Source organism: Pseudomonas sp. Q2-TVG4-2 (assembly GCF_013620795.1).
Lineage (GTDB): Bacteria > Pseudomonadota > Gammaproteobacteria > Pseudomonadales > Pseudomonadaceae > Stutzerimonas.
On sequence record NZ_LGLW01000006.1, the window covers coordinates 57,672 to 171,526 of the forward strand.

Here is a 113,855-nt window from a genome sequence, read left to right on the forward strand (position 1 = left end):
TCTTCGCCGGAAAGGAATTTGTCCATCTCTGTCTGCAGGAACTTGCGGTCCTCGGCGTTCATCATGTTCAGCCGGCGCTCGTTGATTAGCATGGTCTGGTGCTTCTGCCAGTCGTCCCAGGCCTTCTTCGATACGTTGTTGTAAATGTCCTCGCCCTTTGCGCCCGGATACGGCGGGCGCTCGAGGCCAGGAAGTTCTTCTTTGTACTTGCGGCAGTTCACGGTGCGGGTCATGACATCTCTCCTGCGTTCAATTCGGCGGCGGCGCGCTTGAGCAGCATCTTCACCGGGGCGGCGAGCCCCAGTCGCGGCGGGGTGGCGAGGTTATACCAGAGCCAGTCTGGCTCGGCCACGGCGTTGGCCTCGGACTTGACTGTTATCAGCCAGGGCTCGATGGCCAGCTGGAAATGACTGAAAGTATGGGTCAAGCAGGGCAGCTCTCGGCGCTGTTGTAGCTGCAGAGCGTGGCGTTCGGCGAGCGGGTCGAGCGCGGCCAGATCGTCCAACTCCGGCAGGCTCCAGAGTCCGCCCCAGAGGCCAGTGGGCGGCCGACGATAGAGCAGGATGGCACCCTCATGGTTGGCCAGCAAGGGCATCAGCGTGCGCTTCTGTGGAAGCGCCTTGCGAGGCTTGGGCACCGGGAAATCGGTTTCGCGACCGAGCAGATGGGCGCGACAGCCAGCCTTCAACGGGCACAGCAGACAACTGGGCTTGCTGCGGGTGCAGAGCGTGGCGCCGAGGTCCATCATCGCTTGGGTGTAATGGTTGACGCGCGTTTGCGGGGTCAGGCGCTCGGCAACGTCCCAGAGCTGCCTGGCGACTTTCGGCTCGCCCGGATAGCCATCCTGCGCGACGTAGCGGGCCAGTACGCGCTTGACGTTTCCATCGAGTATCGGCGCGCGCAGGCCCATGCTCAGGCTGGCGATGGCGCCCGCGGTGGATCTACCGATGCCGGGCAGTTCGGCGAGCCGCTCGACGCAACGCGGAAAATCACCGCCGTGCTCGGTAACGATCAGCTTGGCAGTCTTGTGCAGATTGCGGGCGCGGCTGTAGTAGCCCAGCCCCGTCCACAAATGCAGCACTTCATCTTCGGCAGCCGTCGCTAGTGCCTCAACGGTCGGCAGCGCATCCATGAAGCGGTCAAAGTAGCCAAGCACGGTACTGACCTGGGTCTGCTGCAGCATGATCTCCGATACCCATACCCGGTACGGCGTGATGCCCTGCTGCCAGGGCAGATCCTTGCGGCCATGACGGTCGTACCAGTCGAGGACGGCCGCGCCGAATTGCTCGTCGCTCAAGGGGCGTAGGATCATCGGTTGAACAGCCCTTTCAGTGCGTCCTTTAGCTCAGGACTGACCTTGTCGCCAAGCTTCTCTTCGATGGTCTCGTTGAGCTTGTCTCCTGCGAGCCTGGCGGCGATCTTGCCGAGGCCGTCCTTGTCGAAGCGGCAGGCCTTGGCGCCCAACTCCAGCGGGCCGCGGCAGTGCAGCGGCCATTCGATGCCAATATAACGCTCGTTGACGGCGCACGCCGGATCGGGCATTTCGCCCTTGTCACCTTCGATGACGATACCGATGCGGTAATCCATGCCCAGCACGCGAAGGTCGACATCGCCGTTGCCGTTTACCGTCAGGCCGGGAATGCTGGCCTTCAGGTCCGGGTTGCTGGCGACGCCGTTCCGCAAGGTTAGATTGCCTTTTAGTTCCCGGAACGGTGTGTCCTTGCTCCGCGGATCGCTGGACAACGGCTTGCGGTTGAGGGTGGCGATAGCGCGGCAGAGCTGCTGCTCGAGGTTGGCGTCGACGAGGATTCCGTTGTCGATGATGAAGCCGATCTTGCCATTGAGGTTGTCGATCCAGGCCTTCTGGCTGTTGCCCTGAGTACGCAGATCACCGTCCAAATTCAGCAGACCCTTGATAACCACTTCGTCGTTCTGGCTTTTCAGCAGTTGCTCGATTGGGACGCGAGCGATGCGGGTCTGGGCAGTTATCAGCGGTACCTGCGGGCGAACATCCAGGCTGGCCGAGGCTTCCAGACGCCCGTTGTAGAGCCCGCCGCGCAGCTCGTCCAATGTCAGCAGGCCGCCTGAGCTGCGTGCCTTGAGCGCAAAGCTGTCGAGCGGCAAATTCATTGCGGTAAGGCTGCCGATGTTCAGGTTGATCTGCGTATCCAGCCTGCGCAGCGCGCCGATCGGCAATGCCGGGGCGTCGCTCCAGGCCTGTTGCGTTGGCTTATCCGGCAGGGGCGTGGTGCCGCTGCCAATCACCGCAGCTTCACTGGCCTCGACTTCGCTCTGGCGTGCCGCACCGGCAGCGTCTTCCTTGCTCGGCGGTGGCAAATAACGATCGAGATCCAGCCGGTCGCCCTTGAGATCGACCTGCAGCGCCTGTTTGGCGAAATCGCTGACAGCTATCTGGCCGGTAAAACGGCCACCGTCCAGTTTCAGATCGAGCTCTTCGAAGGTCAGGCTGGTCGATGTGCCGGCCAAGCGGGTGACCAGCTCAGCCTTATTCAGGGCGGTGCTGTCGGCCATGGGCGGAAGCTGCTGGCCGATGCCCTCAAGAAACTCGCGCAGGCTGAATTCGGCGATGGACAGCGTGCCGGTGATCTTCGGCTGCTCCTTCAGGTCGCGCGCCTTCAGCTCACCAAGGCCGCGCAACTGGTTGGCGGTGAACTTCAGGCTGGTCCACTCGGCAATTTCGGCGGCCAGGTCGACCAGCAGTTGGCCCTGGGCGCTGAAGGAAAGTGTCTTGCCCTGCAGCGGCTCGCCGGACGCCTCACCGCTCAGACGCAAGTCTTCCAGTTGATATCGTTGCAGCTTGGTATCGAAGCGCAGCGCGCCCTGCAATTCGGTGCGGGCCCGCATCACCGGCTTGTTGCTGCCGAAGAAGGCGTTGAGCTTGACCGGGATCGCGGTGGCTTCGCGAATGGCGCCAGTGGTCAGCTCGATGCCTTCGGCGCTGAATTGCTGGCCGCTTTGCGCGTCATGGTAGGCCACTCGTGCATCGCTGATGGTCAGGCTGTCGATATCCAGTTGCAGCGGGCGCCTGGTGCTATTCGATGGCTGCTCGTCGGCAGACGTCTCGACCTGTTCCGCTGGCACCGCATCGCCGGGTTGCGCTTCGCTGGGTGGCTGGCCGACGCCTTCCCAGTTACCCCTGCCATTCTCGTCGCGGGCCAGGGTCAGGTTGAGGCCGTTGAGGGTGATGTCACTCATCTGTACTTCGCGACTGAACAGCGGCAGCACCCGGACCGATAGGCCCAGCATGCGCAGATCGGCGAAGGGCTGCTGCGGTGTGCGCACGCTGGCCAGGGTGGTGTCGTGCAGTTCCAGACCGAGCCAGGGGAAGAGGCTCCAGCCGATGTCGCCGTCGATGTTGAGCTCTAGGCCAGCCTTGTCGCGGGCAAGCGCGCGGATTTCATCCTTGTAGTCGTTGGGATCGAACAGATGAGTCAGGGCAAAGCCCAATGCGACGATGAGCAGCAGCAACCCGAGGATTACCAGGCCCAGGATCTTGCCGAGCGCTTTCATGGACAGGTCCTTTGTGTGTTTGGCTTTTCAAAAGCAGCGAGTATAGCGCCACGAACCACGGCTTTCGCCGCAGCTGGCGTTGGAGTGGCTACGTGCGTCTGGGTTCCTGTCCGGTTGCAGTGCGCCACGAACCGTGGCACCGAGATCAGCTGGCGCTAGATCGGATCCAGCGGCAAATGCACCCGCGCGGCCAGTGCCTGGGCCTCGAGGTGTTCCGCTGGCGCCGCCAGATGCAGGTCCTTTCCGGCTTCACCGGCCAGGCGTTGGCTCTCTTCGAGAATTCGTTTGCCGACGCCGCGGTTGCGGGTGACCTTGCGTACACAAAGATGTGAGAGCTGCCAATGGGCTGCGTCGCGCTGCAGCAGGGCTGCACCGAGCAGGCGATCATTGAAGCGACCGGCGATCAACGTGCCATGGGCTAGCGCGCTGTCGATCAGGGCTTCGGCACTCGCATGAGGCGCCAGCAGCCAATCCGGCGCATCGGCGAAGATCTTCGCCAGGTCGGTACGATCCTGCTGGCTGGGCTCGGTGAGACTTTCGACGTAAACGGGCATGTGAACCTGGTGCGTTGTCGGTGAAGCCGGCAAGCATAACCCTGCTATTTGGCAATCGCACGACAGCGAGCTGTTCGCCAGGATCGCGGGCGATCGCTCATCGGTGTCTCGCTTTGTCGCTCCTGCAGGACGCCGAGCCACCGTCGGGCGCGTATCCTCGATGGTCGGTTTAGGCCTATAATGCCCCTCTTTTTCGCCCCACGATCAGCGGAGCTGTTGATGTCCGAACGTACGGCTTGCGTAGAGCGCAACACCCTGGAAACCCAGGTCAAGGCCACCATCAACCTGGACGGCACCGGCAAGAGCCGCTTCGCCATCGGCGTGCCCTTTCTCGAGCATATGCTCGACCAGATCGCTCGTCACGGCCTGATCGATCTGGATATCGAGTGCCAGGGCGATCTGCACATCGACGACCACCACACCGTGGAGGACGTCGGCATCACCTTGGGCCAGGCGTTTGCCAAGGCCGTTGGTGACAAAAAGGGCATGACCCGCTATGGGCATTCCTACGTGCCGCTGGACGAAGCGCTGTCGCGCGTGGTCGTCGACTTTTCGGGGCGCCCGGGTCTCCAGATGCATGTTCCCTATACTCGCGCGACCGTCGGCGGCTTCGATGTCGATCTGTTCCAGGAGTTCTTCCAGGGCTTCGTTAACCACGCGCTGGTCACCCTGCATATCGACAATCTGCGAGGGCACAACACCCACCATCAGATCGAAACCGTGTTCAAGGCCTTTGGCCGAGCGCTGCGCATGGCAGTGACACTCGATGAGCGCATGGCCGGGCAGATGCCGTCGACCAAGGGTTGCCTGTGATGCAGACGGTCGCTGTCATCGATTACGGCATGGGTAACCTGCACTCGGTCGCCAAAGCGCTTGAGCATGTCGGCGCCGGCCGGGTCCTGGTTACCAGCGATGCTCAGGTGATTCGCGAAGCCGATAGGGTAGTGTTCCCCGGCGTCGGCGCGATTCGCGATTGCATGGCCGAAATTCGCCGCCTGGGATTCGACGAGCTGGTGCGTGAAGTCAGCGTTGATCGTCCCTTTCTCGGTATCTGCGTGGGCATGCAGGCGTTGATGGAGCGTAGCGAGGAGAACGGTGGTGTGGATTGCATCGGCCTGTTCCCCGGTCAGGTGCGCTTCTTCGGCAAGGATCTGGAAGAGGGCGGTGAGCGCCTGAAAGTGCCGCACATGGGGTGGAACGAGGTAGAACAGGCGATCGCTCACCCGCTCTGGCACAACATTCCCGCCGATGGCCGTTTTTATTTCGTGCACAGCTACTACGTCGAGGCGGGCAATTCACGACAGGTAGTCGGTCGCGGCCATTACGGCAAGGAGTTCGCTGCCGCGTTGGCCGACGGTTCGCGCTTCGCCGTGCAGTTCCATCCCGAGAAGAGCCACACCCACGGCCTGCAACTGCTGCAGAACTTCGCCGCCTGGGATGGTCGCTGGTAAATGAGCCGGGCCAAGCTCAAGCCGCCGCTCCTGACGCTGGATTCCGCTCAGGAACAGGCTGCGCAGCAGACGATCAAGCGCTTTTTGGAGGATCGTTTCGAGCTGGAGCTCGGCTCGTTCGAGGCGCAGGAAGTGCTTGATCTGGTCGCCCGTGAAATTGCTCCGCTCTATTACAACAAGGCGATCTTCGACGTGCAGACGCACCTGAAGGAAAGGTTCGAAAGCATCGAAAGCGACTTGTGGGCGCTCGAGAAGAGCTGACCTTAACCGACACCCGATTTGAACAGGTTCGAGCCATGCTGATTATTCCCGCAATCGATCTCAAGGATGGCGCCTGTGTGCGTCTGCGTCAGGGGCTGATGGATGACGCCACGGTGTTTTCCGATGACCCGGTAGCCATGGCCGCCAAGTGGGTTGAGGCCGGTTGCCGCCGTCTGCATCTGGTGGACCTCAACGGTGCCTTCGAAGGGCAGCCAGTCAACGGCGAGGTGGTCACGGCGATTGCCAAGCGTTACCCGAACCTGCCGATCCAGATCGGCGGCGGCATCCGCTCGCTGGAAACCATCGAGCATTACGTGCGCGCCGGCGTCAGCTACGTGATCATCGGTACCAAGGCGGTCAAGCAGCCGGAATTTGTCGGCGAAGCCTGCCGGGCCTTCCCGGGCAAGGTCATCGTCGGACTGGATGCGAAAGACGGGTTCGTCGCCACCGACGGCTGGGCTGAAGTCTCCAACGTGCAGGCGGTCGACCTGGCGCGCCGCTTCGAGGCCGATGGCGTCTCGGCGATCGTCTATACCGACATCGCCAAGGACGGCATGATGCAAGGCTGCAACATCGAAGCCACGGTCGCTCTGGCCAACGCCAGCCGCATCCCGGTGATCGCCTCGGGCGGCATCCACAATATCGGCGATATCCAGAAGCTGCTCGACACCAATACCCCCGGGATCATCGGCGCCATCACCGGCCGCGCCATCTACGAGGGCACCCTCGATGTGGCCGAGGCGCAGGCGCTCTGCGATCTCAAATTTAAAGACGAGTAATAAGTCATGAACTGGAAGCCGGAAGCCAAGCAGCTCGACCGGCTTCCAGCTTCTGGACCCAAAGCTTCAAGCTCTTCCGGAGAAAAGCATGGCCCTCGCCAAACGCATCATCCCTTGCCTCGACGTGGACAACGGCCGCGTGGTTAAGGGCGTCCAGTTCGAAAACATCCGCGATGCCGGCGACCCGGTGGAGATCGCCCGTCGTTACGACGAGCAGGGTGCCGACGAGATTACTTTTCTCGACATCACCGCCAGCGTCGACAACCGCGATACCACGCTGCACACCGTCGAACGCATGGCCAGCCAGGTATTCATTCCGCTGACCGTGGGCGGTGGCGTGCGCAACGTGCAGGACATTCGCAACTTGCTCAATGCCGGCGCCGACAAAGTGTCGATCAACACCGCCGCGGTGTTCACGCCGGAATTCGTCGGCGAGGCTGCCGAGCGCTTCGGCTCGCAATGCATCGTCGTGGCGATTGATGCCAAGCGGGTATCCAAGCCGGGCGAAGCGCCGCGCTGGGAGATCTTTACCCATGGCGGCCGCAAACCCACCGGGCTGGACGCAGTGCTCTGGGCGCAGAAGATGGAGGCGCTGGGCGCTGGCGAAATCCTGTTGACCAGCATGGACCAGGACGGCGTCAAGAGCGGCTACGACCTGGGCGTCACGCGCGCTATCAGCGAGGCGGTGCGTATCCCTGTGATCGCTTCCGGTGGCGTCGGCAATCTAAAACATCTGGCCGATGGCGTCATCGAGGGCAAGGCTGACGCGGTGCTGGCGGCCAGCATCTTCCACTTCGGCGAATACACCGTACCGGAAGCCAAGGCCTACATGGCCAGCTGTGGCATCGTCATGCGCTGAGCCTGCTTCGAATAAAACTTTCAGGGACGTAGTCGGGCGGTTCGCGCCCGTATTCAAGGAACTCAAGCAATGTTCAAGTCCACGCTTCTTGCCTTGGCGGCCAGCCTGACGCTGGCCGCTGCCGCTGCCGCTGCTCAGGCCGCACCGGAACAAATCGATCTGCTTACTGAGAACTTCCCGCCCTACAACATGGCGGCTGACGGCAAGAACTTCGCCCGAGATGAAAATATCAAGGGTATCGCCACCGATATTATTCGGGAGATGTTCCAGCGGGCCGGTGTCGATTACACCTTGACCTTGCGCTTCCCCTGGGAGCGCATCTACAAGATGGCTCTGGAAACGCCAGGGTATGGCGTGTTCGTGACGGCTCGGCTGCCTGAGCGTGAAGCGCTGTTCAGGTGGGTAGGGCCCATCGGGCCGGATGACTGGGTGCTGCTGGCGCGCGCCGATAGCGCCATCGAGCTCAACAGTCTGGAGCAAGCCAGGCAGTATCGGGTTGGCGCTTACAAGGGTGACGCCATCGGTGAGCATCTCGTGGCCCAGGGGCTGCAACCCGCGCTGGCGCTGCGTGATCAAACCAACGTCGAGAAGCTGCAGAACGGCGCTATTGATCTCTGGGCGACGGGCGATCCAGCCGGACGCTTCCTGGCGAAGCAGCAAGGCGTAAATGGACTCAAGCGAGTGCTGCGTTTCGACAGTGCTGAGCTGTTTCTAGCGCTGAACAAGCAGGTTTCCGACGAGACGGTCGAAAAGCTGCAGGCCGCGCTGGACCAGATGCGCGCAGACGGTACGGTAAATACCATCACCGGCCGCTACCTCTGACCGGTCAGACTGACTGGCGATAGACCCTCACCGCTGCAACGCCTCGATCCAGGGGTACTCGATTGCAGAGCGTGCGCTGATTTCCTCGCGCTTCGCCGCCCCCGTCTGCAAGCCAGGCAGCACCATGTATGCTGATGATGATGGCAAAATGATGCACGAATTTTGTGCGTCACGTCTCATCTAGAGGGCGGCCGCGCTGCGTCTGGTTCACAAGTTGCTACACCTAACGAAGCGGCAGCCGCACGGCACGTGTCGGCGGGCTGTCGCCCTGAAGCACTTGCAGACGTGGGGGAAGTTTGATGAGACGAATTCTAGCGGCCGGACTGCTGATGCTAATGGCCGCCTCGGCCAAGGCTGCACTGCCGGACGACTACAAAATGGTGCTGCTGACCGAGAATTTTCCGCCGTTCAATATGGCGGCTGATGGTAAGAACTACGCGGCGGACAGCAACATCAGCGGAATCAACGCCGACATCGTGCGCGAGATGTTCAAGCGTGCCGGAATTACCTACAGCCTGACGCTGCGTTTTCCCTGGGAGCGCATCTACAAGCAGGTGCTGGAGCAGCCGGACCAGGGACTATTTTCCACCACCTATACGCCGGAGCGTGAGCCACTGTTCAAGTGGGTCGGACCGCTCGCCAGTACCGGTTGGGTATTGCTGGCACCGCCCGGTAGTCCGTTGCGTTTGAGTTCGCTTCAGCAGGCGCAGCAGTACCGGGTCGGCGCCTACAAGAACGACGCGGTAAGCCAGCATCTGGAAGCCAACGGATTCAAGCCGATCAATTCACTGCGCGACCAAGAAAACATCGGCAAGCTGCTCAAGGGGCAAATAGATCTTTGGGCCACCACCGATCCGGTCGGCCCCTACCTGGCCAAGCAGGAAGGGGTGAGCGGGCTCCCTACGGTATTGCGCTTCAACGATGCGCAGCTGTTCCTCGCGTTCAACAAGCAGACGCCAGACGAAGTCGTTACGCGGCTGCAGAGCGCTTTGGACGAGATGAGGGGTGACGGCGCGATCGATGCCATTATGCGCAGCTACCTCTGACTAGAATCCTTAGCGGTAAACGCCGAGCGTGCCATGGGCAACCGTTGCGCGGTTGCCTCGGGTGGCAATCATCTGACCGATATCCACCCAATCGATCCCCTGAGCACGCAGGCGCGGCAATTCCTGCTCCAGCAACGCCAAAGTGCTCGGGTACGGATGCCCGATAATAACCACCGAGCCCTGCTTGCGAGCCAGACGGACAGCTGTGCGGAACTGCGCAGCAACGGCGGCGGGACTGGGGTCGTCATCAAGGAAAATATCGCGCGATAGGCTGGCCAAGCCGACTCGCTGCGCGGCGGCGGCGGCCACCGTTCTGGCGTTGGTGCGGCTGTCGAGAAAGAACAGATGGCGCTGCTGCAGTTCGCTCATCAAGGACGCCATGGGCTGCTGTTGATCCGTCATCTGGCTGCCCATGTGATTGTTCACTCCGCTAGCGTGCGGGACCTTTGCCAGCGCGCTGTGCAGACGACGAGTCAGCTCCGCCTGCTCCAGCTGCGGTTGCCAGGCGTAGGGGCCGCCAGCGGGTGCCATGGGCAGGTGCAACATGATCGTTTTACCTGCGGCATTGGCCCGCTCAGCCAGTTTTGTGGCGTGGCGGCTGTCTGGAAGAATCGCCATGGCGACCGGGCCGGGCAGGGCAAGAACGCGTGCGTCCTGAGCCGCATGCTGGCCCAGATCATCAATCACCAGAGCCAGTTTGGGCATCCGCGAGATGGTTGCCAGGCGTTCCGTTCCATCTGTGGGGTCGGCGTCGGCATCCGGTGCGCCAATCATCAGCAGCGGTGCGAGAAGCCCCAGCAGTAGGTATGTCGCCTGGGGCACCGTTATTGGCCGCGGGTGAGGTTCAATCCCTTGAGCAGATTCAGTGCCTGGCCGAGCTGGAAATCTTCATCCTGCGGGCGTGGCGAATCGCTGGCGATTGGCGTGCTGGTGGGGCGCTCCGGGCCGCCGTTGCCATTGCCCAGATGACCGGCCAGATCCGCCTCGCGAACGCCTTCGACGGCCTGTTCACGGGTGAGCTTGGCGCGGGTTACCTGAATATCCGGCTCGATGCCCTGGGCCTGGATGGAGCGGCCATTCGGGGTGTAATAGAGCGCCGTGGTCAGCTTCAATGCGCGGTCATTGTTCAGTGGCAGTACGGTCTGCACCGAGCCCTTACCGAAGCTATCGGTCCCCATGACAACGCCACGCTTCTGATCCTGCAGGGCGCCGGCAACGATTTCGGAGGCAGAGGCGCTGCCGCCGTTGATCAGCACGACCAGTGAAACGCCTTCGCTGGCGTCGGCCGGGTCGGCGTTGAAGCGCAGCTCGGAATTGGCGATGCGGCCTTTGGTATAGACGATCAGGCCGTCGGTGAGGAAATGATCGGATACTTCGACCGCCGCCTGCAGCACACCGCCCGGGTTGTTGCGTAGATCGAGCACCAGTCCGTTGAGCTGCCTACCGTTTTCCTTGCGCATTTTTGCCAGTGCTTTACCGACTTCTTCGCCGGTATTGATCTGGAATTGCGTCACACGCAGATAGCCGTAGCCGGGCTCGAGCATCTGGCTTTTGACGCTGTTGACCTTGATCACCGCCCGGGTGAGCTTGACCGAGAAGGGCTTGCCACCTTCGCGTACAAGTGACAACGAAATGTCGCTGCCTGGTTTGCCGCGCATCATCCCGACGGCGTCCATCATGGACATGCCTTTGGTCGGCTTGCCGTCGATCTTGACGATCAGGTCGCCGGCCTCGATGCCGGCCTTCGACGCTGGTGTGTCGTCAATCGGCGAGACCACCTTGATGAAGCCGTCTTCGATACCGACTTCAATCCCGAGGCCACCGAACTCGCCGCTGGTGCTTTCCTGCAATTCTGCAAAGGCTTCCGGCTCGAGATAGGCCGAGTGCGGGTCGAGATTACTGAGCATGCCTTTGATGGCGTTTTCCAGTAGGGTCTTGTCATCGACCGGCTCGACGTAAGCGGCCTTGATCCGGTCCAGCACCTCGGCGAAGGTGCGCAGCTCATCCAGCGGCAACGGTGCCTTGTTGCTCGGGGCATCCAGCGTAATCGGCTCCGGTGCCAGCTCTGCGGGTGGTTGCTGGGCCCAGGCACCACCGTGCATCCCTAGCAAAATGGCCAGGGCCAGTGTAGATGGTTGGGCGAAACGGCGCAGGTGCTGCATGTCTGACTCCAGTTATGAGGGGGCGCTTTAGCCGAACCGGCTTATCCTTGCGCACGACACCATTGTGCCGGATCGCTCGGGCGACCCTGTTGGCGAATGGCGAAATACAGTGCGGCAGACTCTTGCCCGCCACTGGTTCCTACGGTGGCGATTGGATCGCCTGCCTTGACGATTTCTCCGGCGTCGCGCAGTAGGCTCTGGTTGTGACCGTACAGACTCAGGTAACCATTGCCATGGTCGAGGATCACCAGCAGACCGGCACCGCGCAGCCAATCGGCAAACACCACTCGACCACCGTGCACAGCGCGCACTTGGGTGCCAACATCCGCACCGATCAAGACGCCGTCCCACTTGGTTCGAGCGTCTCCGCCGCGTGGAGTGCCATAACGAGCGACCAGCCGTCCATCCACCGGCCAGGGCAGCTTGCCTTTGGCGCTGGCGAACGGGCCGCCGAAACTTCCGCCGGCGCTTGAGACGATCGGGCCGGACGGTGTCGAGTGGTTACCACCGGCGCGCTGCTGACGTGCCTCTTCTTCTCGTGCCAGAGCCAGCGCTCGCTGACGCGCCTGCTCAGCCTCGCGCGCTTGGCGTGCAAGGGTTTGTTCGATAGTTTTGAGGACGCGCTCAAGCTGCGCCTGTTCCTGTTTTCGGGCCTTGAGCTTCTGATCGCGGCTGGAGAAGTCCCGGTCGAGTTTGGCCAGCGCCAGCTGGCGCTCCTTGCGCACTTCGTCGAGCTGCGCGCGGCGCTCTTTCAATCCATCCTGCTGCTCGGCAAGAGTCGCTTGCTGCTTCTCGATGCCGGTCTGGACATTAGCCAGTTGGCTGAGGGTTTGGTTGAAATCTGCGACCTGCTCGAAACGAGCCTTGCTGAGATAGTCGTAGTAGGTCAGGGTCCGGCTGAATTTTTCCGGGTTCTGCTGGTTGAGCAACAACTTCAGATATTCCTGGCGACCGCTCTGATAGGCGGCGCGTGCCTGGATTCCAATCAGGCGCTGCTGTTCGATGCGGGCGCCTTCGAGGGTGGTCTTTTCTTCGTTGAGACGTTCCAGCTCCGCTTCGCTGCGATCGATTTCCTGCTGCAGAGAGTCGACCTGTTTCTCCAGCTGGCCCATCTCGCTTTCGGTGGTCTGCAGCTGCTTCTGCACCGCAGATTTCTCCTGCTCGATCTGCTTGAGCAGTTTCTGCAGTTCGGCCACGTCCTGGCGTGCCGCTTCGATCTGTTTGCGAGCATCGGCGCGCTCGTCCGCCATGGCTGAGCCAAGCAGGCAGGAGAGCGCGAATGCGAGAAGAATACGAGGCATGGGAGGGCGTAACCGAGAATTTAGCGACCGCGGTAGTATGCCTAAAAAAGCGGCTTGAAGCTTGAAGCCCCGAGCTGGAAGTAGAGCCTGGCTTCCAGCTTCCAGCTTCCAGCTATCGGCTCAGTTCGACAATCGAGCGGCCGGTCATCTCTCCTGGCACCGGCAGGCCTAGCAGCGTCAGCATGGTCGGGGCGACGTCGGCGAGCACGCCGCCTTCGCGGATCCGCAGGTTGCGCTTGCCGTAATAGATGAACGGTACCGGCTCACAAGTATGGGCGGTATGGGCCTGGCCGGTCATGGCATCTTCCATCTGTTCGGCGTTACCGTGATCCGCAGTGATCAGCGCCTCGCCGCCCACTTTGTCCAGCGCTTCGACGATGCGGCCGATGCATTTGTCCAGACATTCCACGGCCTTAACCGCGGCCTCGAACACGCCGGTATGGCCGACCATGTCACCGTTGGCGTAGTTGACGATGATCACGTCGTAACGCTGATTCTCGATGGCATCGACAATGCGGTCGGTTACTTCCGGTGCGCTCATTTCCGGCTGCATGTCGTAGGTGGCGACCTGCGGGGACGGGATGAGGATGCGCTCTTCTCCGGCAAAAGGCTCTTCGCGACCGCCCGAGAAGAAGAAGGTGACATGCGCATATTTCTCTGTCTCGGCGATGCGCAGCTGGGTCTTGCCATTGTTCGCCAGGTATTCGCCGAGCACGTTGGTCAATGCTTCCGGGGCGAAGGCCGACGGCGCTGGAATGCTTGCGGCGTATTGGGTGAGCATGACGAAACCGGCCAGCTGCGGCACCCGGGTCCGCGGGAATTCATTGAAGTCTTTTTCGACGAAGCAGCGGGTCAGTTCGCGTGCCCGGTCGGCGCGGAAGTTCATGAACACCACGGCGTCGCCGTCTTCCATGCGTACCGGTTCACCAATGGTGGTGGCTTTGACGAACTCGTCGCTTTCGCCGCGCTCGTAGGCGGCGATCAGCCCATCCACTGCGTAGTCGGCGTGGTATTCCGCCTTGCCGTCGACGATCAGGTTAAAGGCCTGCTCGACCCGATCCCAGCGGTTATCGCGATCCATGGCGAAGTAGCGGCCGACCAGGCTGGCGACGCGGCCCTTGCCCAGGCGGGTGAAGGTGGCCTGCATGAGCTCGATGGAATGCTGAGCGCTTTTTGGCGGAGTATCGCGGCCATCAAGGAAGGCGTGTAGATAGATCTTTTCAGCGCCCCGCTTGACGGCCAGTTCGGCCATGGCGACCAGATGATCCTGGTGGCTGTGAACGCCGCCGTCGGAAAGCAGGCCGAGAATATGCACAGCGTTACCTGCCGCGACGGCCTTATCGACCGCGGCGCAGATGTTCGGATTCTCAAAGAAGTCGCCGTCACGGATGGACTTGGTTACCCGAGTGAAATCCTGATACACCACGCGGCCAGCGCCCAGGTTCATGTGACCGACTTCGGAGTTGCCCATCTGGCCGTCCGGAAGGCCCACATCCATACCGCTGCCGGAAATCAGACCGTGCGGCTGACTAGCGAGCAGGCGATCATAAACCGGTTTGTTGGCAGCATGGATGGCGTTGAATTCGGGATTGTCGCTGTGTCCGAAGCCATCGAGAATCATCAGTACCAGGGGTTTGGGCGCGGCAGGCATGTATCTGGCTCCTTGCACGAGGGCGCGAAAAATGGCGGCCAGTCTACTGGCTGGCCGGTTTGGCGTCACGATTCGCAGGGTTCAGCCCGGTTGAGGGGCTGTGTATACTGGCCCGCATTTTATCCCCCGGGTACCCTTATAAATGGTCGCTAACCTGATTGAATTTGTCTCTAACCACTACGTTCTAGTCAGCATCTTTCTGGTGCTGCTGGTCCTTCTGGCTCTCACCGAGGCGCGAAAAGGCGGCAAGAGCCTGAGCAACCGCGAGCTGACCGGGCTGGTCAATCGCGACGAAGGCGTGGTGTTGGACGTGCGCGCGAAGAAGGAGTTCGACGCCGGTCACATCGTCGATTCATTGAACATTCCCTACGAGAAGCTGGTCAGCCGATTGGGCGAGCTGGAAAAGCACAAGGGCAAGACAATCGTTGTCGTCGATGCCATGGGCCAGCACGCCGGAACGGCCTGCCGCGAGTTGCAGAAGGCGGGCCACACTGCCGCCAAGCTGTCCGGAGGGATCTCCAGCTGGCGCGGCGAAAACCTGCCAGTGGTCAAGTAACTATGTCTAAAGTCGTCATCTATACCACCGCCTGGTGCCCGTTCTGCATCCGAGCCAAGAGCCTGCTCGATCGCAAGGGGGTCGGTTACGAAGAGATTCCCGTCGACGGCAAGCCGGCCTTACGCTCGCAAATGGCAGCCAAGGCCGGGCGTACTTCGGTGCCTCAGATATGGATCGGCGACGAGCATGTCGGCGGCTGCGACGAACTGCACGCGCTGGAGCGGGCGGGTCGGTTGGATGCGCTGCTGCAGGCATGATTTGATTCAAGGTCTGCCGGGCAGCCGATCAGTGTCGGCGCTGGCAGGGCTCCCAATCCGATATGCACAACAAGAAGGCTTCACATGACTGAACAAGCAAACAACGGCGCGGCGGCTGGTCAGGAAGAGCAAGGCGCGCAATTTTCTCTGCAGCGGATCTATGTCCGTGACCTCTCTTTCGAGGCTCCCAAGAGTCCGGAAATTTTCCGCCAGGAGTGGAACCCGAGCGTCGCGCTGGACCTGAACACCAAGCAGAAGTCGCTCGAAAACGACTTCCATGAAGTGGTGCTGACGCTTTCGGTAACCGTCAAGACCGGCGAGGAAGTCGCCTTCATCGCCGAAGTCCAGCAGGCCGGCATATTTCTGATCAAGGGGCTCGAAGCCCAGGCCATGAGCCACACGCTCGGCGCGTTCTGTCCGAACATCCTGTTTCCGTACGCGCGTGAGACCTTGGACAGCTTGGTCACGCGAGGCTCATTCCCAGCGCTGATGCTGGCGCCGGTGAACTTCGATGCGCTCTATGCTCAGGAAATGGCGCGCATGCAGCAGGGCAGCGAAGCGCCAGCCACTGCTCATTAATAAGGCAGCGGTAAGCTTTAAGCGAGAAGCTGGAAGCAAACAAGGCCTGACTGCCCTTCGGTCCAGCCCATGCTTCCAGCTTGCGTTAGCGCACCTTCACGACCAGCTTGCCCACTGCTTTGCGCTGGGCCAGCGTATTGATCGCTTCTGCGGCCTGTTCGAGCGCGAAGGTCTGCGAGACCAGAGGCTTGAGCTTGCCTTCAGCGTGCCAGGCAAACAGCTGCTTGAAGTTGGCTGCGTTGTCATGCGGCTGGCGGCGGGCGAAGCTGCCCCAGAATACCCCTACCAGCGAGGCGCCTTTAAGCAGCGGTAGATTCGCTGGCAGCGAAGGAATGTCGCCGGTCGCGAAACCGACCACTAGCATTCGACCGTTCCAGGCGATGCTGCGGAACGCTTCTTCGAAAAATTTGCCACCGACCGGATCGTAGATCACATCCACGCCCTGACCATCGGTGAGCTCCTTCAGGCGCTCTTTGAGGCCCGTCTCGGTGTAATTGATCAGTTCATCGGCACCGGCTTTTCTCGCAACCTCGAGCTTCTCAGCGGTGGAAGCCGCGGCAATCACCTTCGCGCCCATCGCCTTGCCGATCTCCACCGCCGCCAGACCCACGCCGCCCGATGCGCCCAGAATCAGCAGAGTTTCGCCCGGTTGCAGATTGGCACGCTGTTTCAATGCATGCATTGACGTGCCATAGGTCATGCTGAACGCAGCAGCAGTTTCGAAGCCCATCGACGGAGGGACCGGCAATACATTGTCCGCAGGAACGGCGACCTGCTCGGCAAAGCTGCCCCATCCAGTGAGCCCCATCACGCGGTCGCCTACCTTAAGATGGCGGACACTTTCGCCCACGGCGGCGACTACGCCGGCCGCCTCACCACCTGGTGAAAATGGGAAGGGCGGCTTGAACTGATATTTGCCCTCGATGATCAGCGTGTCGGGGAAATTGACACCGGCAGCATGCACATCGAGCAGTACCTCGCCTTTTTTGATCTGCGGGCTATCGGCCTGATCGATGACGAGATTTTCGGCCGGGCCGAATTCTTTGCACAGGACAGCTTTCATCGGGTTTCCTTTTGTTGTGAGAGAGGAGGCAATGGGCCGTTTTGAATTCCACCAGTCTAGAAGTCTGCCCGCATGGCGCAACGAGCATGGCCTGTTCTGATGGCGATACATAAGGCTGGGCTTGGGTCCGTGCCCGGCACTGGTTATGCTGAGCCCTGTATCCTTTGGAGTTGCCTCGTGAAGCGCCTTCTTTTTCTTGTACTCGCCCTCTGCGTGGCGCTGCCTGCTTTGGCGGAAACATCCGAAACCGAAACCGAAACCGAAACCGATGCGGCTGCGACGAAGACCATCTATTACACGCTGGTGCCTGCGCTGGTCGGTAACTACGGGTCGGAAGGCCGGCTGAAGTATTACAAGGCCGACATTGCCTTGCGTGTCAGCGGTAATGAGGCGGAGGCGAAGGTCAAGCATCACGAGCCGCTGATTCGCAATCAGTTGGTAATGCTGTTTTCACAGCAGACCGATGCCAGCCTCGGATCGGTCGAGGCCAAGGAAGCCCTTCGACAGGAAGCGCTCAAGCAGGTGCAGGCGGTGCTTGCCCAAGAGGAGGGCAAGCCTCTGGTTGACGATCTGCTGTTCAACAATCTGATCGTCCAATGATCTGGGGAGAAGAGCGGATCAGCGCATGGCCAGGATGGCGCTCCACTCGCTTTCGCTGACCGGCATCACCGAGAGACGGCTGCCTTTCTGCACAAGCGGCATCTGTGCGAGGGCCGGCTCGGCCTTCAGTCGAGGCAGCGCTAGCGTGAAGGCGAAGCGCTCGACAAAGCCGACTTCGACGGCGCTCCAGGGATTCTTCGATTCGCTGGCCTTGGGGTCGTAATAAGCGCTGTCGGGGTCGAGCGCAGCGGGGTCCGGGTAGGCTGCACTTGTGATGCAGCCGATTCCGGCAATACCCGGCGTCGCGCAGCTGGAGTGATAAAAGAAGAACTGGTCGCCTTCGCCCATCTGACGCAGGAAATTGCGCGCCTGGTAGTTGCGCACGCCATCCCAGCGGGCGGTGCCAAGTTTATCGAGGTCCTCGATAGAAAATTCGTCCGGTTCGGACTTCATCAGCCAGTACGGCATGGTCTTTGCTCACTGCTGGTACTTGAAAGGGTTCTCAACGCAAATCCGCGACAATCGGTAGCGACGCTGTTTGCGCAGCGCCGAGGCTTGGCGGAGAATGCCGCGCTTGAGGTTGGCATCGTCGAGTCCGGAAAACCAAAACGATACGGACTTGGCGAAAACGGTTCGCCTGGCAGGGGGAGGCGACAAAACTATGAAACGCAAGCCAGATATTCTTTGGGTCTTGGTGCTGATTTTCGGTCTCGGCGTTGTGACTACGGGGTATACGCAGGGCCTGTGGGAACGACCGGACAATGTATCGTCAATGGTTCCGATCAGCCACTCGCAACAGCTTCAGCGCTGAGCAGAAAGGCCGCAAGGATGCGGCCCGTAATATCGCACCAAGCTTTCCTGCTTCATTTCGCATACCAACCTTGGTCCGTCACAGTGGCCTGCAGGCTCACATCCCAACTGGCCAAGGGTAGCCGATCGACTTTCTGGCATTCATGGGCAAGACCTAGGAGTGTCGGTTTGTGACCATTTTTGCGCCTGCCGCGATACGCCAGGCTCCGATCGTAAAAGCCCCCTCCCATGCCCAGGCGTCCACCGTGCTCGTCGAATCCCACCAGTGGCATAAGTATCAGGTCGAGTGCCCAGATAGGTCGTTGCCGCGCAGGGCGAAAAGCTGGCTCGGCAATACCAAAGCGATTCGGCGTCAGGCGCTCGTTCGGCATGATTCGTTGAAACACCATGCGGGTGCGCGGCCAGGCGTTGAGTACCGGTAGGTAGGTCGCCTTTCCGCGTCGTTGGGCTTCGAGCATTAGCGGGCGGGGATCTATCTCGCCATCATTGGGTAAGTACAAGGCGATATGACGGGCACGGCGAAACAGCGGATGCTGAGCCAGCTGTCGATAAAGTTTCTTGGCGGCCTGGCGTTGTTGGATGGGGGAAAGGTGGCGGCGCGCTTGCCGCAACTGTCGTCGCAGCGCCGGGCGCGAAAGGCCGTTGGCTACGATCATGAAATAAGGCTCCCCAGCATGCCGCTGCCAGCGTAGGCCCTTGAACCCGAGAGTTCAAGGTGGCGACTACAGAGTACCTTAAGGCTTTCCGTCAGGCGGACATGCACACCGGCACTACGTGTAGCCTCCATGGTGTTGCTTATCGGGAGAGGGTCATCGCCGACTGGCGAACATGCCAGGGAGTGGGCGGGATTATAACGCAATCTGCCTGCCGTTCATCAGTTGCCGGAAGGGTTTGGATCGGCGGCCAGCGCGCTGTCGACCCGCTCCAGCAAGGTGCGAACGTGCTCGCGGGCGCTGTTGGCCTCGGCATCCAGGCGATCATGCTTGTGTAGCAGCTCATGGGTGATGTTAAGCGCCGCCATCACGGCGACGCGGTCAGCGCCGATGACTTTGCCGCTGCTGCGAATTTCCCGCATCTTGCGGTCGAGATAATGGGCGGCGCCTTCGAGGTTGCTGCGTTCTTCGGGCGGGCAGGAAATGCAATATTCCTTGTCCATGATGTGCACGGTAACAGTGTTCGGCTGGGTCATGAGTCCTGCTCCAGGGCTTTCAGGCGCGAAATCATTGATTCGACCTTCACCCGTGCCATTTCGTTCTTTTCAATCAGATGAGCGCGTTCCTCGCGCCACGCCTGTTCGCTGTGAAGCAATAAGCGATTTTGCACCTTGAGTTGCTCGATGCGCTGAATAAGCTGTTCCAGCTTGGCGGTCAGCAATTGCAAGTCGGCGTCTTCCATGGGATTCCCGAGTGAATGGCGCGAGCGTTGGGTAGTCCGGCTTCGATGGTCTTGGCTCGTATGCCGATGCTAGGATACAGGCCTTCATTCTAGACATTAGCGCCTCCGTGCGCCTAGCTGCCAATGCCCATTCAGAACTCGCCGTATGCTGCTTTCGCCACCTTGTTGGCCAGCAGTGCCCAACCCGTCACACCCGCCGAGCTGCACGGCCTGTTACTTGGGCGCAGCTACGCCGGTGCCGGTTTCGATGTCGAGCCCTGGCTGATCGATGCCGCCGAACTGTTCGGTGCCGAGCCCGAGGAATCGGTGCGCCAAGCGCTCATCGGCCTGCAGGAGATGGTCAAGGGTGAGCTGGCCGGCGACGATATCGCCATCGTTTTGCTGCTGCCCTCCGATGACGCGCCACTCGCCGAGCGCGCGCTTGCTCTAGGCCAGTGGTGTCAGAGCTTCCTGGCCGGCTTCGGCCTGATCGCCGGCGATCGCGCGCTGAGCAGCGAGGCCATGGAGGTACTGCAGGATCTGGCAGCGATCGCTCAGATTCAGGATTCCTTGGACGAATCCGAGGATGGCGAAAGCGATTACATGGAGGTCATGGAGTACCTGCGCGTCGCGCCATTGCTGTTGTTTACCGAATGCGCCAAGCCGGTGCCGCCGACACCCAAGCCCTCCCTGCATTGAGGAACGTTTGTCCATGACCCGCATCCCGAAGTCGGAATACGCTCGTCGGCGCAAGGCGCTAATGACGGAGATGGAAGCCAACAGCATCGCCATTCTTCCGGCCGCTCCAATGTACATCCGCAATCGCGACGTCGAGCATATATACCGTCAGGACAGCGACTTTCAGTACCTTTCAGGCTTTCCCGAACCGGAAGCTGTGATTGCGCTGATCCCGGGCCGCGAGCACGGGGAATACGTGTTGTTCTGTCGTGAGCGCGATCCGGCTCGCGAGCTGTGGGACGGCCTGCGGGCAGGCCAGGACGGCGCCATTTCGGAATACGGCGCCGACGATGCCTTCCCTATCGGGGATATCGACGACATTCTTCCCGGTCTGATCGAGGGGCGTTCGCGGGTCTACTACGCCATCGGCAGCAATCAGGAGTTCGACCATCGGTTGATGGAGTGGATCAATACCATCCGCTCCAAGGCGCGCCAGGGTGCGCAGCCGCCGAACGAGTTCGTTGCCCTCGACCACCTGTTGCACGACCTGCGTCTGTACAAGTCCGCCAACGAAGTGAAGATAATGAAGCATGCGGCGCAGATATCCGCCCGTGCCCATGTTCGCGCCATGCAGGCCAGCCGTGCCGGGCTCTACGAGTATCACCTGGAAGCCGAGCTGGACTACGAATTCCGCAAGGGCGGGGCGAAGATGCCCGCGTATGGCTCTATCGTCGCGGCCGGCAAGAACGCCTGCATTTTGCATTACCGTGAGAACGACGCCGTGCTCAAAGATGGCGATCTGGTACTGATCGACGCCGGCTGTGAGATCGACTGCTATGCGAGTGACATCACCCGGACGTTCCCGGTCAGCGGCCGCTTCTCCCCCGAGCAGAAAGCCATCTACGAGCTGGTGTTGGCGGCCAATCAAGAGGCCTTCAAAAACATTGCGCCCGGCAAGCATTGGAACGAGGCGCACGAGGCGACCGTCAAGGTCATTACTGCTGGCCTGGTCGAGCTGGGACTGCTCCAGGGCGACGTCGAAGAGCTGATCGCCACGGAGGCCTATAAGCCCTTCTACATGCACCGTGCCGGCCATTGGCTGGGCATGGACGTGCATGATGTCGGTGACTACAAGGTAGGCGGCGAATGGCGCGTCTTGGAGCCGGGCATGGCGATGACTGTCGAGCCGGGCATCTATGTCGCGGCTGATAACCAGGACGTGGCGAAGAAGTGGCGGGGCATCGGCGTACGCATCGAGGATGACGTGGTGGTGACCCGCACAGGCTGTGAAATTCTCACCGGCAGGGTGCCGAAGACCGTCGCCGAGATCGAGGCATTGATGGCGGCTGCCGCCGAGGTCGCCTAGTCATGGGTGCCCTGGCCATCGTTGGCGGCGGGCTGGTCGGTGCCAGCCTGGCGCTGGCTCTGCAGAAGGGCGCCAGGGAGCGCGACTGGACGATCGAGCTGATCGAGCCGTTTGAGCCGGGCAACGAGTACCAGCCCAGCTACGATGCGCGCTCCACCGCGCTGTCCTACGGCACTCGGCTGATTTACCAGCGGTTGGGCGTCTGGGAGCGGATTGCGGAGCGTGCCGAGCCGATTACCCATATCCATGTTTCTGACCGCGGCCGCGCTGGCGCTACCCGCCTCGATGCCAGGACCCAGGGCGTAGCAGCGCTGGGCTACGTGGTGGAAAACGCCTGGATCGGCCACTGCCTGTGGCAGGCGCTGGATGACCAGGTTGTGGTTCGCCGTTGTCCAGCCGAAGTCGAGCGCATGCAGCCCTTGGCAAAAGGTTATCGGCTGAGCCTGACCAGCGGTCTCGAGCTTGACTGCGAACTGGCGGTGCTCGCTGACGGCGGCCGATCTGCGTTGCGTGAGCAGCTCGGCATCGAGATCAAGCGCACGCCTTATGACCAATCGGCACTGATCGCCAACGTGACGCCGGGGAAGCCTCACGGCGGGCAGGCGTTCGAACGTTTCACCGATGAAGGCCCGATGGCGTTGCTGCCACTGCAGGACAACCGCTGCGCGCTGGTCTGGACGCGTTCGGATCGAGACGCGGCGCGTTTGGTTGCGCTCCCTGAAGCTGAATTTCTCGATGAGCTGCAGCAGGCGTTCGGCTATCGCTTGGGTGGTTTTCAACAGGTCGGCGCGCGACATCTTTATCCGCTGGTGCTGATCGAGGCCGAGGAGCAGGTCCGCTCCGGCCTGGTCGTGCTCGGTAACGCCGCGCATAGCTTGCATCCGATCGCCGGGCAGGGCTACAACCTCTCGCTGCGCGACACCGAGGCGCTTGCGGCTGCGCTATTAAGCGGCTCGGCGCAGCCGGGCGATCTCGGTGTGCTGCAGGCTTACCATCAGCAGCAACGTTCGGACCAGCGACTCACCGTCGGTTTTTCCGATCAATTGACCCAGCTGTTCGGTGACTCGGCGCGTCTTTCGATAGCCAGCCGCAATCTCGGCCTGGTGGGGCTGGACCTGCTACCGCCGGCCAAGGCCTGGTTCGCACGCCAGGCGATGGGGTTGGGTGTGCGCGAGCGCTGATCAGCGCAAATCCAGACGACTGACAGCCCCGCCTGTTCGTAGCGAATCTGCCAGACTAGGTACCGAAGGGCGCGATTGCAGGACCATGATCGTGCGGGCATCCGCCCAGTAGACTCGCCGCAAGCTCGGCGTCCAGGAGAGCGATAATGCAAGCGGACCTCATCATCGTTGGCGCCGGGATGGTCGGCAGTACCCTGGCACTGGCGCTGCAAGGCGCAGGCCTCACCATCAAACTGATCGATTCCGGTCCGCTGGACGTGCAGCCCTTCGCGCTTACTGACCCCTTCGAGCCGCGCGTCAGTGCGCTGTCCGCCGCCAGCCAGCGGATTCTCGAGCGCGTCGGCGCCTGGCCGGGCATCACCAATCGCCGTGCCAGCCCCTACACGGATATGCACGTGTGGGATGGCTCCGGTACCGGGCAAATCCATTTTTCCGCGGCGTCGGTGCATGCCGAGGTGCTCGGTCACATCGTCGAGAATCGCGTGGTGCAGGACGCCCTGTTGGATGCGCTGAGAGGCGGTGGCTCGGTCGAACTGATGGCTGGTGCGCGCGTGGAGCAGCTCCAGCAGAACGAACATGGCTGGTCTCTAGTCCTGGCTGACGGGCAACGGGTCAGCGCAGGCCTGGTGGTTGCGGCCGATGGCGCCAACTCTGCAGTCCGCCGCCTGGCTGGTTGTGAGACGCGTGAATGGGATTATCTGCATCACGCGATCGTCACCAGCGTGCGTTGTGCCGAGCCGAATCAGCAGACAGCCTGGCAGCGCTTCACGGATGACGGCCCGCTGGCATTCCTGCCGCTGCAGCGCGCGGGGGACCCGCATTGGTGCTCCATCGTCTGGTCGGTGACCGAGCAGGAGGCGCAGCGATTGATGGCGCTGGATGATGAGGCGTTTCGCCACGCGCTTGGACGGGCCTTTGAGTATCGCCTGGGCGCGGTGCTGGAAGCCGATCCGCGGCTATGCATCCCTCTGCGGCAACGCCACGCCAAACGCTATGTACAGCCTGGTCTGGCACTGATTGGCGATGCCGCACACACCATCCATCCACTGGCAGGGCAGGGTGTCAATCTCGGGTTGCTCGACGCAGCGGTGCTTGCTGAGGTCCTGCTTGCGGCCATCGCTCGTGGTGCGCAGCTGGGCGACCCGCGGGTATTGGGGCGTTTCGAACGGCGCCGAATGCCGCATAACCTGACCATGATGGCGGCAATGGAAGGGTTCGAGCGCCTGTTTCAGGCCGACACTTTGCCGTTGCGCTGGTTGCGCAACGTGGGATTGAAAGGCATCCAGGCGTTGCCCGAAGCCAAGGCATTGTTCGTGCGACAGGCCTTGGGCTTGAGCGGTGATCTACCGGACCTGGCGCGGTTCTGACAGGGGGTTTGGTAAAAGCATGAGCTCTGCGCGATTTGTCGCGTTGAGAAAGTAAATGACATTCACTACTATTTAGCCTCGTAACCCAACCAATAAGAGGCTGATCCATGCAGGCAAGCAAAGGTTTACTCGCCGCTCTGGCGCTCGCTGCGCTGTCGAGTGCTGTACAGGCTGCCGATGAAGTAGTGGTTTACTCCTCTCGGATCGATGAGCTGATCAAGCCGGTGTTCGACGCCTATACGGCCAAGACGGGCGTCCAGGTTAAGTTCATCACTGACAAGGAAGCGCCCCTGATGGCCCGTATCAAGGCCGAAGGCGAAAACACCCCGGCGGATCTGCTTTTGACCGTGGACGGCGGTAACCTTTGGCAGGCCGAACAGATGGGCATTCTCCAGCCGCTGAATTCCCAGGTGGTGAAAGACAATATCCCGGCCCAGTACCGCTCTTCTACCGATGCCTGGACCGGTCTATCGTTGCGTGCACGGACCATCGTCTACTCGCCCGAGCGGGTCGAGGAAGGCGAGCTGACCACCTACGAGGCATTGGCTGATAAGAACTGGGAAGGCCGTCTGTGCCTACGCACCAGCAAGAAGGTCTATAACCAGTCCCTGACCGCCACCATGATCGAAACACACGGTGCCGAGAAGACCGAAGAGATCATCAAGGGCTGGGTGAACAACCTGGCAACCGATGTGTTTGCCGACGACACGGCGGTGGTTCAGGCAGTCGACGCCGGTCAGTGCGACGTGGGCATCGTCAATACCTATTATTTTGGCCGTCTGCATGCGCAGAACCCTGATCTGAGAGCCAAGCTATTCTGGCCGAACCAGGATGGTCGCGGCGTTCACGTCAACCTGTCCGGCATCGGCCTGACCAAGCACGCACCGCACCCTGAGGCAGCGAAGAAGCTGGTGGAGTGGATGACTACACCCGAGGCACAGAGCATCTTTGCCGGCGTCAATATGGAATTTCCTGCCAATCCGGAGGTGAAGTCTTCGGCGGAAGTTGCTGCATGGGGAGACTTCAAGGCTGACACCATCCCGGTAGAGGTGGCTGGCAAGCGTCAGGCTGAGGCCATCATGCTGATGGATCGTGCGGGCTGGCGATAAGCAATCATAAGCTGGAAGTAAAGCAAAGGCTCGACAGGGCCTGGCGAAACAGCTGGCTTTCAGCTGCGGTTATACTCAGCGCCCCCGAAATGCCGGGGGCGTTGTCTTTCTTGCTTTGAGGCTTGCGTGTCCCACCCCGTCGAGCGCCGCTGGTACCCCATCACTTTCGCAGTCGCCGCGCTGGTATTGCTGCCGTTGAGTGTTCTGTTGTTCAGCTGGAGCAACATTGACACCAGCATCTGGTCGCACCTCTGGCAAACCCAGATGCCACGTTTGTTGGGCAACACGCTGACGCTGGTGCTAGGGGTTGGCGCCGGAGTGACCGTGCTTGGAGTCAGCTTGGCCTGGCTAACCTCGCTGTGCGAATTCCCAGGGCGGCGCTGGCTGGATTGGGCCCTGATGCTGCCCTTCGCGATTCCCGCCTACGTATTGGCATTCGTCTTCATCGGCTTGCTGGATTTCTCCGGGCCGGTGCAAACGCTGGCCCGCGAGTGGTTCGGCAGCGCGGTGCGCTTTCCCGGTGTCCGCTCCACTGGCGGGGTGATCATCGTTCTGGTGCTGGTGTTCTACCCCTATGTCTATCTGCTCGCTCGTTCGGCGTTCATTGCTCAAGGCAAGGGACTGATGGAGGCGGCACGAGTCCTCGGGCAATCCCCCTGGAAGGCGTTCTGGAGTGTCGCGCTGCCCATGGCCAGGCCGGCGATCGGCGCTGGCCTGGCCTTGGCACTAATGGAGACGTTGGCTGATTTCGGTGCTGTCGCGGTATTCAACTTCGATACGTTCACCACCGCCATCTACAAGACTTGGTATGGCTTTTTCAGTCTCACCAGCGCGACTCAGTTGGCCAGCCTGTTGTTGTTGGCAGTGATGCTGGTGCTATACGGCGAGCGGCGCGCGCGCGGCGCCGCCAGGCCCGCGAACGACCGGGCGCGGTCGGCTGTCCTTTATCGCCTTCGCGGCTTCAAGGCCCTCGCCGCCAGCGGTTGGTGTGGCCTGGTGTTTCTCTGTGCCTTCGTCATTCCGATGCTGCAGCTGCTGGTCTGGCTCTGGCAGCGTGGGCGCTTCGACCTCAATGAGCGTTATACCGGTCTGATTCTGCACACCCTCTATTTGGGCGGGCTGGCGGCATTCATTACGGTTGGGGTGGCGTTACTGCTCGCCTTCGCCCGGCGTCAGGCGCCGGTACGCCCGGTAAAAGCGGCGGTGGGGTTATCGAACCTCGGTTATGCGCTGCCGGGTTCGGTGCTTGCGGTGTCGATCATGCTCGCGTTCAGTTACCTGGACCGGGAGCTGGTCATTCCGATGTCGGCGTGGCTCGGAGGCGCTGGCAAGCCGATTCTGCTCGGGAGCCTCGGGGCGTTGCTGCTGGCCTATTTGATTCGTTTTATGGCGGTCGCGTTCGGGCCGCTGGAAAGCGCGCTGGCGCGGATCCGGCCCTCGTTGCCGCAAGCGTCGCGCAGTCTTGGTGTCGGCGGGCCGGCATTGTTCCTCCGCGTCTATCTGCCACTGCTGCTGCCCGGCACGCTGAGTGCCGCGTTGCTGGTGTTCGTTGACGTATTGAAGGAGATGCCGGCTACGCTACTGATGCGACCGTTTGGTTGGGACACCTTGTCGGTACGGATCTTCGAGATGACGAGCGAAGGCGAATGGGCGCGTGCTGCGCTGCCTGCACTAACGCTGGTGTTGGTCGGGCTGTTGCCGGTCATTCTGTTGATTCGCCGCTCGGCACGACGGATCGGGTGAGCGCTCGCTCCATCGGCTCGCCGTGACCTGTCACAACCTTGGGGCTACAATGCGCGCCACCAAAATCGTCGGGCCATCTGCCCGGCTCTAATAAGCTTCACCCACGCCGCTTCGGCGACCTGCCCGGAAGGAGAAACCCATGGGTCAGCGTACTCCCCTCTACGATCAGCACCTCGCACTTGGCGCCAAGATGGTCGACTTCGGCGGCTGGGATATGCCGCTGCATTACGGCTCCCAGGTCGAAGAACATCATCAGGTGCGACGCGATTGTGGAGTGTTCGACGTCTCCCACATGACCGTCGTCGACGTCGCGGGCCCAGACGCCAAGACTTATCTCCAGCGCCTGCTGGCCAACGATGTGGATCGCCTCGGGCAGGTGGGCAAAGCGTTGTACACGGCGATGCTCAATGAGCGTGGCGGGGTGGTAGACGATCTGATCGTCTACCTAACTGACTGGGGTTATCGTTTGGTTGTCAACGCCAGCACCCGCGACAAGGACCTGGCCTGGATGCAGGCGCAGGCTGACGGGTTCGCCGTCGAGGTGAACGAGCGCCCCGAGCTGGCGATGCTGGCCATCCAAGGGCCGCATGCGCGAGCCAAGACGGCCGAACTGGTCGATCAGCCTCGGGCCGCATTGATCCAAGAGCTCAAACCATTCCATGGTCGGGCTGCGGGCGACTGGTTCATCGGTCGCACCGGTTATACCGGCGAAGACGGTTTGGAAATTATCCTGCCAGCGGCGCAGGCGCCAGACTTTCTCAGCGAGCTGGTCGGCGCCGGTATATCGCCGATCGGGTTGGGCGCGCGTGACACGCTGCGTCTGGAGGCCGGTCTGAATCTTTACGGGCAGGATATGAGCGAGGACATCTCACCGCTGCAGGCCAACATGGGCTGGACAGTGGCGTGGGAACCGGCCGAGCGCGACTTTATCGGCCGCCCGGCGCTTGAGCAGCAGAAGGCGCAAAGCGATCTGCAGAAACTGGTAGGTCTGGTGCTTGAAGAGCGCGGCGTGTTGCGCGCGCATCAGACCGTACGGGTCAATGGCATTGGTGAAGGCGAGATTACCAGCGGCAGTTTTTCGCCTACGCTTGGCAAAGCCATCGCGCTGGCGCGTGTGCCGGCCGGCGCTGGTGATCGTGCCGAGGTGGAAATCCGTGGTAAGTGGTATCCCGTACGCGTGGTGCAGCCGACTTTCGTGCGTCACGGCAAAGTACTGGTGTAAATTTGGCCGACTGCTTTTTTTGCAGCGGGCCGCCTAGTCTGCTTCGTGCCCGCAAACCGACAGCTTTTTTGAGGACATACGAATGAGCGACATTCCCAGCGATCTGCGTTACGCCGCCAGCCACGAGTGGGCCCGCCTCGAAGCGGACGGCAGTGTGACCGTCGGCATCTCCGATCATGCCCAGGAAGCGCTCGGCGACGTGGTGTATGTGGAGCTGCCAGAGGTCGGCCAGCAACTCATCGCCGGCCAGCAGGCGGGCGTGGTGGAGTCGGTAAAAGCCGCTTCGGACATCTACGCACCGATTTCCGGGGAAGTGGTCGCCATCAACGAGCAGCTCACCGATGCGCCCGAAACGGTGAACAGCGAGCCCTATGGCAGCTGGTTCTTCCGGCTTCAGCCGAGCAATGTCTCGGAGCTGGACAAGCTGCTCGACGCAGAGGGTTACAAGGCCTCCTGCGACGCCGAAGCCTAAGCGTTCCCTATGAAAAAGCCCCGCGATGTCGGGGCTTTCCTTTTTCCGAGAGTAGCAGTCATGCCCCAAATGCCGCGCCTTTCCCAGCTTCAGCAACCTGACGCCTTTCTGCGTCGTCATCTCGGTCCCGATGCGGCTGAACAGCGGGCCATGCTCGATTCGCTCGGGCTGTCCAGCCGCGAAGAGCTGGTCGAGCAAACCGTGCCGCCGGCGATCCGCCTCAAGGGTGAGCTGGCATTGCCGCCGGCGCTGGATGAAGAGGGCGCACTGGCACGACTGCGCAGCTACGCCGAGCAGAACGAGCTCTGGACCAGTCTGATTGGCATGGGCTATCACGGCACTCTCACGCCGCCAGTGATCCTGCGCAACGTACTGGAGAATCCGGGCTGGTATACCGCCTACACCCCTTATCAGCCGGAGATAGCCCAGGGCCGCCTGGAGGCGTTGCTGAATTTCCAGCAGTTGACCATCGACCTTACCGGGCTGGATCTGGCCAACGCCTCGCTACTCGATGAGGCGACCGCGGCGGCCGAGGCCATGACCCTGGCGAGGCGCATGGCCAAGAGCAAGAGCAATCGCTTCTTCGTCGACGAGAATTGCCACCCGCAGACGCTCTCGGTGGTGCAGACCCGTGCTGAGGCCTTCGGCTTCGAACTGGTGGTCGGGGCGATCGAGGATATCGCGGCGCAGGACGTGTTCGGGGCGCTGCTGCAATACCCCGACACCCATGGCGAGATTCGTGATCTTCGCCCGGCTATCGAGCAATTGCACGCGCAGCAGGCGCTGGCCTGTGTCGCGGCTGATCTGCTCAGCTTGTTGCTGCTGACCCCGCCAGGTGAGCTCGGTGCCGACGTGGTGCTCGGCTCGACCCAGCGCTTCGGTGTGCCGATGGGTTACGGCGGTCCGCATGCGGCCTACTTCGCCACCCGTGATGCGTTCAAACGGGCCATGCCGGGTCGCATCATCGGTGTCTCTAAAGACGCCCGCGGCAACACCGCGCTGCGCATGGCGCTGCAGACGCGCGAGCAGCATATCCGTCGCGAAAAAGCCAATTCCAACATCTGTACCGCCCAGGTGCTGCTGGCCAATATCGCCAGCTGCTACGCTGTCTATCACGGCCCCGAGGGTCTCAAACGCATCGCTCAGCGCACCCACCGACTGACCTCGATTCTGGCCAGCGCGCTGGAGCAGCACGGCATCAAGCGACTCAACCGGCACTTCTTCGACACCCTCACTCTGGACGTTGGTGGCGCGCAAACCGCAATCCTCGAAAGCGCCCAGGCCGCGCGGATCAATCTGCGCATTCTCGGCCGCGGCAAGCTGGGCCTCAGCCTCGACGAAACCTGCAACGAAGAGACCGTTGAGAAGTTGCTGGCGGTATTCCTCGGCGCGGATCACGGACTTAAGCTCGCCAAGCTGGACGCGGGCGATGTCGCCAGCGGCATCCCGGCCGAGCTGCAGCGTAGCAGCGGCTACTTGTCGCATCCGGTGTTCAATACCCACCACAGCGAAACCGAGATGCTGCGCTACCTCAAGCAGCTGGAAAACAAGGATCTGGCGTTGAACCAGGCGATGATTCCGCTCGGTTCCTGCACCATGAAGCTGAATGCCACCAGCGAGATGATCCCCATCACCTGGCCGGAATTCGCCAACCTACACCCGTTCGCGCCTCGGGAGCAGGCCCAGGGCTACACGCTGATGATCGAGGAACTGGAAGCCTGGCTCTGCGCGATCACCGGTTTTGATGCGATCTCGATGCAGCCGAACTCGGGCGCTCAGGGCGAGTACGCCGGGCTGGTGGCGATTCGCAAATATCACGAGAGCCGCGGCGAAGCGCAGCGTGACATCTGCCTGATTCCGTCATCCGCGCACGGCACCAACCCGGCGTCGGCGCAGATGGTCAGCATGCGAGTGGTCATCGTCGAGTGCGATAAGGCCGGCAATGTCGACCTGGAAGATCTCAAGCGCAAGGCCGCGGAGGCCGGTGACAAGCTGTCCTGCCTGATGATCACCTACCCGTCGACCCATGGTGTCTACGAGGAAGGGATTCGTGAGATCTGCGAGGCGATTCATGCTCAGGGCGGCCAGGTCTACATGGATGGCGCCAATCTCAACGCCCAGGTTGGCCTGGCGCGGCCAGCGGACATCGGCGCCGACGTCTCGCACATGAACCTGCACAAGACCTTCTGTATCCCTCACGGCGGTGGCGGTCCGGGCATGGGTCCGATCGGCATCAAGGCGCACCTGCAGCCCTTCGTGCCCAATCACCCGGTGATCGAGCTGCAAGGACCAAAACCAGAGAACGGCGCGGTCAGCGCGGCGCCCTGGGGCAGCGCCAGCATTTTGCCGATCAGCTGGATGTATATCGCCATGATGGGGCCGCAGTTGCGCGACGCCACCGAGGTTGCGATCCTCAGTGCGAACTATCTGGCGATGCGTCTGGGCGATGCTTTTCCGGTGCTCTACAGCGGCCGCAACGGGCGCGTGGCGCACGAATGCATCATCGACCTGCGGCCGCTCAAGGCACAGACCGGCATCACCGAAGAAGATGTCGCCAAGCGTCTGATCGACTACGGCTTCCATGCGCCGACGATGTCCTTCCCGGTACCCGGCACGCTGATGATCGAGCCTACCGAAAGCGAGTCGAAAGTGGAGTTGGATCGCTTCGTCGAGGCGATGCTGAGCATTCGCGCCGAGATCGCCAAGGTTCAGGACGGCGGCTGGCCGGCCGAGGACAACCCGCTGGTACGCGCGCCGCACACCCTGGCTGATGTGATCAACCCCTGGGATCGCCCCTACAGTATCGCTGAGGGTGTGACGCCAAGCGCTCACACCCAGGCGCATAAGTATTGGCCGGCAGTGAATCGGGTCGATAACGTCTTCGGTGACCGCAACCTGTTCTGCGCCTGCGTGCCGGTTGAAGATTATCGCGAGTAGTGGTGAGTGACTGCCCGCTCTGCGCTGATAGGCAGAGCGGGCGGTTTGGCGGTTATCGGCGGGTCAGGGTTTTGGCTGTTCGTCGTCGGTTTCGTCAGTGTATGCGTCAACCATCCCCAGCAGTTCGGCGAGCTTCAGCTGTGCCTCTTCCACACCCTGGCGTTTCGGCGCCGAAAACAACTGTACGCTGACACCGTCTCCCCAGCCCTTGCGAATGTCGCGCTGAATCGCCAGCAGGGCGTTCTTTGCCGCGCCAAAGGCGAGTTTGTCGGACTTGGTCAAGAGAATGTGCAGCGGCATCTCACTGGCGTTGGACCAGTCGAGCATCATCCGGTCGAACTCGGTCAGCGGGTGGCGGATATCCATCATCAGAAACACGCCGGCGAGGCTTTCACGACTGCTCAGGTAGGCCTCGAGATGGCGCTGCCAATGCTGCTTCAATGGGATCGGCACCTTGGCATAGCCGTAACCCGGGAGGTCGACCAGGCGATGATGATCGTCGAGGCGGAAAAAATTGAGCAGCTGGGTGCGGCCCGGCGTCTTCGATGTGCGGGCGAGGCTGGCATGGGTGAGGGTGTTCAGCGCACTGGATTTGCCCGCGTTCGATCGGCCGGCGAAAGCGACTTCAAGGCCCTCGTCAGCCGGGCATTGATCGACCTTGGCGGCGCTGGTCATGAACGTGGCTTGCTGGCAGAGGCCGAGAATCGGGTTTTTTGGGAGCATGGGTATTCCGGTGAGTGCGCAGGGGTGCGGCAATGGTTCATTTCCGTTTCAAGAGCGCCAGTATATAATGCCGCAGATTTTGTGTGCGCTTTGGTCTTAAACGAGCCCGTACAGCGGTTTCTCGGCTGCCGGCACCAAGCGGTCGATAGAGCCGTTCGGTTGACGAACCAGATGCCACTTTTAGAGAGCAACTGCCATGGCCCGAGCGGCCCGTTGCCGAATAGATTTTTCTTTAAACCCTTAGCCGTAGTTGGATGAGCTGATGAACAAAGTACTCGTGAGTCTGCTGTTGACCCTTGGCATCACCGGTATCGCCCATGCGGCTGGTAATGCCGAAGCCGGTCAGGAGAAGGTTGCAGTCTGTGGCGCCTGCCACGGTGCCGATGGCAACAGTGCCGCACCGAACTTCCCCAAACTTGCAGGTCAAGGCGAGAGCTATCTGTTCAAGCAGCTGCAGGACATCAAGGCCGGTAGCACACCGGGTGCCCCGGAGGGTGTGGGGCGCAAGGTGCTGGAAATGACCGGCATGCTCGATCCGTTCAGCGACCAGGACCTCGCCGATATCGCAGCCTACTTCGCCAGCCAGAAGATGACCGTTGGCATGGCGGATCCCGCGCTGGTCGAGCAAGGTGAAAAACTGTACCGCGGCGGCAAGCTGGATCTAGGGATGCCATCCTGCACCGGCTGCCATGCGCCGAACGGCGTTGGCAATGACCTGGCAGGTTTCCCGCAGCTGGGTGGCCAACACGCCGCTTATACGGCCAAGCAGCTGACCGATTTCCGCGAAGGCAGCCGCACCAACGATGGCGATACAGCAATCATGCGTACCATCGCATCGAAGCTGAGCAACAAAGACATCGAAGCCCTTTCGAGCTACATTCAAGGTCTGCACTGACAGCATCGGCTGCGGTCGGCTGGGAAGGCGTTCAGGTTTCGAACCTGAACGCCTTTTTTGTTTTTTGTGCCGCTACAATGATTGTCAAGATATTGAAAAGTGGTGAAAAGCGCTGGCGAGTAAATATGATTTGCTGCAGCCTGACGCTATCGGTCAGCCGTTTAAAGCCAAGGGAGTCACCATGCGTAAACTCGTTCTCAGTGCCGTACTCGTCACCGCCAGCCTGTTCGGCGTGCCAGCTCACGCGGCTGAGTTCCAGGCGGGCAAAGAGTATGTCGAACTCAAGAATCCGGTGCCGGTAGCCGAGCCGGGGAAGATCGAGGTGGTTGAGCTGTTCTGGTATGGCTGCCCACACTGCTATCAGTTCGAGCCGATCATCAATCCTTGGGTCGAGCAGCTGCCCGACGACGTGGATTTCAAGCGTATCCCCGCTATGTTCGGCGGCGTCTGGAATGTCCATGGCCAGATGTTCCTGGCCCTGGAGTCGATGAACGTCGAACAGGATGTCCACGACGCGGTGTTCAACGCCTATCACCGCGACGGCAAGAAGCTGGACACTCCAGAAAAGATGGCCGAGTTCCTCGCCGAGCAGGGCGTCGATCAGGAGGCATTCATCAAGGCCTACAACTCGTTCGGTGTTAAGAGCCGTGCCGAGCAGGCCAAGAAACTGGCCATGGCCTACCAGATCACCGGCGTGCCGGTGATGATCGTCAACGGCAAGTACCGTTTCGACATCGGCTCTGCCGGTGGTCCGCAACGCGCGCTTGATGTGGCTGATTTCCTCATCGAAAAAGAACGCGCGGCCCGGTAGGCATCCCATGCTGCGCCGTTGGAGCTCACCGCGCCTGGCCGGTCCAGGCCAGGCGCGCGTCAACCCGCTCTGTCTGGACTCCATCGGACTACCCTGCGATGGCCGGTTGCGGCTGCTGAGCTTCAACATTCAAGTTGGCATCAGCACCGAGCGCTTCCATCATTACCTGACGCGCAGTTGGCAGCATCTGCTGCCGCATCCGGGGCGAGCCGGGAATCTGCAGCGTATTGGTGAACTGCTCGGTAACTACGATCTGGTTGCCCTGCAAGAAGCCGACGGCGGCAGCCTGCGCTCCGGTTATATCAATCAGGTCGAACATCTCGCGCAGCTTGGCTCCTTTCCGTACTGGTATCAGCAGCTGAACCGAAATCTCGGCCGCTTCGCCCAGCACAGCAACGGCGTGCTCAGCCGTCTTGAGCCACAGGGCTTGGAGGATCATCCGCTGCCCGGCCCGTCCGGCCGTGGCGCCATCCTGCTGCGGTTTGGTGAGGGCGAGAATGCGCTGGTGGTGGTGGTCATGCACCTGGCGCTCGGCGGCGGCGCAAGAACGCGACAACTGGCCTATATTCGCGATCTGATCGGTGGCTATCGCCACCAGATCCTGATGGGTGACATGAATACCCATGCCAGTGATCTGCTGGAGTATTCACCGCTTCGCGACCTTGGGCTGCAGGCGCCACAGATCCAGGCGACCTTCCCCAGCTGGCGGCCGCAGCGCTGCCTCGATCACATCTTGTTGAGCCCCAGCCTGACGCTCGAGCGGGTTGATGTACTGGCGCAAGCCAGTTCGGATCACCTGCCGGTCGCCGTTGAGATCCGCTTACCCGACTCGCTGCGGGGCGATGCTTTGCCGATACCGGCTGGCGCTGTGATATGAGCGACGAGGCGCAGCGTTGGAAGGAAAAGTATCTACAGGCGCTGGAGCAACATGAGCAGCTTGAGGAGCGCTGGCGAGCGCATGTTGACCTGCTGCGGCGCAGCCTGGTGCGCAGCAGCTACGCCGTGGATGGCGCCGATCCGGCGGTCGAGCAATGCATGCGCGAGCTCCGCGAAGTGCTGCGCGATGACGTTCCGGACGATCGCCTGAGCGCGCTGGTTCCGCGTCTCGAGCGCGCCGTACTGGATACCGAAAGGAGCAGGAAGGAGCGACTTGAGTGCTTGACTCGATCGCTGCACCGTTTCGTGGCGCAGCTACAGGCATTGCCCTTACCCAACGAAGTCCGCAAGCCGTTGAAGAAATTCGCCCGACAGCTCGACGAGCGAGCCGCACGGCCGCTTGAATGGCCCGAGCTGCTTGCCGAACTGGGCGAGCTTCAGGATCGCGCGTTGACCTTGCAGATGGCCGGCGCTGGCAAATCGGCGGGCTTGTTGAGCAAGCTGTTCGGACAGCGTGAACACAGTGTCGAATCGGCTTCTGAAGAAAGCGCGATGAGCCTTTCAGCGATTCCGGCGGAAACCGCGACGGATGGCGCACGTGCGGAAGATGAATGGCAAACGAGGGTCGAGCAGCCATTGCTTGTCGTCGCAGACAGCGGTGAGTTGGCTGATAGTCAAGGCGTGGAGGCAGACAACGCGTCCGCTGCGTTCGCTGCCGAGGCCGTAGGCCGCCACATCCTTCCCGCCTCGCCTGAACACGCCTACAGCGCCATTGCCGAACGGGTGGAGGCTGCGCTGTACCATCTGCTCGATGGGCTGCACCTGCCAGAGCACCAGCAGCCGAAGGTTCTGGCGCTTCGTGAGCGAATCGAGCTGGGCTTGAACTGGTATGAGTTGGTTCCGTTGCTGGATGACCTTGCGCAACTGATGGTCGCAGCGGCTGATCATGGGCAGAGCGAATTCGAGAGCTACCTGAAATTGCTCAACGAGCGCCTGGCGGCCATGCATGAAAGCCTGTGCGTCACACATCAAGGGCACACGAAGAGCCAGGAAACCGCGCAAGCGCTGGATGAGGCACTGCGTCATCAGTTCGATGGGCTGCAAAGCAGCATGCGTGATGTCACGGATCTGCCAGGCCTGAAACAGGTCGTTCAGGCCCGCATCGATCGGTTGCTGGAAACCGTCGATAGCTATGAGCAGCAGCGCAGCGCACATGAGCTGCAGGTAAGCGGGCGGCTGAATGCCTTAGTTGGGCGGGTCGCGAGTCTGGAGCAATCTGCTGCCGGGATGCGCGAACGCCTTGAGGAGCAGCGACAGAAGGCGCTGCGGGACCCGCTGACCGAACTTCCCAATCGCGCAAGTTGGGATGAACGCCTGACGCTGGAGGTTGCGCGTCGGCAACGCTACGGCGGCCAGTTGCTTCTGGCTGTATTCGATGTGGACCATTTCAAGCAGATCAACGACAGGTTCGGTCATCTTGCCGGCGATCGTGTGCTGAAGATCATCGCCAGCGAGCTGCGCAAGCGGCTGCGCAAGACCGATTTCATTGCTCGTTTCGGTGGTGAAGAGTTCGCGCTGCTGCTTCCGGAGACACCGCAGGCGGCGGGCATGCAGCTGCTCGAAGGCCTGCGTTCGGGCATTCAGGATTGCCCGTTTCACTTCAAGGGGGCACGAATCCAGGTCACGTTATCGGGCGGGCTCGCAAGCTTCACCGAAACCGATGATGCTGAGCAGGTCTTCGAGCGCGCCGATCGGGCACTCTATCGGGCCAAGGGCGCCGGACGCAACCGTATCGAAGCGGGCTGACCAGTCGCGCTGGGAGCCTCCGGGTCACCTCGGTATAATCCCCCTCCTTTGCTCCGGCGCCCTTCTCTCGGCGCTATCTAGCGGGTGCCCTATGCCCGACCCAATACCCCAAGTCTGTGTCATTTCGCTGTCGACCAGAGGTGCCGTATGAAAACCATGATCTTAGCTGCGTTCGCCCTGTTGCTTGCCGGCTGCGCGAGCGGCCCGCGTATCGATACCAGTCACAGCTCGCTGGGCCACGATAGCCGAGCACAGTTCATCGTCTTGCATTACACCTCCAGCGACCTGCAGCGCTCGCTCGAGATTCTCAAGGGTGACGGCGTCAGCAGCCATTACCTGATCGGCGAGGCGCCCGCGACCATTTACCGCCTGGTGGACGAGGATCGCCGTGCCTGGCATGCCGGTGAAAGCCAATGGAATGGTCGGACCTGGCTTAACTCCAGTTCAATCGGTATTGAGCTCGTCAACCGCGGCTATATCGAAGACGAACGTGGGCGGCTCTGGTATCCCTATTCCAAGCAGCAGATCGACGCGCTGATCGTGCTGCTCAAGGACATCATGCAGCGTCATGGCCTGCAACCGGGGGCCATCATCGGCCACAGCGACATTGCTCCGCAGCGCAAAGTCGACCCCGGCCCGCTGTTCCCCTGGGAACGCCTGGCCGACGCAGGCCTGGTGCCATGGCCGGACGCCGCCGCCGTGGCCCGCCAGCGTAGCCTGTTCGCGCTGGAACTACCGGACGTGGCCTGGTTCCAGACGCAGCTTGTTAAGCAAGGCTACAACGTGCCGGAGCACGGGCATCTGGATCTGGAAACCCGCAACGTGATCGCCGCCTTTCAGATGAAATATCGGCCCACACGCTTCGACGGCGAGCCGGATGCGGAAACCGCGGCGATTCTCGCGGCGCTTGCGATGGAGCCCTGATGTGCCCTCAGGCGCGAGGCGAACAGGCAATCAGTCGCGAGTCGGTCAGGGCGGCGGTGCGATGGAGTGTTGCGGCTCGATATTCCCCGTCTGCCAGCATCGCCAGAAAGGCTTCCGGTGAGGGGTATCGCACCAGTAGCATTTCGTCCCAATCTTCCTGCTCCGGCGCGATCAGCGCGACCTGAGCACTGGCCGCTACCTGCACATCGCCCCCAGCTTCCCGCACTTTTAGTAGCGCGGTGCGGCTATAGCGTGCGTAGGCTTCCTTGCCGCTGCAAGGCGCATGTTCGCTGTCGGCCGGATAGGCCGCTTGCTGATTAAAGCGCAGCAGATTGAGCATGAGGATCGGCGCGCCGGCCGGCATCTGCTCGGCGAAGCGTTTCAGTTGGTCGACGCTTGGGTTGAGGCTGGGCATGACGGCTCCTTTCTTCTTGTTCGGCCCTGCCTGGGTCAGATCGGCAGAGCGATGTAGAAGATGGTGCCGTGACCGATTCGTGAATGCACGCCGATACGGCCACCATGCAGTTGCGCAATCTCCTTACATAAGGCCAGGCCCAGTCCGGCGCCCCCTCGGCGACGGCCGATCTGCACGAACGGCTCGAAGATACGGGCCTGCTGGCTATAAGGAATGCCCTCGCCGTTGTCTTCGACACTGAGGATGACCCGTTCGCCATGATGCCTGGCCAGCAGCCGAATTTCGCCGCCGTCCGGCGTGTGTCGCAGCGCATTGCTGAGCAGATTGTCCAGCACTCGCTCCATCTGTTGCCGATCCAGCAGCAGGTTAGGCAGTGGTGCCTGCAGCTCCAGCTTGATCTCGATGTCGTTCTGCGCGGCGGCGGGCGCGAATCGCTGTTGTGCTTGCTGGAGAAGTTCGGCCGGGTCGCAAGGCACTCGTTCAAGCTTCTGCTGACCGCTCTGGTAGCGTGAGAAATTCAGCAGATCGTTAATCAGCGTGACCAGTCGTTGCATCTCCTCGTACACGGTGCTGAACAGATCGGCCTCGCGGCTGCCGTCCGGGTAATGAGTCCGTTCGCGCAGCAGGCTGAACGCCATCTGCATGCCGGTCACCGGGGTGCGCAGTTCATGCGACGCACGCAGGACGAACTCATTGCGCACGCGTTCGAAGGTCCGCTGGTCGGTGACATCGTGTAGCACCATCACCGCGCCACTGATGCGCCCGTCGTGATGGTTCACCGGACTCATGCGCCACGACAGCAGCCTGCGTTCGCCGTCGGCCTCGATCACCAGATCTTCCGGCGGCCCAGACAATGGTTTGTCATCCAGGACTTGCTGGGCGGCCTCGTCCAGTTCTGGATAACCGAGGGCCTGGCCGAGGGTCGATCCGAGGTGTTCGCTTTCCCATGCCAATTGCCGCTGCGCGACCGGGTTGGCATGCTCTAGCCGACCCTGGCGGTCGACGATCAGCAGGCCGTCGTCGATGCTGTCCAGCAGCGCCTGTAGACGCTGCTGGCCGTTGACCAGCGCCTCGATGTTGGTCTGCTTGAACTCATGCAGCGCCTGAGCCATCAAGCCGAAACGGCGGATCAGCGAAGACAGCTCGGCGATGGGGGAGGCGGGCAGGCTGATATTGAAATCACCGCGGCCGATCTGGTCGGCCACGATGGACAGCTGCTCGATGGGATCGCCGAAGCGCCGGGCGAAGCTATGCGCCGTGACAAACCCGATCAGCAGCACTGCAACGCCCGTCAGGCCGAGCAGCCCGGCGAGCAGCTGCGCCCGTTCACGGCTGCGGATTTCGGTATCGCGGATCTGGTCGTAGGCGCTCTGCTGCATGTCCACCATCAGCTCGCGTACATGGTCGAAGGCCTGGCTGAGCGCGTTGTCTTCCAGCAGCGTCCAGTTCAGGCCGGAAGGGGCTTCGAGCTCATTGATGAAGTTGGCATAGGCATCGCCGATTGCCTGGTACGCCTGCTGGTCAGCCGGACGCGATGCTTGGGACAGACCGCGTGACAGCGCCGTCTGGAATACGCCGCGCGATTCCGCAAGCGCGATATTGTCGCGTTCTTCACGCACCAGCTGAAGCAGGTGATTGCCCAGTGCCTGACGTAACTGCTGGTTGACCTCGATGACGCCGAAATTGTCGCGGATAAGCTTTTCCTGGCTCTGGGCCATCTGCACCACGCTGACAAGGGCCAGTAACAGGCCCAGCAATGCCACGGTCATCAACGCCGAGAAGCCCAGAAACAGACGGGTTCTCAGCTTCATCTGGAGTTTCATAGGCCGTATTGCTTACGCTTTCGGTAGAGTGTCGAGGCGTCGATGCCCAGGATCCGGGCGGCCTGCTCAAGGGTATCGCTAGTGCTCAGTACTCCCGAAATATGCGCTTTCTCCAGTTCTTCCAGGCTGAGTGCTTCACCGATGCGCGGTGCATTGTTAATGCTTTGATCGGCCAGCCCGAGGTGGCTGACTTCGATCATCTCCTGCGGACAGATGATGCTGGCGCGCTCGACCACGTTGCGTAGCTCGCGCACGTTGCCGGGCCAGCGGTAGGACTTCAGCGCCGCGATGGCGCTGTCGCTGAAGCCCCGCGCTGGCCGGCCGTAGTTTTTGACGAACGACGCCAGGAAGCGTTCGGCAAGCGTCAGAACATCCTCCGGCCGCTCGCGCATCGGCGGCAGGTTCAGAGTGATGACGTTCAGGCGATAGAGCAGATCTTCGCGAAAACGACCTTCGCGAACCATTTCCTCAAGGTTCAGGTTGGTTGCCGCGAGGATGCGCACGTCCGCGCGTCGGGTGACCGGGTCACCGACGCGTTCGTATTCCTTGTCCTGGATGAATCGAAGCAGTTTTGGCTGCAACGCCAGGGGGAAATCGCCAATCTCGTCGAGGAACAGCGTACCGCCATCGGCCTGATTGACGCGTCCCAGCGTACTCTCGGTGGCGCCGGTAAAGGCGCCACGGTTATGCCCGAACAGCTCGCTCTCCATCAGGTCCGCTGACAGTGAAGGGCAGTTGATGGTGATGAAGGCCTTCTTGGCGCGACGGCTCCAGTTGTGGATCGCTCGTGCCAGTTCACCCTTGCCGGTGCCGGATTCGCCGAGGATGAGAATGTTGGCATCGGTATCGGCCACCTGACGGGCCGTCTCCAGCACGCCCATCATCGCCGGGCTGTATGAGCCCAGCGCGTCGCTGCGCTTCTGCACTTCACCTTCCAAGGCTTCCAGGCGCGCCGCCATCTGCCGGACCTCCAGCTGCTTGGCCGCCGACAGGCGCAGCTGTTCCGGGCTGCAGGGCTTGACCAGATAGTCTGCGGCGCCGGCCTGCATCGCATCCACCGCTGTGTCGACTGCTGAATGAGCGGTGACGATGACCACGCGCATCCAGGGCGCCAACACGCGCATCTGTTGCAGCACATCGAGGCCGTTGTCTTCACCAAGGCGAAGATCGAGGAAGCACAGGTCGAACACCTGACGTTGAAGAACCGCTTCGGCCTGCGAGGCGCTGGCAGCCGTAACCACCGTGTAGCCGCGATCCTCCAGGCAGTAGCGGAAGGTGCGCAGGATCGCGGCCTCGTCATCCACCAGGAGAATGCGGCCACCGGCGTCGGTCGTTTGGTCCATGAATGCTCCATCAGGCAAAGCTGTATTTGTCTGGCAAATCCGAGCGGAAAGAGAAATCGGATTGCTCGAATTATGCCGAGTATGGATTGGCGCCTGCTTTAGTCTACGAAAAGTCTTGCAAGTTGCACGGTGCCAGCGGGCCTTTCCTGCAGCATGCAATCAATTCTCAAGCGGAGCGGGCCTGTAAGTAGCTGATTGTAAAGGAACAACGGTTGTCTTTGTGCTGGCACGGGGCTTGCGGCTATACGCTGAACGCGCTTGATCGGTCGCAGCCGGCGGCGCCTCGCATCAGTATCCGGAGGCCCCATGAACCAGAACATGACCCAACTCAACGAGCTGATCGAAATTACCCGTGACGGCCAGCATTTTTATCAGCACGCGCTCGAGGTGGTGAAAGACGTCGAGCTGCAGCATCTATTTCGCGACATGGCACAGGCCAAGACCCACATCATTCAGGCGCTATCGGTGAAGGTCGCGGCCAACCAGGAGCAACCGTCCCAAGGTGGCACTACGGCGGGCAAGCTACGCGAGAAGTATGCCGATACCAAGGCCCGGCTTGGGCATGCCGATGCCGTGTACATCGATCAGTTGGACCAGACGGAAGAACGCATTCTGGCGGCGTTCGAGGACGCGCTGAAAACGGCTGAGCCCGACATTCGAGCGCTGTTGGCCATCGAACTTCCGAAAATTCGGGCTTGCCACGAGCGAATTCATGCGCTCAACCACGGTGCAGCCAATTGAAGCCGGACGCAGGGATTAGCCCGTCGTGCAAATCGCCCGGCACCGGATGCAGGCATCGTGCAATTTAAATTGACAGCTTGCTGGCTAGATCACTTAAGGAATTGAAGTTAAAGGGAAAATCTTATTATTAGAGCCTGGCATGAGGTCTGCAACATTAACTGCAAAGACAGACATGCCCCGCATGCTTAGAAGGAGTTGAGGATGAATCGTCAAGCACGTTTCTCACTGGTAGGCAAAGGTTTCCTTACTGCTGCTGTGGTTACGCTGATCGTTGGTGCCGAGCGGCCGATGTCGCAACCGTTCGGCCAGGAGCAGCCTCAGTCAGCGGAACGAATCCGTATGTACGACGCTCAACCAGTAGGGATTGTGCAAACCGGCCCTGCACCGAAGACGATTGATTACATGCAGGTGCGGTCGGAGCAGCGCTGGGTTTTCTAGCCGCAGGTCTGCGGGTCCCGCTGAAGATGTCCTGAACCGAAGAGGAGTTACACCATGCTGAGTTGGGCTATTACCTTCCTGATCATCGCCATCATCGCTGCGGTCTTGGGCTTCGGTGGTATCGCTGGCACCGCAACAGGCATCGCTAAAATCCTGTTCGTGGTTTTCCTGGTGCTGTTCGTCGCCTCGCTGATCTTCGGTCGAGGCCGCGGACCGCGTGCATAACGATGCAGTGACGCCGCCCGCAAGGGCGGCTGCAATACCGAGGGAAGCAGGATAGGCGGGACGCCGAGAATCGATACCTTCGCGCCTGATTGCGAAGGCAAGTAAAGAAGACGGGGTGATTCGCTCGGCGAACACCCGTCAGCCCGTGCAGCGGGGAACCAAGGGGTCGGGACGCTCTGTTCGGAGCGACCTAGGGGTACACGGAGTGCCTCCTTTGAAGGACCAGGTTCAGCGAAAGGCAACCGAAGGTGGGCCACCACCTTCGGCTTGCGATCTCTCCAGGGCTGATCGCCCTCCGTCCGGGCGAATCGTCAGGGCTCTTGCCCCCCATCGGGTCGGTATTCGACCAGCATACTTCTCATGTCACTGATCGTCTGAACGCGGAGTCGCTCGTCTTTCCGACGCACCGGCTATTCCTGTTCATGGCCGTTCTCCAGCCGCACCGCTATCATCGCGCGCAGTCACTCGTTGGAGAATCACATGCTCAACGGCCTCTGGCTGGGCTTTTTTCTGATCGCCGCGGTTGCCGCGCTTGGGCGTTGGCTATTAGGTGGCGATCCGGCCGTCTTTGCCGCGCTGGTCGAGAGCCTGTTCGCCATGGCCAAGCTGGCCGTGGAGATCATGATCGTGCTGTTTGGCACCTTGACGCTCTGGCTTGGTTTTCTGCGCATTGCCGAGAAGGCGGGCCTGATCGAGCAGCTGGCACGTCTGCTGGGGCCGCTGTTTCGCCGTCTGATGCCTGAGGTTCCGGCGGGCCATCCAGCGCTGGGGCTGATCACCCTCAACTTCGCTGCCAACGGCCTGGGGCTGGACAACGCGGCTACGCCCATCGGCCTGCGGGCCATGCGCGCGCTACAGGAGCTTAATCCCAGCAAGATGGTGGCGAGCAATGCGCAAATTCTGTTTCTCGTGCTCAACACGTCATCGCTGACGCTGCTGCCGGTATCGATCTTCATGTACCGCGTACAGCAGGGCGCCGAAGACCCGACCTTGGTTTTCTTGCCGATCCTGCTGGCCACCACCGCGTCGTCGCTGGCGGGGCTGTTGGCTGTGGCGCTGGTTCAGCGGCTGCGCATATGGGACCCGGTGGTGCTGGCCTATTTCATTCCCGGTGCGCTGCTACTCGGCGGGTTCATGGCGCTGCTTGCCGGGCTGTCGGCCACGGCCCTGGCTTCGCTATCCTCGCTGCTTGGCAACCTGACCCTGTTCGGCTTGATCATCGCGTTCCTGATCGTCGGGGCGCTGCGCAAGGTGCCGGTCTATGAAAGCTTCGTCGAAGGTGCCCAGGAAGGCTTCGATGTCGCCAAGAGCCTGCTTCCCTATCTGATCGCCATGCTCTGTGCGATCGGTGTCCTGCGCGCTTCCGGCGCGTTGGACTTCGGGCTGGATGGCATTCGCTGGTTGGTCGAAGCACTGGGCTGGGATACCCGCTTCGTCGACGCGTTGCCTACCGCGCTAGTCAAGCCTTTCTCCGGCAGCGCCGCTCGCGCAATGCTGATCGAGACCATGCAAAGCCAAGGCGTTGATAGCTTCCCGGCACTGGTCGCGGCGACCGTGCAAGGCAGTACCGAGACGACCTTCTATGTGTTGGCGGTGTATTTCGGTGCGGTTGGTATCCAGCGAGCACGGCACGCGGTGGGATGCGCGCTGGTGGCGGATTTCGCCGGAATCGTGGCGGCGATTTTGGTTTGCTACTGGTTTTTTGGTTAACGGTGCAACGATGCCGAATGATTAATCCGCGCATCGTCGCATGCTTAGTTCGCAATCCGTTGCCAGAGCCGAAACAGAGGCTCGGCCAGGAACATCACCAAGAACAATCGCAACACCTGCAGCGCGGTGACCAGCGCCACTGACAGCTGCAGCGCCTCGGCCGTCAGGCACAGTTCCGTGATGCCGCCGGGCATCATGCCCAGCATCAGAGAGGTCTGGTTGAGTGTCGCCACCCACCCTAACGCTTCGGCCAGGCCCGCCGCGGCGAGCATCGCCAGCACAGTGAACAGCAGGATGCGCAGCAGGAACGCCGGCGCGCTGCGAAAGAATGGTCGATCGAAATGACAGCCCAGCGAGCAGCCTATTAGCCACTGGCCGAGTTGGCCGACGCCGTCCGGTAGCCCTAGATGCAGATCGAATGTTGCGCTCGCCACCGCACAGACGGTCAGCGGGCCGAGCATCCAGGGGTTGGGCTGGTTGAGCTTCTTCCACAGCAGCGCCAGCAGGGCGCCACCCGGTAGCAGTACGGCGAGCCATGGCCAACTGACCGGCGCGGGCTGCGGCGCATCCACCGCTGGCAGGCTCCAGGTGAACAGCGCAGGGACGATCAGCACCACCAACAGAAGGCGCAGGCTGTGGGCCGCGGCGACCATGGCCGGCTGCGCCGCGTGGCGCCCGGCCAGGTTAACCATCTCGCTGGCCCCGCCCGGCATGCTGGCGAAGAAAGCCGTGGCGCGGTCCGTACCGCTGCGCAGGAGGATGGAGATGCCGATCAGGCTCAGCAGCAGGGTGCACAGCGCACCGGCGAGAATCACGCCGAGATGCTCGACAACTTGCTGCATGACTTCATGGGTGAAATGCAGGCCGATGGCACTGGCAATCAACCATTGCCCGGTCTGTCGGCCGCGCGGCAGTTCCGTCAGCAGCCAGCCGCTGCAGCGTACGGCAATGACCGCCAGCAACGAGCCAACCATCCAGGGCAGCGGCCAGTTGGCCAGGCTGGCCAGCCAGCCACCGAGGGCGCCGACCAGCGGCGTCGCCCACCATCCCGGAAGCTGGCGCGGCATATCAGGCGTGCGCTGCGTTCAGCTTGGTGCGGCGGCGCTGACGCCACCAGCGCAGCCCCGGCATCGCCAGCATCAGCACGGCCATCAGCCAGAGGATGATCGTGATCGGGCTGCCCCAGAGAATGCCCAGATCGCCGGCTGAGATCGACAGCGCGCGGCGTAGATTGTCTTCCATCATCTCGCCAAGCACGAAGCCAAGGATCAGCGCGGACAACGGGAAGTCCAGCTTGCGCAACAGGTAGCCGAACACGCCCAGACCGATCATCAGCACCAGGTCGAATGTAGTGCTATGGACCGAATAGACGCCCACCACGCTGATCGCCGTAATGGCCGGCACCAGCACCCAGTTGGGCACGCTGAGCATCCTGGAGAACAACCCGACCAGCGGGATATTCATCACCAGCAGGATCACGTTGCCGATGAACAGCGACGCGATAAGCCCCCAGACTACGTCCGGCTGCTGTTCGAACAGCAGCGGACCGGGGGTGATGTTGTACAGCGTCAGCGCACCGATCATCACCGCCGTAGTGCCCGAGCCCGGCACGCCGAGGGTCAGCATCGGAATCAGCGAACCGCAGGCCGAGGCGTTGTTAGCGGCTTCTGGGGCGGCCAGACCACGCAGGTCGCCTTCACCGAACTTGCCGCTGTCGCCGGCCATGCGCTTTTCGCTCATGTAGGTCATGGCGCTGGCGATGGTGGCGCCGGCTCCGGGCAGGGTGCCGATGACGAAGCCGGCCAGGGCGCTGCGCACCATGGTCCAGAAGGTCAGGCAGAACTCCTTGAAGTTGAACAGCAGACGGCCGCTGGCCTTCACCGCTTTCTGCCCGCTGTGGGTTTTTTCCAGCATCAGGAGCACTTCGCTGACACTGAAGAAACCTATCACCACGATGACGAACTGAATCCCATCTGACAGGCTCACACTTCCGAAGGTGAAGCGGTAGACGCCGGTGGTGGAGTCCACACCGACGGTGGCCAGCCCCAGCCCGATCAACGCCGCCATCAGGGTCTTCACCGGCTTATCGCCAACCATGCCGCCGAGGCAGGCGATGGCGAAAATCATCAGCACGAAGTACTCGGCCGGACCGAAGGCCACCGCCCACTTCGCCAGCAGCGGAGCGAACAGCACCACGCCGCAGGTGGCGATGATGCTGCCGATGAACGAGCTGACCGCCGACAGTGACAGCGCGATACCCGCCTTGCCCTGACGCGCCAGCGGGTAGCCGTCGAGCGTGGTCATCACCGCGGCGGCATCGCCCGGGACGTTGAGCAGAATCGCCGAAATGCGTCCGCCATATTCACAGCCCAGGTACACCGCGGCCAGCAGGATCAGCGCGGTTTCCGGCGGCAGACCCAAGGCGAATGCCAGCGGCAGCAGCAGCGCCACGCCGTTGATTGGGCCCAGCCCAGGCAGCAGGCCAACGATGGTGCCGACGAAGGCGCCGAACAGTGCCACGAGCAGGTTCGTCGGCCGCGTGGCGACATCGAAGCCCTGCATCAAAAAATTCAAGGTTTCCATTTTCAGCTCTCCAGCAAGCGCAGCACGCCGAGCGGCAGCGGCACATCAAGCAACAGGTCGAACAGGCCGTAGAGCAGCACGCCCATCAGTACACCGCTGATCAGCGAGGGCCACAGGCGGCCGCTGAACAGCAAGCCCAGGGTGAATGCGGCCAGCGCCGTGGTAATGACGAAGCCGAGCTTCTCGAACAGCAGCGCGTAGGCCAGCAGCACCAGCACGCAAAGCGCGGCGCGCCGGGCCATGGCCCAGTCGAATGGCGGCGTCGGCTCGCCATGGGGCTTGATCAGCAACCACAGCGCGCCGCAGCCCATCAGAAACAGCAACAGCAGCGGATAGGCGCGCGGACCGACCGGGTCGTAGGCGAAGGGCGCTTCGAAACCCCAGGCGAGCAGCGCGAGACCGGCGCAGGCGAGCAGCCACACCGCGGCAAAAACACGAACGTACATGGCGGAATACCTCGGGAGGAGCGGGTAGCGGCTGCCCTCTGGAAGCCGCCACCCGCAGGGGTGTTACTTGACCAGTCCGAACTCGGCGGCGAGCGCCTTGTAGTCGGCGACCTGCTTGTTGACAAAGGCCTTGAGCTCGTCACCCGTCATCGACAGCGGGAAGAGGTCACGCTGTTCACGCAGCTGGGCGAAATCTTCATCGGCCAGCAGGGTGTCGAACTGCGTCTTCCACCAGTTGAAATCCTCGTCGCTGACTTCCGGGCCCATGTAAAAGCCGCGAATCACCGGCCAGCTGATGTCGTAGCCCTGCTCCTTGGCGGTCGGAACATTCGACATTTTGCCTGGCAGCCGCTCATCAGAAAGCACGGCGAGGATGCGGATCTTGCCGGCATCGAGCTGTGGCGCGACTTCGCCCAGGCCGCTGCTGGTGACCTGCACGTGGCCGCCGAGCATGGCCGTCAGGGTCTCGCCGCCGCCTTCGAAGGCCACGTAACGCAGCTTCTTCGGATCGACGCCGGCGGCGCGGGCGATCAGCGCGGTCTGCATCCAGTCCTGACCACCAATGGTGGCACCGGCACCGAAGACGACGCTGCTGGGGTCTTTCTTCACGGCGGCGATGAGGTCGTCGAGGTTCTGGTAAGGCGCGTCCTCGCGGACCGAGATGGCGCCATAGTCGGTGCCAATACCGGCCAGCCAGCGCACGTCGGTTTCGTCATAGCGGCCGAACTTGCCCTGCGCCAGATTCAGCAGCGAACCGCTGGAAAACGCAGTGATAGTTGCCGGGTCGGCGGCGCGCTGGGCGATCACGGCGTTATAGGCCACCGCACCGACGCCGCCGGGCATATAGGTGACCCGCATAGGCGCCTCGAGCAAACCTTCATCCTTCAAGCCGCTCTGGGCCAGTTTGCAGGTCAGATCGAAGCCACCGCCGGGCTTGGCCGGCGCAATGCATTCGGGGCGCTTGGGCTCGGCCATCAGCTGGCTGGATAGCATCAGGCAGGACGAAAGCAGGGCAAAATGGCGGATTGCGGTTTTCATGGGTGTTCTCCTTGGTTCTTATTATCGGCGGCTTACCAGATCGGCAGGCTGTAGCTGACGATCAGGCGGTTTTCGTCGGCGTCACGAGCAAAATTCGAGCGGAACATCGCATTGCGCATGCGCACGGCGACGTTCTTCAGCGGCCCGGTCTGCACGACGTACTTGAGCTCAATGTCGCGCTCCCATTCGCTGCCGTTGCTGCCACCGTTGTATTCGGCGTTGTCGCCAGAAATGTAACGGGTCAGGAAGGTCAGTCCGGGCACCCCGATGGACGCGAAGTTGTAGTCGTAACGGGCCTGCCAAGAACGCTCGTCGGCGTTGGCGAAGTCATTGATCTGGACGAAGTTGACCAGGTAGGGGTCGCCGCCGTCGATGTAGGCATAGCCGGTATCGCCGTTCATTTGCTGATAGGCCAGGCTGAGCTTGTGGCCGCCGAGGCTGTAACCCAGCATGCCATTCCAGGCCTGGTTGTCGATCTTGCCGGCATTCGCCGCGCCGGTGTCATCGCTGACCATCAGGCGCAGGTCGGCAGTCAGCGCCGAGTCTTCGCCCAGCGGCTGCACCGCCTGAAGGTTGAAGAAGTGCTGGCGATAGATGTCGTCGAGTTCGGCGGCGTAGTAGGTTCCGGTGAAGCGGTCGCTGAAATCGTACTTCGCCCCGACGAAGGTCAGGTGATCGGCCTCGGCAGCGCTGTCGAAACGGCCATTCTTGTTGTTCAGCTGCAGGTCCTGGGAGTTGGTCGAAGCACGGTCGATGACCTTGTCCATGCGTCCGCCTGTCAGGGTCAGGCCGGTCACGTCCTGGGACACCAGCAGGGTGCCTTCGAATACCTGGGGCAGGGTGCGGCTGTCACTGGCTTTCACCACCGGGGTTTCCGGAATATGGCTGCCGTAGCGCAGTTCTGTCTCGGAAAACTTCGCCTTCGCCGTCAACCCGAGCCGGCTGAACTCATCTGGCGTGCTGCCATCGTCGCGTACCGGGAGCAGGTCGGTGCCGGTGCGGCCGCCGCCTGAATCGAGCTTGATGCCGAGCATGCCCATGGCATCGAGACCGAAGCCAACGGAGCCTTCGGTGAAGCCCGATTCGATATTGAGCAAAAAGCCTTGCGACCACTCTTCGCGCTTGGACTGGCCGGAGCCTTCGCGAAAATCGCGATTGAGATAAATGTTCTGGGTTTGCAGGGTCGCGCTGCTGTCTTCGATGAAATCGGCCTGAGCCAAGGGCGCCAGCGAGGCGGCTGCGATGGCGAGCGCAAGACGAACGTGTGCGGGGTTGCTTCTGACGGCAGTCAGCATCCTGTATCTCCACTGTTGTTTTTGTTGTGACGGCGTTTGGCCGTTGCAGGTGGTTCGAGCCACCTGAATGCGATCCTAGGCGGCGAAACTTTCGCCAGGCTTTCATGGTTGAAAGCAGCGTCTGGCGCGCCTTTGTCGCTACACTGGCGGTCCGTTCCGTGTGTGGCAGAGGACAGGCAATGCGGATTCTTCTGGTCGAGGACCACCCCCAGCTCGCTGAAAGCGTGGCGCAGGCGCTGCGCGCGGCAGGCTGGACGCTGGATCTGCTGGATGATGGGGTGGCGGCCGATCTGGCATTGGCTACCGAGGATTACGCGCTGGCGATCCTTGACGTTGGGCTGCCGCGGCTCGACGGCTTTCAGGTGCTGGCGCGGCTGCGCGAACGCGGCAAGACCTTGCCAGTGTTGATGTTGACCGCGCGCGGCGAGGTGACCGATCGGGTGCATGGGCTCAATCTTGGCGCCGACGACTATCTGGCCAAGCCGTTCGAACTGTCCGAGTTGGAAGCGCGGGTCAAGGCGTTGTTGCGGCGCAGCGTGGCCGGCGGTGAGCGGCAGCAAAGCTGCGGTGCGCTGGTCTACGACCTGGACGCTCGACGCTTCAGCCTCGATGGCCAGCCGTTGAGCCTGACATCGCGGGAGCAGGCGGTGCTCGAGGCGCTGATCGCCCGACCCGGGCGGGTCATGAGCAAGGATCAGTTGGCCGCGCAGGTTTTCGGCCTCGATGAAGACGCCAGCGCCGATGCCATCGAGATTTATATCCATCGGTTACGCAAAAAGCTCGAAGGCAATGCGGTGCGCATCGTCACCTTCCGCGGCCTGGGCTATCTGTTGGAGGCGGTAAGTGCCTGATGCGTCGCCACCGCTCGCTGGGAGCTTGCGTGCCGGCCTGTTGCGTTGGCTGGCGGTGCTGCTGACCGTATTGCTGGTGTTCAGCGGTTGGAGTGCCTACTGGAATGGCCGGGCGGCTGCCGATTCCGCCTATGACCGTACCCTGCTGGCTTCGGCGCGTGCCATCGCTGAGGGGCTGGTCGCCAATGACGGCAAGCTGCGCGCCAATGTGCCCTATATCGCACTCGATACCTTTGCCTATGACAGCGCCGGGCGCATCTATTACCAGGTGCTAGATACCCAAGGGCGCCTGATCAGCGGCTACGAAGAGCTGCCAGCCCCAGGCGCGGAAATCCGCCGCACCGACGACTATCCTGCCCTGGCGCGCTTCTACGATGGCGAGTTCCGGGGTGAGGGCGTGCGTCTGGTCAGCCTGTTGCAGCCGGTCAGCGAGCCGGAGCTCAACGGCATCGCCGAGATCCGTGTGGCCGAAACCCTGGGCGCCCGGGAACGCATGGCACGCAGCCTGCTGACCGACACGCTCTGGCGGGTCGGCCTGCTGGCAATCACCGCGCTGCTGCTGGTATGGCTGGCAGTGAGCGCCGCACTGCGACCGCTGGGCAAACTCAGTGAAGCGGTGGAGCTGCGCCAGCCGGACGACTTGCGGCCGTTGCCCATGGTGACGGTGCAGCGTGAGCTCAAACCGCTGGTGGCTGCGCTCAATCATTTCACCGAGCGATTGCGCGGCCAGTTCGAACGTCAGGCGCAGTTCATCGCCGATGCTGCCCATGAGCTACGCACACCGCTGGCCGCGCTCAAGGCGCGAATCGAGCTGGGCCTTCGGGAACAGCAGCCGCAGCGCTGGCAGGAGACGCTGGAAGAAGCCGGGGCGCATACGGACCGGGTCATTCATCTGGCCAACCAGTTGCTGTCGCTGGCACGCATCGAAAGTGGCGCGCAGGCGATTGCCGAGGGCGGCGCACAGCAACTCGATCTGAGCCAGCTGGCCCGCGAACTGGGGCTGGCTATGGCCGCGCTGGCGCACAAACGTGGCGTTGCCATCGCCCTGGAGGCGGATCGTCCGGTGTGGATTCAGGGTGAGCCGACGCTGCTCAGCGAGCTGCTGAGCAACCTGCTGGACAACGCCTTGGCGCATACGCCGAACGGCGGCAACGTAGTGCTGCGCGTGCGGGACGAGGGAGTGCTGGAGGTCGAGGACGATGGGCCGGGGATCGCCCCGGAGGAGCGCGATAAGGTTTTCGCGCGCTTCTATCGACTGCAGCAACAGGGGCAAGGCGCCGGCCTCGGGCTGGCCATCGTCGGTGAGATCAGCCGCGCCCACCGCGCCACCATCGAACTGGGCCAAGGTGCCTTGGGTGGGTTGCTGGTCAGGCTGCGCTTTCCATCCAACATCAGCTGACTCAGGTCACTTTGCTCGTCTCGCTGGTTACCACCTGATTGCGGCCATTGCGCTTGGCCCGGTAAAGCGCGGCATCGGCGGCGGCGAGCAGTTGCGCTGCAGAGCGAGCCATGGGGGGCTGGAGCGTCGCCACGCCAATGCTGACAGACAGAGCCAGGCGGGTATCACCGCAGGTTGGGTGCAGCTTGGCGACGGCCGCGCGGATCCGTTCGGCCTGCTCATCGGCTTGTGGCTGTCGGTGCCCGGCAGCGCCATGACGAATTCCTCGCCGCCGTAGCGCGCCACCACGTCGCCGGCGCGCTGGCCGTGCTGCTTGAGCGTGGCGGCGACAAGCCGCAGACATTCGTCACCAAAGGCGTGCCCGTAGGTGTCATTGACCTGTTTGAAATGATCGATATCCAGCAACATCACTGAGAGAGGTTTCTCGATGCGCTGCGCGCGGCGAATCTCCTCTTCGATCATCAGATCGAAGTGACCACGGTTGGATAGCTGCGTCAGCGCGTCGGTGGTGCTCATGCGGGTCAGTTGCACGTTGACTTGCTCCAGGCCGCGCTTGGCCTCCTCCAACGCTTTGGTACGTTCGTGGACTCGTGCTTCCAGCATTTCGTTGGCGCGCTTCTGGGCGTCCAGCGCCTGCTGCTGGGCGCGCAGGTGCGATTCACGCTCCTGGGCCAGCGCTTCGGAGGCTTCCAAGGCCATATGCTGCGCCTGGATGCGATGCACCCGTTCGAAGTTGATGCGCTCTGCCAGCGCCATGGAAAGCAACACGAATTCAGCGAACATGCCGAGCATTTGGCCGTTGATCGCCCAGCCGTTTGGCGGCAGCACTCCCGCCAAGGCCAGAATATGAGCCATGGTGAACAGCAGCAGGGCCCCCCAGGCAATGGTGAACAGGCGCGCCGAGTTGTTGCCCTTGACCCATAAGGTAATCAGCACAGCGGTTGCCAGCACGCTCTGAAACAGCGCAGCGAACTCCAGCCCAAGATGATTGCCCAGCTTCGGAACAAGCAGAATGATCAGTATCACGCCACCCCAATGAAGTGCCGCCAGTTGGGTGGCACGCCAGACCCAGCCGCCGTAACGGCGTATGTCGAGGAAGCGGCTGGCAAACAGCAACGGGATGAAGAAGCACAGCGCTGACGAGAGCCCGTAGAAGCGGTGCGAAATCGGTGGCGCGTGTGGCCAGAGGAAAAGCTGTCCGAACCCGGTGTTGACCGAGATATAGAACATGGCGCTCAGTAGATACAACAGGTACAGCAGGTAGCTGACGTCGCGGGTAAAAACCATCAGGCTGGCGTTATACAGCAGGATGACCAACATGCCGCCGAAGAATACGCTGACCAGCGCTGTGTCGCGGATCTTGCTCTCGCTGAAGCTGGCCTCGTCGGTAATGAGCAGCGGTAATGCGATGATCTCTGGAGCCCGCACGTGCATGTACACCACTGCGGCAGGTTCTTCTTGCAGATCCAGCGGAAAAACCAGGCGATGATCGGCGATGGGGCGGTTGCTCATCGGCACGGTATCGCCGGCCAGCATCAGCGGGCCCCAGCGACCGCTCGCTGGGTAAAACAACCGCACCTCGACGCGGTTGAGTACCGGCCAGCTCAATAGCAGATACCAGGTATGCGGCGGCTGCGCTTTGCTATCGATGGCGAAGCGCAGCCAGGCGCCGTCGTCCTGCTTGCCCAGGTTGGGCTTGCTGAGCGGCTGCCACTGCCAGTCAGCGGTACGAGCCTCGCCGAAGCTGGCGAAGGGGCTGCCGAGCCTGTATTCAACCCCGCCGACTCGCAGTGGCACCGAAGACTCACTGACAACTGCGGGTCTGAAGGCCTCATCAGCGAACAAGGAAGGGGATCCGAGCAGCACATACAGGCAGCTCAACAGCAGAAGACATAGGCGCATGAACCGAAACCCTCCTCGAACGCTCGCGCTACCGGCATCGCGGACCGTACGGGTTCAAATGCATAGTCGGCCGCTGAAATTTGGCGCCAATAAAAGATACGTTCTGAGACAGCATATTGCCATCACTGTTGGTCGGTTCGGTGGTCTCACGGCCTGAAGCGCCCCTCGTAGCACGCCGATCCGACAAGCGGGTGGGTTAAGCACGTCGCAGCTGACTTTCGGAGCTGAACATGTGCGGTATCCGTCGGTGAGGCGGGACGGCACCTTGGGTCTGACAGGCTCGGGTTATTGCTACGAGGCGGGGCACGGCTATTCAGGCTCGCCAGAGGATAGCGATCATATGTAGCAGACGCCTCTCGCGAAATCTGATGGCCTGCTAGACTCCCATCTTCTCGCCGATGCTCACGAGGCAGCGCGAGGCAATCCAAAACAAACTAATAAGGAGTGAATCCATGAAAGGCAAATCCTTGGCATGGATATTTTCCGCCGCGTTGGCGGGGACTGGTCTGAGCGGTGTGGCTCAGGCGCAAGAACAATTCGTGACCATCGGTACCGGTGGTCAGACGGGCGTCTACTACGTCGCCGGTCAGTCGATCTGCCGCTTCGTCAACCGTAACGCCGAAGACCTCAAGTGCAACGCACCTGCCAGTGGCGGTGGTGTGGCTAACGTCAACGGCCTGCGCAGTGGCGAATTCAATTTCGGCATCATGCAGTCGGACCATCAGTACAAGGCGATGGAAGGTCTGGAGCCGTTCAAGAACGAAGGCGCGATGGATGACATCCGTGCGGTCTTCTCGCTGCAGAGCGAAGTCTTCACCGTGCTGGCGCGCCGTGACGCCAACATCAAGGGCCTGGACGACCTCAAGGGCAAGCGCGTCAACATCGGCAACCCCGGTTCCGGCCAGCGTGACACCCTCGAAGAAATCATGAAGGAAAAAGGCTGGGACAAGTCAGTCTTCAGCCTGGCCGCCGAACTCAAGCCGGCCGAGCAGGCCAGCGCTCTGGGCGACAACAACATCGATGCCATGACCTACTTCGTCGGTCACCCCAACGGCGCGATCCAGGAAGCGACTACCACTGTCGATGCCGTTCTGGTGCCGATCACTGGCCCGGAAATCGACAAGCTGCTGTCCGAGAAGTCCTACTACACCAAGGCCGAAATTCCGGGCGGCATGTACAAGGGTAACGACACTGCGACCCAGTCGATCGGTGGCAAGGCGGTCCTTTCGACCACCTCCAAGGTCGACGCGGATGTGGTCTACAAGCTGGTCAAGTCGGTGTTCGAGAACATCGAGCGCTTCCAGCGTCTGCACCCGGCATTCAAGGATCTCAAGCCGGAAGACATGATCAAGGTCGGCCTGTCCGCCCCGCTGCATGAAGGTGCCGAGCGCTACTACAAGGAACGTGGCTGGATGTAACGGTTAATAGACCTGCTGCGCCGTTGCGGCGGGTCTACCGTTCGCGGCTTTTGCCTGAAAACCCGTGTGCCTGGCGCCGCGGGTTTTCGCGGTTTCCGTTACCTGAAATAACAGGCCTCATTTCATGCAAGACAAACAACTCTCCACCGAAGAGCTGATCGCCAAGGACGTCGGTGCGCGGCTGCCCGAAGGCGCCATGGCGAAACTGATCGCAGGCCTGGCGCTGCTCTGGTCGCTGTTTCAGCTGTGGATCGCTTCGCCGCTGCCGTTCATGCTGCGCGTCGGCGTTTTCAACAACACCGAAGCCCGGGCGATTCATCTCGCCTTTGCGCTGCTCCTGGCTTTTCTGGCCTACCCCGCTTTCAAACGGTCGCCGCGAGATCGCGTGCCATTGATCGATATCGCGCTTGGGCTGATTGCCGCCGCGAGTGCCGGATACCTCTTCGTTGCCTATGAGCAGCTGGCACAGCGCCCTGGCAATCTCACCACCATGGATCTGGTTACCGCCTGTATCGGCATACCCCTGCTGCTCGAGGCCACGCGCCGCGCGCTGGGCCCGGCACTGGCAATCATCGCGCTGATTTTTCTCGGCTACAGCCTGGCCGGGCCGTACATGCCAGGTCTACTGGCACACCGTGGCGTCAGCTTCACAGCCCTGGCCAACCATCAGTGGATCACCACCGAAGGCGTGTTCGGTATCGCGCTCGGCGTTTCCACCAGTTTCGTGTTCCTCTTCGTGCTGTTCGGTGCGCTGCTCGAACGCGCCGGCGCGGGTCACTATTTCATCCAGTTGGCCTTCAGCATGCTCGGGCATTTCCGTGGCGGCCCGGCGAAGGCGGCGGTCGTAGCCTCAGGCATGACCGGCCTGATTTCCGGCTCCTCGATTGCTAACGTGGTCACTACCGGTACATTCACCATTCCGATGATGAAGCGCACCGGATTTTCATCTGAGAAAGCCGGTGCCGTGGAAGTGGCTTCTTCGGTCAACGGCCAGATCATGCCGCCCGTCATGGGCGCGGCCGCCTTTCTGATGGTCGAGTATGTCGGGATCCCCTATGTCGAGGTGATCAAGCATGCCTTTCTGCCAGCGCTGATTTCCTACATTGCGCTGGTCTATATCGTTCATCTCGAGTCGCTCAAACTCGGCCTGACCGCCTTGCCGCGAGCAAACGTGGCCAAGCCGTGGATGCAGCGGTTGATCGGCTTCGTCTTTGGCGTTGCGCTGATTTCCGGTATCTCGCTGGGCGTCTACTACGGCCTCGGCTGGCTGAAGCCGGCTCTCGGTGACGCGGCGATCTGGGTCATTGGTGCCCTGCTGACGGTGGTCTACCTGGGGCTGTTGAAGGTCGCCGCGAGCAATCCGCCGCTGCCGCCCGAGGACCCTGACGCGCCGCTGGAGAAGCTGCCACAGACTCGTCCGGTGCTATTGTCCGGCCTGCATTTCCTGCTTCCGGTCGTGGTGCTGGTGTGGTGCCTGATGGTCGAACGGCTGTCGCCTGGCCTGTCCGCATTCTGGGGCTCGGTGATGCTGATCATTATCCTGCTGACCCAGCGGCCGCTGCTCAGCTGGATGCGCCGCGACGGTAGCCATCAGCACGGCACGTTCATGGATGGTCTGGTCGACCTGCGCGAAGGCCTGATTGCTGGCGCGCGCAACATGATCGGCATCGGTATCGCCACCGCGGCGGCAGGAATCATCGTCGGCGCGGTGTCTCAGACCGGTGTCGGTCTGGTGCTGGCCGACCTGGTCGAGCTGCTGTCGATGGGCAATTTGATGCTGATGTTACTGCTCACCGCCTTCCTCAGCCTGATCCTCGGTATGGGCCTGCCAACCACTGCCAACTACATCGTGGTATCGAGCCTGCTGGCACCTGTGGTCGTGGCGCTGGGGCAACAGAGCGGACTGATCGTGCCGTTGATTGCCGTGCACTTGTTCGTCTTCTATTTCGGCATCATGGCGGACGTTACGCCACCCGTTGGCCTGGCCTCGTTCGCCGCGGCTGCGGTGTCCAAGGGCGATCCGATCAAGACCGGGGTGGTGGCGTTCTATTACAGCCTGCGCACTGCGGCGCTTCCCTTCCTGTTCATCTTCAATACCGACCTGTTGCTGATCGACGTGAATTTCTGGCACGGCGTCGTGATCTTCGTCATTGCGACAGTGGCGATGCTGATTTTCGCGGCGGGTACACAGGGTTACTTCCTGGTGCGTAGCCGCTGGTACGAAAACATCCTGCTGCTGCTGATCGCCTTCACCCTGTTCCGTCCCGGATTCTGGATGGACATCGTGCACGATCCCTATCGCGACATTCCTCCGTCACAGCTGGTCCAAGCGATGGAAATGGTCGATGAGGATAGCCAGCTGCGCCTGCGCATCCGCGGCGAAGATGCGGTCGGTGATGTGCGTGACTTCAGCCTGCTGGTCGCTATTCCGGACGGCGAAACGGGTGAAGAGAAGCTGGAAAAGCTCGGCCTGATGACGTACGAAGAAGACGGTAAGGTGCTGATCGACAGCGTGACCTTCGGTAGCCAGGCTGCCGAGCTGGGACTGCAGTTCGACCAGGAAATCCTAGCGGTTCGTGCACCCACCGATCGCTGGGCCAAGGAATGGATGTGGTTGCCTGGTCTCTTGCTGTTCGGCCTCGTGGTGTGGATGCAACGACGGCGCACACGGGACTGACCGTTTCGCCATCGCTGACCTAGCCCCGGCCATGCCAAGCATCGCCGGGGCTTTTTTCTCGTGCTGGTCGGCGTGATCGGGCAGTTGGGTGCCCCTGCGCGAAGTAGTTCGATCAGGCCGGCTTGCCGGGAGGCAGTTGCTGCTTGGTTATCCGTGTATCGCGAGCATTCTGTGCTTCACCCGTTGCGCGGGCTTTACCGGTGCCAGGGCCTTCCAGCGCCGCATAAGCGGCGCTGCAGAACAATGAGTTCAGACGCTTCATATCGGCGATCAGCTCCAGATGAGCGGCGCTGGTCTCGATGCTTTCGACTACCTGCTGGTGCAGGCGATGCACATGAGCATGGGCCAGCTCGCGCTCGCGCTTGCGGAACTGGCGCTTCTGCTGCAGCAATTGGCGAGCGCTGTGCGAGTCGCCGGACAGGAACACCGACAGGCCCAGCGCGAGGTTGGCGCTGAGTAATCCGTGCAGTTGGCTAAGTTCGTCCAGGCCGGTATCGGAAAAAGAGCGGCGCTTGGATGTCTTGATGTTCTGCACCTTGCCGAGCATGTGCTCGATGATGTCGCCGGCCTGCTCCAGGTTGATCGCCAGTTCGATGATTTCCGCCCAGCGTCGGCTTTCCTGATCGGCCAGGTCTTCACGCGGCATGCGCGCCAGGTATAGCTTGACCCCGCTGTAGAGGGCATCGACATCGTCATCCAGGCGGCGGATCTCTTCGCCCGGTTCCGGTCGATCCTCGCGCAGCGCCTCCAGCAATCGTGCCAGCATGGTTTCCACCAGATCGCCGATGCGAAGGGTTTCACGTGTGGCATTGGCCAAGGCCAGCGTCGGCGTGTCCAGCGCAGTGGGATCGAGGTGGCGCGGTTGGGCGATGCCGTTATCGATCACACGCTCGGGCATCAGCCGTTCGCAGAGGCGGGCCATCAGCCCGACGGTGGGCAGCAGCAGCAGGCAGCGCAGCGAGTTATAGGCCAGGTGGAAAGCGATTACCTGCGTCTGCGCGCTGTAGCCGAGCGTGCCCATCCAATTCACCAGCATCGGCAGGAAGGGCAATATAAGCAGCCCGGCGAGCTTGTAGAGCAGATTACCCAGCGCCACGCGCCGTGCCGACACGGGTTGCGCGGTGGCGTTGAGCCAGGCCAATACGCCGCTGCCGACATTCGCTCCGATGACCACGCCCAGCGCCACCGGGAGGCTGATCAGGCCGGCGCTGGCCAGGGTCGCGATCAACAGGACGGCTGCCAGGCTGGAATAAGCGAGCACGGCGAAGACCGCGCCCAGGACGACCGCCAGCAGGGTGTCGCCAGCCAGTGAGGAGAACAGCACGCGCATGCCGCGGGCTTCGGTGATGGGTTCGGCGGCCTGCACGATCAGCTGCAAGGCGAGAATGATCAGGCCCAGGCCGATCAGCACGCGTCCGAGCTGGCCGGCACGGGTCTGTTTGCGTGACAGGAACAGGCAGACGCCGAGCAGGGTGAGCAATGGCGAGAGCCAGGACAGATCCAGCGTCAGCACCCGTGCCATCAGCGCAGTACCGACATCGGCACCCAGCATGATCGCCAGCGCAGTAGGCAGTGCCATCAGGCCCTGAGCGACGAAGGAAATCGCCAGCAAGGCGGTCGCGTTGCTGCTTTGCACCAGGGCGGTGACACCGATACCGGCACTGAATGCCAGTGGCGAATTGGCCATACTGTGGCCCAGCAACCGCCGCAAATGCGAGCCATAGACGCGCATGATGCCGGTTCGCACGATATGCGTGCCCCAGACCAGCAGGGCAATGGACGAAAGCAGGTGCAGCAGCGTCAACATCAGGCGGTTTTCTCCGGCGAGCGGCGAATGGCGAGCGCTTGCGCCGATCGGCGCGATACGGACCACGGGATATCCGGTTGACCTCCCCGCGGTTGCCCCGTTCACGATTCTGTCGCGAGCGGTCTGCGCGACACATCTTGTCGCGCGCTTGGCGCACGATCTCGCTGTCACTCGCTAGCCAGGCAGGTGGCCTGTAACCTATCCACTTCGTTTTTCAGCGGTCTGCCCATGCTCAGCCTTTACCACGCTCCCGACCTGGAAACCCTCGGCGAACTGGCCACCACGCTGCTGGCCCAGCCGCTCAGCGATCCCTTCGCCCCTGCGCGGGTGGTGGTGCCGAGTCAGGGCATGGGTCGCTGGTTGACCCTGGAGCTGGCGCGCAAGCAGGGCATTGCCATGCAGCTGGAAATGCAGTTGCCGGCCAAGTTCGCCTGGGATCTGAGCCGCGCGGTACTGGGCAGCCTGCCGGAGCAGTCGGCGTTTTCGCCGTCGACCCTGACCTGGCGCCTCTACGGCTGGCTATGTGAGCCACTCAACCTTGAATTGGCGCCTCGCCTGGCGCTGTACCTGGACGGTGGCGATGAGCGCCGGCGTCTGAGCCTGGCAGCGAAGATCGCTGACACCTTCGACCAATATTTGCTCTATCGAGACGACTGGCTGGCTGCCTGGGAACGCGGTGAGATGCTTGATCTCGGCCCCGACGAGGGTTGGCAGGCGCTGCTGTGGCGCGAGTTGACCAAGGATGGCCACCCGCACCGCGCGCGCCTGCTCGGCGATCTGCTTAAGCGTCTCTATGACGATCAGCCCCTGACCGACTTGCCCGAGCGTTTGCTGGTGTTCGGCATCAGCAGCCTGCCGCCGCATCATCTGCGCGTGCTCGAAGGGCTGGCGCGGCACATCGAGGTGGTGATCTGCGCGCTCAACCCCAGCCGCGAGGCCTGGGGTGAGATTCGTGATATCCGCGAACTGGCCCGGCAGTCCACCGGTCCGGCCACGCGGCCGGAGCGCGTTGCGAGCGAAGGGCAAGGTTCTAACGCAGCCCGTTCGAGCGCGGCAGCATTGCCCCAGCCGACCGGGCCGGATGACTGGTATCTCGATGTCGGCCACCCGCTGCTGGCCAGCCTCGGCAAGCAGGGTCGCGACTTCTTCGATTCGCTGTTCAGTCTCACCTCGAATGAAGGCAGCCAGGAGATCGGCCTGTATTCCGAAGACGAGGACCTGCGCGACGACAGCCTGCTGCATGCGCTGCAGAACGACATTCTGCGCCTGCGCACGCGGCTTCCGGAGGAGCATATGACACTGGCGCAGAGCGACCGCTCGCTAGAGGTGCACATCGCCCACTCGCCATTGCGTGAGGTGGAAATCCTTCACGACCAGCTGCTGGCGCGCTTCGCCGCGAACCCGACGCTGACCCCGGATCAGGTGGTGGTCCTGACGCCCGATATCGAGCGTTATGCACCCTTCATCGAAGCCGTATTCGCCAGCCGAGAAGGCGTCCCGCGGATTCCTTACAGCCTCGCTGACCGCAGCCTGCGCGCCGAGATGCCGCTGATCGAGGCGTTCCTCGAATTGCTGATGCTGGCCCAGAGCCGTTTCGCTGCCGAGGAAATTCTTGCCTGGCTGGAACAGCCGGCCATCGCCCGTCGCGCCGGCATCGAAAACGAAGACCTGCCGCTGCTACGCGACTGGCTGCGAGAGGCCGGGGTACGCTGGGGCCGCGACGGCAGCCAGCGCGCCCGTCTCGGCTTGCCGGACGAATCGGCCTTCACCTGGCGCCAGGGCTTGGATCGCCTGTTGCTTGGCTTTGCCGCACCGCCGCAGCTGGCCGGCGATTCTGCTCCGCTGCTCGGAGATCATTGGCCGCTGGATGCGCTGGAAGGCGCGCGCGGGCAATTGTTGGGACGGCTGGTCGAGTTCGTCGAGCGTCTCGGCAACCTCGCCGACCAGCTGGCGCGGCCACGTCCGCTGGCCGAGTGGGCGGGCGATCTGCAATTGCTGATTGATACCCTGTTCGATGAGCGCGAGGCCGGTGACACCCTGCTGTTGCTATCCCAGGCCTGTGCATCGCTGCGCGACCAGGCGCAGGCCGCGAACCTTGATCGGCCCATCGAGCTGGAACTGGTGCACCAGCAGCTCAGTGCTGCGCTGCAGCAGGGCGGCGGCGCCTCGGGATTTCTCACCGGCGCAGTGACCTTCTGCACCATGGTGCCGATGCGCAGTCTGCCGTTTCGCGTGGTTTGCCTGCTGGGCCTGGACGACGGCGCTTTTCCAAGACGCACGCCACCGTCCGGCTTCGACCTGATCGGTCGCCACCCACGGCGCGGTGATCGTGCGCGACGGCTCGATGATCGCTATCTGCTATTGGAGACGTTGCTGTCTGCGCGGGAGGCGCTGTACCTGTCTTATGTCGGCCGCGACCCCCGCGACAATGCCGTGCTGCCGCCATCGGTGCTGCTCAGCGAAGTGCTCGAAGCCGTCGATATGACCGCCGTCTGCAGGAGCGAGCTTGCTCGCGATCCTGCCAGCACCGATGCCTTGCAGCCGAAAGAGCTAAAGGCTAGCGAGAAAATCCTCGTCGCCCACCCACTGCAGCCATTCGCCCCTGGCAACTTCGCCAATGCGACCTGTGCCGGTTTCTCGCTGCCCTGGTTTCGTGCCGCGCAGCGTCTGGCGCAGCCGCCGCAGCGGGAGCCGCAGCCCTTCTCCAGTCTGTTGGATGAGCCGGATGAAGCCTGGTTGACCATCGAACCGTCGCAGCTGCTGCAATGTTTCCGCCATCCGGCGCGCTTCCTGCTGGAGCAGCGCCTTGGCCTGCGCCTGGCCGATGCTCAGGAGGCGCTTGCCAGCGACGAGCCCTTCGATTTGGAAATGCCGGCCTGGAACGGCCTGCGGCGCCTCTCGCTGCAAGCTCTGGAACATGGCTGGAGCGACCTTGAGGAGCGCCGTATGGCCTGTGCGGCGGGCTGGCTGCCGGCCGGCGAGCTGGGCCAGGCATTGTGGGGCAAGCTGCGCGGCCCGGTGCGTGCGTTCGCGCCGAGATTATTCGAAATGCGCCCGCAGGATGTGCCACAGCCCTTGCCCGTGGATATCACGTTGGCCGGCGTGCGGGTGCACGGCTGGCTCGATGGCGTAACCCCGGCGGGGTTGTTCGGCTGGAAACTCGGCCGCCTCGGCGAATGGGACCTGCCGCCGTTCTGGCTGCGCCACTTGTTACTCAATCTGTCCACGCCGGGCATCGAACGCAACAGCCTGATGCTTTCACCCGCGGGCGACTGGCAGCTGGGGCCGCTGCCGAATGCCGCCGCGCTGCTTGAGCCCTGGCTCGCGGCTTATCGCAGCGCCATCCGTGAACCCTTGCCGTTGTTGCCGCGCAGCAGCCATGCCTTCGCCAGGGGCTATCGCAATCCGACGCGCGGCAGCGAACCGCTGGAGTGCGCCCGCAAGCGCGCCCGCGAAGCCTGGCTCGGTGCCGAGTTCAGCCCCATCGCCGCCGAGGCGGAAGATCCCTGGAACGCGTTGGCGTTCCGTGATCGCGATCCGCTCGACGCACGTTTCGAAATCCTGGCCGAACAGCTGATCGGTCCAGCATTGGATGCCCTGGCTGAAGAAGAGGAGCAAGCATGAAACTCGACCTGCTCGACTCGTCTTTCGACGGCCGCTCGCTGATCGAGGCGAGTGCCGGCACCGGCAAGACCTGGACGCTCACTGCGCTCTACGCCCGTTTGCTGCTGGAGCGGCAACTGTCGGTGGGGCAGATTCTGGTGGTCACTTACACCACTGCCGCCACCGCCGAACTGCGCGAGCGCATTCGGGCGCGTCTGGTCGATCTGCTGGCGGTCTATGAAGGTACGCCAAGCGGCGACGACTTCCTCAACCGCCTCCATGCGCGCTTTCCTGACGAGGCCGCGCGGCGCCGTTTGTTGCTGGCCGTGCATGGCTTCGATGAAGCGGCAATTTTCACTATTCACGGCTTCTGCCAGCGCGCGCTGCAGGACGCAGCCTTCGAAGCGGGCGGCGATTTCGACAGCGAGCTGACCGCCGACGACCGGGAAATCATCGATGCGCTGCTTGCCGACGCCTGGCGCAGCGAGCTGGCCGACGCCGATCCGGCCTGGGCACGCTTCCTCGCCAAGAGCCGCATCACCCCGGTGTGGCTGCGCCAACGGTTGCGCAGCCACCTGGGCAAGCCCTATTTGCGGGTCGAGCCGCAGGAAGTGCCGGCCGCTGCCGATCTAAGTGAAACCGAAGCGGCCTGGCAACGCGCTGCGTCGCTCTGGACGACGGTGGGCACGGCTTGGGTGGCCGAGCTGTTCGCCCATGGCGGGCTCAGCCAGAGCACTCACAAGCGCATCAAGTTCGAACTGTGGCGCAGCGAGCTCGACGCCTATTTCGCCGATCCAGCGGTCATGTTCGATCTGCCCGACGGCGTTACCAAATTCGGCGTGCGCGCGCTAAGCAAGGCCTGCAAGAAGGGCTTCGATGCGCCGGTATGCGAACTGGCCCATGCGCTGGACGAGCTGGCCGACCGGGTGGCGGAGGCATTGCCAGCGGGGAAGCGGCGATTGATTGCGTTGCAGGTGGCTCTGCTCGAACGACTCAACCGCGAGCTGCCGGAGCGCAAGGCGGCGCAGCGGCTGTTGGCCTTCGACGACCTGCTCAATCGCCTCGATCAGGCACTGCAAGGTGCGGTCGGCGAGGGCCTGGCGGCCTCGCTGCGAGCGACCTATCCGCTGGCGCTGATCGACGAATTTCAGGATACCGACCCGATCCAGTATGCCATCTTCAACCGCATCTACGCCAAGGGTGGTGATGCCTCGCTGTGCTTTGTCGGCGACCCCAAGCAAGCGATCTACGCCTTCCGTGGCGCGGACCTCGCGACCTACATGACGGCGAAGCAGCAGGCCGATCGCGCCCCGTTCAACTTGCCGACCAACTACCGCTCGACGCCGGAGCTGATTGCCGCGCTGAACCAGCTGTTCGACCACCCGCAGCCATTCGCCCAAGGCGATCTGCAATACCCGCCAGTGGGTGCGGCCAAGAAGTCGCGCGCCACCCTGCGCCTGGTGGAGGAGGGCGAGGCGGCACCGCTGTCTCTGGTCTGGCTCGGTGACGATCCGCTGGGCAAGGGCGACGCCGGGCAACTGGCGGCGAGCGACACCGCGCGACGCATCGCCCTGCAGTTGGCCGCAGCCGTCGAGGGCCAAGCCGGCTTCGATAGCGACGGCCAGTTCAGCGCGCTCAAAGGCGGCGATATCGCCGTGCTGGTGGCCAACCACCGGCAGGCCGGGATGATCGCCGACGAGCTGGCCGCGCGCGGCGTGCCCAGCGTGCGCCGTGGGCGCGACAGTGTCTGGCGCAGCGAGGAGGCCACCGAACTGGCCGCGGTACTCGCCGCTTATGCCGAGCCAGGACGCGAAGGTCTGCTGCGCTATGCTTTGGCCACGCGGTTGCTGGGCCGTAGCGCGGCCGATCTGGCGTGCTGCCAGGACGATCAACAGCAATGGGATGCCGAGCGTGAAGCGGCCGAACGCTATCACCAGCTCTGGCAGCAACAAGGCTTCATGCGTGTGTTCCGTGCCTGGCTCGACGAGCAGGCCGTGGCCGAGCGGTTGCTGGCGCGTGTCGATGGCGAGCGCCGGCTGACCAACCTGTTGCACCTCAGCGAACTGCTGCAGGCCGAAAGCCTGCTGCGCCCTGGGCTGGAGCCCTTGCTCGCCTGGTTCAACGCCCAGCGTGGCAGCGAAGGTGCTGGTGAAGAGGCACTGCTGCGCCTGGAGAGCGATGCCGAACGGGTGCAGATCGTCACCATCCACACCAGCAAGGGCCTCGAATACCCGCTGGTGTTCTGTCCGTTTCTCTGGGACGGCAAGCTGCTGGGCAAGAACCGCGACAGCGCGCGCTGCCATGACGTTAACGGTCAGCCGCTGCTGGACCTCGGCAGTCAGGCACTGGAGGAGAACCTCGAGCGCGCCCGTCAGGAGGTGTTCGCCGAGCAGCTGCGCCTGGCCTATGTCGCGCTGACTCGTGCCCGCGACCGCCTCTGGCTGCATTGGGGGCCGGTGAACCTGTGCAAGCCAAAGAAGGACGGCAGCCTGGCGGATGAAGGCCTGCACACCAGTGCGCTGGCCTGGCTGCTGCACGGCCGCGAGCTTACTGGGGCTCAGCCATTGACCGAGCTGGGTAACCACCTGGCCGATCTCAACGGCGGTAGCCTGCGCCTGGCTATCGAGCGGCTGGTCCAGCAGAGCGACGGCACCATGGCCTGCCTGCCGCTTGAGGCGCGCGAAGCCAACGCACAGGGCCCGGGCCGAGCGACCCCACCGCAGCAGTTGTCGCAGCTCAACCGCAACCTGCACAGTGCCTGGCGCATTGGCAGTTTCTCCGGTCTGGCGGCCGGCATGCATATGGAGGCGCCGGACCGCGATGCCCTGGCCATCCCCGATGCCGGCGAGCCGGGCAGCGGTTTCTTTGCTTTTCCCCGCGGCGCACGTGCGGGTACCTGCCTGCACGCGATTCTCGAAGACTGGGCGCGCGACAAGGGCGCATTGGCGGAGCTGATCGAGCCGGCGCTACAGGCGTTCGGCCTGCCGCTGGAGTGGAAGGAGATCGCCAGTCAGCATTTGCAACGGGTGCTTGATACCGATCTGAATGGCGACGGCCTGACGCTCGCCGCGTTGCAATCCGCTAAACGCCTGCCGGAGCTGGGCTTCACCTTCCCGGTGCAAGAGCTCGACGTGATGCGTCTGCGTGCTCTACTGACGGACCCGGCCAGCGGCCTGGCCGCCCCGCTGCGTGAGGCCGCGACGCGGTTGGAATTCGACAGCCTCAAGGGCTTTCTCAAAGGCTTTATCGACCTGACCTTCGAGCACGACGGGCGCTGGTATATCGCCGACTACAAATCCAACTGGCTCGGCCCAGATGCCGGCTACTACGGCGGCGAGCGGCTGCTGCAGGCTTTGGCGGGCGAACATTACTACCTGCAATACCTGATCTACCTGGTGGCGTTGCGGCGCTTCCTGCGTCAGCGACTGGCCGATTTCCGCGACGAGCAGCTGGGAGGTGCCTTCTACCTGTTTCTGCGCGGCATGCCGGACGCGGGCGTGTATTTCGCGCGTCCGGATGATGCTTTGCTCGATGCATTGGATCGGCTGTTCGAGGAGGGCAAATAATGATGAGCTTAGCTTTTGTAGGAATTGCCGTTCTAGTGAACCCTCCATCCGCTTTGGTAGGAGCCAGCTTGCTGGCGACCGGGGGGCACGAGAAACACATCACCAGCCAACCCGCTCCCACAGTTGAGGCCCCTGCCGGATCGAGGTGGCCACGATGATGAGTCTGTTAGACCTGCCGCTCGGCCCACTGGAGCGTGCCTTTGTCGCCAGCCTGCAACGCCTCGAACCCGAGACGCCGGAGACGGTGTTGATCGCCGCTGCGCTGTGCTGCGAAGCGCTAGCTGCGGGTGATGTCTGCCTGCCGCTCGGGCGGGTGGCCGGTAAGCGTCCTTGGCCCGATGCCGATCGAAGCCTGCCGCTGCTCGCGGTTTTGCGAGAACAGCTTGAGGCCTCGCCCCTGATCGGCGCGCCTGATGACTACGCACCGCTGATCCTCGACGGTGATCGCCTCTATCTGGCGCGCTATCAAGCCTATGAGCAGCAGCTGGCCGACCAGCTGTTGGCGCGCGGGGCCGATGCGCCGGCGATCGACGAGTTGCAGCTGAGCGAAAGCCTGACGCGACTGTTCGCCTTCAATCAGCAGAGCCCTGACTGGCAGCGTCTGGCGGCGGCACAAGCGGTACGGCGGCGGCTGACGGTGATCTCCGGTGGCCCCGGGACGGGCAAGACCACTACCGTCGTGCGCCTGCTGGCGGCGTTGCTGGAGCAACCCGGGGGGGAACGCCTCGCCATCGGCCTGGCCGCCCCTACCGGCAAGGCCGCGGCACGCATGGCCGAGGCGATCCGCAATGCCAAGGCCGACCTGCCGGCCAGCGATGCGGTCAAGGAGGCGCTGCCGGATGACGCTCGAACCCTGCATCGTCTGCTTGGTAGCCGCGGTGACAGTCCGAAGGTGCGTCACGACGCCGCCAATCCGCTGCCGCTGGACGTGCTGGTGGTGGACGAGGCGTCCATGGTCGACCTGGCGCTGATGGCCAAACTGGTTGCCGCACTACCGCCCAAGGCGCGATTGATCCTGCTCGGCGATAAGGATCAACTGGCTGCGGTCGAAGCCGGCGCGGTGTTCGCAGAACTGTGCGAGGGGCGCGGTTTCGATGAGCAGGCGGCCAACGATTTGCAGCGCATCACAGGCCAGAGCGTACCGGTCGACAGGCCGCTTTCTCGCCTCGGTGACGCAGTGGTGCTGCTCACCCACAGTCATCGTTTTGCCGGTGACAGCGGCATCGGAGAGCTGGCGCGGCGGATCAATGGCGGCGACGCCAAGGGCATCGTGACGCTGCTGCAGGAGCAGCGCACCGACCTTGCCTGGAACGCCACGCCGGCCTCGGCTGCGCTGATCGAGCGGCTGGAACAGGGCTATGCGCCCTACCTGCAGGCCGCGCGGCAAGCGGATCCCGCTGTGGCGTTTGATGCGTTCAACGGCTTCCGCGCGCTGACCGCGCAGCGCCAAGGCGCCTTCGGTGTCACTGGCATCAACGAGTCATTGGAAGCACGCCTCAAGCGTCGTCTCGGCGTGCCGGCCCGCGAACGTTGGTACCCAGGCCGCGCGGTGATGGTGCGGCAGAACGACTATGCCTTGGGCCTGTTCAACGGCGACATCGGTCTGTGCCTGAAAACCGAGCAGGGCCTGCGGGTGTTTTTCGAGGGAGACGAAGGTTTTCGCGGTTTCGCCCCGGCGCGGCTGCCGAGTCATGACAGTGCTTTTGCCATGACCGTACACAAGAGCCAGGGCTCGGAATTCACCGACGTCCTACTGGCGCTACCTGAGCAGTCCAGCCCGCTGCTCACGCGTTCGCTGTTCTACACCGGGATTACCCGCGCCAAGCGAAAGGTGGAAATCTGGGCGCTACCGGCGCGGCTCGCCGAGGCGGTGAACACCCGTGCCGAGCGAGCTGCCGGCTTGGCCGAGCGGTTGGCGCTGGAAATTGATGTCGTACCCGACCTGGACCAGGCGGCACCCGTCACGCAACCCAGCGATCAGCTCAGTCTGTTCTGACCTCCTGGCGCAATGCAGTGCCGTTCCGCGAGGCCCCGGCGGGCGTTCGTTTCCGTGAAGTCGTTGTGCGTATCGGCCGTTGAATTCTGTTCCGATGCACGCTCACCGCGAGGCAACGGATACGGGCATGAAAAAGACGTTTTTTATCCTATGGGCACTGCTGAGCTCTTTCTGCGTCGTCGGCGCCCTCATCGCCTGCTGGCTGGAACCATCCTGGATGGGCGCCGGGTTGGTGCTGCTGGCCGGCTATTACTCGCTCTGCTTCTTTCAGTTCGTTCGCGCACTCTGCCAGCCCTGGGGGCTGCTCGGCCCCAGACGCCGGGCGGGTTACTGGTTCTGTCTGTTGCTACTGCCGCTGGCTCTGCTGCCGCTTCACGCTGCGTTCGAAATCTGGCAACAGGGTAGCTATAGCGCAGAGCGCATGGGCAACGTCGGCATCCTGATCGGCACGCCGCTGCTGGCTTGGCTGCAGGACCTGATGGGTTACCTTGGGCCGATGCTGCTGTTGGCCTCGCTCGGCCTGGTCTTCGCGGTGGGGCTGCTGCGCCTGCTCAAAACCCAGGTGGTGCGCTGATCTGTCTTGGATCCAGTTGCCGTTTCGGCGTGGCTGCAAGCGAAACGTCAACAGACCCTAGCCGTTCAGCAGGGTTAGCACCAGGGGTAGGCTGGCGGCGGCGAGCAAGGTCTGCAACGTGATAATGCCCGCCATGAGATGGCTGTCGCCGCCGAGCTGGCGGGTCAGTACGTAGGCCGTCGGCGCTGTGGGCAAGGCGAAGAACAGCACGAGGATGGTCGTCTCCATTGCCGGCAGGTTGAGCAGCCGAGCCACCGCGTACGCCAGCAGCGGCACGGCCAGCAGGCGAAGGGTGCTATTCCAGCCGAGTGCGGGGATTTCGCCGCCGAGTTCCCGCGGTTTTAGTGCGGCACCGACACATAGCAGACCCAGCGGCAGGCTTGCGGCGGCGAGCAGACCCAGCAAGCGATCGGTGCCGCCAGGCAGGCCCAGTCCAGAGAGATTGATCAGGGCGCCGGCTACGCAGGCGAGGATCAGCGGGTTCTTCAGAATCGGTAACAGCAGCGTGCGCACGCTGACGCCACGCTCGGCGGTCAGCGCCCACACAGACATGACGTTCACCGTGGGCACCATCAGAGCCAGCATCAACGCCGCCAGCGCCAGGCCTTCCTTGCCGAACAGACTGCCCACCGCCGCCAAGCCCAGATAGGTATTGAAGCGTAGCGCGCCCTGAGCAAATGCGCCGAATCGGGCGGCGGACCAGCCGCGCACCCGTTTGAACAGCAGCAATCCCGCCCATGCGACACCCAGCCCCAGCATGACTGCCCCGGCCAGGCGCGGTAACGCGGGATTGGTCAACGGTGCGGTAGCCAGGCTGCTGAACAGCAGCGCCGGGAACAGCACGAAGTAGTTGATCCGTTCGGCACCGGGCCAGAAGGCCTCACTGGGAAATTCACGCAATCGCAAGAAATAGCCGGCGATGATCAGAGCGAATAATGGCCAGAGAGCAAGCAGAAGGGCAGTCACGCGATACATCCATGAACGTAGGTCAACGGATAGTGGAGCGCCGCGGCAACGTCCGCAAGCCAGTCGTTTATTCTGTTGCGACGTTGGAAGCTGAGCGCTCATCAGGAAAACGAGCGCAATGATATCGAACTGATACTATCGTGGGGGCCTGCATACGAGCCGCACCCATGCGAACGATAGAAAAACAGTCTGCCGAAGACTATCGGGACACACTCTACGGACAACAGCTGCTTCACGGCTTCCGTCGCCTGCTGTTCGTTCCGGAATTGGAGCGCGAGTTCCGCGTTTATCTGGATCGTCAGGCGCGACTGGCGCAACAGCTCGGCGCCTGCCTGCTGATCTTGGTAGTTGGTGGTTATCTCTATGCTGAACAAAGGCTATTTGGTCACCTTGATCCCGAGTGGCTGTACGAGCTGACACTGCTGCGTCTGCTGCAGATCATTCCTGGGCTGGTGGTGCTGTCGATAACCTTGTTCTTCAAGCAGGTGCGGGACATCGCCAGTCGCATGCTCCCGCTGTTTGTCGTGATGATCGGGGTGATCGCGGCGCGGATTGATATGCAATATGAGGTCACCCAGCCGGAGCTGGCGTTTCGCTACGGTGCTGGCCTGTTGATCATCTGTTCGTTCTTCTTTCTCGGCGTAACCTTCTGGCGTGCTCTGGCCAGTGCGGTGGCGATCGTCCTCTTCGATCTACTCATTGCGGTCATGATTCTTTCGCCCAACGAGTTGCAGGTGCACTGGATCTCGGTCAGCTACTACCTAGTGTTGCTGGTGCTCGGCGCCATCAGCCGCTATGCCCACGAATACTCTCAGCGAGAGCAGTTCCTGATACGCAAGTTGCTCGGCTGGGTCGCCCAGCACGATGCCATGACCGGTCTGGCCAATCGCCGCAGTTTCGATACCACGTTGCAGCAAATGCTGCTGCAGGCGCGGCGCGACCGCCAACCGCTGACCTTGATGCTGTTCGACCTGGACAATTTCAAGAGTTACAACGACAGTTTTGGTCATCCCGCCGGCGATGTCTTGATCAAGGAGTTCGGCATATTGCTCGAGCGCTTCGCACGGCGCCCGCTGGATATGGCAGCACGAGTGGGAGGCGAAGAGTTCGCGTTGTTGTTATTCAACTGTGACGCGGATTCGGCTCGGGAGATTGCCGGGCAGTTTCTGACGGCGCTTGCCGAACGTGCAATGCCGCATCCGGCTGCCCCTGGCAGCCATGTTACTGCGAGCATCGGTGTGGCGATGCTGCAGCCGGAGCAGACCGCTGCACAGCTGTATCAGGCCGCAGATGCCGCATTGTATGAGGCCAAGCAGGCCGGCAAGAATCGCTACGAGCTGAGCCCGCAGTCAGCGAGGTGAGCGGTAAATGGTCAGCGTCGTGGCGTGACGGGGCGGGTGCGGCCACTGCCGTCGATAGCGACGAAGACGAATACGGCTTCGGTGACCTTGCGCCACTCACTCGATAGCGGGTCATCGCTCCAGACTTCCACCAACATGCGAATCGAACTGCGTCCAATATCCAGCGTCTGGGTATAGAAGGATAGTTGCGCGCCCACCGCCACCGGCACCATGAAGGCCATGCGATCGATGGACACCGTCGCCACGCGTCCACCCGCCGCCCGGCTAGCCATCGCGGTGCCCGCCAGATCCATCTGCGAGACCAGCCAGCCACCGTAAATATCACCGAAGCCGTTGGTTTCCCGTGGCAGGGCGGTTAGTTGAAGGGCGAGATCGCCCTGCGGGATCGGGTCTTCCTGTTCGTACTCATTCATCGGATCGGACTCACGGCGCGTTTGTTGTTCTGGCGCGGAAACCCCACGGCAGTGCGGGCCGGCCCGAGTATAGCGGCTGTATGCGGCGGCAGCGACCGACACGCGAGAACTTCCCGGCCGTCACCAGATTGTCATATTCCCTTCATAGAGTGTTCACACGGCCTGCAGACAATGGCCTCCGTTCCAACACCCTCGAGCACACCCCTGCTAGGAGCAAGGTATGACACTGAATCGTTTGATGGCGGCCCTAACCTTTGTTGCCGCTGGTGTAGGCGCTGCTAACGCAGTTGCTGCGGTTGATCCGGCACTGCCGACCTATGAGAAGACTTCCGGTGTTTCCGGCAACCTGTCCAGCGTCGGTTCCGACTCTCTGGCCAACCTGATGACCCTGTGGGCAGAAGACTTCAAGCGCAGCTACCCGAACGTCAATATCCAGATTCAGGCTGCCGGCTCCTCCACCGCACCGCCAGCGCTCACCGAAGGCACGTCCAACCTCGGCCCGATGAGCCGTCCGATGAAGGACAACGAGATTCAGGCCTTCGAAGAGAAGTATGGCTACAAGCCGACGGCCGTACCGGTCGCCATCGACGCCCTGGCTGTGTTCGTGCACAAGGACAACCCGATCGAGAGCCTGGACATCGAGCAGGTCGACGCGATCTTCTCCAGCACCCGCCTGTGCGGTGGCGAGAAAGACATCACTACCTGGGGTGACGTTGGTCTGACCGGCGAGTGGGCGAACAAGCCGATTCAGCTGTTCGGTCGTAACTCGGTATCCGGCACCTACGGTTACTTCAAGGAAGAAGCGCTCTGCAAAGGTGACTTCAAGCCTAACGTGAACGAGCAGCCGGGTTCCGCTTCGGTGGTGCAGTCGATCTCCAGCACCCTGAACGCCATCGGTTACTCGGGTATCGGCTACAAGACCTCCAGCGTCCGCGCCGTACCGCTGTCCAAGGGTGGCGAGGCCTTCGAAGCCAACGAAGAGAACGCTCTGGCTGGCAAGTTCCCTCTGGCTCGCTTCTTCTACGTCTACGTCAACAAGGCGCCGAACAAGCCGCTGAGCCCGATCGACGCCGAGTTCCTCAAGCTGGTGCTGTCGAAGCAGGGTCAGGAAGTCGTGGTAAAGGATGGCTACATCCCGCTGCCTAAGAAAGTCGTCGACAAGACGCTGAACGAGTTAGGTCTCAACTAAGACCTGATGCCAGTCCCGCGGCGCTCGCCGCGAGCTGGGCAGACGCCCGCCACGCCATGCGCGCTGGCGGGCGTCGTCGTGTCACGGTGATGTAATTTTTCTGTCACACAATTGCATTAAATTAGGCGCCCGACCGGCCCTCGGCAGTCACTGAAACGACTCGCGCCAGATGGCGCTGCAGTTTTGACGGCCTGAGTGGCCAGGATCCTTCGCATGAACGATATAGAGACCATGAGCGCGAATTCCGATGTGCAACGGCTGGATTTCAATACCCCGGCTCTGCAACGCAAGCGCCGTATACGTGCGCTGAAAGACAACCTGGCGCGCTGGTACGTCTCCATTGGTGGCCTCGCTGTGCTTGGCGCGATCACCCTGATCTTCTTCTACCTCGCTCAGGTCGTGGTGCCCATGTTTCAGGGCGCCGAGCTGGAGGCGCGCGATATGCAGCAGCCGGCTTGGCTGGCCGATGCCGGTAAGCCGCTGCTGCTGGCGGTAGAAGAGCAGAACAAAGTTGCCATGCGCCTCGGCGCTGACGGCCAGGTGCGCTTCTTCAGCGTCCAGACCGGAGAGTCGCTGCGTAGCATCGCGCTGCCGTTGCCGGCGGACAGTCGCATTGTTTCGGTTGGCGAGGATACGCCTGGCAATCGCCGGATGGTGCTCGGCCTGAGCAACGGCCAGGTGCTGGTCGCCGAGCACAACTATAAGGTCAGTTACCCCAGCGGCAAGAAGACCATCACGCCCCAGCTTGACTATCCCTTCGGGGAAGAGCCGCTGGATCTGGATCCGCAAGGCCGACCCATCGAGCATGCGGCAGTCAGCCTGAACGGCAAGACCTTGATGGTTGCTGGCGCCACTGACAGCGTTCTGCATGCCTTGAGCATCTCGGCCACCGAGAACTTGCTTACTGGCGAGACCAGCCTGGAGCAGACGCGCCTGAACCTGCCGCAGCTCTCCGAGCCGATCAAAGCGTTGCGGGTCGATCCTCGCCACATGTGGCTGTTCGCGGTGAGTGGTCGGGCCAGCGTTGACGTCTTCGATCTGCGCCGCAAACAACTCAACGGCCGCTACAAGCTGCTCGGCGGCAACGGTGAAATCACTACCGTCGCATGGCTGCTTGGCGGCATTTCGCTGATGGTCGGCGATTCTGCGGGTGGCATCGGTCAGTGGTTCATGGTCCGCAGCGACGATGGCCAGGCCGAACTGAAGAACGTGCGCAGCTTCCAGTTGGGCGATCAGCCGATCAGCCAGATCATTCCGGAACAGCGCCGCAAAGGTTTCCTCGCCCTGGATACTGCCGGTACGCTGGGCATCTTCCACAGCACTGCGCACCGTACTCTGTTGACCGAGCAGGTCGCCGACGGCGCCGCCGTGGCGGCCATGTCCCCGCGAGCCACTCGCCTGCTGGTAGAGTCTGGCGACCAGCTGCAGCGTTTCGTGATCGATAATCCGCATCCGGAAATCTCCTGGAGCGCACTCTGGGGCAAGGTCTGGTACGAAAGCTATCCGGAGCCTGATTACGTCTGGCAGTCGACCTCGGCAACCGGCGATTTCGAGCCCAAGCTGAGCCTCTCGCCACTGGCCTTCGGTACGCTCAAGGCGGCTTTCTACGCCATGCTGTTGGCGGCTCCGCTGGCGATCTGCGCGGCTTTTTATACCGCTTACTTCATGGCCCCCGCGCTGCGTCGCAAGGTCAAGCCAGTAATCGAATTGATGGAGGCGTTGCCGACGGTCATCCTCGGCTTCTTTGCCGGCCTGTTTCTCGCGCCATATCTGGAAAACCACCTGCCCGGCATCTTCAGTCTGCTTCTGCTGATGCCTGTTGGCATTCTGCTGGCCGGCTGGTTCTGGAGCCGGTTGCCGGAAAACATTCGCCTGAGCGTGCCGGATGGCTGGGAAGCGGTGCTGCTGATCCCGGTGATCCTGTTCGTGGGCTGGGGGGCGCTGGCGGTCAGCGGCTACCTGGAAAACTGGTTCTTTGGCGGTGACATGCGCCTGTGGCTGTCCAACGACATGGGCATCCCCTTCGATCAGCGCAACGCCCTGGTGATTGGTCTGGCGATGGGCTTCGCGGTGATTCCGACGATTTACTCGATTGCTGAGGACGCCGTGTTCAGCGTGCCACGCAGCCTTACCCTGGGTTCGTTGGCCCTGGGTGCGACGCCCTGGCAGACGCTCACTCGCGTGGTGCTGCTGACCGCCAGCCCGGGGATCTTCTCCGCCCTGATGATCGGTATGGGCCGGGCTGTCGGCGAAACCATGATCGTGCTGATGGCCACCGGCAACACGCCGATCATGGAAGCCAACATCTTCGAAGGCATGCGCACCCTGGCAGCCAACGTCGCGGTGGAAATGCCCGAGTCGGAGGTGGGCAGCACCCACTATCGCGTGCTGTTCCTCGCCGCGATGGTGCTGCTGATGTTCACCTTCGTGATGAACACGCTGGCCGAGCTGATTCGCCAGCGCCTGCGCCGTAAGTACGCCAGCCTGTAATACGAGCCGCGCCTGCGGGCGTAACACGCAGCCGATTGCGGCTGCGACAGATTTCGACAAAGGTATCGATCCGTGAAAAAGGATTCGCTGAAAACCTGGATCAAGAGTGGCACCCCTTGGGTCTGGATGAACGCCGGCGCCGTGTCCATCGCCGTGATCATGACCCTGGGGCTGCTGGCGGTGATCGCCGTGCGCGGCCTTGAACATTTCTGGCCGGACGACGTAATCGTCACCGATTACCAGATCCCTGGTGGCGAGCGTCGGGTGATGGCCGGGGAGGTGGTGCAGTCCGAAGAAGTACCCCGTGCTCGCCTGGCAGCCAGTGGCCTGCCGGTGGACGTTGAGGGCGGCGAGTTCATGACGCGCGAGCTGCTCAAGGTCGGCAACCGCGAGGTATATGGCGCGGATTTCTCCTGGGTCGTCGGCGAGTGGCTGAGCAACCCGCGCAAGCCTGTCGACCTGGTTGCTCTGGAGCGTCGGGAGTGGGGCAATTTCTACGGCGAGCTGATCGCCGTCAAGGAGAACGGCGAACTGGTGGCCGAGGGTGAGGCTGCATGGGATGAGTTGCAGCGTCGCATCGAGCGCATCGATGAGCTGCATGGTCAGATCGCGCATCTGGAGAAGGTCGATATCGGCCGCATCAACCACGGCCTCGAGCGCCTGCGCCTGAAGACCCGCAAGCTCGAGCTCGACAATCAGCTCGATGAGGCTGCACAAGCACAGCTCGATGCCGAACGTGCCCAGTGGGACACCGAGTACAAGGCGCTCGAGGGCGAGCTGGTGGCGCTCTATCAGGGCTTCAATCGTGACAGCATCACCATGCGCACCATGGACGGTCAGGAGAAGGAGATCAGCCTCGGCAAGATAGTGCGCGCCTACCGCCCGAACGCTATGTCGACTCTCGACAAGTTGGGTTTCTACTTTGCCAAGCTCTGGGAGTTCGTCAGTGAAGAGCCGCGCGAGGCGAATACCGAAGGCGGCATCTTCCCGGCGATCTTCGGCACCGTGCTGATGACCATCATCATGGCAGTGATCGTCACCCCGTTCGGCGTGATCGCGGCGGTATATCTGCGTGAATACGCCAAGCAGGGCATTCTCACCCGCATCATCCGCATCGCGGTGAACAACCTCGCCGGCGTGCCATCGATTGTCTACGGAGTGTTCGGCCTGGGCTTCTTCGTCTACGTACTGGGTGGCTCGCTCGACCGCATCTTCTACCCGGAAGCGGCGCCGGCGCCAGTATTCGGTACGCCCGGCCTGTTGTGGGCATCGTTGACGCTGGCGATCCTGACCTTGCCGGTGGTGATCGTCGCCACCGAGGAAGGTCTGGCGCGTATTCCGCGAATCCTTCGCGAAGGTTCGCTGGCGCTGGGTGCGACCAAATCTGAGACGCTGTGGAAAGTGGTATTGCCGATGGCAAGTCCGGCGATGATGACCGGCCTGATCCTCGCCGTGGCGCGTGCCGCGGGTGAAGTGGCGCCACTGATGCTGGTCGGCGTGGTCAAGCTGGCACCGAGCCTGCCGCTCAACGGTAACTACCCCTATTTGCACCTCGATCAGAAGATCATGCACCTGGGCTTCCACATCTACGACGTCGGTTTCCAAAGCCCCAACGTCGAGGCGGCGCGGCCCCTGGTCTATGCAACGGCGCTGCTGTTGGTGCTGGTGATCGCAATCCTGAACCTCTCTGCAGTCGTGATTCGTAACCATTTGCGCGAAAAATACAAAGCGCTCGACCACTAATAGCCGACAGACACGCTGGAGGCCCGGCGCTGCAAAAATCCGCAGCCGTGCTTCTAGCCTCCAGCGATACGGAGACATCTCATGTCACAAACAAAGACGCATTCCATCGACATCTCGGCGCTGGGTCGTGACAAGCGCGCACTGGATCTGGCCAACGAAGCCGTGGCCATCGAAGTGCCCGACCTGAGCCTCTACTACGGCGAAAAGCAGGCGCTGTACAACGTCAGCATGAACATTCCGCGCCAGCGCGTGACTGCCTTCATCGGCCCGTCCGGCTGCGGTAAGTCGACCCTGCTGCGCTGCTTCAATCGGATGAACGATCTAGTCGATGGCTGCCGCATCGAAGGCGCGATCAACCTCGATGGGCACAACATCTACCGCAAGGGCGAGGACGTCGCCGACCTGCGCCGTCGCGTTGGCATGGTGTTCCAGAAGCCCAACCCGTTCCCCAAGAGCATCTACGAGAACGTGGTCTACGGCCTGCGCATTCAGGGCATCAAGCAAAAGCGCGTGCTCGACGAGACCGTCGAATGGGCGCTCAAGGGCGCGGCGCTCTGGGATGAAGTCAAGGATCGCCTGCACGAGTCGGCACTGGGCCTTTCCGGCGGCCAGCAGCAGCGCCTGGTGATCGCACGGACCATCGCCGTGCAGCCCGAAGTGCTGCTGCTCGACGAACCCAGCTCGGCACTCGACCCGATCTCCTCGCTGAAGGTCGAGGAACTGATCTACGAGCTCAAGGCCAAGTACACCATCGTCATCGTCACCCACAACATGCAGCAGGCAGCGCGGGTGTCGGATTACACCGCGTTCATGTACATGGGCAAGCTGATCGAGTATGGCGATACCGATACGCTGTTCACCAATCCCGACAAGAAGCAGACGGAAGACTACATCACCGGCCGCTACGGCTAAGGCCATGTGAAACCTCCTCCGGCTTTCGGGCGCGCTTGACGTACTACTCGTATTGTCGGCGCGCGCCCTCCGCGCCAGTGAGGATTTCCCAAGGGTCTTAGTGTTAATTCGGTATTCTCAAGGTGCGCTGCGCACCAGAGCCGCCTAGCGGCAGCCTCCTCGGAGCGAAACAGATGATCAGCAAAGACAGCCACACCCAACACATTTCCCAGCAGTTCAACGCCGAGCTGGAGGAGGTGCGCAGCCATCTCCTGGCCATGGGCGGCCTGGTGGAGAAACAGGTCAACGATGCGGTCACCGCGCTGGTCGAGGCGGATTCCGGGCTGGCGCAGCAGGTCCGTGATGTGGATGACCAAATCAATCACATGGAGCGTGACATCGACGAGGAGTGCATTCGCATCCTTGCCCGCCGTCAGCCGGCAGCGTCCGACCTGCGGCTGATCATCAGCATCTCCAAGTCCGTCATTGACCTGGAGCGCATCGGCGACGAAGCAACCAAGATCGCCCGTCGGGCCATCGAACTGTGCGAAGACGGCGAGTCGCCGCGCGGCTACGTCGAGGTTCGCCACATCGGCGACCAGGTGCGCCGAATGGTGCAGGAGTCGCTGGATGCCTTCGCCCGCTTCGACGCCGAGCTGGCGCTGTCGGTCGCACAGTACGACAAGACCGTCGACCGCGAGTACAAGACAGCACTGCGCGAACTGGTCACCTACATGATGGAAGATCCGCGTTCGATCTCTCGCGTGTTGAATGTGATCTGGGTCCTGCGCTCGCTGGAGCGAATCGGCGACCACGCGCGCAACATCGCCGAGATGGTCATCTACCTGGTGCGCGGTACGGACGTGCGCCACCTGGGTCTGAAGCGAATGGCCGAGGAAGTCGCCAACAAGCGCGACTGACGGGATCGGTTAGCCGAATCCGGCTCAGCATCATAGGGTGGGCCTCAGCCCACCCTACTTGTTAGGCGTTCCACGTCAGCCCACCCTACGTGCTTGGCGCTCCGTCTCAGCCGACCGGACAGCAGGCGAAAGGGCTCAGCTCTTATGCAGTTCGGCCTGCAATGCACTCATCGCCGCCTGGCGCTCGCCGTCTTGCAGCCGGGCGTCGGGATTGAGCGACGACCATTCCGGGTGCGCGCGGCAACGGTGCAGCGCCTCGGGCAGTTTGCCCTCGCGCCAGGCTTTGTCATCTGGCGTATCGAGGCGGATGGCATCCACCGCGGCGTGCCCTCGGGCCGCGAGGGCGGCCAACAGCTGCCGCTGGCGCAGAGCGAGCAGGCGCAGCACGGCATCGTCGACCGTCAGCTCGCGTTGTCCCTTGAGCTTGCCCAGCAGGCGGTTGCCATAGTGCCGTGCCGTCTGCGCGCCGCCGCCGGCGATCGCGCCGAGCAGCGCCGCCGCACCTAGCGTGATACCACCGACCATAAGGTCGACGCCGGCACCGGCTGCCGCACCGGCGGCCATGCCGCCACCGATCTTCACGCCAAGCTCTTTGAGCGTTTCCGGGTTGAATAGATCATCGCCCCAGCGGCCGTCGAGCAAGGGCAAATCGGCCGGCGCGGCATCCTGTGGGCGGAAGCCGTAGAGGCGCAGCATGGCTTCCACACAGCTTTGCTCGCGTGCGCGTACGGCGTCGTGCAGTTCACGAATGGCACCGCGTTCCAGCTCCGGCTGGGCGGCGACGCTACGCCGACAGGCCGCCACATCCACCAGTAACTCGGCGATCAACCGATTGCCCTCGCTCAGCCGTGCGGCGGCCTGGGCTTCATGGTCGTCGATAAGGCGCTGCAGCTTGGGACGCGACTGCTCCAGTAGCAATGCGAGGCTTTCATAGAGCCGGCGCTCGCCGTCGATCGGCGGCGCCACGCTGTCGTAGCGCACCAGGGCGTGCAGCCCCAGCCGCGCCAGCGCCTCGCGCCATTCAGCTTCGCGATGGCCGGGTAGCGCGACGAAGTTGAGCACGGGAAGCAGCGGCTTGCCGCAGCCAGCGAGCACCGCCAACTCATCCTTGTACTTGGCCAGTATCGGCTCGCGGGCGTCGATGATGTAGAGGCCGGCATCGCTGGCCAGCAGCTGGCGCAGCACCTTGGCCTCCTGCTCGAAACGTTGGCGTGCCTCGCTGCCTTCGAAAAACCGGGCGGTGCGCGCCGGACCATCAAGGCGCTCGCCAGGGCGTTCGATGCGCTCCAGATGGTCGAGCAGAGCGATCGCATCTTCCAGCCCCGGCGTGTCGTAGAGCTCCAGCAGCGGCTCGCCATCCACCGACAGCCGCGCGCCCTCGACGTGACGAGTGGTACTCGGCCGATGCGACACCTCGCCGAAGCCGATATCGCGGGTGAGGGTGCGCATCAGCGAGGTTTTGCCGACGTTGGTGTGGCCGACCAGGGCGAGTGTCAGCGGCGCGCTCATGGCTTATGGCCCCGCTGCGTTCGCCGTTGGAGGAGCCAGCTAGCTGGCGATCTTCTGTACGAAGTTGCCGCTTTGATCGCCAGCAATCTGGCTTCTACTAGAATCACGCTGCGCTCATCAGTCATGGCCGCTCTCCAGCCAGGTCAGTGGTGCGCTGGTGGAATGAGGCAAGGCGAGGCTGTCCAGCGCCTGTTTCCAGTCCTGTAAGCGGTCGCTGTCCAGTGCCTCGCCGGCCTGAGGCTGCAACAGCCAGACGCGGCTCTGCGCGGCGCAACGGCTGAGCTCGCCGATCAGCGCCCGGGTGCCGCGATCCGGCGATCGGCGAGGATCGCAGGCGATGGCGAGACGTTGCGGTGGGAAACGTGTCAACTGCTCCAGCAACCGACGCCGCTGCTCGCGATCATCCAATACGCCAGCATCAGCAACGGACTTGGGCAGTTTCGGGGGCCAGGGATGGCTCGGGTCCAGCTCGATGGCAACCAGCACCGCGCCCTCGCTGCCGTCCAGTTGTGCGCCGGCGCCTGGCGCGTGCAGTTGTTCCGGCGCGGCGTCGCTGACACCGAGGCGCTCGCTGGAGGGCTGCAGACGCTCACGGAGCAGCCGGTAGGCGGGCAACTGCAGGTCGAGCTGTAGCTGTGCCCGCCCACGTCGCCAGCGCCACAGGCAGAACACTGCAAGTAGCAGGCGCGGCAGTAAACCGTAGACCAGCATCACGCCAACCAGCCAGCCGGCCCAGCTTTGACGGGCGGTTTCGGCGCCCCCGGTCAGGGCTCCGCTGGCGCGGATCTGGTCGATATCCGGCACGCTGAAGCCGAGCAGCGAAGGCAACGTACCGAGCGCCTGGGTCAGGCTGATAAATGCGCCTTCGCCAAGAATGGTGGTCTCCCAGAGAAAGCCGTAGCGCCGCGTGGCCAACAACGCGAGGAGGGTCAACAGGGCGCTGCTCATCGCAACTAGCCATAAACCGTGCACCCCGAGCCCTAACAGCCAGCGCCCGAGGCGACGCTGTTCCAGCACGGCCAACAGCGCTGGCGCCAACTGCACGGCGCGGGCATCCCGGGACAGCTTTTCGCTGAGCCAGAGCCATAGCCGACCCAATGCGCCGCCCGTATCGCCAGCGAAAAGAAAACCCAGCAGCCAGCCCAGCAGCATCAACAGATTCAGCCCGAGCAGGCTGCCCAACGCCCAGAACACATTGACCGGCCGTACCCCATCACCAAGCGCCGCGAATGCCAGTCCAGCGCCGGTGAAAAGCGCGAGCAGAACGAGTGCCAAACCGGCCAGCCGCGCGCCCTGCCGCCAGTGTCGCAGCGCGTCGATCAGACCGTCACGGCGTGCTAGCCACAGCGCACGATATTCAATCCGTTCAGGCAGTTGTCCGCCCTGCGCACGGGCTTGGCGATTGGCTTCGGCATCATCGAGCGGGCCGGCATGCTCTTCGCGCAGGCGCACGGCTTCGGTCAGCCAGAGGCGATCGAGTGTGTTCGAAGGCGGCAGGGGAGGTGGGGACACGCGGCTTCTCATAGATGGGCTCGGTCCTGAGGATAACCCTTACCGGCCAAGAGGGTGAAACGGCCGTCCGCTGGCGCAGCGCGCGGATTTTGCTAGCATCCGCCGCCGATCATCTGATCGCTCCGCGGTTCGCCGCGTCATCTGCCAGGGACAGACCGGTTCGCCAAGCAGCGCTTTTCCGCTGCCCTGCGCACCCTCAAAAGGACTTTGCCATGAAAGACGTCTTCTTCTTCGACTCCATGCTGACGCCGAAGATCATTATCTTTATCTACTGGCTTGGGTTGATCAGTGTGGTCATCGGTGCGATCGGCACAATGTTCGCCGAGTATGGCGGTGGCTTCTGGGCCGGGCTCGGCATCCTGCTGTTCGGTCTGATTGGCACACGGGTCTGGTGCGAGCTGTTGATTGTGCTGTTCAAGATCAACGAGAACCTGCAAAAGATCGCCAACCGTCAATGATCATCAAGGGCGGCGTCCATGCCACCCACAACTGTGACTCGCTCCTCGCTTCACTCAACTGGCCTTGATGCGCTCCTGCCAGTAGCGGCGAACCGCGAAGAACAGCGAAAGCGCGGTGAGGATAAGGAAAATCCAGGTGATCGGGCCGCGGAAAAAGATCATTGGATCGCCGCGGCCGATCAGCAGTGTGCGCCGCAGGTTGTCCTCGAACATGGGCCCGAGGATGAAGCCGAGCAGGAAGGGTGCGGTGGCGAACCCGGTGCGGTTGAACACGTAGCCGACCACGCCAAACACCAGCATCAGGCCGATATCGAACACGCTGTTGTTTACCGCGAAGGCACCGTAGACGCAGAACATCAGCACGATCGGCAACAGGATTTCCTTCGGGATGTCAGCGACCAGGGAGAAATACTTGATGACGCCCTGACCGACGAACAGCAGCACCGCCGAGCTCAGCATGATGCCGCAGAACAGTGCGTAGATCAGCGTGAGGTTTTCCTGGAACAGCACCGGGCCGGGCGTCAGCCCGTGGATCATGAAGGCGCCGAGAATGATTGCGGTGATCACGTCGCCCGGAATACCCAGCGACAACAGCGGGATTAGGGTCGCGCCGGCCACGCCATTGTTGCCGGACTCCGCCGCTGCCACGCCTTCGAGCTCACCTTTGCCGAAATTTGCCGGATTCTTCGAGCGCCGCTTGGCCTCGCTGTAGGAGATGAAAGACGCCGCGGTGGCACCGGCGCCGGGAATGGTGCCGATGATCACGCCGATTACCGAACCGCGGAAGATGGTTTTCAGGCTGGCCTTGAGCTCCCCGAGGGTAAGGCCTACGCCGCTGCTGGCGGCGCGGATATGGGGGCCGGCCTTTTTCAGGTAGAAATCGATCACCTCCGGCACCGCGAACAGCCCGATCAACAACGGCACGAAGGAGACGCGATCCATCAGGTTGTAATTGTCGAAAGTCAGCCGCTGGCTGCCGTAGACCATATCCATGCCGATCGACGAGACGATGACCCCGAGGCAGGCGGCAATCAGCCCCTTTACGGGCGATTCGCCGGCGATGGAGATGATGATGGTCAGCGAAAAGCAGATCAGCCAGAAGAATTCCGGCGGGCCGAAATTCAGCGCGACCTTGGCCAGGTAGGAGGCGAAGAGGATCAGCGCCAGATTAGACAGCACGTCGGCGATACAGGACGAATAGAGCGCCATCTGTAGCGCCTTCTTGGCCTTGCCCTGTTGGGTCAGCGGGTAGCCGTCGAGCAGCGTGCAGGCCGCCGCGGGCGAGCCGGGGGTGTGGATCAGGATGGCGGTGATCGAACCGCCGTACATGCCGCCCTTGTAGATGCCCACCAGCAGCAGGATCGCGGTTACCGGCTCGAGACTGAAGGTAAACGGCAGCGCCAAGGCTACGGCCATGGTCGCCGTCAGGCCCGGAATGGCGCCAACAACCACGCCGATCAGCACACCGATGCCAATCGCGACGAAATTGTCGACGCTCAGGAACAGGTCCAATACTTCGGAAAAGCCTTCCATTCGGTCACTCGCGGATGAGGGGCAGGGTCAATCCCAGAGCGTGCCGGAGGGCAGCGGGACGTTCAGCACATGGATAAACAAAAGGCTCACCAACCATGGCAAGGCGACAGCCAGCAGGTAGAGCCAGGGCTTGCGCACCGGGTGCGCAGCAAACAGCAGGAGAGTTCCGAAAACGCCGGCAGCGATGGCGCCCAGCGGCTCGAACAGCAGCCAGTAAACGCCCAGCCCGCTGAGCATGACCAGCCAGCGCCATGGCGGTGCGGCGCCCTCTTCGGGATCCCCCGCGGTGCGCTTCGGCGGGCGCAGACAGCCTTCGATGATCAGCGCCAATGACAGCGCGGCCACCAGCCAGCCGGCCGCACTGGGGAGCCAACGTGGCGACTGCATCGGGTTCTCGACCATCGGCGCCTCGTCGATGTAGTTCGGCACGAGGTAGAACAGAAACACCAGCGCGGCCACCAGCCAGATCGCACCCAGCAGCGTGTTGATGTTGGCCCAGCGCGGCAGGCCGGCAGCGAGCGTCATGGTGAATCTCCTTATTGGAGTTCGGCCTGGCCGGCGACGTCCTGCCAACGCTCGACATCCTGTGCGACATAGTCGCGGAACTCATCGCCTTCGTGGGTCGCCGTCTCGCCGCCAATCTGCGCTACGAAGTCCCTGAAGCTCTGGTCCTCCATGACGTTCTCCAACGCGCCTTGCAGGGTTTGCACGGCTTCATTGGGGAGACTTTCATCGGCGATCAGGCCGAACCAGGCGGTGGTGACGAAATCGCCAAGGCCCAGGTCGGCGCCGAGCTTGGACAGCGGCTCGACGCCCGGCAGATACGGCGAGGGCTCCGCGGAGGTCACCGCCAGCGCCCTGAGCTTGCCGGACTTGATGTGCGACAGCACGGTCGGCATGTTCTCGAACGACACGTCTACGTCACCGCCGAGCAGGGCGGGCAGGGCCTCGCCGCTCCCGCGGAACGGCACATGGGTCATCTTGGTGCCGGTCATGGTCTTGAACAGCTCGCCGGACATATGGATCGAGCTGCCGATGCCGGAGGAGCTGAAGGTCATTTCCTTGGTTTTAGCCGCCTCGACGAAGTCTTCCACGCTTTTGTAGGGGCTGTCAGCCGGGACCACCATGACGTTGGGAATCTCGATGACGTTGCGGATGAAGCGAAAGTCCTTCACCGGCTCGTAGGGCAGTTTTTTGTAGATCACCGGGCCGATGGTGTGACCGGGCGAGGCCATCAGGATGGTGTGGTCGCTGCCGCGACCGCCACGGGCCAGCTGCCCCGTGGCCATGGTAGAGCCGGCGCCGGGACGGTTCTCGACGACCACGGTGCCGATTTCCTTCTGCAGCAAGTCTGCAACCTTGCGCGAAAGCACGTCGGTGGTGCCGCCTGGAGCGTAAGGCACGACTAGGCGAACGGTGTCGGTCGGCCAATTGGCGGCCTGAGCGGATATGGATGCGAGTGGAAGCGCGGCGCTCAGCAGAAGCAGGCGCAGGGCCCGCGGGAGAATCAGTGACATGGAGCTTCCCTTTTTTCTAGTTGTTGTGTGGTGTCCAATCAGCGAACGAAAGCGCAAGCGGTGGCTTTCAGTCAACTTTGGCGCCTAGATCAGACATCGCTACCTTATAGGATGATTTTCTGGCGAGCCCATGGATATCCAAAAAGTGTTCGATAATCGCACGCTTGTGCTGTCGGCACTGCTTGTGGTTTCGGCACGCTTGGGCCAACTTCGATCCTTTTGAGCAATTCGGTGAAGGAGGTGCGGGTGAGCGTTCTGCAAGGCATCAAGGTATTGGATCTGACCCGCATACTCGCCGGGCCTTGGTCGACCATGGCGCTGGCCGATCTCGGTGCGGAGGTCTGGAAGATCGAGAGTCTGGAAGGCGGCGACGATACCCGCAGCTGGATGCCGCCGGCCAAGGCCGGCATCTCGACCTACTACCTCAGCGCCAATCGCAACAAACAGAGCTTGGCAGTGGACCTGCGCAAGCCGGAAGGCCGCCAGTTGATCCTCGATCTGGCTGCACAGGCGGACGTGGTGGTAGAAAATTTTCTGCCGGCGAGCCTCAAGCGTCTTGGGTTGGACTACGCGGCGTTGTCGGCGGTCAATCCGCGGCTCATTCACTGCTCGATCACCGGCTATGGTCGTGACAATCCGCTGGAGAATCGTCCGGGCTACGACTTCATCATCCAGGCTGAGAGCGGTTTCATGTCGATCACCGGCGAGAAGGAAGGCGAACCGATGCGCTTGGGCGTCGCCTTCATCGACTTGGTCACCGGCATGAACGCTGTTCAAGGCATTCTCGCCGCGCTGTACGAGCGTGAAAGATCCGGCTTCGGCCAGTCGGTGGACATCGCCTTGTCCGACAGCGCGCTGCACTTTCTCGCCAACATCGCCTCCGGCTACCTCAACACCGGCAAAGTGCCGCAGCGCTATGGCAATGCACACGCCAGCATCGTCCCCTATCAATTGTTCAACACCGCCGACGGTAGCATCGCCCTGGCCGTGGGCAACGATGACCAGTACCGGCGACTGTGCCTGGATGTACTGAAGCGACCGGAGCTGCACAACGATTCGCGCTTCACCCAGAACAAAAGCCGCACCGAGAATCGCGAGCTGCTGATCCCGATGCTGCAGGAGGCGTTCGCGGGTTGGAACAACGAGGGGCTGATCGCCGCGCTGCGTGCGCAGAGCATTCCGGTCGGGGAAGTGAAGGACGTGGCTCAGGCCTTCGAGTCGGAGACCGCTCGGCACCGTGAGCTGGTGATCAGCGCCGAGCATCCAGTCGCCGGAGAGGTGCGCATGGTACGTAGCCCGTTGCGCCTGTCGCGGACGCCGACCGTCTCACCCAAGGCGCCGCCGATGCACGGACAGCACACCGACAGCGTGCTCGGCCGAGTGCTCGGCAAGAGCGACGCCGAGCTGGCAGCGTTGCGCGAGGCCGGTGCTATCCGCTGATGATGCCTGGCGAAAAGGAGTGGGGTGGGCTGAAGCGGAGCACCGCCCGGCCCACCCTAGGCTGACTGGCCGTTGTGAAGCACTACTGGCCGAGTTCTGCCTGACCCGCGACGCGCTGCCAGCGTTTGACATCTTCGGCGACGTATTCCCGGAAGGCATCGCCCTCTTCGGTCGCCAGCTCACCACCTAGCTGGGCGACGAAGTCCTTGAAACTCTGGTTGCCGAGCTGCTTGTCCAGCGCGTCCTGCAGCGCCTGCACGCCCTCGTCGGGCATGCTGTCGTCGGCGACCAGACCGAACCAGGCGGTGGTTACGAAGTCGGTGAGACCCAGATCGGCGTCAAGCTTGGACAGCGGCTCGACGCCCGGCAGATACGGCGAAGGCTCGGCGGAGGTCACCGCGAGCGCGCGAAGCTTGCCGGATTTAATATGCGACAGCACTGCCGGCATGTTCTCGAACGACACGTCCACGTCGCCACTGAGCAACGCCGGCAGGGCCTCGCCGCTGCCGCGGAACGGCACATGGGTCATGTTCGAGTTGGTCATGGCTTTGAACAACTCGCCGGACATGTGAATGGAGCTGCCGACGCCTGCCGAGCTGAAGGTCATCTCCTTTTCCTTCGCCGCCTTGATGAACTCCTCAACGCTGTTGTAAGGGCTGTTCGCCGGAACGACCATGACATTGGGAATTTCGATAACGTTGCGGATGAATTTGAAATCCTTCACCGGGTCGTACGGCAGGTTCTTGTAGATCACTGGGCCGATGGTATGGCCGGGCGAAGCCATGGCGATGGTGTGGTCGGCGCCGCGTCCGCCACGGGCCAGCTGTCCGGTGGCCATGGTCGAGCCGGCGCCGGGGCGGTTTTCCACCACCACGGTGCCGATTTCCTTCTGCAGCAGGTCGGCGACCTTGCGTGAGAGAACATCGGTGGTACCACCCGGTGCATAGGGCACCACCAGGCGAACGGTATCGGTCGGCCATTCGGCGGCCTGGGCTACGGAGGCGAGCGGGAGCGTGGCACCCAGCAGGAGGGGCAAAAGGCGTTTGACGATGGGCTTCATGTTCGTTCCTTCTTGTGGTTGTTCTATGGAATCACCGCCGTCTGCATGACGAGCGGTCGCGGCCAGGCCACAAATGTAATACCTGGCCAAGTGTAGGTGGGTTCCATGCCCCCGAAACCCTGAATGCCTGACGATCACTCGATACGAGGCCCAGCCGCCCGACGCTGGGCCTCGAATTACCTTATTCGGCGCGCAGGCGTACGGCGATATCCGGCTGATCGATAAACAGCCCGTCGATGCCGGCGTCGAGGTACGCGCGCATCTCAGCCTCGATATCGCCGCGATCGGCGGGTGAATCTCCCTTGCGCAAGTCGGCCGGCAGGAAAGCGTTCTCGGCGCGGAAGGTGTAAGGGTGCACCTTGAGTCCCGCAGCGTGTGCGTTCGGCACGAAGTCGGTGGGCTGGCCAAGGTTGCCGTTGGCATCGCGTGGAATGACGTAGCTCTTTTCCGGGCCGACGCCCGCCGCGTAGCGTGAGATTGCCCTGAGTCCCTCGGCCGTTGCCATCTGGGCGTAGGTCAGGTCGCTGCCGCGTACCTGCTGGTCGTACGGCTGCCCACCGCCGAACAATTGCACCAACCGCAGCTGCGTCAGCCGGCTGAGGGTTTTCAGGTTATCCACTTCGAATGACTGGATGTACACCGGCGCGTGGCGACCGGCGTAGCCGTTGCGGTGGAGCGTGTGCACCAGCGGTTTTTCCATCGCCAGGCCGAGTTTCTGGAAATGGGTCGGGTGCTTGGTCTCCGGATACAGGCCGATGCGCCGGCGCTCGCTCAGCTGCATGGTTTTCACCAGATCGATGATTTCCTGCAGCGTCGGGATTTCCAGGCTGCCGTCGAGACGCGCATTACCGGGGCGGATTTCCGGGATGCGCTCGATGGCTCGCAGGGTTTTCAATTCGGCCAGCGTGAAATCCTCGCTGAACCAGCCGGTCAAGCTGACGCCGTCGACCATCTGGGTGCGCTTGCGGTCAGCGAACTCAGGACGCTGTGACACGTCGGTGGTCAAACCCAACTCATTGTCATGACGCGCCACCAACTCGCCGTCGCGGGTCATCACCAGGTCCGGTTCGATATAGTCGGCGCCCTGCAGTATCGCCAACGCATAGGCGCCAAGGGTGTGCTCGGGCACGTAGCCACTGGCGCCGCGGTGGGCGATCACCAGTGGCTTGGGTTCTTCTCGATGGCCGTGCAGCTTCGCCTCGCGGGTCGCGTCGGGCGAAGCGGCAAAGGCCGCGATTGGCAGCAGCAGGCCGCAAGCGGTTAGCCAGTGGCGCAAAAAGGTGGTGCGGGCAGGGCGGACCATGGGAATTCTCCTCGGGAATGGGAGCAACCAGCCTGGCTGAGATAAATGACGAACCATTGACGTTTCGGAAGAAGAAATATGGCAGCTTTATGATCACGACGTAGTGCTGACACGATGCCGGACAGGCGTTGGCTCTGATATTCTCGCCGCCATGACCCAGTCTCCAATCCCTCTGGCAATGATCGCCGCGCTCGCAGCAGAGCACGTGATCGGCCGTGACAACATCATGCCTTGGCATCTGCCGGCAGACCTCAAACATTTCAAGGCCATGACGCTTGGCAAGCCGATCATCATGGGTCGCAAAACCTGGGATTCGCTCGGTCGTCCGCTGCCGGGCCGGTTGAATCTGGTGGTCAGCCGTCAGCCGGACCTGCGGCTCGACGGCGCCGAAGCCTTCACCAGCCTGGACGCTGCGCTGGTTCGTGCCGAGCAGTGGGCGCGCGAGCAGGGCGTCGACGAACTGATGCTGATTGGCGGCGCGCAGCTCTACGGCCAGGCGCTGAGCCAGGCACAACGCCTCTACCTCACCCGTATCGAAGCCGATCCTGAAGGCGATGCCTTCTTTCCGGCCTTCGATGAAGCCGAATGGCAGCGCACCGACTGTCAGGCGCACCCGGCCCAAGGCGAGGCCCCTGCGTATCGCTTCGAGACCTGGCAGCGGCGCTGAACCGAACCATCCCGATGCTTCCTTGACCGACGCCAAGTTTCCGCTTGGCGTCAGGCTTTATGCTTGCCCATCCGCTCGCCACGAGACTTTCTTCATGCAGAACAAGCCGGACGCCGAGCAGGCGGAGACCATTGCGGCAATATTCGTGCGTCATCCGCTCTGGGAGGATGTGCTTGCGTTGCTGCTCGGGACCGCCATGGTGGCGTTGGGCATTGCCTTTTACAGCCACGCCGGGTTGCTCACCGGCGGCACGGTCGGCCTAGCCTTCCTGCTTAAGTATTTTGCCGGCTGGCCCTTCGGGCTGGTGTTCTTCGCCCTGAACGTCCCGTTCTACGTGCTGGCCATCTGGCGCATGGGTTGGGGCTTCACGCTGCGAACCATTGTCGCGGTGGGGCTGGTGTCGCTGCTGGCCGAACTGACGCCCCATTGGGTCCGTTTCGTCGAACTCAACATCTATTACGCGGCGCTGTTCGGCGGTGTTGCCATGGGCGTCGGCTTGCTGATGCTGTTCCGCCATCGCGCCAGCCTCGGTGGGGTGAACATCCTCGCCCTGTATCTGCAGGAGCGTATCGGCCTGCGCGCCGGCAGTTTCCAGATGGGGATCGATGCGTTGATCGTGCTGGCCGCAGTGTTCATCGTGCCGCCGGAAAAGGTGGCGCTCTCGGTGCTGGGCGCGGTGGCGCTGAATCTGGTGCTGGCGATCAATCACCGCGCCGATCGCTACATGGGCGTCAGTTAGGCCTTCAGCCCAGCGTGACCAGCTGCGCACGTGGCTGGCCGTCTTCGATGTCCAGCAGCGCCACACTGATGGGCAGCTTGAAGCGGCGGCGGCCGGCACTTCCCGGGTTGAGGTAGAGCACGCCGTCGACCTGCTCGATCTTTGGCTGATGTGAGTGCCCGGCGATCACCACGTCGACACGCTCTGCGACGGGGTCGATCCTCATCGTCTTGACGTCGTGTGTGACGTGAATGCGCAGCCCGCCGATCTGCAGATCGAGCCGCTCGGGTATCGCGGCGGCCCAGTCACCGCTGTCGACGTTGCCACTTATGACTTCCAGTGGCGCGAGTTTTCGCAGGCCTTCGAGCACCTCCGGTTTGCCGATATCGCCGGCGTGGATGATGCGCTCGCAGCCTTGCAGGGCCGTGACGGCTTCAGGCCGTAGCAGGCCGTGGGTATCGGAAATGACGCCGATGCGCATGCTGACTCCAGTCATTTCGAGGCGGTTAAAGGTTAGGGCAACCGAGACTTGGCCGCGGTTCGATGTTACGGCACTCTGGCGTCCGCCGAACAATGAGGAATGTGTGAATGGAGCGGGTCGATTGCGTCGTCATTGGTGCCGGTGTGGTGGGGCTTGCGGTCGCGCGGGCACTGGCCCAGGCCGGACGCGAGGTGGTGATACTGGAAGCCGAAGCGGCTATCGGCACCGGCACCAGTTCGCGTAACAGCGAGGTCATTCATGCCGGCATCTACTATCCGCAAGGTTCGCTGAAAGCGCGGCCGGGCGGGATGCGTTGTACGCGTTCTGCGAAAGCCACCGGGTGCCTTATCAACGCTGCGGCAAGCTGATCGTCGCCACTGACGAATCGCAACTGGCGGGACTCCGGGCGCTACAGGCGCACGCCCAGGCATCGTCGACAGCCATGCCTTGATGCGGGCGCTGCAAGGCGATGCCGAAGCGGCGGGTGCGCTGCTGGCGTTTCACGCGCCGGTGGAGGCGATGGAGGTGACGGACGCGGGGCTACGGGTCGAGGTCGGCGGAGGCGAGCCGATGACGCTGCTTGCCACGAGCGTGATCAACTGCGCTGGGCACGCGGCGCCAGTGGTCGCGGCGCGCACCCGCGGCCAGGCCGCCGATTCGGTGCCTTCGCGGTACTTCGCCAAGGGCAGTTATTTCAGCCTGGCGGCGCCGACGCCTTTCCGGCATCTGATCTATCCGCTGCCCGAACCTGGCGGGCTAGGTGTGCACCTGACGCTGGATCTCGGCGGCCAGGCCCGTTTTGGCCCGGACGTGCAATGGGTCGATTCACTTGACTACCAGATAGATGCCCATCGCGCCGACAGCTTCTACGCCGCAATCCGCCGCTATTGGCCAGCATTGCCGGACGGCGCGCTGCAGCCGGCCTATACCGGGATCCGTCCGAAGATCAGCGGACCTGGCGAGCCTGCCGCGGACTTTCGCATCGACGGGCCTGCCGAACACGAAATCGCTGGACTGGTGAACCTGTTCGGCATCGAATCGCCCGGGCTTACTGCCGCCCTGGCGATTGCTGATGAGGTCTGCCAGCGCCTCGCCCAGGGGCCTCGCGCCGGTTGATCAGACGGGATCCTGCTCAGCGCTAGCCGGCGATTCGGGCAGGAACCAGTTCATCACCAGGGCGCAGATGCCGCCGGTAGCTACACCGGATTCCAGCACGTTGCGCAGTGCCACCGGCAGGTTCGCGAGGAATTCCGGTACCTGGGAAAAGCCCAGACCCAGCGCCAGCGAAACCGAAATGATCAGCAGCGCGCGGCGATCAAGCTTGATACCCGCGAGGATGTTGATGCCGGCTGCCGCCACTGCACCGAACATCACCAGCGCGGCCCCACCCAGCACAGGCTCAGGCACGGCCTGCAGTACGCCGGCGACCACCGGAAACAGGCCGAGCACCACCAGCATCACCGCGATCCACATGCCGACGTAGCGGCTGGCGATTCCGGTCAGCTGGATGATGCCGTTGTTCTGCGCGAACACCGAACTGGGGAAGGTATTGAACACGCCCGCCAACAGCGAGTTGGCGCCGTTGACCAGCACGCCGCCCTTGATGCGCTGCATCCACACTGGGCCCTCGACGGGCTTCTGCGAGAGCTTGCTGGTAGCGGTGATGTCGCCGATCGCTTCCAGCGAGGTGACCAGGTAAATCACCACCATGGGAATGAACAGGCTCCAGGAGAAGCCCAGGCCGAAGTGCAGCGGCATCGGCACTTCGAACAGCTCGGCTTCGCGCATGCCAGTGAAATCCAGGCGACCCAGGTAGGCGGCCAGTGCGTAGCCGATGGCCAGCGCGATGATGATTGCGCAGCTGCGCATCCACACCACCGGCAGCCGGTTGAGCACGACGATGGCGCCCAGCACGACGCCTGAAAGCAGCAGATTCTCACGGCTGGCGAAGCTGCCGTCGCCCATCGCCGCATAGCCGCCGCCCATGCTGATCAAGCCGACCTTGATCAGCGTCAGGCCGATCATCAGCACGACGATGCCGGTCACCAGCGGCGTGATTAGCCGCTTGATGAACGGCAGCACGCGCGAGACGCCCATTTCGATGAAGGACCCGGCGATGACTACCCCGAAGATCGCCGCCATCACCGACTCCACCGGCGTGCCCTGCTTGACCATCAGCACGCCACCGGCGATCAGCGGGCCGACGAAATTAAAGCTGGTGCCCTGCACGATCAGCAGCCCGGCACCCAGCGGGCCGAAGCGCTTGCACTGGACGAAGGTGGCGATTCCGGAAATCACCAGCGACATGGAAACGATGATATTGGTGTCGCGCGGCGACACGCCGATAGCCTGGCAGATCAGCAATCCCGGCGTCACGATCGGCACGATGATCGCCAGCAGATGCTGCAGGGCGGCGAGAAAGGCGATCCAGGGGCGGGGCCGGTCATCGAGTCCGTAGACCAGATCGTTACGAAGCTCATCAGGGGAGGACTTCAGCGCGCTCATGGCATGCTCCGGAAAAAAGAGCGTGATTCTACGTGGCTGCGCCGATGGGGCACAGCTGAACCTGTCGATTGCAAAGCGGGCCAGGAGCGAAGTCTTCTGCCCCTCTCGTGTAAGGCGGGCAAGACCGAGCGGGTGCAATTTCAATCGAATCACAGCCTGACGGCGATCGCGTTGCGGCATCCACCAGCGGCTCACGCATGTACCGGCGCTAGCTGCAGATGCCCGTTGACCCGTTGCTGATCCGTAGGGTTTTCGCGCGCTCAACTGCGCCTGGCTTCGTAGCTGACGCCCGGCTGCGTGCCTTCTGCTTCTTGTTTGTTACCGCAACGATTCCCGGAACGTGCGTGCTAGGGTCTATAGGTCCACGAGGAGCGCTACGAATGAAGTATGCAATTGCCACCATTTCGCTGATGTTAGCCACAGGCTTGGTCCAGGCGCAGGAAAGCTGCGCCGCAAAGGAAGCGGAAATCAGCCGGCAACTGGAGCATGCCCGGGAGCATGGGAATGACAGGCGTGTCCGGGGTCTGGAAACCGCGCAGAAGGAGGTGCAGGCGCACTGCACCGACGCGGGCCTGCAGGCCGAGCGGCAGGAGGATATCGACGAAGCGCGTGATGAGGTGGCTGAGCGAGAGGCCGACCTGCAAGAGGCGCTGGAGGATGGCTCGCCGGAGAAAATCGAGAAACGCCAGCGCAAGCTGCGCGAAGCGCAGGACGGGTTGCGTGAAGCGTCGGAAGACTGACCGCTGACACGACAGTGATAGGCATTGCGGTTATTGACGCCTGTCCGACGCGCCAGAGCGGACTGAAACGGCGAGCCCGGCACTTGGCCGGGCTCGCAGAACAACAGCAAGGGCTATCAGCCGTCCAGCATCGCCTTGTTGCGCACCGCGCCTTTGTCGGCGCTGGTGGCGAGCAGGGCGTAGGCCTTGAGTGCCGTGGTCACCTTGCGCGCGCGCGGTGCGGCGGGCTTCCAGCCTTTCTTGTCCTGCTCGATGCGGCGGTGGGACAGCTCTTCATCGCTGACCTGCAGCTGGATGCTGCGGTTGGGGATGTCGATCAGCACCTTGTCGCCGTCCTGCACCAGGCCGATGGCACCGCCCGCGGCGGCTTCCGGAGAGGCGTGGCCGATGGACAGGCCCGAAGTGCCCCCGGAGAAGCGGCCGTCGGTGAGCAGGGCGCAGTCTTTCCCCAGCCCCTTGGACTTCAGGTATGAGGTCGGGTAGAGCATTTCCTGCATGCCCGGGCCGCCTTTCGGGCCTTCGTAGCGGATGATGACGATGTCGCCGGCCTTCACCTCGTCGTTGAGGATGCCCTTCACGGCGCTGTCCTGGCTCTCGAAGATCTTGGCGGTCCCTTCGAACACATGGATGGATTCGTCCACGCCCGCGGTTTTCACCACGCAGCCATCGAGCGCGATGTTGCCGTAGAGCACGGCCAGGCCACCTTCCTGGGAATAGGCGTGCTCGACGCTGCGGATGCAGCCGTTTTCACGGTCGTCATCCAGGCTGTCCCAACGGGTCGACTGGCTGAATGCCGTCTGCGTCGGAATGCCGCCCGGGCCGGCCTTGAAGAAGGTGTGTACCGCTTCGTCCTGGGTCTGGGTGATGTCCCACTGGGCAATGCCTTCGGCAAGGGTCCGGCTATGGACGGTGGGCACGTCGGTGTGCAGCAGGCCGCCACGGGCCAGCTCGCCGAGGATGGAGAAGATGCCGCCGGCGCGGTGCACGTCTTCCATGTGGTACTTCTGGATGTTCGGCGCGACCTTGCACAGCTGCGGCACCTTGCGCGACAGAGCGTCGATGGCGCGCAGGTCGAAGTCGACCTCGGCTTCCTGAGCCGCAGCCAGCAGGTGCAGGATGGTGTTGGTGGAACCACCCATGGCGATGTCCAGGGTCATGGCGTTCTCGAATGCCTTGCGACTGGCGATGTTGCGCGGCAGCACAGACTCGTCGCCTTCGCCGTAATAACGCTGGCACAGCTCGACGACGGTGCGCCCGGCGCGCAGGAACAGCTGCTCGCGGTCGCTGTGGGTCGCCAGGGTCGAACCGTTGCCAGGCAGGGCGAGGCCTAGGGCTTCGGCCAGGCAGTTCATGGAATTGGCGGTGAACATGCCGGAGCAGCTGCCGCAGGTCGGGCAGGCACTGCGCTCGTACTCGGCTACCTTCTCGTCGGAAGCGCTTTCATCGGCGGCGATGACCATCGCATCGACAAGGTCCAGGCCGTGGCTAGCCAGCTTGGTTTTGCCGGCTTCCATCGGACCGCCGGAGACGAATACCACCGGGATGTTCAGGCGCAGCGCGGCCATCAGCATGCCGGGGGTGATCTTGTCGCAGTTGGAGATGCAGACGATGGCGTCGGCGCAGTGCGCGTTGACCATGTATTCCACCGAGTCAGCGATGATCTCGCGCGACGGCAGCGAATAGAGCATGCCGTCGTGGCCCATGGCGATGCCGTCGTCGACCGCGATGGTGTTGAACTCCTTGGCCACGCCGCCGGCCTTTTCGATCTCACGGGCGACCAGCTGGCCAAGATCCTTCAGGTGCACGTGACCGGGCACGAACTGGGTGAAGGAGTTGGAGATGGCGATGATCGGCTTCTTGAAGTCTTCGTCCTTCATGCCGGTGGCGCGCCACAGCGCGCGGGCACCGGCCATGTTGCGGCCGTGCGTGGAGGTTTTCGAGCGGTAATCGGGCATGACGGTTCCTGCGGCTAATCAGCGGTTCGAATAGTGCTTATGGTGAGCGTCACCAGTGCCGCGTGCAACGGTAGGTGACCGTGCGTGCGGTGGGGCCGGATCGAGGCGGGGTATCGCTCGGGCGGCCTGGGCTCATGGCCCGCCGGGGGGTGATGGCGAGGAATGGGGCTGATTCTACGCCCGTTCCCGCCCGCGAGCCAGGCGGCGCGATTACCGGCTTTCTTCGACGGCTGCGCGCATCAACACGGTAATTAATGACGGATTATTCATGCCGGTCAATTTCAGCCGTTCGTCCCCCCGTCGACCCCCTCGAGTGGCATCCCGGTTTCGGCTGGCTAGGGTTGTCTCGGGCCGACTGGCCACTCTGTCGCGCCGAATGCCGGGCGATGGCGCGATAAAGACCTGCAGTGCGCATTCGCATGTCAGCCGGGGCGAGCGTCATACCACCGATCAGAACAACAAGAGGAATGCAGATGCTAGACATCAAACTCAGCTGCCTTGTCGCAGCGCTGGGCGTGGCACTTTGCGGGTCTGCCATGGCGGCGCCGCTACCGGACACGCCCGGTACGCCGTTTCCAAATGTATCGAACTTCGACCGCTCCGGCCCCTACGCCACAACCAGTCGCAGCGAAGGCCCGAACTGTCGCGTCTACCGACCCTCCACGCTCGGGCAGAACGGCGTGCGGCATCCGGTAGTGCTGTGGGGCAACGGAACCGGGACAGGGCCGACGGCATATTCCGGTCTGTTGTCGCACTGGGCCAGTCATGGGTTCGTTGTCGCTGCAGCAGAGACATCGAATGCCGGGACGGGGGAACAGATGCTGGCATGTCTGGATTATCTGGTGCAGGAAAGCAATCGCACCTATGGCACCTACGTTGGCGTACTCAATACCGGCCGAGTCGGTACATCCGGTCATTCCCAGGGGGGTGGCGGTTCGATCATGGCCGGGCAGGATGATCGTGTGAGCGTTACCGCGCCAATCCAGCCCTACACCATCGGCCTGGGCCACGATCCGGCGTCCCAGCGGAATCAGCAGGGTCCGATGTTTCTGATGTCAGGCGGTGGTGACACCATCGCGTTTCCCTACCTCAACGCACAGCCGGTCTACACGCGGGCCAATGTACCGGTGTTCTGGGGGGAGCGGCGTTATGTCAGCCATTTCGAGCCGGTCGGTGATGGTGGGGCCTATCGCGGACCGTCGACCGCCTGGTTCCGCTATCACCTGATGGAAGATGAAACGGCCCGTAGCACCTTCTACGGTCGCTTCTGCGGGCTGTGTACCAGTGTTTTGTGGACCGAACAGCGCAAAGACATCGAGTAAGGCGTCCGACGAAGCCCCCGCACAGGTGCTTGGTGCGAGGGCTTCGTTCGTTTGGCAGCGGGATCAGCTGTTGGGCAGGATGCGGCAGGTGATGCTCTTGATATAGCGCGTTTCGGGGATTGCAGGGTGGACCGGGTGATCCGGACCCTGGCCGCCGCGCTCGAGCAGCTGAATGTTGCGATCCAGGTGGCGTGCGCTGCCGAGCAGGATGTTCTGCAGGTTGTCTTCCTCCAGGTGCATGGAGCAACTGGCGCTGATCAGAATGCCGTCCTTGTTCAGCAAGCGCATGGCGGTTTCGTTGAGGCGGCGGTAGGCGGCCTCGCCGTTCTTCAGGTCTTTTTTGCGTTTGATGAAGGCTGGCGGGTCGGTGATGACCACATCGAAGCGCTCTTCGGCGTTCTTCAGCTCTTTCATCGCTTCGAAGGCATCGCCCTCGACACAAGTCATCTTTTCCGCCACGCCATTGAGCGCAGCGTTGCGCTCGACGCCATCGAGGGCGAATGCCGAGGCGTCCACGCAGAACACTTCGCTGGCGCCGAATGCCGCGGCCTGTACGCCCCAGCCGCCGATGTAGCTGAACAGGTCGAGCACCCGTTTGCCTTTGACGTAGGGCGCCAGGCGCGCGCGGTTCATCCGGTGATCGTAGAACCAGCCGGTCTTCTGGCCTTGCAGGACCGGTGCTTCGAACTTCACGCCGTTCTCTTCCAGCTCGACCCATTCCGGGACGACGCCGAAAGCGGTGTCCACGTAGCGTTCGAGCCCTTCGGCGTCGCGCGCGCTGGAATCGTTCTTCCACAGCACACCACGGGGCTTGAGCACCTGCACCAGGGCTTCGAGCACGGCGTCCTTGTTGCGCTCCATGGTCGCCGAGGCCAGCTGCACCACCAGATGGTCATGGAAACGGTCCACCACCAGGCCCGGCAGCAGGTCGGAATCGCCGTAGATCAGGCGGTAGCAGGGTTGATCGAACAAGCGATCGCGCAGCGACAGGGCGACCTGGATGCGATGCACCAGCAGCGATTTGTCCAGGCTGTGCTTGAGGTCACGCGACAGCAGGCGCGCGCAGATCAGGTTGTTCGGCGACACACCGACAATGCCCAGTGGCTTGCCGCCCGCTGCCTCGAGAATCGCCTGATCACCGGCGGCAAAACCGCTCAGCGGGGTAGCGGCCGTGTCCACCTCGTTGCTGTAGACCCACAGATGACCGGCGCGCAGGCGGCGATCGGCGTTGGCTTTGAGGCGCAGGCTGGGCAGGCTCATCGAGAGGGCTCCGGGAAAAGGGCGGGATTATAGGCGACAGGGCCGACAAAAGCGCTGGCCGTATGCAGCGACGTAGGATGGGGTGAAACCCGACCACCACCGGTCCGGCAATCGCATCGACCATCAGGCTGCGCGGGACGATAGCTGAACAGGCTTGGTCGGTGGCAGCTAACCGGAGGCTTGACGGGTTGCACGCGCCTCTAACTGTCCTGCGCTCGCCTCCGGCTTCTTGCGTCAGGCCGCGAGCGCCTTGACCAACGCTTCGCTGAACGCCGGGATGTCGTCCGGCTTGCGGCTGCTGATCAGATGCCCATCGACCACCACCTGCTCGTCTACCCAATCGGCGCCGGCATTTTTCAAGTCGTCGGTCAGCGACGGCCAGCTGGTCATGCGCTTGCCCTTGACCAGGTCGGAGGAGGCCAGCAGCCAGGCGCCGTGGCAGATGACGGCGATCGTCTTGTTCGCACGTGCCGCGTCACGCACCAGCTCCTGGGCCATCTCATCGGTGCGGATTGTGTCGGAGTTGACCACACCGCCGGGGAGCAGCAGCGCGTCATAGTCCTCCATACGGATACTGTCGAACGTATCGTCGACATGGAACTTGGTGGCGGGCGTCGTGTGGTTCCAGCCAGTCACCTCGCCATTCTTCGCGGAGATGATGTGCACGGTGGCGCCTTTGTTCTCCAGCGCCTCCTTGGGTCCGGTCAGTTCGACCTGCTCGAAGCCGTCGGTTACCAGAACCGCCACGCGTTTGCCGTTGAGTAACTCGGCCATTTCGTTCCTCCTCGTAGGATTGGTTAGGTATCCAGATTGGAGCTACTTGAAATCCGACCATGTTCTCGGCCAAAGTTCGCACTCATTTCCATGATGGCTAAGTGCTATTCACCGGGCCGGGTCACTCTCATGACAATCGAACTCTCCGATGAGCAGATCCGCAGCGTGCTGCAGGGCATCAGCGTGCCGCCGCAGCCGCAGATCATGGTCGACCTGCAGATGGAACAGGTCATGCCGGACCCGGATCTGCGTACCATCGCCCGGCTAATCAGCCAGGACCCGGGCCTCTCCGGCGCGCTGCTGAAGACCGTCAACTCACCCTTCTTCGGCCTCGCCAACCGCATCGCATCGATTCAGCAAGCGGTCAACCTGCTGGGCTGTCGTTCCGTGATCAACCTGATCAATGCGCAATCGATTCGGGGTGAGCTGAGCGACGCGGCGATTGTCACGCTCAACCGGTTCTGGGATACCGCGCAGGACGTCGCCATGACCAGCCTGTCCCTCGCCAAGCGCATCGGACATCCGGCGCCCGATGAGGCCTACACCTTGGGTCTGTTCCATAACTGTGGCATTCCGTTGATGCTCACACGCTTTCCCAACTACATGGGTGTGCTGGAGGAAGCCTATGCCAGCGCCAGCGCCGAGACGCGAGTGACCGATATCGAGAACCGCGTGTTCAATACCAACCACGCGGTCGTGGGGTATTTCGTTGCGAGGTCATGGAAGCTGCCGGCTCACCTATGCGAGGCCATCGCCAACCACCACAACGCTTTCGCGCTGTTTGACGACGAATGGAGCGACGCGCAGATAAAGACCTTGTTGGCGATCCTGAAAATGGCCGAGCATATCTGCGCCTGCCACCGAGTGCTTGGCGATCAGCCGGATGATCGTGAATGGGAGGCGGTGGCGCAGCAGGTGCTCGAGTACGTCGGGCTGTCTGAGTATGATTTCGACTATCTCAAGGGCAGCATTCGCGAACTGGGCGTGAGCTGACCGTGCGTGCCAATAGCTGCTAAGGTCGCCTCCCGGTTTATTTTCGATAGCCTGTATGCCCGAACTTCCTGAAGTCGAAACCACCCGTCGCGGTATCGAGCCGCACCTGGTCGGCCAGCGTGTCAGCCGCGTGATCGTGCGTGAGCGCCGGCTGCGTTGGCCGATTCCGGACGATCTCGATGCGCGCCTGTCCGGTCAGCGCGTCGAGGCGGTCGAGCGGCGCGCGAAGTATCTGTTGATCAAGGCCGAGGTCGGCACCTTGATCGCCCATCTAGGCATGTCCGGTAGCCTGCGGCTGGTACCGGCGGACCTGCCGGTGGGCAAGCACGAGCATGTCGATATCGTCCTCGATACCGGCATGGCGCTGCGCTACACCGATCCCCGCCGCTTCGGTGCGCTGCTCTGGAGCGACGCGCCGCTGAGTCATGTCCTGCTCGCCAATCTCGGCCCGGAGCCGCTCGGCGATGCCTTCGATGGCGACCGCCTGTTCCAGCTGTCACGCGGGCGCAGCATGGCGATCAAGCCGTTCATCATGGATAACGCGGTGGTGGTGGGTGTCGGCAACATCTACGCGAGCGAGGCGCTATTCGCCGCTGGCATCGATCCGCGGCGGGCAGCCGGTACGATCTCGCGGGCGCGTTATCTCAAGCTCGCCGCCGAGATCAAGCGGGTACTCGCCTACGCCATCGAACGCGGCGGGACGACCCTGCGCGATTTTGTCGGCGGCGACGGCAAGCCCGGCTATTTCCAGCAGGAGCTATTCGTCTATGGTCGTGGCGGGGCGTTTTGTAAGAGCTGCGGTTCGACCCTGCGCGAGATCCGCCTTGGACAGCGCGCCAGTGTCTACTGCGGACGCTGCCAGCGATAATGCTACGGCTGCGCAGGCATTGACGGCGTTCACGATCAACAACGGCTAGCCGCTGCTATAGTGACCGCCACAACAATCATCTGCCTCGTTTCGTCCAGCTGAAGGACCACACCATGAAACTGTTTCGCTCCACTGCTGTTGTCTTGGCCCTCTCCACCGGCCTGCTGGCGATGCCCGTACAGGCGCAATCGGTGCAGCAGAACGCTAGCGGCGATCCGATGTACACCGTCGAAGCGCCCAAGGCATTCTCCATCGTCGGCGACCTGCTGATTGCCCGCCCGCTGCTGATCGCGGCCACCGCCATCGGCGCCGGCCTGTTCGTCGTCAGCCTGCCGTTCAGCGCCATGGGTGGTGGCATCAAGGAAACCGGCCAGGCGCTGGTGATCGAGCCCGGTGCTGCTGCGTTCGCCCGTTGCCTGGGTTGCACCCGCGTCGGCTATAACCGCCAGGACTGACTCCGTCAGCGTCAGCAGGCCGGAACATCCAACCTGCTTCCCACGGCTTCGCCGCTTGAATGCGCGCGAAGCCGTGTCGTTTTTGAGCAATCGACTCTGCTTCTCCGCACACAGGCTCATGCAATCTCACGCATGAGCCGTACTGGGACACAAACGGAGGTTTCGGATTGTGCGGGCAAGCTTGCCGATATGCAGCTCGTTTCGGAGCGCAGGCAGCGTGCGGAGCGGGAGCGGCGCGGTGGGATCGCCCGACGGGTTGACCTGACCCGAGCGAGAGGGGGCGCCAATGTTGCTGATCAGGCCTTGCCAGTGATGATCAGGTACTTCTGCATCAACTCGTCCTTGCTCTCAACGTTGCTTTCGTCAAGTGGGATGCAGTCCACCGGGCAGACTTGCTGACACTGCGGTTCGTCGTAATGGCCGACGCACTCGGTACAGAGATTGGGATCGATGACGTAGATTTCCTCGCCTGGAGAAATCGCGCTGTTCGGGCACTCGGGCTCGCATACATCGCAGTTGATGCAGTCATCGGTGATGATCAGGGACATCCAGCTAACTCCAGCTGCGGCATGAGCCGCAGCGCAGGTAAAAACGACGCGCCAATTTTGCCGCATCCGCTCGCCGGGTGCACGCGGCAGTGTTTCGGCCTGTGCCGGCATTGCGCTCCATACGCGCACACGAGGGCTCTAGCGTGAGGCGTAGCGCTGGGTCAGCGCCTTCATGACCGAAGGGTGAACGAACTTGGTGACGTCGCCGCCGAGCCTGGCGATTTCGCGCACCAGGGTCGACGAAATGTAGGAAAACTTTTCCGACGGCGTCAGAAACAGGCTTTCGACGTCCGGCGCCAGTTGCCGATTCATGTTGGCCAACTGGAATTCATACTCGAAATCGGAAACCGCGCGCAGGCCACGCAGCAGGACGTTGGCCTTCTGCTCAATGACGAAGTGTGCCAGCAACGTAGAGAAACCCAGCACTTTCACGTTCGGCAGGTGCGCGGTCACTTCCTGCGCCAGTGCGACGCGCTGTTCAAGCGGGAACAGCGGATTTTTGTTGGGGCTGGCAGCGACCGCAATGATTACCTCGTCGAACAGGCGTGAGGCGCGCTCGACCAGGTCGGTGTGGCCCATGGTGATCGGGTCGAAGGTTCCCGGATACAACACTCGATTCATCGCGGCGTCCTGACGCAGGCGTGGGGGTCTGGATGGTAGCGGCTCGGTAACGGCAGCGCAAAGCTTCAAGGCGGATGGCATCTTCGTCGTGGTCAGGCTCGCCGGCGCCAGCCAGGGCCGCACTGCCAAACAAGCCGACCCGGAGCAGGCTGCCGCTGAGGAAGTGATCGGTGTGTGCCGTTTCTGTGTCACCGGTGCGGTTCAGCGTACGAGGAGCTTGTAGACCAGCCTCTGCAGCGCCTTGCCGTAAGGTGGGTAGACCATCCGCGCGGCATTGAAGCGCTGTTTGATGAATACTCCCTTGGCCTTGCTGAAGGTCAGGAATCCCTCGCGCCCGTGGTAATGGCCCATGCCGGAGGGGCCGATGCCGCCGAAGGGCAGGTCATCTTGGGCGACGTGCAACAGGGTATCGTTGAGGCAGACGCCGCCGGAGTGGGTGTCACGCAGCACGCGGCGCTGCTCCGCCCTGTCGTATCCGAAGTAATAGAGTGCCAGCGGGCGCGGGCGGGCATTGACGTAGGCGAGCGCCTGATCGAAATCATCGTAGGGCACGACGGGCAGTAGCGGGCCGAAGATCTCATCCTGCATCACCTGCATGTCGTCCGTGACGTCCAATAACAAATGGTGCGGCATACGTCGTCCCTGGCCTTGTTCGAACAGCGGCAAGAGGCGGGCGCCTTTGCCCTGGGCATCGTCGAGGTAGCCTTGCAGCCGAGCGTGGTGACGCGCATTGACGATGGTGGTGTAGTCCGGGTTGTCGGTCAGCTGTGGATAGAAACGCCGGACTACTTGACGATACGCCTCGACGAAGCCATCAACACGCTGCCTCGGGATCAGTACGTAGTCCGGGGCAACACAGGTCTGGCCCGCATTGAGCGTCTTGCCGAAGGCGATGCGCTCTGCCGCGTCAGCGATCGGCACGCCAGCCGAGACAATGGCCGGCGACTTGCCTCCCAGTTCGAGTGTCACCGGGGTCAGGTTTTCCGCCGCGGTGCGCATGACCTGCCGGCCGACGCTGGTGCTGCCGGTAAACAGAAGGTGATCGAGGGGTAAGCGCGAGAAGGCGATGCCGACGTCGGCATCGCCGAGTACCACCGCGACCTGATCTTCCGGAAAGATCTGCGCGAGCAACTCGTGCAGCAGTCGCCCGGTGATCGGAGTGGATTCGCTCATTTTCAGCATGACCCGATTGCCCGCAGCGAGCGCGCCGATCAATGGGCCAATGGCCAGGTAGAGCGGATAGTTCCAGGGAACGATGATGCCGACTACCCCGAGCGGCTGGTACACGACCTTCGCGCCGGCCGGCCGAAACGCCATGCCGACGCGTCGCCGCGAGGGCTGCATCCATTGACGTAGATTGCGCTTGGCGTGTTGGATACCGTGCAGGCTGGGCATGATCTCTGCGAGCCGCGTTTCGTCTGCCGAGCGATTGCCGAAGTCCTCGCTAATAGCCTCGATCAGCGGCTGCTGATGACTGGCAAGCAGATCGTGCAACGCCTCCAGCGCCTGGAGGCGATCTTCGGTGGTCGGGTCCGGGTTGGCCTGGAAGGCGCTGCGTTGGCGCTCGAATAACGAGTGCAGGCATTCACCCTCGAGGGCGGATTGATTCAGGTAAGTGACATCGGCAAGCACGGGCGATGCTCCGGAAAAGGGCAGGTGCTGTGGATCTAGAGTTAATACTCTAGTCCGCCAATCGGATGCAAGGCTACGGCTGCCGGGTTACCTTTGCCCTCCCGTTTAGCGAGACGGATGAACCTCTGCGCAATGGCCCTCCGATCGAAGACCCGTGACCGTATCCTTCAGACCAGCCTGCAATTGTTCAATGCGCAGGGCGAGCGCAGCGTCACGACCAACCACATCGCTGCGCACCTGGATATCTCGCCGGGCAATCTTTATTACCACTTCCGTAACAAGCAAATGATCATTGCCGAGCTCTTCGGCCGGTATGAGGCCGAGGTGGACGCCTTTATGCAATTGCCTGAGGGACGCCCGCTGACCATCGATGACAAGACCCGCTACCTTGAGGCGCTGCTCTCATCGATGTGGGACTACCGTTTCCTGCATCAGGATCTCGAGCACCTGCTGACCAGTGACGAAGGCCTGGCCGAGCGCTATCGGCGCTTCGCCAAGCGCCATCTGCTGAGCGCGCAACGCATCTATCAGGGTTTCGTCGATGCCGGGATCCTCCAGATGACGCCGCCGCAGGTGGAGGCGCTGGCCGTCAACGCCTGGATCATCACGACTTCCTGGATCCGCTTCCTGTGCACATTGAACGGCGCGCCGGATGAGGCATTGGATCGGGACACGCTGCGCCGAGGCATTTTCCAGCTAGTGGCGCTCGAAGAGGGGTTCGTGACGGAGGCGGCACGCCCCGCTGTGTCCGGGTTGCTTTCGCAGCTGCGAGGGCCGTTTACGGCGGGTTGAGCGCTCTAGGAACTGGCTCCGATGGGTCGCAGGTATCTTGGGCGATGGCGAAACACGACCCAGGCTAAGGCTCTGTCAGCCACTGCGGGATACGCCGCTCCAGGTAATACTGCGGCTTGATCAGCGAGCCCTCGACGAAGCCGACGTGACCGCCGCTGTGGTGCAGTTCCAGGGTTGTGCACGCCGAGAGTTCATCTGAGTCGGGCACGCTGTGGCGGAACACGAAGGGGTCATCTTCGGCCTGGATCAGCAGCGTCGGGATGCGGATGTCTGGCAGGAAATAACGGCTCGAGGCGCGGCGGTAGTAGTCATTGGCGTCGGCGTAGCCATGCAGCGGGGCGGTGAAGCGACCGTCGAAATCCCAGAACGTCCGCATGCCTTGCAGCGAGCCGAGGCGCTCGAGCGCCGACAGGTGCTCGGTGTTGCCCTGGCGGGCGAACAGCTGCTGCTTGTCTTTCACATAGCCCACCATTTCGCGCATGAAGTGCGCCTGGTAAACCCGCGAAAAGCCCAGTCCGATACGGTCAGCGCACTGATCCAGTCGATAAGGCACCGAGACCGCCACGGCTCGCTGCAGCGGTGCCGCCGTGCCGGTTTCGCCGAGGTACTTGAGCAGTACGTTGCCGCCCAGCGAATAGCCCACCGCATACAGCGGCGCCAGCGGTCGTGCAGCCTGGAGATGCGCGATGACTTCGGCCAGATCGTCACTGGCACCGGAGTGATAGGCTCGTGGTAGCAGATTCGGCTCACCGGAACAGCCGCGCCAGTTGATCGCGGCGCTGGTCCAGCCGCGTTCGGCCAGTTGGCGCTGTAAGCCGAGGACATAGTGGGAACGGGAAGAGCCGGTCAGCCCGTGCAGCACCAACACCAGCGGCGCCGTCAGCTCATGCGGGCCGTGCCAATCAAGGTCGATGAAGTCGCCGTCGGCCAGCCACAGCCGCTCGCGGCGCCGCTGCAGCGAGGGCGCACGACGGCAGAACGGGTTCCACAGGGTCTGCAAATGACCGCCGGGCAACCACCAGGCGGGCGTGAAGGTCGTGCCAGGCGCAGGTATAACGGCGGTGTCGGGGATGGTTGCGGACACTGAATGGCCCTGTTACTGGTTACGGTTGTTTCATAGTCCCGGCGCGCGGCAGATCGAAGTCGCGCGTCGGGTGACTGCGTCATGTAGCGCCACGGCTGAGGGTCAGGCTTCGCCGCTGCGTTCCCACAATGCGTAGTGCACCTTGCCGGCCTTCTTTTCGCGATGCAGCCGCCAGTTGCCGGGCAGGCCGAGGCTCGACGGCACGGCTTCGCTCTCGGTATAGATCCACGCTTGCCTGGCCAGCCAGCCCTTGTGTTCCAGTAGCTCACAGGCAGGTTGCAGAAGGTTCTTGTTGAACGGCGGATCGAGAAAAACCAGATCGAATGGCGTTGGCGTCTGGGTTTCCAGGTACCGCAGTGCGTCGCTCTGCAGCAACTGACCCTGCCCGCAGTTCAGCGTATCCAGATGCCTGCGCAGGCTGGCGATGGCGTTGGCGTTCAGGTCCAGCGCCAGCGCCATGCTGGCGCCCCGGGAAAGCGCCTCGAGATAGAGCGCGCCGCTACCGGTAAAGGGATCGAACACACGGGCACCGGACATATACGGCGCGAGCCAGTTGAACAGCGTTTCGCGTACTCGATCCGGCGTCGGTCGCAGACCTTCGGCATCGGGGAAGCTGAAGCGCCGGCTGCGCCACTCGCCGCCGATGATGCGCAGCTGGCCCTGGCCACCGTGGGCGGAAGGGCGAATGGGTGGGTTGGCCATCAATGCTCCGGAACGCTGCTGGGTTGTTTGAGGGGTTTCTCGCTCGGTGCCGGCAGGGGCTTTTGCTCGACTTGCGGGCCCGCCGTGACGATTACGAAGCCGTCCGGACTGAGGTGCTTGTTCATCGCCGCCTTGACCTCGTCGACCGACAGCGCCTGGACTTGCTGCATGAAGTCTTCGAGGTAGGTCAGCGGCAGGTCGTAAAAGCCGATGCTGCCCAGTTGCCCGACGATGTCGGAATTGCTCGCGGTGGATAACGGAAAGCTGCCGGCGATCTCGCGCTTGCTGCGCTCAAGCTCGGCCTGTGTCGGGCCCTCTGCAAGGAACTCGGCGACCAGCCGTTGCACCAGATTCAGGGTGGCCTCGGACAGGTCGGCGCGTGTCTGCAAGTTGATCATGAAGGGCCCGTTGGTCTGCATGGGACTGAATCCGGAATAGATACCGTATGTCAGCCCGCGCTTCTCCCGCACCTCTTCCATCAGGCGCGTGCCGAAACCGCCGCCGCCAAGGATCTGGTTGCCCAGATAGAGCGCGGCGTAATCCGGGTGACCACGCGGAATGCCGAGTTGTGCCAGCAGCAAGTGGGTCTGGTTGGAGGGAAAGTCGATGTGCTGCTGGCCGGCCACGGGCTCGCTCGGAGCTGGTGGTGCTGGCACAGCGTTACCCTGCGGGAGCGCATCGGAGACCTGCTCGGCAATCGCCTCGGCCTGCGCGCGGTTGAGGTCGCCAACCAGGGCGATCACAGCGTTGCCGGCGGTATAGGCTTTGGCATGGAACGCGCGAAGCTGGTCGGCGTCGATGCCGGGAATGGTTTCCGGCGTGCCCTCGCTGGGGTGCGCGTAAGGGTGGCTTTGATAGAGTTGCTCGAACAGCTCGAGGCTGGCCAGCTTGCCTGGGTTCTGCTTCTGAAATTCGAAGCCGGCCAACACCTGGTTCTTGATTCGCTGTAGTGAGTCCTTGGGAAAGGTCGGCTGGCCGGCCACCTGGCTGAATAGCTGCAATGCCGGTTCGCGCTTGTCCGGTGCGCTCAGGCTGCGCAGGCTGGCGACCGCCATGTCGCGGTAAGCACCGTTGCCGAACTCGGCGCCAAGACCCTCGAAGCCTTCGGCGATGGCGGTGACGTCCTTGCCCTCTACGCCTTCGTTGAGCATGGCGTTGGTCAGCATGGCCAGGCCTGGTACCCCAGCGTCCTGGCTGCTGCCTGCGGCAAAGGTCAGGCGCAGGTCGAACATCGGCAGCTGGTGGGCTTCGACGAACAGGACCTTGGCGCCGCCTTCGGTCAGCCAGCTCTGGATATCCAGTTCGCGCCGTGGCAGTGGCTGATCGCCGAGCGCGTCGAGCGATTCCAGGCGAGTCGTTTCGTTGCTCTTGGCAATGGCGATGGCTTGCCCGGACTCAGCGGGGGTTGCGGCGGTTTCGGCCGGCGGAACCGGAATCGAGGCGGCCGTTTCGCCGGTGTCGTCACAGGCGCTCAACCCCAGGCAGGACGCCAGCACCAGGCCGAGCAGGCCGCGACGCCACAGATTGCGATCATTCATCGCTGGATTCCTCGGGCAGGACATGGGCAACACTCAGGCGTGAGCGGGTGAAATAACTGCGGGCGGCCTGCTGGATGTCGTCCGGCGTGACCGCCTCGAGCGCGCTGAGCTCTTCATCCATCAGCCGCCAGGACAGACCGACGGTCTCCAGCTGGCCGATGGTGGTGGCCTGCTGAGTAATGGAGTCGCGCTCGTAGACCAGGCCGGCGATGACCTGTGCGCGCACCCGTTCCAGTTCGTCCGCCGAGGGTGCGGTCTGCTTGAGCCGTTCCAGTTGCTGCCAGAGACCGGCTTCGACCTCTTCCAGCGTGCGGCCCTTCTGCATATTGGGCGCGGCGCTGAGTACGAACAGGCTATCGCCGCGGGCGTAGGCGTTGTACCAGGCCGAGGCGCTGGTCACCAACTCCTCGCCGCGCTCCAGTTGCTGCGGAAGACGAGCGCTGTAGCCGCCGTCGAGCAGCGCGCTGATCAGTCGCAGGGCATGAATTTTCCGAGGGTTGTCCTCGGTGGCCAGCCCCGGCGCGTTGAAAGCCATGATCAGGCTGGGCACCTGTGTCTTCACATGCAAGGTGAGCCGCCGCTCGCCCGGCTCGTCCAGCTCCAGCGGGCGCTTGGCGCTGGGTGTCGGGCGGCTTTCGATGGGACCGAAATAACGTTCGGCGAGCGTGCGCACCTCGTCCGGCGTGACGTCGCCGACCACTACCAGGGTGGCATTGTTGGGTGCATACCAGGCCTCGTACCAAGCCCGCAAATCGTCGATGGTCATCCGCTTGAGGTCGGCCATCCAGCCGATCGTCGGGATGTGGTAACCGCTGGCGGGATAGGCCATGGCCTTGAAACGCTCATAGGCGAGCGCGCTCGGTTTGTCGTCTGTGCGCAGCCGGCGCTCCTCTTTGATTACCTCGATTTCTCGGGCGAACTCGTCCGCCGGCAGCTTGAGGCTGGCCAGGCGATCGGCTTCTAGTTCGAAGGCCACGGCCAGGCGATCACGCGCCAGCACCTGATAATAAGCGGTGTAATCGTCGCTGGTGAAAGCGTTCTCTTCGGCGCCGAGCTCACGAAGGATGCGCGAGGCTTCCCCGGCTTCCAGCTTACGGCTGCCCTTGAACATCATGTGCTCGAGCGCGTGGGACAACCCGCTCTGTCCGGGCGATTCGTAGCTGGAACCAACCTTGTACCAGAGCTGGGACACCACGACCGGGGCTCGATGATCCTCGCGCACGATCACCTTGAGGCCGTTGTCCAGAACGAATTCATGGGTGGGCTGGCCGTCGGCCGCGATGACCAGGGGCAGGTACAGGGCGCCGAGTAACAGGGCCGCGGCGCGGCGTATCATCAGAGGCATATTCAGGGCTCGTTCAGGAATGAATCCCGCCGCGACGGCGCCGGCAGGCGGGGAACACGCAGGCATGGTACTGGGGCGTCGGGGCCAGGGCAAAGCGGCGCAACGCCCTATGTGTGTCGCCTCGTGTGGCGGCTGGATGGCCGCGCTTAGCGCAGGCGGTTGCGCAATGCTAGGATAGCCCCCGTCTGGCCGGCGGCGTGGCCGCCGGCGTTTCGCCCTCTTGAGAAAATCTTCTCCATGTTTGGTTCCAACGACGATAAGAAGACGCCGGCCGCGGCTGGCGAGAAGAAAGGTTTGTTCGGCTGGTTACGCAAGAAGCCGCAGACTCCGGCCGCCGAACCGCCGCCTGCCGAGCCGCTGGAAGACAGCCAGCCGTTCGCTGACGAGCCCGATGTCGCACCGACCGAAGCGCAGCCGGCCGAAGAGCCACCGCGCACCGAGCCTGTTATTGATCAGCCTGAGCCTGTAGCCGCGCCGGAGATCAAGCCGGAAGCTGTCCTGCATACCGACGAGCCTGAACCGGAGACAGCGCCAGCGCTCGTTCAGCCCAAGGACGTGCCGGAAGCCCCGGCGCTGGCCGAGATCGCGGTGGAGCCGGCACCCGCACCCGCTGTGGCAGAGCCACCGGCCAAGTTGGGCTTCTTTGCTCGCCTCAAGCAGGGGCTGTCGAAGACCAGCGCCAGCATCGGCGAAGGTATGGCCAGCCTGTTCCTGGGCAAGAAGGCCATCGACGACGACCTGCTGGACGAGCTCGAAACCCGTCTGCTGACCGCCGATGTCGGCGTCGAAGCCACCACGGTGATCATGCAGAACCTCGCGCGGCGGGTCTCACGCAAGGAGCTGGCCGACAGCGGCGCGTTGTACAGGGCCTTGCAAGAAGAGCTGGCCAGCCTGCTCAAGCCTGTCGAGCAGCCGCTTGTGATAGATAGCAGCAAACAGCCGTTCGTGATTCTGGTGGTCGGCGTCAACGGCGTCGGTAAGACCACCACCATCGGCAAACTGGCGAAGAAGCTGCAGCTGGAAGGCAAAAAGGTCATGCTGGCCGCTGGCGACACCTTCCGCGCGGCCGCAGTCGAGCAGTTGCAGATTTGGGGCGAGCGCAACAGCATCGCGGTGATCGCCCAACACACTGGCGCCGATTCTGCTTCGGTGATCTTCGATGCGGTGCAGGCCGCCAAGGCCCGTGGCATCGATGTGCTGATCGCCGATACTGCCGGCCGTCTGCATACCAAGGACAATCTAATGGAAGAGCTGAAAAAAGTCCGTCGGGTGATAGGCAAGCTCGACGACAGCGCACCGCATGAAGTCCTGCTGGTGCTCGATGCCGGTACCGGCCAGAACGCCATCAATCAGACCAAACAATTTAACCAGTCGGTGGAACTCACCGGGCTGGTGCTGACCAAGCTCGATGGCACCGCCAAGGGCGGGGTGATCTTCGCCCTGGCCAAGCAGTTCGGTACGCCGATTCGCTACATCGGCGTTGGTGAGGGCATTGACGACCTTCGCACCTTCGAGGCGGATGCCTTCGTGGACGCGTTGTTCGCCGAGAAAGGGACGGGCGGAGCGTCGTCATGATCCGATTCGAGCAGGTCGGCAAGCGCTATCCCAACGGCCACACCGGGTTGCACGAACTCTCCTTTCATGTGCGCCGCGGCGAATTCCTCTTCGTCACTGGCCACTCCGGCGCCGGCAAGAGCACCTTGCTGCGCCTGCTGCTGGCAATGGAGCGGCCGACCAGCGGCAAGCTGCTCCTGGCCGGACAGGACCTGTCGCGAATCAGTAATGCACAGATTCCGTTCCTTCGTCGGCAGATCGGTGTGGTATTCCAGAATCACCAGTTACTGTTCGATCGCACCGTGTTCGATAACGCCGCATTGCCGCTGCAGATTCTTGGCTTGAACAAGCGCGAGATCGGTCAGCGAGTGATGACCGCACTGGAGCGCGTCAGCCTCAAAGACAAGGCGCTGCAGTTCCCATCCGATCTTTCGACCGGGCAGCAGCAGCGCGTCGGCATCGCTCGTGCCGTGGTCCATCGCCCGGCGTTGCTGCTTGCCGACGAACCGACCGGCAACCTCGATCCGCGCCTGGCAGCAGAAATCATGGGTGTATTCGAAGACATCAATCGCCTCGGCACCACCGTGCTGATCGCCAGCCACGACCTGGCGCTGATTGCCCGCATGCGTCATCGCATGCTCACGCTGCAGCGCGGCCGATTGATCGGTGACGGGGAGGCCGCCCGATGAGCGCACCCGAGCAGAACCCGAACCCGGCGGAGCGCGCCGGTGGTGTGCGCAACAAGCCCGAGCAGCCTCGAAGCGACGAGCCGGATTTCAAGACGTTGTTTCATGCGTGGCTGGAAAGCCACCGTGCCAGCGTGGTCGACAGCGTCGGCAGGCTGGTTAAACAGCCGATCGGCAGCTTCTTTACCTGTCTGGTCATGGCGGTTGCGTTGAGCCTGCCCATGGGGTTGGCGCTATTGCTGGATAACGTCGAGCGGCTCGGCGGGTCCTGGCAGCGGGCGGCGCAAATTTCCCTGTTCATGCAGCTGGACGTGGACGCTCAGCAGGGCCAGGCGCTGCGCGAGCAAATCCTGGAGATGCCAGATGTCTCAGAAGCCAGTTGGATCAGCCGCGAGCAGGCACTGGAGGAGTTTCAGCAGCTTTCCGGGCTCGGTGAGGCGCTACGCGAACTGCCGGAAAATCCGTTGCCCGGGGTGATTGTGGCGACGCCCAGTGAAGTCGATCGTGACAATCTCGAAGCGTTGCGCCAACGCTTGGCGGAGCTGCCAGGAGTCGAGCAGGCGCAGCTGGATCTACTCTGGGTCGAGCGGCTAACAGCGATTCTCAAGCTCGGAGACCGTTTCGTGTTTGGCCTTAGCCTGTTGCTTATCGCGACGCTGCTGCTGGTGATTGGCAACACCATCCGACTGCACAT

The 113,855-nt window shown here is 62.5% G+C and carries 100 protein-coding genes, 1 other RNA gene and 2 pseudogenes (2 of these 103 cut by a window edge); 57 read left to right on the top strand and 46 right to left on the bottom strand.

What is annotated here, in order from left to right; genetic code table 11:
- The 4 genes from H3028_RS13655 to panM form a co-directional block, all read right to left on the bottom strand.
- On the bottom strand, positions 1-233 hold the 5' portion of the coding sequence (locus tag H3028_RS13655; RefSeq protein WP_045423453.1) for an oxidative damage protection protein. It extends 40 nt beyond the left edge of the window; 233 of the gene's 273 nt are visible here — the first part of the coding sequence; its start codon is at positions 231-233; the stop codon falls past the left edge of the window.
- Positions 230-1,312 (bottom strand): A/G-specific adenine glycosylase, encoded by a 1,083-nt coding sequence (mutY, locus tag H3028_RS13660; RefSeq protein WP_375154416.1) that lies wholly within the window; start codon positions 1,310-1,312, stop codon positions 230-232. The genes H3028_RS13655 and mutY overlap by 4 nt, the downstream gene beginning before the upstream one ends.
- Positions 1,309-3,531: an AsmA family protein gene (locus H3028_RS13665; protein WP_181297552.1), complete on the bottom strand. Its 2,223-nt coding sequence runs from the start codon at positions 3,529-3,531 to the stop codon at positions 1,309-1,311. Before H3028_RS13665 ends, mutY begins: the two co-directional genes overlap by 4 nt.
- A gap of 155 nt (positions 3,532-3,686) precedes the next feature.
- Positions 3,687-4,085, bottom strand: a complete 399-nt coding sequence (gene panM / locus H3028_RS13670; RefSeq protein ID WP_181297553.1) for an aspartate 1-decarboxylase autocleavage activator PanM — start codon at positions 4,083-4,085, stop codon at positions 3,687-3,689.
- Positions 4,086-4,304: 219 nt separating this feature from the next.
- Between panM and hisB the strand changes: the two genes are divergently transcribed.
- The 7 genes from hisB (at position 4,305) to H3028_RS13705 (ending at position 9,303) form a co-directional block, all read left to right on the top strand.
- Entirely contained in the window at positions 4,305-4,898 is a 594-nt protein-coding gene (gene hisB / locus H3028_RS13675; RefSeq protein ID WP_181297554.1) for an imidazoleglycerol-phosphate dehydratase HisB, read from the top strand.
- Positions 4,898-5,536: an imidazole glycerol phosphate synthase subunit HisH gene (gene hisH / locus H3028_RS13680; protein WP_181297555.1), complete on the top strand. Its 639-nt coding sequence runs from the start codon at positions 4,898-4,900 to the stop codon at positions 5,534-5,536. Before hisB ends, hisH begins: the two co-directional genes overlap by 1 nt.
- Positions 5,537-5,797: a DUF2164 domain-containing protein gene (locus tag H3028_RS13685; protein ID WP_181297556.1), complete on the top strand. Its 261-nt coding sequence runs from the start codon at positions 5,537-5,539 to the stop codon at positions 5,795-5,797.
- A gap of 35 nt (positions 5,798-5,832) precedes the next feature.
- Positions 5,833-6,576, top strand: coding sequence for a 1-(5-phosphoribosyl)-5-[(5-phosphoribosylamino)methylideneamino]imidazole-4-carboxamide isomerase (gene hisA / locus H3028_RS13690; protein WP_181297557.1), 744 nt, complete (start codon positions 5,833-5,835; stop codon positions 6,574-6,576).
- Positions 6,577-6,664: 88 nt separating this feature from the next.
- Positions 6,665-7,435 carry an imidazole glycerol phosphate synthase subunit HisF gene (gene hisF / locus H3028_RS13695; protein ID WP_181297558.1) on the top strand — a complete coding sequence of 257 codons (771 nt, stop codon included), beginning with the start codon at positions 6,665-6,667 and terminating at the stop codon, positions 7,433-7,435.
- A gap of 69 nt (positions 7,436-7,504) precedes the next feature.
- Entirely contained in the window at positions 7,505-8,257 is a 753-nt protein-coding gene (locus tag H3028_RS13700) for an ABC transporter substrate-binding protein (protein ID WP_181297559.1), read from the top strand.
- 299 nt (positions 8,258-8,556) lie between these two features.
- Positions 8,557-9,303 carry a substrate-binding periplasmic protein gene (locus H3028_RS13705; protein WP_375154417.1) on the top strand — a complete coding sequence of 249 codons (747 nt, stop codon included), beginning with the start codon at positions 8,557-8,559 and terminating at the stop codon, positions 9,301-9,303.
- Between the two features lie 9 nt (positions 9,304-9,312).
- Here the strand turns inward: H3028_RS13705 and H3028_RS13710 are convergent, their stop codons facing one another.
- From H3028_RS13710 to gpmI, 4 genes are all read right to left on the bottom strand, one after another.
- Positions 9,313-10,077, bottom strand: a complete 765-nt coding sequence (locus H3028_RS13710; protein WP_181298143.1) for a divergent polysaccharide deacetylase family protein — start codon at positions 10,075-10,077, stop codon at positions 9,313-9,315.
- Positions 10,078-10,127: 50 nt separating this feature from the next.
- Positions 10,128-11,465 (bottom strand): S41 family peptidase, encoded by a 1,338-nt coding sequence (locus tag H3028_RS13715; protein WP_181297561.1) that lies wholly within the window; start codon positions 11,463-11,465, stop codon positions 10,128-10,130.
- A gap of 41 nt (positions 11,466-11,506) precedes the next feature.
- Positions 11,507-12,766 (bottom strand): murein hydrolase activator EnvC, encoded by a 1,260-nt coding sequence (locus H3028_RS13720; protein WP_181297562.1) that lies wholly within the window; start codon positions 12,764-12,766, stop codon positions 11,507-11,509.
- A gap of 112 nt (positions 12,767-12,878) precedes the next feature.
- The gene (gene gpmI / locus H3028_RS13725) at positions 12,879-14,417 is read right to left on the bottom strand and encodes a 2,3-bisphosphoglycerate-independent phosphoglycerate mutase (RefSeq protein WP_181297563.1); all 1,539 of its coding nucleotides are present in this window, start codon (positions 14,415-14,417) and stop codon (positions 12,879-12,881) included.
- Between the two features lie 142 nt (positions 14,418-14,559).
- Here gpmI and H3028_RS13730 point away from each other — a divergent pair, with 142 nt between their 5' ends.
- From H3028_RS13730 to secB, 3 genes are all read left to right on the top strand, one after another.
- Entirely contained in the window at positions 14,560-14,973 is a 414-nt protein-coding gene (locus tag H3028_RS13730) for a rhodanese-like domain-containing protein (RefSeq protein WP_168422912.1), read from the top strand.
- A gap of 2 nt (positions 14,974-14,975) precedes the next feature.
- On the top strand, positions 14,976-15,230 hold the full coding sequence (gene grxC, locus H3028_RS13735) for a glutaredoxin 3 (protein ID WP_181297564.1): 255 nt from the start codon (positions 14,976-14,978) through the stop codon (positions 15,228-15,230).
- Positions 15,231-15,314: 84 nt separating this feature from the next.
- Positions 15,315-15,809 carry a protein-export chaperone SecB gene (gene secB, locus H3028_RS13740; RefSeq protein WP_168422910.1) on the top strand — a complete coding sequence of 165 codons (495 nt, stop codon included), beginning with the start codon at positions 15,315-15,317 and terminating at the stop codon, positions 15,807-15,809.
- An 85-nt stretch (positions 15,810-15,894) separates the two neighbouring features.
- On the opposite strand, the gene H3028_RS13745 is transcribed toward secB, so the two are convergent.
- Positions 15,895-16,872: an NADPH:quinone oxidoreductase family protein gene (locus H3028_RS13745; protein ID WP_181298144.1), complete on the bottom strand. Its 978-nt coding sequence runs from the start codon at positions 16,870-16,872 to the stop codon at positions 15,895-15,897.
- 177 nt (positions 16,873-17,049) lie between these two features.
- On the opposite strand from H3028_RS13745, the gene H3028_RS13750 reads away from it, so the two are divergent.
- Positions 17,050-17,472: a flagellar basal body-associated protein FliL gene (locus H3028_RS13750; RefSeq protein WP_181297565.1), complete on the top strand. Its 423-nt coding sequence runs from the start codon at positions 17,050-17,052 to the stop codon at positions 17,470-17,472.
- A gap of 18 nt (positions 17,473-17,490) precedes the next feature.
- Here the strand turns inward: H3028_RS13750 and H3028_RS13755 are convergent, their stop codons facing one another.
- The 5 genes from H3028_RS13755 to H3028_RS13775 all read right to left on the bottom strand — a co-directional run bounded on the left by H3028_RS13755 (position 17,491) and on the right by H3028_RS13775 (position 19,677).
- The gene (locus tag H3028_RS13755; protein ID WP_181297566.1) at positions 17,491-17,940 is read right to left on the bottom strand and encodes an EVE domain-containing protein; all 450 of its coding nucleotides are present in this window, start codon (positions 17,938-17,940) and stop codon (positions 17,491-17,493) included.
- A gap of 395 nt (positions 17,941-18,335) precedes the next feature.
- The gene (locus H3028_RS13760; protein WP_181297567.1) at positions 18,336-18,938 is read right to left on the bottom strand and encodes a 5-formyltetrahydrofolate cyclo-ligase; all 603 of its coding nucleotides are present in this window, start codon (positions 18,936-18,938) and stop codon (positions 18,336-18,338) included.
- A gap of 6 nt (positions 18,939-18,944) precedes the next feature.
- Positions 18,945-19,123, bottom strand: a non-coding RNA gene (ssrS, locus tag H3028_RS13765) — 6S RNA.
- 33 nt (positions 19,124-19,156) lie between these two features.
- The gene (locus tag H3028_RS13770) at positions 19,157-19,471 is read right to left on the bottom strand and encodes a cell division protein ZapA (RefSeq protein ID WP_158186502.1); all 315 of its coding nucleotides are present in this window, start codon (positions 19,469-19,471) and stop codon (positions 19,157-19,159) included.
- Positions 19,468-19,677 (bottom strand): TIGR02449 family protein, encoded by a 210-nt coding sequence (locus H3028_RS13775; protein ID WP_045164100.1) that lies wholly within the window; start codon positions 19,675-19,677, stop codon positions 19,468-19,470. Before H3028_RS13775 ends, H3028_RS13770 begins: the two co-directional genes overlap by 4 nt.
- A gap of 123 nt (positions 19,678-19,800) precedes the next feature.
- Here H3028_RS13775 and H3028_RS13780 point away from each other — a divergent pair, with 123 nt between their 5' ends.
- The 9 genes from H3028_RS13780 (at position 19,801) to gcvP (ending at position 31,731) form a co-directional block, all read left to right on the top strand.
- On the top strand, positions 19,801-20,355 hold the full coding sequence (locus H3028_RS13780) for a YecA family protein (RefSeq protein ID WP_181297568.1): 555 nt from the start codon (positions 19,801-19,803) through the stop codon (positions 20,353-20,355).
- Positions 20,356-20,368: 13 nt separating this feature from the next.
- On the top strand, positions 20,369-21,700 hold the full coding sequence (gene pepP, locus H3028_RS13785) for a Xaa-Pro aminopeptidase (protein ID WP_181297569.1): 1,332 nt from the start codon (positions 20,369-20,371) through the stop codon (positions 21,698-21,700).
- A 2-nt stretch (positions 21,701-21,702) separates the two neighbouring features.
- A complete protein-coding gene (gene ubiH, locus H3028_RS13790; protein WP_181297571.1) occupies positions 21,703-22,881 on the top strand; it encodes a 2-octaprenyl-6-methoxyphenyl hydroxylase in 1,179 nt (392 codons plus the stop codon).
- Between the two features lie 146 nt (positions 22,882-23,027).
- Positions 23,028-24,248, top strand: a complete 1,221-nt coding sequence (locus H3028_RS13795; protein ID WP_181297573.1) for a 2-octaprenyl-3-methyl-6-methoxy-1,4-benzoquinol hydroxylase — start codon at positions 23,028-23,030, stop codon at positions 24,246-24,248.
- 107 nt (positions 24,249-24,355) lie between these two features.
- Positions 24,356-25,357: an extracellular solute-binding protein gene (locus H3028_RS13800; RefSeq protein WP_181297575.1), complete on the top strand. Its 1,002-nt coding sequence runs from the start codon at positions 24,356-24,358 to the stop codon at positions 25,355-25,357.
- Positions 25,358-25,483: 126 nt separating this feature from the next.
- A complete protein-coding gene (locus tag H3028_RS13805) occupies positions 25,484-27,100 on the top strand; it encodes an iron ABC transporter permease (protein WP_181297577.1) in 1,617 nt (538 codons plus the stop codon).
- Between the two features lie 139 nt (positions 27,101-27,239).
- Positions 27,240-28,322, top strand: a complete 1,083-nt coding sequence (gcvT, locus tag H3028_RS13810) for a glycine cleavage system aminomethyltransferase GcvT (RefSeq protein WP_181297579.1) — start codon at positions 27,240-27,242, stop codon at positions 28,320-28,322.
- Positions 28,323-28,404: 82 nt separating this feature from the next.
- The gene (gcvH, locus tag H3028_RS13815) at positions 28,405-28,794 is read left to right on the top strand and encodes a glycine cleavage system protein GcvH (RefSeq protein WP_181297581.1); all 390 of its coding nucleotides are present in this window, start codon (positions 28,405-28,407) and stop codon (positions 28,792-28,794) included.
- Between the two features lie 60 nt (positions 28,795-28,854).
- Positions 28,855-31,731, top strand: coding sequence for an aminomethyl-transferring glycine dehydrogenase (gene gcvP, locus H3028_RS13820; RefSeq protein WP_181297583.1), 2,877 nt, complete (start codon positions 28,855-28,857; stop codon positions 31,729-31,731).
- A 63-nt stretch (positions 31,732-31,794) separates the two neighbouring features.
- Here gcvP and yihA read toward each other — a convergent pair whose 3' ends face one another.
- Positions 31,795-32,454 (bottom strand): ribosome biogenesis GTP-binding protein YihA/YsxC, encoded by a 660-nt coding sequence (yihA, locus tag H3028_RS13825; RefSeq protein ID WP_181297584.1) that lies wholly within the window; start codon positions 32,452-32,454, stop codon positions 31,795-31,797.
- 262 nt (positions 32,455-32,716) lie between these two features.
- Here yihA and H3028_RS13830 point away from each other — a divergent pair, with 262 nt between their 5' ends.
- The 5 genes from H3028_RS13830 (at position 32,717) to H3028_RS13850 (ending at position 37,766) form a co-directional block, all read left to right on the top strand.
- Complete coding sequence (locus tag H3028_RS13830) at positions 32,717-33,349, top strand: cytochrome c (protein ID WP_181297586.1); 633 nt, start codon at positions 32,717-32,719, stop codon at positions 33,347-33,349.
- Between the two features lie 181 nt (positions 33,350-33,530).
- Complete coding sequence (locus tag H3028_RS13835; protein WP_181297588.1) at positions 33,531-34,160, top strand: thiol:disulfide interchange protein DsbA/DsbL; 630 nt, start codon at positions 33,531-33,533, stop codon at positions 34,158-34,160.
- Positions 34,161-34,167: 7 nt separating this feature from the next.
- On the top strand, positions 34,168-35,037 hold the full coding sequence (locus H3028_RS13840) for an endonuclease/exonuclease/phosphatase family protein (protein ID WP_181297590.1): 870 nt from the start codon (positions 34,168-34,170) through the stop codon (positions 35,035-35,037).
- On the top strand, positions 35,034-36,842 hold the full coding sequence (locus H3028_RS13845) for a GGDEF domain-containing protein (protein ID WP_181297592.1): 1,809 nt from the start codon (positions 35,034-35,036) through the stop codon (positions 36,840-36,842). Before H3028_RS13840 ends, H3028_RS13845 begins: the two co-directional genes overlap by 4 nt.
- A gap of 147 nt (positions 36,843-36,989) precedes the next feature.
- Positions 36,990-37,766, top strand: coding sequence for an N-acetylmuramoyl-L-alanine amidase (locus tag H3028_RS13850; RefSeq protein ID WP_181297594.1), 777 nt, complete (start codon positions 36,990-36,992; stop codon positions 37,764-37,766).
- A gap of 7 nt (positions 37,767-37,773) precedes the next feature.
- On the opposite strand, the gene H3028_RS13855 is transcribed toward H3028_RS13850, so the two are convergent.
- From H3028_RS13855 to algB, 3 genes are read right to left on the bottom strand one after another with little or no spacing between them, the layout of a single operon-like run.
- On the bottom strand, positions 37,774-38,181 hold the full coding sequence (locus tag H3028_RS13855) for a DUF1330 domain-containing protein (RefSeq protein WP_181297596.1): 408 nt from the start codon (positions 38,179-38,181) through the stop codon (positions 37,774-37,776).
- A gap of 35 nt (positions 38,182-38,216) precedes the next feature.
- Entirely contained in the window at positions 38,217-40,004 is a 1,788-nt protein-coding gene (locus tag H3028_RS13860) for a KinB sensor domain-containing domain (protein ID WP_181297598.1), read from the bottom strand.
- A complete protein-coding gene (gene algB / locus H3028_RS13865; protein ID WP_168422887.1) occupies positions 40,001-41,347 on the bottom strand; it encodes a sigma-54-dependent response regulator transcription factor AlgB in 1,347 nt (448 codons plus the stop codon). Before algB ends, H3028_RS13860 begins: the two co-directional genes overlap by 4 nt.
- Before the next feature lie 306 nt (positions 41,348-41,653).
- On the opposite strand from algB, the gene H3028_RS13870 reads away from it, so the two are divergent.
- The 4 genes from H3028_RS13870 to H3028_RS13885 all read left to right on the top strand — a co-directional run bounded on the left by H3028_RS13870 (position 41,654) and on the right by H3028_RS13885 (position 44,461).
- Positions 41,654-42,088, top strand: a complete 435-nt coding sequence (locus tag H3028_RS13870) for a PA2169 family four-helix-bundle protein (protein WP_181297600.1) — start codon at positions 41,654-41,656, stop codon at positions 42,086-42,088.
- Between the two features lie 201 nt (positions 42,089-42,289).
- Positions 42,290-42,526 (top strand): hypothetical protein, encoded by a 237-nt coding sequence (locus H3028_RS13875; protein WP_181297602.1) that lies wholly within the window; start codon positions 42,290-42,292, stop codon positions 42,524-42,526.
- 54 nt (positions 42,527-42,580) lie between these two features.
- Positions 42,581-42,751, top strand: a complete 171-nt coding sequence (locus tag H3028_RS13880) for a DUF1328 domain-containing protein (protein ID WP_019341907.1) — start codon at positions 42,581-42,583, stop codon at positions 42,749-42,751.
- A 480-nt stretch (positions 42,752-43,231) separates the two neighbouring features.
- Entirely contained in the window at positions 43,232-44,461 is a 1,230-nt protein-coding gene (locus tag H3028_RS13885) for a nucleoside recognition domain-containing protein (protein WP_181297603.1), read from the top strand.
- A gap of 44 nt (positions 44,462-44,505) precedes the next feature.
- On the opposite strand, the gene H3028_RS13890 is transcribed toward H3028_RS13885, so the two are convergent.
- From H3028_RS13890 to H3028_RS13910, 5 genes are all read right to left on the bottom strand, one after another.
- The gene (locus H3028_RS13890) at positions 44,506-45,528 is read right to left on the bottom strand and encodes an AbrB family transcriptional regulator (RefSeq protein WP_181297604.1); all 1,023 of its coding nucleotides are present in this window, start codon (positions 45,526-45,528) and stop codon (positions 44,506-44,508) included.
- 1 nt (position 45,529) lies between these two features.
- Entirely contained in the window at positions 45,530-47,044 is a 1,515-nt protein-coding gene (locus H3028_RS13895; protein WP_181297605.1) for a tripartite tricarboxylate transporter permease, read from the bottom strand.
- 2 nt (positions 47,045-47,046) lie between these two features.
- Positions 47,047-47,490 carry a tripartite tricarboxylate transporter TctB family protein gene (locus tag H3028_RS13900; RefSeq protein WP_181297606.1) on the bottom strand — a complete coding sequence of 148 codons (444 nt, stop codon included), beginning with the start codon at positions 47,488-47,490 and terminating at the stop codon, positions 47,047-47,049.
- Between the two features lie 63 nt (positions 47,491-47,553).
- Entirely contained in the window at positions 47,554-48,528 is a 975-nt protein-coding gene (locus H3028_RS13905) for a tripartite tricarboxylate transporter substrate binding protein (RefSeq protein ID WP_181297607.1), read from the bottom strand.
- A 32-nt stretch (positions 48,529-48,560) separates the two neighbouring features.
- Positions 48,561-49,823 carry an OprD family porin gene (locus H3028_RS13910; RefSeq protein ID WP_181297608.1) on the bottom strand — a complete coding sequence of 421 codons (1,263 nt, stop codon included), beginning with the start codon at positions 49,821-49,823 and terminating at the stop codon, positions 48,561-48,563.
- 179 nt (positions 49,824-50,002) lie between these two features.
- On the opposite strand from H3028_RS13910, the gene H3028_RS13915 reads away from it, so the two are divergent.
- Both H3028_RS13915 and H3028_RS13920 read left to right on the top strand, forming a co-directional pair.
- Positions 50,003-50,674, top strand: a complete 672-nt coding sequence (locus H3028_RS13915; protein WP_181297609.1) for a response regulator — start codon at positions 50,003-50,005, stop codon at positions 50,672-50,674.
- Positions 50,667-52,073, top strand: coding sequence for a sensor histidine kinase (locus H3028_RS13920; RefSeq protein ID WP_181297610.1), 1,407 nt, complete (start codon positions 50,667-50,669; stop codon positions 52,071-52,073). The genes H3028_RS13915 and H3028_RS13920 overlap by 8 nt, the downstream gene beginning before the upstream one ends.
- Before the next feature lies 1 nt (position 52,074).
- Here H3028_RS13920 and H3028_RS13925 read toward each other — a convergent pair.
- Positions 52,075-53,975 (bottom strand): annotated as a pseudogene (locus H3028_RS13925) (diguanylate cyclase).
- A 452-nt stretch (positions 53,976-54,427) separates the two neighbouring features.
- Here H3028_RS13925 and H3028_RS13930 point away from each other — a divergent pair.
- Positions 54,428-55,393 carry a TAXI family TRAP transporter solute-binding subunit gene (locus H3028_RS13930; protein WP_181297614.1) on the top strand — a complete coding sequence of 322 codons (966 nt, stop codon included), beginning with the start codon at positions 54,428-54,430 and terminating at the stop codon, positions 55,391-55,393.
- Positions 55,394-55,517: 124 nt separating this feature from the next.
- Positions 55,518-58,070 (top strand): TRAP transporter permease, encoded by a 2,553-nt coding sequence (locus H3028_RS13935; RefSeq protein WP_181297616.1) that lies wholly within the window; start codon positions 55,518-55,520, stop codon positions 58,068-58,070.
- Positions 58,071-58,182: 112 nt separating this feature from the next.
- Here the strand turns inward: H3028_RS13935 and H3028_RS13940 are convergent, their stop codons facing one another.
- Positions 58,183-59,877 (bottom strand): Na/Pi cotransporter family protein, encoded by a 1,695-nt coding sequence (locus H3028_RS13940; RefSeq protein ID WP_181298145.1) that lies wholly within the window; start codon positions 59,875-59,877, stop codon positions 58,183-58,185.
- A 228-nt stretch (positions 59,878-60,105) separates the two neighbouring features.
- On the opposite strand from H3028_RS13940, the gene recC reads away from it, so the two are divergent.
- The 4 genes from recC to H3028_RS13960 all read left to right on the top strand — a co-directional run bounded on the left by recC (position 60,106) and on the right by H3028_RS13960 (position 69,616).
- Entirely contained in the window at positions 60,106-63,501 is a 3,396-nt protein-coding gene (recC, locus tag H3028_RS13945) for an exodeoxyribonuclease V subunit gamma (RefSeq protein WP_181297618.1), read from the top strand.
- On the top strand, positions 63,498-67,046 hold the full coding sequence (gene recB, locus H3028_RS13950; RefSeq protein ID WP_181297620.1) for an exodeoxyribonuclease V subunit beta: 3,549 nt from the start codon (positions 63,498-63,500) through the stop codon (positions 67,044-67,046). The genes recC and recB overlap by 4 nt, the downstream gene beginning before the upstream one ends.
- A 157-nt stretch (positions 67,047-67,203) precedes the next feature.
- Positions 67,204-69,042 (top strand): exodeoxyribonuclease V subunit alpha, encoded by a 1,839-nt coding sequence (gene recD / locus H3028_RS13955; protein ID WP_181298146.1) that lies wholly within the window; start codon positions 67,204-67,206, stop codon positions 69,040-69,042.
- Positions 69,043-69,169: 127 nt separating this feature from the next.
- Positions 69,170-69,616: a hypothetical protein gene (locus H3028_RS13960; protein ID WP_181297622.1), complete on the top strand. Its 447-nt coding sequence runs from the start codon at positions 69,170-69,172 to the stop codon at positions 69,614-69,616.
- A gap of 57 nt (positions 69,617-69,673) precedes the next feature.
- Here the strand turns inward: H3028_RS13960 and H3028_RS13965 are convergent, their stop codons facing one another.
- Positions 69,674-70,591 (bottom strand): AEC family transporter, encoded by a 918-nt coding sequence (locus tag H3028_RS13965; protein ID WP_181297624.1) that lies wholly within the window; start codon positions 70,589-70,591, stop codon positions 69,674-69,676.
- A gap of 158 nt (positions 70,592-70,749) precedes the next feature.
- On the opposite strand from H3028_RS13965, the gene H3028_RS13970 reads away from it, so the two are divergent.
- Positions 70,750-71,943, top strand: a complete 1,194-nt coding sequence (locus tag H3028_RS13970; RefSeq protein WP_181297626.1) for a diguanylate cyclase — start codon at positions 70,750-70,752, stop codon at positions 71,941-71,943.
- Between the two features lie 11 nt (positions 71,944-71,954).
- Here the strand turns inward: H3028_RS13970 and H3028_RS13975 are convergent, their stop codons facing one another.
- On the bottom strand, positions 71,955-72,356 hold the full coding sequence (locus tag H3028_RS13975) for an acyl-CoA thioesterase (RefSeq protein WP_181297628.1): 402 nt from the start codon (positions 72,354-72,356) through the stop codon (positions 71,955-71,957).
- Between the two features lie 220 nt (positions 72,357-72,576).
- Here H3028_RS13975 and H3028_RS13980 point away from each other — a divergent pair, with 220 nt between their 5' ends.
- The 5 genes from H3028_RS13980 to phoU all read left to right on the top strand — a co-directional run bounded on the left by H3028_RS13980 (position 72,577) and on the right by phoU (position 79,589).
- Positions 72,577-73,545 (top strand): PstS family phosphate ABC transporter substrate-binding protein, encoded by a 969-nt coding sequence (locus H3028_RS13980; RefSeq protein WP_181297630.1) that lies wholly within the window; start codon positions 72,577-72,579, stop codon positions 73,543-73,545.
- Positions 73,546-73,758: 213 nt separating this feature from the next.
- Positions 73,759-76,035 carry an ABC transporter permease subunit gene (locus H3028_RS13985; RefSeq protein WP_181297632.1) on the top strand — a complete coding sequence of 759 codons (2,277 nt, stop codon included), beginning with the start codon at positions 73,759-73,761 and terminating at the stop codon, positions 76,033-76,035.
- A gap of 126 nt (positions 76,036-76,161) precedes the next feature.
- A complete protein-coding gene (gene pstA / locus H3028_RS13990) occupies positions 76,162-77,778 on the top strand; it encodes a phosphate ABC transporter permease PstA (protein WP_181298147.1) in 1,617 nt (538 codons plus the stop codon).
- 81 nt (positions 77,779-77,859) lie between these two features.
- Positions 77,860-78,690, top strand: a complete 831-nt coding sequence (gene pstB / locus H3028_RS13995; RefSeq protein WP_181297634.1) for a phosphate ABC transporter ATP-binding protein PstB — start codon at positions 77,860-77,862, stop codon at positions 78,688-78,690.
- A 173-nt stretch (positions 78,691-78,863) separates the two neighbouring features.
- Positions 78,864-79,589 (top strand): phosphate signaling complex protein PhoU, encoded by a 726-nt coding sequence (phoU, locus tag H3028_RS14000; protein ID WP_181297636.1) that lies wholly within the window; start codon positions 78,864-78,866, stop codon positions 79,587-79,589.
- 135 nt (positions 79,590-79,724) lie between these two features.
- Here the strand turns inward: phoU and H3028_RS14005 are convergent, their stop codons facing one another.
- Positions 79,725-81,098, bottom strand: a complete 1,374-nt coding sequence (locus H3028_RS14005; RefSeq protein ID WP_181297638.1) for a GTPase/DUF3482 domain-containing protein — start codon at positions 81,096-81,098, stop codon at positions 79,725-79,727.
- 117 nt (positions 81,099-81,215) lie between these two features.
- Positions 81,216-82,622, bottom strand: a complete 1,407-nt coding sequence (locus tag H3028_RS14010; RefSeq protein WP_181297640.1) for a DUF2868 domain-containing protein — start codon at positions 82,620-82,622, stop codon at positions 81,216-81,218.
- A gap of 200 nt (positions 82,623-82,822) precedes the next feature.
- Here H3028_RS14010 and H3028_RS14015 point away from each other — a divergent pair, with 200 nt between their 5' ends.
- A complete protein-coding gene (locus tag H3028_RS14015) occupies positions 82,823-83,068 on the top strand; it encodes a DUF4282 domain-containing protein (protein WP_181297641.1) in 246 nt (81 codons plus the stop codon).
- A 54-nt stretch (positions 83,069-83,122) separates the two neighbouring features.
- Here the strand turns inward: H3028_RS14015 and H3028_RS14020 are convergent, their stop codons facing one another.
- From H3028_RS14020 to H3028_RS14030, 3 genes are read right to left on the bottom strand one after another with little or no spacing between them, the layout of a single operon-like run.
- Positions 83,123-84,601: a tripartite tricarboxylate transporter permease gene (locus tag H3028_RS14020; protein ID WP_181297643.1), complete on the bottom strand. Its 1,479-nt coding sequence runs from the start codon at positions 84,599-84,601 to the stop codon at positions 83,123-83,125.
- Between the two features lie 27 nt (positions 84,602-84,628).
- On the bottom strand, positions 84,629-85,126 hold the full coding sequence (locus H3028_RS14025; protein WP_181297645.1) for a tripartite tricarboxylate transporter TctB family protein: 498 nt from the start codon (positions 85,124-85,126) through the stop codon (positions 84,629-84,631).
- A gap of 11 nt (positions 85,127-85,137) precedes the next feature.
- Entirely contained in the window at positions 85,138-86,118 is a 981-nt protein-coding gene (locus H3028_RS14030) for a tripartite tricarboxylate transporter substrate binding protein (RefSeq protein ID WP_181297647.1), read from the bottom strand.
- Positions 86,119-86,364: 246 nt separating this feature from the next.
- Here H3028_RS14030 and H3028_RS14035 point away from each other — a divergent pair, with 246 nt between their 5' ends.
- Complete coding sequence (locus H3028_RS14035; RefSeq protein ID WP_181297649.1) at positions 86,365-87,558, top strand: CaiB/BaiF CoA-transferase family protein; 1,194 nt, start codon at positions 86,365-86,367, stop codon at positions 87,556-87,558.
- Between the two features lie 82 nt (positions 87,559-87,640).
- On the opposite strand, the gene H3028_RS14040 is transcribed toward H3028_RS14035, so the two are convergent.
- On the bottom strand, positions 87,641-88,618 hold the full coding sequence (locus H3028_RS14040; RefSeq protein ID WP_181297650.1) for a tripartite tricarboxylate transporter substrate binding protein: 978 nt from the start codon (positions 88,616-88,618) through the stop codon (positions 87,641-87,643).
- Positions 88,619-88,799: 181 nt separating this feature from the next.
- Positions 88,800-89,921, bottom strand: a complete 1,122-nt coding sequence (locus H3028_RS14045; protein WP_181297652.1) for a glycerophosphodiester phosphodiesterase — start codon at positions 89,919-89,921, stop codon at positions 88,800-88,802.
- 151 nt (positions 89,922-90,072) lie between these two features.
- Between H3028_RS14045 and H3028_RS14050 the strand changes: the two genes are divergently transcribed.
- The gene (locus tag H3028_RS14050; protein ID WP_181297654.1) at positions 90,073-90,588 is read left to right on the top strand and encodes a dihydrofolate reductase; all 516 of its coding nucleotides are present in this window, start codon (positions 90,073-90,075) and stop codon (positions 90,586-90,588) included.
- A 94-nt stretch (positions 90,589-90,682) separates the two neighbouring features.
- Entirely contained in the window at positions 90,683-91,327 is a 645-nt protein-coding gene (locus tag H3028_RS14055) for a YitT family protein (protein WP_181298148.1), read from the top strand.
- 4 nt (positions 91,328-91,331) lie between these two features.
- Here the strand turns inward: H3028_RS14055 and H3028_RS14060 are convergent, their stop codons facing one another.
- The gene (locus tag H3028_RS14060; protein ID WP_181297656.1) at positions 91,332-91,787 is read right to left on the bottom strand and encodes a metallophosphoesterase family protein; all 456 of its coding nucleotides are present in this window, start codon (positions 91,785-91,787) and stop codon (positions 91,332-91,334) included.
- Between the two features lie 107 nt (positions 91,788-91,894).
- Here H3028_RS14060 and H3028_RS14065 point away from each other — a divergent pair.
- Positions 91,895-92,903, top strand: a pseudogene (locus H3028_RS14065) (NAD(P)/FAD-dependent oxidoreductase).
- Here the strand turns inward: H3028_RS14065 and H3028_RS14070 are convergent.
- A complete protein-coding gene (locus H3028_RS14070) occupies positions 92,904-94,292 on the bottom strand; it encodes a uracil-xanthine permease family protein (protein ID WP_181297658.1) in 1,389 nt (462 codons plus the stop codon).
- Between the two features lie 380 nt (positions 94,293-94,672).
- Here H3028_RS14070 and H3028_RS14075 point away from each other — a divergent pair, with 380 nt between their 5' ends.
- Entirely contained in the window at positions 94,673-95,032 is a 360-nt protein-coding gene (locus H3028_RS14075) for a DUF1090 domain-containing protein (RefSeq protein WP_181297660.1), read from the top strand.
- Positions 95,033-95,148: 116 nt separating this feature from the next.
- Here the strand turns inward: H3028_RS14075 and ilvD are convergent, their stop codons facing one another.
- Complete coding sequence (gene ilvD / locus H3028_RS14080; protein ID WP_181297662.1) at positions 95,149-96,987, bottom strand: dihydroxy-acid dehydratase; 1,839 nt, start codon at positions 96,985-96,987, stop codon at positions 95,149-95,151.
- Between the two features lie 473 nt (positions 96,988-97,460).
- Between ilvD and H3028_RS14085 the strand changes: the two genes are divergently transcribed.
- On the top strand, positions 97,461-98,309 hold the full coding sequence (locus H3028_RS14085) for an alpha/beta hydrolase (RefSeq protein ID WP_181297663.1): 849 nt from the start codon (positions 97,461-97,463) through the stop codon (positions 98,307-98,309).
- Between the two features lie 63 nt (positions 98,310-98,372).
- On the opposite strand, the gene H3028_RS14090 is transcribed toward H3028_RS14085, so the two are convergent.
- The gene (locus tag H3028_RS14090) at positions 98,373-99,569 is read right to left on the bottom strand and encodes a class I SAM-dependent rRNA methyltransferase (RefSeq protein ID WP_181297665.1); all 1,197 of its coding nucleotides are present in this window, start codon (positions 99,567-99,569) and stop codon (positions 98,373-98,375) included.
- 234 nt (positions 99,570-99,803) lie between these two features.
- Complete coding sequence (locus H3028_RS14095) at positions 99,804-100,343, bottom strand: type 1 glutamine amidotransferase domain-containing protein (protein ID WP_181297667.1); 540 nt, start codon at positions 100,341-100,343, stop codon at positions 99,804-99,806.
- Positions 100,344-100,526: 183 nt separating this feature from the next.
- Here H3028_RS14095 and H3028_RS14100 point away from each other — a divergent pair, with 183 nt between their 5' ends.
- From H3028_RS14100 to H3028_RS14110, 3 genes are all read left to right on the top strand, one after another.
- Entirely contained in the window at positions 100,527-101,336 is an 810-nt protein-coding gene (locus H3028_RS14100) for an HDOD domain-containing protein (RefSeq protein WP_181298149.1), read from the top strand.
- A gap of 55 nt (positions 101,337-101,391) precedes the next feature.
- Positions 101,392-102,204 (top strand): bifunctional DNA-formamidopyrimidine glycosylase/DNA-(apurinic or apyrimidinic site) lyase, encoded by an 813-nt coding sequence (mutM, locus tag H3028_RS14105; protein ID WP_181297669.1) that lies wholly within the window; start codon positions 101,392-101,394, stop codon positions 102,202-102,204.
- 113 nt (positions 102,205-102,317) lie between these two features.
- Complete coding sequence (locus H3028_RS14110; protein ID WP_181297671.1) at positions 102,318-102,659, top strand: multidrug transporter; 342 nt, start codon at positions 102,318-102,320, stop codon at positions 102,657-102,659.
- 296 nt (positions 102,660-102,955) lie between these two features.
- Here H3028_RS14110 and H3028_RS14115 read toward each other — a convergent pair whose 3' ends face one another.
- The 3 genes from H3028_RS14115 to H3028_RS14125 all read right to left on the bottom strand — a co-directional run bounded on the left by H3028_RS14115 (position 102,956) and on the right by H3028_RS14125 (position 105,460).
- Positions 102,956-103,207, bottom strand: a complete 252-nt coding sequence (locus tag H3028_RS14115) for a YfhL family 4Fe-4S dicluster ferredoxin (protein WP_181297673.1) — start codon at positions 103,205-103,207, stop codon at positions 102,956-102,958.
- Positions 103,208-103,345: 138 nt separating this feature from the next.
- The gene (coaD, locus tag H3028_RS14120; RefSeq protein ID WP_181297675.1) at positions 103,346-103,828 is read right to left on the bottom strand and encodes a pantetheine-phosphate adenylyltransferase; all 483 of its coding nucleotides are present in this window, start codon (positions 103,826-103,828) and stop codon (positions 103,346-103,348) included.
- A gap of 201 nt (positions 103,829-104,029) precedes the next feature.
- Entirely contained in the window at positions 104,030-105,460 is a 1,431-nt protein-coding gene (locus tag H3028_RS14125) for a coniferyl aldehyde dehydrogenase (protein WP_181297677.1), read from the bottom strand.
- 132 nt (positions 105,461-105,592) lie between these two features.
- Here H3028_RS14125 and H3028_RS14130 point away from each other — a divergent pair, with 132 nt between their 5' ends.
- Positions 105,593-106,252: a TetR/AcrR family transcriptional regulator gene (locus tag H3028_RS14130; protein ID WP_181297679.1), complete on the top strand. Its 660-nt coding sequence runs from the start codon at positions 105,593-105,595 to the stop codon at positions 106,250-106,252.
- A 64-nt stretch (positions 106,253-106,316) separates the two neighbouring features.
- Here the strand turns inward: H3028_RS14130 and H3028_RS14135 are convergent, their stop codons facing one another.
- From H3028_RS14135 to H3028_RS14150, 4 genes are all read right to left on the bottom strand, one after another.
- Positions 106,317-107,306, bottom strand: coding sequence for a hydrolase (locus H3028_RS14135; protein WP_181298150.1), 990 nt, complete (start codon positions 107,304-107,306; stop codon positions 106,317-106,319).
- A gap of 132 nt (positions 107,307-107,438) precedes the next feature.
- Positions 107,439-108,038, bottom strand: a complete 600-nt coding sequence (gene rsmD, locus H3028_RS14140) for a 16S rRNA (guanine(966)-N(2))-methyltransferase RsmD (RefSeq protein WP_181297680.1) — start codon at positions 108,036-108,038, stop codon at positions 107,439-107,441.
- A complete protein-coding gene (locus H3028_RS14145) occupies positions 108,038-109,576 on the bottom strand; it encodes a pitrilysin family protein (protein WP_181297682.1) in 1,539 nt (512 codons plus the stop codon). Before H3028_RS14145 ends, rsmD begins: the two co-directional genes overlap by 1 nt.
- Positions 109,569-110,921, bottom strand: coding sequence for a pitrilysin family protein (locus tag H3028_RS14150; protein WP_181297684.1), 1,353 nt, complete (start codon positions 110,919-110,921; stop codon positions 109,569-109,571). The genes H3028_RS14145 and H3028_RS14150 overlap by 8 nt, the downstream gene beginning before the upstream one ends.
- Before the next feature lie 237 nt (positions 110,922-111,158).
- On the opposite strand from H3028_RS14150, the gene ftsY reads away from it, so the two are divergent.
- The 3 genes in view from ftsY to ftsX are tightly spaced (each overlapping or abutting the next) and all read left to right on the top strand, a layout consistent with a single transcriptional unit that may run on beyond the window.
- The gene (ftsY, locus tag H3028_RS14155; protein WP_181297686.1) at positions 111,159-112,496 is read left to right on the top strand and encodes a signal recognition particle-docking protein FtsY; all 1,338 of its coding nucleotides are present in this window, start codon (positions 111,159-111,161) and stop codon (positions 112,494-112,496) included.
- Positions 112,493-113,164, top strand: coding sequence for a cell division ATP-binding protein FtsE (gene ftsE, locus H3028_RS14160; RefSeq protein WP_168422836.1), 672 nt, complete (start codon positions 112,493-112,495; stop codon positions 113,162-113,164). Before ftsY ends, ftsE begins: the two co-directional genes overlap by 4 nt.
- Positions 113,161-113,855, top strand: the 5' portion of a protein-coding gene (gene ftsX / locus H3028_RS14165) for a permease-like cell division protein FtsX (RefSeq protein WP_181297688.1). 316 nt of this gene lie beyond the right edge of the window; only the first 695 of its 1,011 coding nucleotides appear in the window; it begins with the start codon at positions 113,161-113,163; the stop codon falls past the right edge of the window. The genes ftsE and ftsX overlap by 4 nt, the downstream gene beginning before the upstream one ends.

Bases quoted from the DNA above. Each gene is read 5' to 3' on its own strand.
- H3028_RS13960 (WP_181297622.1), top strand. From the start codon at position 69,170: ATGAAAAAGACGTTTTTTATCCTATGGGCACTGCTGAGCTCTTTCTGC.
- H3028_RS13830 (WP_181297586.1), top strand. From the start codon at position 32,717: ATGAACAAAGTACTCGTGAGTCTGCTGTTGACCCTTGGCATCACCGGT.
- H3028_RS13745 (WP_181298144.1), bottom strand. From the start codon at position 16,872: ATGAAAGCTGTCCTGTGCAAAGAATTCGGCCCGGCCGAAAATCTCGTC.
- H3028_RS13720 (WP_181297562.1), bottom strand. From the start codon at position 12,766: ATGCCTCGTATTCTTCTCGCATTCGCGCTCTCCTGCCTGCTTGGCTCA.
- phoU (WP_181297636.1), top strand. From the start codon at position 78,864: ATGATCAGCAAAGACAGCCACACCCAACACATTTCCCAGCAGTTCAAC.
- H3028_RS13730 (WP_168422912.1), top strand. From the start codon at position 14,560: ATGGTCGCTAACCTGATTGAATTTGTCTCTAACCACTACGTTCTAGTC.
- H3028_RS14090 (WP_181297665.1), bottom strand. From the start codon at position 99,569: ATGAGCCTGCCCAGCCTGCGCCTCAAAGCCAACGCCGATCGCCGCCTG.
- hisF (WP_181297558.1), top strand. From the start codon at position 6,665: ATGGCCCTCGCCAAACGCATCATCCCTTGCCTCGACGTGGACAACGGC.
- gcvT (WP_181297579.1), top strand. From the start codon at position 27,240: ATGGGTCAGCGTACTCCCCTCTACGATCAGCACCTCGCACTTGGCGCC.
- H3028_RS13935 (WP_181297616.1), top strand. From the start codon at position 55,518: ATGCAAGACAAACAACTCTCCACCGAAGAGCTGATCGCCAAGGACGTC.
- H3028_RS13915 (WP_181297609.1), top strand. From the start codon at position 50,003: ATGCGGATTCTTCTGGTCGAGGACCACCCCCAGCTCGCTGAAAGCGTG.
- pstB (WP_181297634.1), top strand. From the start codon at position 77,860: ATGTCACAAACAAAGACGCATTCCATCGACATCTCGGCGCTGGGTCGT.
- H3028_RS13840 (WP_181297590.1), top strand. From the start codon at position 34,168: ATGCTGCGCCGTTGGAGCTCACCGCGCCTGGCCGGTCCAGGCCAGGCG.
- H3028_RS14020 (WP_181297643.1), bottom strand. From the start codon at position 84,601: ATGGAAGGCTTTTCCGAAGTATTGGACCTGTTCCTGAGCGTCGACAAT.
- H3028_RS14055 (WP_181298148.1), top strand. From the start codon at position 90,683: ATGCAGAACAAGCCGGACGCCGAGCAGGCGGAGACCATTGCGGCAATA.
- H3028_RS14050 (WP_181297654.1), top strand. From the start codon at position 90,073: ATGACCCAGTCTCCAATCCCTCTGGCAATGATCGCCGCGCTCGCAGCA.
- H3028_RS14095 (WP_181297667.1), bottom strand. From the start codon at position 100,343: ATGGCCGAGTTACTCAACGGCAAACGCGTGGCGGTTCTGGTAACCGAC.
- recC (WP_181297618.1), top strand. From the start codon at position 60,106: ATGCTCAGCCTTTACCACGCTCCCGACCTGGAAACCCTCGGCGAACTG.
- pepP (WP_181297569.1), top strand. From the start codon at position 20,369: ATGACCCGCATCCCGAAGTCGGAATACGCTCGTCGGCGCAAGGCGCTA.
- gcvH (WP_181297581.1), top strand. From the start codon at position 28,405: ATGAGCGACATTCCCAGCGATCTGCGTTACGCCGCCAGCCACGAGTGG.
- H3028_RS13905 (WP_181297607.1), bottom strand. From the start codon at position 48,528: ATGAAAACCGCAATCCGCCATTTTGCCCTGCTTTCGTCCTGCCTGATG.
- recB (WP_181297620.1), top strand. From the start codon at position 63,498: ATGAAACTCGACCTGCTCGACTCGTCTTTCGACGGCCGCTCGCTGATC.
- H3028_RS14060 (WP_181297656.1), bottom strand. From the start codon at position 91,787: ATGCGCATCGGCGTCATTTCCGATACCCACGGCCTGCTACGGCCTGAA.
- H3028_RS14040 (WP_181297650.1), bottom strand. From the start codon at position 88,618: ATGAAGCCCATCGTCAAACGCCTTTTGCCCCTCCTGCTGGGTGCCACG.
- H3028_RS14075 (WP_181297660.1), top strand. From the start codon at position 94,673: ATGAAGTATGCAATTGCCACCATTTCGCTGATGTTAGCCACAGGCTTG.
- H3028_RS13665 (WP_181297552.1), bottom strand. From the start codon at position 3,531: ATGAAAGCGCTCGGCAAGATCCTGGGCCTGGTAATCCTCGGGTTGCTG.
- H3028_RS13850 (WP_181297594.1), top strand. From the start codon at position 36,990: ATGAAAACCATGATCTTAGCTGCGTTCGCCCTGTTGCTTGCCGGCTGC.
- H3028_RS13700 (WP_181297559.1), top strand. From the start codon at position 7,505: ATGTTCAAGTCCACGCTTCTTGCCTTGGCGGCCAGCCTGACGCTGGCC.
- H3028_RS13835 (WP_181297588.1), top strand. From the start codon at position 33,531: ATGCGTAAACTCGTTCTCAGTGCCGTACTCGTCACCGCCAGCCTGTTC.
- H3028_RS13965 (WP_181297624.1), bottom strand. From the start codon at position 70,591: ATGTATCGCGTGACTGCCCTTCTGCTTGCTCTCTGGCCATTATTCGCT.
- H3028_RS13760 (WP_181297567.1), bottom strand. From the start codon at position 18,938: ATGATCGTAGCCAACGGCCTTTCGCGCCCGGCGCTGCGACGACAGTTG.
- H3028_RS13940 (WP_181298145.1), bottom strand. From the start codon at position 59,877: ATGTTGACGCTGCTGCACCTGCTTTCGTCCATTGCCCTGCTGGTCTGG.
- H3028_RS13710 (WP_181298143.1), bottom strand. From the start codon at position 10,077: ATGATTGGCGCACCGGATGCCGACGCCGACCCCACAGATGGAACGGAA.
- H3028_RS13895 (WP_181297605.1), bottom strand. From the start codon at position 47,044: ATGGAAACCTTGAATTTTTTGATGCAGGGCTTCGATGTCGCCACGCGG.
- mutY (WP_375154416.1), bottom strand. From the start codon at position 1,312: ATGATCCTACGCCCCTTGAGCGACGAGCAATTCGGCGCGGCCGTCCTC.
- ftsE (WP_168422836.1), top strand. From the start codon at position 112,493: ATGATCCGATTCGAGCAGGTCGGCAAGCGCTATCCCAACGGCCACACC.
- H3028_RS14070 (WP_181297658.1), bottom strand. From the start codon at position 94,292: ATGAGCGCGCTGAAGTCCTCCCCTGATGAGCTTCGTAACGATCTGGTC.
- H3028_RS13910 (WP_181297608.1), bottom strand. From the start codon at position 49,823: ATGCTGACTGCCGTCAGAAGCAACCCCGCACACGTTCGTCTTGCGCTC.
- ubiH (WP_181297571.1), top strand. From the start codon at position 21,703: ATGGGTGCCCTGGCCATCGTTGGCGGCGGGCTGGTCGGTGCCAGCCTG.
- H3028_RS13980 (WP_181297630.1), top strand. From the start codon at position 72,577: ATGACACTGAATCGTTTGATGGCGGCCCTAACCTTTGTTGCCGCTGGT.
- gcvP (WP_181297583.1), top strand. From the start codon at position 28,855: ATGCCCCAAATGCCGCGCCTTTCCCAGCTTCAGCAACCTGACGCCTTT.
- H3028_RS13890 (WP_181297604.1), bottom strand. From the start codon at position 45,528: ATGCCGCGCCAGCTTCCGGGATGGTGGGCGACGCCGCTGGTCGGCGCC.
- H3028_RS13780 (WP_181297568.1), top strand. From the start codon at position 19,801: ATGCCCATTCAGAACTCGCCGTATGCTGCTTTCGCCACCTTGTTGGCC.
- H3028_RS13875 (WP_181297602.1), top strand. From the start codon at position 42,290: ATGAATCGTCAAGCACGTTTCTCACTGGTAGGCAAAGGTTTCCTTACT.
- H3028_RS13880 (WP_019341907.1), top strand. From the start codon at position 42,581: ATGCTGAGTTGGGCTATTACCTTCCTGATCATCGCCATCATCGCTGCG.
- rsmD (WP_181297680.1), bottom strand. From the start codon at position 108,038: ATGGCCAACCCACCCATTCGCCCTTCCGCCCACGGTGGCCAGGGCCAG.
- H3028_RS14025 (WP_181297645.1), bottom strand. From the start codon at position 85,126: ATGACGCTCGCTGCCGGCCTGCCGCGCTGGGCCAACATCAACACGCTG.
- H3028_RS14145 (WP_181297682.1), bottom strand. From the start codon at position 109,576: ATGAATGATCGCAATCTGTGGCGTCGCGGCCTGCTCGGCCTGGTGCTG.
- H3028_RS13795 (WP_181297573.1), top strand. From the start codon at position 23,028: ATGCAAGCGGACCTCATCATCGTTGGCGCCGGGATGGTCGGCAGTACC.
- gpmI (WP_181297563.1), bottom strand. From the start codon at position 14,417: ATGCCTGCCGCGCCCAAACCCCTGGTACTGATGATTCTCGATGGCTTC.
- H3028_RS13860 (WP_181297598.1), bottom strand. From the start codon at position 40,004: ATGAAACTCCAGATGAAGCTGAGAACCCGTCTGTTTCTGGGCTTCTCG.
- H3028_RS14005 (WP_181297638.1), bottom strand. From the start codon at position 81,098: ATGAGCGCGCCGCTGACACTCGCCCTGGTCGGCCACACCAACGTCGGC.
- H3028_RS13985 (WP_181297632.1), top strand. From the start codon at position 73,759: ATGAACGATATAGAGACCATGAGCGCGAATTCCGATGTGCAACGGCTG.
- H3028_RS13800 (WP_181297575.1), top strand. From the start codon at position 24,356: ATGCAGGCAAGCAAAGGTTTACTCGCCGCTCTGGCGCTCGCTGCGCTG.
- H3028_RS13970 (WP_181297626.1), top strand. From the start codon at position 70,750: ATGCGAACGATAGAAAAACAGTCTGCCGAAGACTATCGGGACACACTC.
- ftsY (WP_181297686.1), top strand. From the start codon at position 111,159: ATGTTTGGTTCCAACGACGATAAGAAGACGCCGGCCGCGGCTGGCGAG.
- H3028_RS13870 (WP_181297600.1), top strand. From the start codon at position 41,654: ATGAACCAGAACATGACCCAACTCAACGAGCTGATCGAAATTACCCGT.
- H3028_RS14030 (WP_181297647.1), bottom strand. From the start codon at position 86,118: ATGTCACTGATTCTCCCGCGGGCCCTGCGCCTGCTTCTGCTGAGCGCC.
- secB (WP_168422910.1), top strand. From the start codon at position 15,315: ATGACTGAACAAGCAAACAACGGCGCGGCGGCTGGTCAGGAAGAGCAA.
- H3028_RS13855 (WP_181297596.1), bottom strand. From the start codon at position 38,181: ATGCCCAGCCTCAACCCAAGCGTCGACCAACTGAAACGCTTCGCCGAG.
- H3028_RS13845 (WP_181297592.1), top strand. From the start codon at position 35,034: ATGAGCGACGAGGCGCAGCGTTGGAAGGAAAAGTATCTACAGGCGCTG.
- yihA (WP_181297584.1), bottom strand. From the start codon at position 32,454: ATGCTCCCAAAAAACCCGATTCTCGGCCTCTGCCAGCAAGCCACGTTC.
- H3028_RS14130 (WP_181297679.1), top strand. From the start codon at position 105,593: ATGGCCCTCCGATCGAAGACCCGTGACCGTATCCTTCAGACCAGCCTG.
- H3028_RS14115 (WP_181297673.1), bottom strand. From the start codon at position 103,207: ATGTCCCTGATCATCACCGATGACTGCATCAACTGCGATGTATGCGAG.
- H3028_RS13900 (WP_181297606.1), bottom strand. From the start codon at position 47,490: ATGTACGTTCGTGTTTTTGCCGCGGTGTGGCTGCTCGCCTGCGCCGGT.
- hisH (WP_181297555.1), top strand. From the start codon at position 4,898: ATGCAGACGGTCGCTGTCATCGATTACGGCATGGGTAACCTGCACTCG.
- H3028_RS14015 (WP_181297641.1), top strand. From the start codon at position 82,823: ATGAAAGACGTCTTCTTCTTCGACTCCATGCTGACGCCGAAGATCATT.
- H3028_RS14045 (WP_181297652.1), bottom strand. From the start codon at position 89,921: ATGGTCCGCCCTGCCCGCACCACCTTTTTGCGCCACTGGCTAACCGCT.
- panM (WP_181297553.1), bottom strand. From the start codon at position 4,085: ATGCCCGTTTACGTCGAAAGTCTCACCGAGCCCAGCCAGCAGGATCGT.
- coaD (WP_181297675.1), bottom strand. From the start codon at position 103,828: ATGAATCGAGTGTTGTATCCGGGAACCTTCGACCCGATCACCATGGGC.
- hisB (WP_181297554.1), top strand. From the start codon at position 4,305: ATGTCCGAACGTACGGCTTGCGTAGAGCGCAACACCCTGGAAACCCAG.
- H3028_RS13885 (WP_181297603.1), top strand. From the start codon at position 43,232: ATGCTCAACGGCCTCTGGCTGGGCTTTTTTCTGATCGCCGCGGTTGCC.
- pstA (WP_181298147.1), top strand. From the start codon at position 76,162: ATGAACGCCGGCGCCGTGTCCATCGCCGTGATCATGACCCTGGGGCTG.
- H3028_RS13685 (WP_181297556.1), top strand. From the start codon at position 5,537: ATGAGCCGGGCCAAGCTCAAGCCGCCGCTCCTGACGCTGGATTCCGCT.
- H3028_RS13715 (WP_181297561.1), bottom strand. From the start codon at position 11,465: ATGCAGCACCTGCGCCGTTTCGCCCAACCATCTACACTGGCCCTGGCC.
- H3028_RS14085 (WP_181297663.1), top strand. From the start codon at position 97,461: ATGCTAGACATCAAACTCAGCTGCCTTGTCGCAGCGCTGGGCGTGGCA.
- algB (WP_168422887.1), bottom strand. From the start codon at position 41,347: ATGGACCAAACGACCGACGCCGGTGGCCGCATTCTCCTGGTGGATGAC.
- H3028_RS13930 (WP_181297614.1), top strand. From the start codon at position 54,428: ATGAAAGGCAAATCCTTGGCATGGATATTTTCCGCCGCGTTGGCGGGG.
- H3028_RS13975 (WP_181297628.1), bottom strand. From the start codon at position 72,356: ATGAATGAGTACGAACAGGAAGACCCGATCCCGCAGGGCGATCTCGCC.
- H3028_RS14010 (WP_181297640.1), bottom strand. From the start codon at position 82,622: ATGAGAAGCCGCGTGTCCCCACCTCCCCTGCCGCCTTCGAACACACTC.
- recD (WP_181298146.1), top strand. From the start codon at position 67,204: ATGAGTCTGTTAGACCTGCCGCTCGGCCCACTGGAGCGTGCCTTTGTC.
- mutM (WP_181297669.1), top strand. From the start codon at position 101,392: ATGCCCGAACTTCCTGAAGTCGAAACCACCCGTCGCGGTATCGAGCCG.
- H3028_RS13770 (WP_158186502.1), bottom strand. From the start codon at position 19,471: ATGACCCAGCCGAACACTGTTACCGTGCACATCATGGACAAGGAATAT.
- ilvD (WP_181297662.1), bottom strand. From the start codon at position 96,987: ATGCCCGATTACCGCTCGAAAACCTCCACGCACGGCCGCAACATGGCC.
- grxC (WP_181297564.1), top strand. From the start codon at position 14,976: ATGTCTAAAGTCGTCATCTATACCACCGCCTGGTGCCCGTTCTGCATC.
- hisA (WP_181297557.1), top strand. From the start codon at position 5,833: ATGCTGATTATTCCCGCAATCGATCTCAAGGATGGCGCCTGTGTGCGT.
- H3028_RS13775 (WP_045164100.1), bottom strand. From the start codon at position 19,677: ATGGAAGACGCCGACTTGCAATTGCTGACCGCCAAGCTGGAACAGCTT.
- H3028_RS13755 (WP_181297566.1), bottom strand. From the start codon at position 17,940: ATGCCGTACTGGCTGATGAAGTCCGAACCGGACGAATTTTCTATCGAG.
- H3028_RS14150 (WP_181297684.1), bottom strand. From the start codon at position 110,921: ATGCCTCTGATGATACGCCGCGCCGCGGCCCTGTTACTCGGCGCCCTG.
- H3028_RS14110 (WP_181297671.1), top strand. From the start codon at position 102,318: ATGAAACTGTTTCGCTCCACTGCTGTTGTCTTGGCCCTCTCCACCGGC.
- H3028_RS13705 (WP_375154417.1), top strand. From the start codon at position 8,557: ATGAGACGAATTCTAGCGGCCGGACTGCTGATGCTAATGGCCGCCTCG.